This window comes from Jonesia quinghaiensis DSM 15701, assembly GCF_000423205.1.
Classification (GTDB): domain Bacteria; phylum Actinomycetota; class Actinomycetes; order Actinomycetales; family Cellulomonadaceae; genus Jonesia; species Jonesia quinghaiensis.
The window spans coordinates 172,834-288,176 of sequence record NZ_AUHN01000005.1 but is presented as its reverse complement, the minus strand read 5'-3'; the positions used below and the strand labels follow the sequence as shown (position 1 = coordinate 288,176).

The 115,343-nt window shown below is 57.4% G+C and carries 96 protein-coding genes and 2 tRNA genes (2 of these 98 only partly in view); 34 read left to right on the top strand and 64 right to left on the bottom strand.

Annotated features, from left to right (window positions below):
* Both G538_RS0104520 and G538_RS0104505 read left to right on the top strand, forming a co-directional pair.
* Nucleotides 1-3,345 carry the 3' portion of an FtsK/SpoIIIE domain-containing protein gene (locus G538_RS0104520; RefSeq protein ID WP_029068381.1) on the top strand. The gene continues 462 nt to the left of window position 1, outside the view, so 3,345 of the gene's 3,807 nt are visible here — the last part of the coding sequence; the start codon falls outside the window, past its left edge; its stop codon occupies nt 3,343-3,345.
* A 700-nt stretch (nt 3,346-4,045) separates the two neighbouring features.
* Entirely contained in the window at nt 4,046-4,294 is a 249-nt protein-coding gene (locus G538_RS0104505; RefSeq protein ID WP_029068379.1) for a WhiB family transcriptional regulator, read from the top strand.
* 89 nt (nt 4,295-4,383) lie between these two features.
* On the opposite strand, the gene G538_RS0104500 is transcribed toward G538_RS0104505, so the two are convergent.
* From G538_RS0104500 to G538_RS0104475, 6 genes are all read right to left on the bottom strand, one after another.
* On the bottom strand, nt 4,384-5,457 hold the full coding sequence (locus G538_RS0104500; RefSeq protein WP_245566789.1) for a LacI family DNA-binding transcriptional regulator: 1,074 nt from the start codon (nt 5,455-5,457) through the stop codon (nt 4,384-4,386).
* 37 nt (nt 5,458-5,494) lie between these two features.
* Nucleotides 5,495-6,961 carry a GH1 family beta-glucosidase gene (locus G538_RS0104495; RefSeq protein ID WP_029068377.1) on the bottom strand — a complete coding sequence of 489 codons (1,467 nt, stop codon included), beginning with the start codon at nt 6,959-6,961 and terminating at the stop codon, nt 5,495-5,497.
* A complete protein-coding gene (locus G538_RS0104490) occupies nt 6,958-7,869 on the bottom strand; it encodes a carbohydrate ABC transporter permease (RefSeq protein ID WP_029068376.1) in 912 nt (303 codons plus the stop codon). The genes G538_RS0104495 and G538_RS0104490 overlap by 4 nt, the downstream gene beginning before the upstream one ends.
* Entirely contained in the window at nt 7,866-8,879 is a 1,014-nt protein-coding gene (locus G538_RS0104485; RefSeq protein WP_029068375.1) for a carbohydrate ABC transporter permease, read from the bottom strand. Before G538_RS0104485 ends, G538_RS0104490 begins: the two co-directional genes overlap by 4 nt.
* 170 nt (nt 8,880-9,049) lie before the next feature.
* Nucleotides 9,050-10,372 carry an ABC transporter substrate-binding protein gene (locus G538_RS0104480; protein WP_029068374.1) on the bottom strand — a complete coding sequence of 441 codons (1,323 nt, stop codon included), beginning with the start codon at nt 10,370-10,372 and terminating at the stop codon, nt 9,050-9,052.
* 369 nt (nt 10,373-10,741) lie between these two features.
* Nucleotides 10,742-11,263 (bottom strand): DUF2505 domain-containing protein, encoded by a 522-nt coding sequence (locus G538_RS0104475; RefSeq protein WP_029068373.1) that lies wholly within the window; start codon nt 11,261-11,263, stop codon nt 10,742-10,744.
* Nucleotides 11,264-11,329: 66 nt separating this feature from the next.
* Between G538_RS0104475 and G538_RS0104470 the strand changes: the two genes are divergently transcribed.
* A complete protein-coding gene (locus G538_RS0104470) occupies nt 11,330-12,784 on the top strand; it encodes a sensor histidine kinase (protein ID WP_029068372.1) in 1,455 nt (484 codons plus the stop codon).
* 102 nt (nt 12,785-12,886) lie between these two features.
* Here G538_RS0104470 and hemQ read toward each other — a convergent pair whose 3' ends face one another.
* From hemQ to G538_RS0104455, 3 genes are all read right to left on the bottom strand, one after another.
* Nucleotides 12,887-13,612 (bottom strand): hydrogen peroxide-dependent heme synthase, encoded by a 726-nt coding sequence (hemQ, locus tag G538_RS0104465; RefSeq protein ID WP_029068371.1) that lies wholly within the window; start codon nt 13,610-13,612, stop codon nt 12,887-12,889.
* A 71-nt stretch (nt 13,613-13,683) separates the two neighbouring features.
* Nucleotides 13,684-14,838, bottom strand: coding sequence for a ferrochelatase (locus G538_RS0104460; protein WP_029068370.1), 1,155 nt, complete (start codon nt 14,836-14,838; stop codon nt 13,684-13,686).
* A 106-nt stretch (nt 14,839-14,944) separates the two neighbouring features.
* Complete coding sequence (locus G538_RS0104455; RefSeq protein ID WP_169514091.1) at nt 14,945-15,733, bottom strand: isoprenyl transferase; 789 nt, start codon at nt 15,731-15,733, stop codon at nt 14,945-14,947.
* A gap of 189 nt (nt 15,734-15,922) precedes the next feature.
* Here G538_RS0104455 and trhA point away from each other — a divergent pair, with 189 nt between their 5' ends.
* The gene (gene trhA / locus G538_RS15080) at nt 15,923-16,687 is read left to right on the top strand and encodes a PAQR family membrane homeostasis protein TrhA (protein ID WP_084618077.1); all 765 of its coding nucleotides are present in this window, start codon (nt 15,923-15,925) and stop codon (nt 16,685-16,687) included.
* Between the two features lie 45 nt (nt 16,688-16,732).
* Here the strand turns inward: trhA and G538_RS0104445 are convergent, their stop codons facing one another.
* From G538_RS0104445 to mca, 3 genes are read right to left on the bottom strand one after another with little or no spacing between them, the layout of a single operon-like run.
* The gene (locus tag G538_RS0104445) at nt 16,733-17,536 is read right to left on the bottom strand and encodes a carbon-nitrogen hydrolase family protein (RefSeq protein ID WP_029068368.1); all 804 of its coding nucleotides are present in this window, start codon (nt 17,534-17,536) and stop codon (nt 16,733-16,735) included.
* Entirely contained in the window at nt 17,523-17,969 is a 447-nt protein-coding gene (locus tag G538_RS15075) for a hypothetical protein (protein ID WP_035833219.1), read from the bottom strand. Before G538_RS15075 ends, G538_RS0104445 begins: the two co-directional genes overlap by 14 nt.
* Complete coding sequence (mca, locus tag G538_RS0104435) at nt 17,966-18,856, bottom strand: mycothiol conjugate amidase Mca (RefSeq protein ID WP_029068367.1); 891 nt, start codon at nt 18,854-18,856, stop codon at nt 17,966-17,968. The genes G538_RS15075 and mca overlap by 4 nt, the downstream gene beginning before the upstream one ends.
* 139 nt (nt 18,857-18,995) lie before the next feature.
* Between mca and G538_RS15070 the strand changes: the two genes are divergently transcribed.
* Nucleotides 18,996-19,439: a DUF4307 domain-containing protein gene (locus tag G538_RS15070; protein WP_169514090.1), complete on the top strand. Its 444-nt coding sequence runs from the start codon at nt 18,996-18,998 to the stop codon at nt 19,437-19,439.
* Here the strand turns inward: G538_RS15070 and G538_RS15065 are convergent.
* Entirely contained in the window at nt 19,428-20,018 is a 591-nt protein-coding gene (locus G538_RS15065) for a TetR/AcrR family transcriptional regulator (RefSeq protein WP_051196569.1), read from the bottom strand. The two genes, G538_RS15070 and G538_RS15065, sit on opposite strands and share 12 nt — an antisense overlap.
* A gap of 448 nt (nt 20,019-20,466) precedes the next feature.
* Here G538_RS15065 and greA point away from each other — a divergent pair, with 448 nt between their 5' ends.
* Nucleotides 20,467-20,949 carry a transcription elongation factor GreA gene (gene greA / locus G538_RS0104420; RefSeq protein ID WP_029068366.1) on the top strand — a complete coding sequence of 161 codons (483 nt, stop codon included), beginning with the start codon at nt 20,467-20,469 and terminating at the stop codon, nt 20,947-20,949.
* Between the two features lie 77 nt (nt 20,950-21,026).
* On the opposite strand, the gene ilvA is transcribed toward greA, so the two are convergent.
* Both ilvA and G538_RS15060 read right to left on the bottom strand, forming a co-directional pair.
* The gene (gene ilvA / locus G538_RS0104415) at nt 21,027-22,250 is read right to left on the bottom strand and encodes a threonine ammonia-lyase (protein ID WP_029068365.1); all 1,224 of its coding nucleotides are present in this window, start codon (nt 22,248-22,250) and stop codon (nt 21,027-21,029) included.
* Nucleotides 22,251-22,298: 48 nt separating this feature from the next.
* Nucleotides 22,299-23,723: an AI-2E family transporter gene (locus G538_RS15060; protein WP_084618075.1), complete on the bottom strand. Its 1,425-nt coding sequence runs from the start codon at nt 23,721-23,723 to the stop codon at nt 22,299-22,301.
* 127 nt (nt 23,724-23,850) lie between these two features.
* Between G538_RS15060 and msrA the strand changes: the two genes are divergently transcribed.
* Entirely contained in the window at nt 23,851-24,522 is a 672-nt protein-coding gene (msrA, locus tag G538_RS0104405; protein ID WP_029068364.1) for a peptide-methionine (S)-S-oxide reductase MsrA, read from the top strand.
* Nucleotides 24,523-24,586: 64 nt separating this feature from the next.
* On the opposite strand, the gene G538_RS15055 is transcribed toward msrA, so the two are convergent.
* A complete protein-coding gene (locus G538_RS15055; RefSeq protein WP_051196568.1) occupies nt 24,587-25,408 on the bottom strand; it encodes a LysR family transcriptional regulator substrate-binding protein in 822 nt (273 codons plus the stop codon).
* Nucleotides 25,409-25,444: 36 nt separating this feature from the next.
* Between G538_RS15055 and G538_RS0104395 the strand changes: the two genes are divergently transcribed.
* On the top strand, nt 25,445-25,858 hold the full coding sequence (locus G538_RS0104395) for a DUF5997 family protein (protein ID WP_029068363.1): 414 nt from the start codon (nt 25,445-25,447) through the stop codon (nt 25,856-25,858).
* Nucleotides 25,859-25,943: 85 nt separating this feature from the next.
* Here G538_RS0104395 and G538_RS0104390 read toward each other — a convergent pair whose 3' ends face one another.
* From G538_RS0104390 to G538_RS0104380, 3 genes are all read right to left on the bottom strand, one after another.
* On the bottom strand, nt 25,944-26,348 hold the full coding sequence (locus G538_RS0104390; protein ID WP_029068362.1) for an FKBP-type peptidyl-prolyl cis-trans isomerase: 405 nt from the start codon (nt 26,346-26,348) through the stop codon (nt 25,944-25,946).
* A 180-nt stretch (nt 26,349-26,528) separates the two neighbouring features.
* The gene (locus G538_RS0104385) at nt 26,529-27,359 is read right to left on the bottom strand and encodes a Bax inhibitor-1/YccA family protein (RefSeq protein ID WP_029068361.1); all 831 of its coding nucleotides are present in this window, start codon (nt 27,357-27,359) and stop codon (nt 26,529-26,531) included.
* 199 nt (nt 27,360-27,558) lie between these two features.
* Nucleotides 27,559-28,092 (bottom strand): type 1 glutamine amidotransferase domain-containing protein, encoded by a 534-nt coding sequence (locus tag G538_RS0104380; protein WP_029068360.1) that lies wholly within the window; start codon nt 28,090-28,092, stop codon nt 27,559-27,561.
* A 250-nt stretch (nt 28,093-28,342) separates the two neighbouring features.
* Here G538_RS0104380 and G538_RS0104375 point away from each other — a divergent pair, with 250 nt between their 5' ends.
* Nucleotides 28,343-30,565, top strand: a complete 2,223-nt coding sequence (locus G538_RS0104375) for an acyltransferase family protein (RefSeq protein ID WP_029068359.1) — start codon at nt 28,343-28,345, stop codon at nt 30,563-30,565.
* A gap of 28 nt (nt 30,566-30,593) precedes the next feature.
* On the opposite strand, the gene G538_RS0104370 is transcribed toward G538_RS0104375, so the two are convergent.
* Entirely contained in the window at nt 30,594-31,085 is a 492-nt protein-coding gene (locus G538_RS0104370) for a MarR family winged helix-turn-helix transcriptional regulator (RefSeq protein WP_029068525.1), read from the bottom strand.
* Nucleotides 31,086-31,124: 39 nt separating this feature from the next.
* On the opposite strand from G538_RS0104370, the gene G538_RS0104365 reads away from it, so the two are divergent.
* Nucleotides 31,125-32,021 carry an EamA family transporter gene (locus tag G538_RS0104365; protein ID WP_035833212.1) on the top strand — a complete coding sequence of 299 codons (897 nt, stop codon included), beginning with the start codon at nt 31,125-31,127 and terminating at the stop codon, nt 32,019-32,021.
* 41 nt (nt 32,022-32,062) lie between these two features.
* Here the strand turns inward: G538_RS0104365 and G538_RS15050 are convergent, their stop codons facing one another.
* The 4 genes from G538_RS15050 to G538_RS0104345 all read right to left on the bottom strand — a co-directional run bounded on the left by G538_RS15050 (nt 32,063) and on the right by G538_RS0104345 (nt 36,829).
* On the bottom strand, nt 32,063-33,979 hold the full coding sequence (locus G538_RS15050; RefSeq protein ID WP_051196567.1) for a carbohydrate-binding domain-containing protein: 1,917 nt from the start codon (nt 33,977-33,979) through the stop codon (nt 32,063-32,065).
* Nucleotides 33,980-33,986: 7 nt separating this feature from the next.
* Nucleotides 33,987-34,772 carry a polyphosphate polymerase domain-containing protein gene (locus tag G538_RS15045; RefSeq protein ID WP_035833209.1) on the bottom strand — a complete coding sequence of 262 codons (786 nt, stop codon included), beginning with the start codon at nt 34,770-34,772 and terminating at the stop codon, nt 33,987-33,989.
* The gene (locus tag G538_RS0104350) at nt 34,769-35,341 is read right to left on the bottom strand and encodes a DUF4956 domain-containing protein (protein WP_029068357.1); all 573 of its coding nucleotides are present in this window, start codon (nt 35,339-35,341) and stop codon (nt 34,769-34,771) included. Before G538_RS0104350 ends, G538_RS15045 begins: the two co-directional genes overlap by 4 nt.
* Nucleotides 35,342-35,455: 114 nt before the next feature.
* On the bottom strand, nt 35,456-36,829 hold the full coding sequence (locus G538_RS0104345; protein ID WP_029068356.1) for a hypothetical protein: 1,374 nt from the start codon (nt 36,827-36,829) through the stop codon (nt 35,456-35,458).
* Nucleotides 36,830-37,071: 242 nt separating this feature from the next.
* Between G538_RS0104345 and G538_RS15040 the strand changes: the two genes are divergently transcribed.
* The 3 genes from G538_RS15040 to G538_RS15035 are packed head-to-tail and all read left to right on the top strand — an operon-like array spanning nt 37,072 to nt 41,125.
* Nucleotides 37,072-37,935: an ABC transporter ATP-binding protein gene (locus G538_RS15040; RefSeq protein WP_245566788.1), complete on the top strand. Its 864-nt coding sequence runs from the start codon at nt 37,072-37,074 to the stop codon at nt 37,933-37,935.
* A gap of 25 nt (nt 37,936-37,960) precedes the next feature.
* Complete coding sequence (locus tag G538_RS0104335) at nt 37,961-38,968, top strand: ABC transporter substrate-binding protein (protein WP_035833205.1); 1,008 nt, start codon at nt 37,961-37,963, stop codon at nt 38,966-38,968.
* A 45-nt stretch (nt 38,969-39,013) separates the two neighbouring features.
* On the top strand, nt 39,014-41,125 hold the full coding sequence (locus G538_RS15035; RefSeq protein ID WP_035833202.1) for an iron ABC transporter permease: 2,112 nt from the start codon (nt 39,014-39,016) through the stop codon (nt 41,123-41,125).
* 52 nt (nt 41,126-41,177) lie between these two features.
* Here G538_RS15035 and G538_RS0104325 read toward each other — a convergent pair whose 3' ends face one another.
* Nucleotides 41,178-42,635: an endonuclease/exonuclease/phosphatase family protein gene (locus tag G538_RS0104325; RefSeq protein WP_029068354.1), complete on the bottom strand. Its 1,458-nt coding sequence runs from the start codon at nt 42,633-42,635 to the stop codon at nt 41,178-41,180.
* Nucleotides 42,636-42,854: 219 nt separating this feature from the next.
* On the opposite strand from G538_RS0104325, the gene G538_RS17915 reads away from it, so the two are divergent.
* The 8 genes from G538_RS17915 to G538_RS0104285 all read left to right on the top strand — a co-directional run bounded on the left by G538_RS17915 (nt 42,855) and on the right by G538_RS0104285 (nt 49,561).
* Nucleotides 42,855-42,992 carry a hypothetical protein gene (locus G538_RS17915; RefSeq protein ID WP_157544294.1) on the top strand — a complete coding sequence of 46 codons (138 nt, stop codon included), beginning with the start codon at nt 42,855-42,857 and terminating at the stop codon, nt 42,990-42,992.
* A gap of 53 nt (nt 42,993-43,045) precedes the next feature.
* Nucleotides 43,046-45,865, top strand: a complete 2,820-nt coding sequence (locus tag G538_RS15030; RefSeq protein ID WP_245566787.1) for a DUF4040 family protein — start codon at nt 43,046-43,048, stop codon at nt 45,863-45,865.
* Nucleotides 45,862-46,281 carry a cation:proton antiporter subunit C gene (locus tag G538_RS15025; RefSeq protein WP_157544293.1) on the top strand — a complete coding sequence of 140 codons (420 nt, stop codon included), beginning with the start codon at nt 45,862-45,864 and terminating at the stop codon, nt 46,279-46,281. The genes G538_RS15030 and G538_RS15025 overlap by 4 nt, the downstream gene beginning before the upstream one ends.
* Nucleotides 46,278-47,843 (top strand): monovalent cation/H+ antiporter subunit D family protein, encoded by a 1,566-nt coding sequence (locus tag G538_RS0104305; RefSeq protein WP_029068353.1) that lies wholly within the window; start codon nt 46,278-46,280, stop codon nt 47,841-47,843. The genes G538_RS15025 and G538_RS0104305 overlap by 4 nt, the downstream gene beginning before the upstream one ends.
* Nucleotides 47,840-48,211 carry a Na+/H+ antiporter subunit E gene (locus tag G538_RS0104300; RefSeq protein WP_029068352.1) on the top strand — a complete coding sequence of 124 codons (372 nt, stop codon included), beginning with the start codon at nt 47,840-47,842 and terminating at the stop codon, nt 48,209-48,211. Before G538_RS0104305 ends, G538_RS0104300 begins: the two co-directional genes overlap by 4 nt.
* A complete protein-coding gene (locus G538_RS0104295) occupies nt 48,208-48,465 on the top strand; it encodes an MrpF/PhaF family protein (RefSeq protein ID WP_029068351.1) in 258 nt (85 codons plus the stop codon). The genes G538_RS0104300 and G538_RS0104295 overlap by 4 nt, the downstream gene beginning before the upstream one ends.
* Nucleotides 48,462-48,944 (top strand): cation:proton antiporter, encoded by a 483-nt coding sequence (locus G538_RS15020; RefSeq protein ID WP_084618071.1) that lies wholly within the window; start codon nt 48,462-48,464, stop codon nt 48,942-48,944. The genes G538_RS0104295 and G538_RS15020 overlap by 4 nt, the downstream gene beginning before the upstream one ends.
* 206 nt (nt 48,945-49,150) lie before the next feature.
* Nucleotides 49,151-49,561 (top strand): hypothetical protein, encoded by a 411-nt coding sequence (locus G538_RS0104285; RefSeq protein WP_029068350.1) that lies wholly within the window; start codon nt 49,151-49,153, stop codon nt 49,559-49,561.
* A 106-nt stretch (nt 49,562-49,667) separates the two neighbouring features.
* Here G538_RS0104285 and G538_RS0104280 read toward each other — a convergent pair whose 3' ends face one another.
* The 15 genes from G538_RS0104280 to G538_RS17225 all read right to left on the bottom strand — a co-directional run bounded on the left by G538_RS0104280 (nt 49,668) and on the right by G538_RS17225 (nt 68,803).
* A complete protein-coding gene (locus G538_RS0104280; RefSeq protein WP_029068349.1) occupies nt 49,668-50,162 on the bottom strand; it encodes a hypothetical protein in 495 nt (164 codons plus the stop codon).
* Between the two features lie 258 nt (nt 50,163-50,420).
* Nucleotides 50,421-50,493, bottom strand: a tRNA-Leu gene (locus G538_RS0104275).
* 133 nt (nt 50,494-50,626) lie between these two features.
* Complete coding sequence (locus G538_RS0104270; RefSeq protein WP_029068348.1) at nt 50,627-52,066, bottom strand: NAD(P)/FAD-dependent oxidoreductase; 1,440 nt, start codon at nt 52,064-52,066, stop codon at nt 50,627-50,629.
* 137 nt (nt 52,067-52,203) lie between these two features.
* Nucleotides 52,204-53,202: a Ppx/GppA phosphatase family protein gene (locus G538_RS0104265; RefSeq protein ID WP_245566786.1), complete on the bottom strand. Its 999-nt coding sequence runs from the start codon at nt 53,200-53,202 to the stop codon at nt 52,204-52,206.
* A gap of 81 nt (nt 53,203-53,283) precedes the next feature.
* Nucleotides 53,284-53,784: a DUF501 domain-containing protein gene (locus G538_RS0104260; protein WP_029068346.1), complete on the bottom strand. Its 501-nt coding sequence runs from the start codon at nt 53,782-53,784 to the stop codon at nt 53,284-53,286.
* 34 nt (nt 53,785-53,818) lie between these two features.
* The gene (locus G538_RS15015; RefSeq protein ID WP_084618067.1) at nt 53,819-54,712 is read right to left on the bottom strand and encodes an FtsB family cell division protein; all 894 of its coding nucleotides are present in this window, start codon (nt 54,710-54,712) and stop codon (nt 53,819-53,821) included.
* Between the two features lie 203 nt (nt 54,713-54,915).
* The gene (gene eno, locus G538_RS0104250) at nt 54,916-56,208 is read right to left on the bottom strand and encodes a phosphopyruvate hydratase (RefSeq protein WP_029068345.1); all 1,293 of its coding nucleotides are present in this window, start codon (nt 56,206-56,208) and stop codon (nt 54,916-54,918) included.
* A gap of 79 nt (nt 56,209-56,287) precedes the next feature.
* Complete coding sequence (locus tag G538_RS15010) at nt 56,288-57,121, bottom strand: nucleoside triphosphate pyrophosphohydrolase (protein ID WP_245566785.1); 834 nt, start codon at nt 57,119-57,121, stop codon at nt 56,288-56,290.
* A 120-nt stretch (nt 57,122-57,241) separates the two neighbouring features.
* Nucleotides 57,242-57,664, bottom strand: coding sequence for an ATP-binding protein (locus tag G538_RS0104240; protein ID WP_029068344.1), 423 nt, complete (start codon nt 57,662-57,664; stop codon nt 57,242-57,244).
* Nucleotides 57,661-57,990 carry an STAS domain-containing protein gene (locus G538_RS0104235; RefSeq protein WP_029068343.1) on the bottom strand — a complete coding sequence of 110 codons (330 nt, stop codon included), beginning with the start codon at nt 57,988-57,990 and terminating at the stop codon, nt 57,661-57,663. The genes G538_RS0104240 and G538_RS0104235 overlap by 4 nt, the downstream gene beginning before the upstream one ends.
* A gap of 18 nt (nt 57,991-58,008) precedes the next feature.
* On the bottom strand, nt 58,009-59,979 hold the full coding sequence (locus G538_RS0104230; protein ID WP_029068342.1) for a glycosyltransferase family 2 protein: 1,971 nt from the start codon (nt 59,977-59,979) through the stop codon (nt 58,009-58,011).
* Between the two features lie 15 nt (nt 59,980-59,994).
* Complete coding sequence (locus tag G538_RS15005; RefSeq protein ID WP_035833197.1) at nt 59,995-61,179, bottom strand: PP2C family protein-serine/threonine phosphatase; 1,185 nt, start codon at nt 61,177-61,179, stop codon at nt 59,995-59,997.
* 451 nt (nt 61,180-61,630) lie between these two features.
* Nucleotides 61,631-63,331 (bottom strand): AAA family ATPase, encoded by a 1,701-nt coding sequence (locus G538_RS15000; RefSeq protein ID WP_169514089.1) that lies wholly within the window; start codon nt 63,329-63,331, stop codon nt 61,631-61,633.
* Nucleotides 63,332-63,580: 249 nt separating this feature from the next.
* Nucleotides 63,581-65,626: a carbohydrate binding domain-containing protein gene (locus G538_RS14995; RefSeq protein ID WP_084618062.1), complete on the bottom strand. Its 2,046-nt coding sequence runs from the start codon at nt 65,624-65,626 to the stop codon at nt 63,581-63,583.
* A gap of 357 nt (nt 65,627-65,983) precedes the next feature.
* A complete protein-coding gene (locus tag G538_RS17225; protein WP_051196564.1) occupies nt 65,984-68,803 on the bottom strand; it encodes a carbohydrate binding domain-containing protein in 2,820 nt (939 codons plus the stop codon).
* Between the two features lie 477 nt (nt 68,804-69,280).
* On the opposite strand from G538_RS17225, the gene G538_RS14985 reads away from it, so the two are divergent.
* Nucleotides 69,281-71,401: a family 43 glycosylhydrolase gene (locus tag G538_RS14985; protein WP_084618060.1), complete on the top strand. Its 2,121-nt coding sequence runs from the start codon at nt 69,281-69,283 to the stop codon at nt 71,399-71,401.
* A gap of 196 nt (nt 71,402-71,597) precedes the next feature.
* Here the strand turns inward: G538_RS14985 and G538_RS0104195 are convergent, their stop codons facing one another.
* From G538_RS0104195 to mfd, 7 genes are all read right to left on the bottom strand, one after another.
* Nucleotides 71,598-72,428: an ABC transporter ATP-binding protein gene (locus G538_RS0104195; protein ID WP_051196562.1), complete on the bottom strand. Its 831-nt coding sequence runs from the start codon at nt 72,426-72,428 to the stop codon at nt 71,598-71,600.
* A complete protein-coding gene (locus G538_RS0104190) occupies nt 72,425-73,219 on the bottom strand; it encodes an ATP-binding cassette domain-containing protein (RefSeq protein ID WP_029068340.1) in 795 nt (264 codons plus the stop codon). Before G538_RS0104190 ends, G538_RS0104195 begins: the two co-directional genes overlap by 4 nt.
* Nucleotides 73,216-74,106: an ABC transporter permease gene (locus G538_RS0104185; protein WP_029068339.1), complete on the bottom strand. Its 891-nt coding sequence runs from the start codon at nt 74,104-74,106 to the stop codon at nt 73,216-73,218. Before G538_RS0104185 ends, G538_RS0104190 begins: the two co-directional genes overlap by 4 nt.
* A complete protein-coding gene (locus tag G538_RS0104180) occupies nt 74,103-75,068 on the bottom strand; it encodes an ABC transporter permease (protein ID WP_029068338.1) in 966 nt (321 codons plus the stop codon). The genes G538_RS0104185 and G538_RS0104180 overlap by 4 nt, the downstream gene beginning before the upstream one ends.
* An 80-nt stretch (nt 75,069-75,148) precedes the next feature.
* Complete coding sequence (locus G538_RS14980; protein ID WP_035833312.1) at nt 75,149-76,672, bottom strand: ABC transporter substrate-binding protein; 1,524 nt, start codon at nt 76,670-76,672, stop codon at nt 75,149-75,151.
* A 477-nt stretch (nt 76,673-77,149) separates the two neighbouring features.
* Entirely contained in the window at nt 77,150-78,382 is a 1,233-nt protein-coding gene (locus G538_RS0104170; RefSeq protein ID WP_029068337.1) for an RtcB family protein, read from the bottom strand.
* 92 nt (nt 78,383-78,474) lie between these two features.
* Complete coding sequence (gene mfd / locus G538_RS0104165; RefSeq protein WP_029068336.1) at nt 78,475-82,140, bottom strand: transcription-repair coupling factor; 3,666 nt, start codon at nt 82,138-82,140, stop codon at nt 78,475-78,477.
* Nucleotides 82,141-82,351: 211 nt separating this feature from the next.
* On the opposite strand from mfd, the gene ilvD reads away from it, so the two are divergent.
* A complete protein-coding gene (gene ilvD, locus G538_RS0104160; RefSeq protein WP_029068335.1) occupies nt 82,352-84,202 on the top strand; it encodes a dihydroxy-acid dehydratase in 1,851 nt (616 codons plus the stop codon).
* Between the two features lie 118 nt (nt 84,203-84,320).
* Here ilvD and G538_RS0104155 read toward each other — a convergent pair whose 3' ends face one another.
* Nucleotides 84,321-85,103, bottom strand: a complete 783-nt coding sequence (locus G538_RS0104155; RefSeq protein WP_029068334.1) for a hypothetical protein — start codon at nt 85,101-85,103, stop codon at nt 84,321-84,323.
* A gap of 590 nt (nt 85,104-85,693) precedes the next feature.
* Here G538_RS0104155 and G538_RS17220 point away from each other — a divergent pair.
* Together G538_RS17220 and G538_RS0104140 are read left to right on the top strand one after the other, a co-directional pair.
* On the top strand, nt 85,694-86,470 hold the full coding sequence (locus G538_RS17220; RefSeq protein WP_051196561.1) for a DUF5819 family protein: 777 nt from the start codon (nt 85,694-85,696) through the stop codon (nt 86,468-86,470).
* Nucleotides 86,467-87,624, top strand: a complete 1,158-nt coding sequence (locus G538_RS0104140; RefSeq protein WP_029068332.1) for an HTTM domain-containing protein — start codon at nt 86,467-86,469, stop codon at nt 87,622-87,624. Before G538_RS17220 ends, G538_RS0104140 begins: the two co-directional genes overlap by 4 nt.
* Here the strand turns inward: G538_RS0104140 and pth are convergent.
* From pth to G538_RS0104115, 5 genes are all read right to left on the bottom strand, one after another.
* Nucleotides 87,566-88,192 (bottom strand): aminoacyl-tRNA hydrolase, encoded by a 627-nt coding sequence (gene pth / locus G538_RS0104135; RefSeq protein WP_051196560.1) that lies wholly within the window; start codon nt 88,190-88,192, stop codon nt 87,566-87,568. The two genes, G538_RS0104140 and pth, sit on opposite strands and share 59 nt — an antisense overlap.
* 119 nt (nt 88,193-88,311) lie before the next feature.
* The gene (locus G538_RS14970; protein ID WP_035833188.1) at nt 88,312-88,884 is read right to left on the bottom strand and encodes a 50S ribosomal protein L25/general stress protein Ctc; all 573 of its coding nucleotides are present in this window, start codon (nt 88,882-88,884) and stop codon (nt 88,312-88,314) included.
* A gap of 152 nt (nt 88,885-89,036) precedes the next feature.
* Nucleotides 89,037-90,020, bottom strand: a complete 984-nt coding sequence (locus G538_RS0104125) for a ribose-phosphate diphosphokinase (RefSeq protein ID WP_029068330.1) — start codon at nt 90,018-90,020, stop codon at nt 89,037-89,039.
* A gap of 3 nt (nt 90,021-90,023) precedes the next feature.
* Nucleotides 90,024-91,673 carry a bifunctional UDP-N-acetylglucosamine diphosphorylase/glucosamine-1-phosphate N-acetyltransferase GlmU gene (glmU, locus tag G538_RS0104120; RefSeq protein ID WP_029068329.1) on the bottom strand — a complete coding sequence of 550 codons (1,650 nt, stop codon included), beginning with the start codon at nt 91,671-91,673 and terminating at the stop codon, nt 90,024-90,026.
* A gap of 72 nt (nt 91,674-91,745) precedes the next feature.
* A tRNA-Gln gene (locus G538_RS0104115) sits at nt 91,746-91,817 on the bottom strand.
* Between the two features lie 165 nt (nt 91,818-91,982).
* Here G538_RS0104115 and G538_RS0104110 point away from each other — a divergent pair.
* The 6 genes from G538_RS0104110 (at nt 91,983) to G538_RS0104085 (ending at nt 97,840) form a co-directional block, all read left to right on the top strand.
* Nucleotides 91,983-92,603: a TetR/AcrR family transcriptional regulator gene (locus tag G538_RS0104110; RefSeq protein ID WP_029068328.1), complete on the top strand. Its 621-nt coding sequence runs from the start codon at nt 91,983-91,985 to the stop codon at nt 92,601-92,603.
* A gap of 159 nt (nt 92,604-92,762) precedes the next feature.
* Entirely contained in the window at nt 92,763-93,674 is a 912-nt protein-coding gene (locus tag G538_RS0104105; protein ID WP_029068327.1) for an ABC transporter ATP-binding protein, read from the top strand.
* Nucleotides 93,674-94,876: an ABC transporter permease gene (locus G538_RS0104100; protein WP_029068326.1), complete on the top strand. Its 1,203-nt coding sequence runs from the start codon at nt 93,674-93,676 to the stop codon at nt 94,874-94,876. The genes G538_RS0104105 and G538_RS0104100 overlap by 1 nt, the downstream gene beginning before the upstream one ends.
* A 110-nt stretch (nt 94,877-94,986) precedes the next feature.
* Nucleotides 94,987-95,697 (top strand): FadR/GntR family transcriptional regulator, encoded by a 711-nt coding sequence (locus tag G538_RS0104095; protein ID WP_029068325.1) that lies wholly within the window; start codon nt 94,987-94,989, stop codon nt 95,695-95,697.
* A 67-nt stretch (nt 95,698-95,764) separates the two neighbouring features.
* Nucleotides 95,765-97,210: an NADP-dependent phosphogluconate dehydrogenase gene (gene gndA, locus G538_RS0104090; protein ID WP_029068324.1), complete on the top strand. Its 1,446-nt coding sequence runs from the start codon at nt 95,765-95,767 to the stop codon at nt 97,208-97,210.
* A 129-nt stretch (nt 97,211-97,339) separates the two neighbouring features.
* Nucleotides 97,340-97,840 (top strand): MarR family winged helix-turn-helix transcriptional regulator, encoded by a 501-nt coding sequence (locus G538_RS0104085; protein ID WP_029068323.1) that lies wholly within the window; start codon nt 97,340-97,342, stop codon nt 97,838-97,840.
* Nucleotides 97,841-97,939: 99 nt separating this feature from the next.
* Here the strand turns inward: G538_RS0104085 and G538_RS0104080 are convergent, their stop codons facing one another.
* Nucleotides 97,940-99,802: an ABC-F family ATP-binding cassette domain-containing protein gene (locus G538_RS0104080; protein WP_029068322.1), complete on the bottom strand. Its 1,863-nt coding sequence runs from the start codon at nt 99,800-99,802 to the stop codon at nt 97,940-97,942.
* Nucleotides 99,803-100,098: 296 nt separating this feature from the next.
* On the opposite strand from G538_RS0104080, the gene G538_RS0104075 reads away from it, so the two are divergent.
* The gene (locus G538_RS0104075; protein WP_029068321.1) at nt 100,099-100,824 is read left to right on the top strand and encodes a FadR/GntR family transcriptional regulator; all 726 of its coding nucleotides are present in this window, start codon (nt 100,099-100,101) and stop codon (nt 100,822-100,824) included.
* Nucleotides 100,825-100,907: 83 nt separating this feature from the next.
* Here the strand turns inward: G538_RS0104075 and G538_RS0104070 are convergent, their stop codons facing one another.
* The 10 genes from G538_RS0104070 to G538_RS17215 form a co-directional block, all read right to left on the bottom strand.
* Nucleotides 100,908-101,942: a zinc-binding dehydrogenase gene (locus G538_RS0104070; RefSeq protein WP_029068320.1), complete on the bottom strand. Its 1,035-nt coding sequence runs from the start codon at nt 101,940-101,942 to the stop codon at nt 100,908-100,910.
* 13 nt (nt 101,943-101,955) lie between these two features.
* Nucleotides 101,956-102,729, bottom strand: coding sequence for a glucose 1-dehydrogenase (locus tag G538_RS0104065; protein WP_029068319.1), 774 nt, complete (start codon nt 102,727-102,729; stop codon nt 101,956-101,958).
* Between the two features lie 33 nt (nt 102,730-102,762).
* Nucleotides 102,763-104,160 (bottom strand): GntP family permease, encoded by a 1,398-nt coding sequence (locus G538_RS0104060; RefSeq protein ID WP_029068318.1) that lies wholly within the window; start codon nt 104,158-104,160, stop codon nt 102,763-102,765.
* On the bottom strand, nt 104,157-104,672 hold the full coding sequence (locus G538_RS0104055; RefSeq protein WP_029068317.1) for a gluconokinase: 516 nt from the start codon (nt 104,670-104,672) through the stop codon (nt 104,157-104,159). The genes G538_RS0104060 and G538_RS0104055 overlap by 4 nt, the downstream gene beginning before the upstream one ends.
* Nucleotides 104,673-104,839: 167 nt before the next feature.
* A complete protein-coding gene (locus tag G538_RS18500; protein ID WP_425402173.1) occupies nt 104,840-106,666 on the bottom strand; it encodes a 4-(cytidine 5'-diphospho)-2-C-methyl-D-erythritol kinase in 1,827 nt (608 codons plus the stop codon).
* 116 nt (nt 106,667-106,782) lie between these two features.
* Nucleotides 106,783-108,171: a resuscitation-promoting factor gene (locus G538_RS0104045; RefSeq protein WP_051196559.1), complete on the bottom strand. Its 1,389-nt coding sequence runs from the start codon at nt 108,169-108,171 to the stop codon at nt 106,783-106,785.
* Between the two features lie 258 nt (nt 108,172-108,429).
* Nucleotides 108,430-109,599 carry a resuscitation-promoting factor gene (locus G538_RS0104040; protein ID WP_029068315.1) on the bottom strand — a complete coding sequence of 390 codons (1,170 nt, stop codon included), beginning with the start codon at nt 109,597-109,599 and terminating at the stop codon, nt 108,430-108,432.
* 105 nt (nt 109,600-109,704) lie between these two features.
* The gene (locus G538_RS0104035; protein WP_029068314.1) at nt 109,705-110,616 is read right to left on the bottom strand and encodes a TatD family hydrolase; all 912 of its coding nucleotides are present in this window, start codon (nt 110,614-110,616) and stop codon (nt 109,705-109,707) included.
* A gap of 85 nt (nt 110,617-110,701) precedes the next feature.
* Nucleotides 110,702-112,312, bottom strand: a complete 1,611-nt coding sequence (gene metG, locus G538_RS0104030) for a methionine--tRNA ligase (RefSeq protein ID WP_029068313.1) — start codon at nt 112,310-112,312, stop codon at nt 110,702-110,704.
* Between the two features lie 17 nt (nt 112,313-112,329).
* Nucleotides 112,330-114,012, bottom strand: coding sequence for a PQQ-dependent sugar dehydrogenase (locus tag G538_RS17215; protein ID WP_051196558.1), 1,683 nt, complete (start codon nt 114,010-114,012; stop codon nt 112,330-112,332).
* A gap of 358 nt (nt 114,013-114,370) precedes the next feature.
* Between G538_RS17215 and G538_RS0104020 the strand changes: the two genes are divergently transcribed.
* Nucleotides 114,371-114,958 (top strand): isochorismatase family protein, encoded by a 588-nt coding sequence (locus G538_RS0104020; protein WP_029068312.1) that lies wholly within the window; start codon nt 114,371-114,373, stop codon nt 114,956-114,958.
* A 254-nt stretch (nt 114,959-115,212) separates the two neighbouring features.
* Nucleotides 115,213-115,343, top strand: the start of a protein-coding gene (chvE, locus tag G538_RS0104015) for a multiple monosaccharide ABC transporter substrate-binding protein (protein ID WP_029068311.1). Its footprint extends 952 nt past the window's final position; only the first 131 of its 1,083 coding nucleotides appear in the window; its start codon is at nt 115,213-115,215; its stop codon lies off the right edge, out of view.

Below are 115,343 nucleotides of genomic sequence, written 5' to 3'. Positions count from 1 at the left end.
CACCTCCACCTAGAACACCGGCGTACCGAGCAGCACACCACATTGCACCTGCGCGACGCCCCCACCCCCACTGAGTGGCTCCTCCCCCACATACTCACTGCCACACCAAGCACCCAAGAACCCATCACCACGCTGCTGCTCACCGCACTCTTACCCGCAGTGTCCGGAACAATCCTGGCAGTGGCTTTTAACCGATGGATTTTCGCCCTGATCGCACTCGTTGGGGCTGTCGCAATCCTCATTCCCCAACTCATCCGGCGACGCCGCACAAGCACCACCAACAGCGCACAGCGCCCCCTCTTGGCTCACAGGGCACCCACCACCACTGACATTGCCTTGCACCCCGCTGATATCGCCACACTGGCAGCAATGCACCACAACCTCACCACACCACTGAACACGGACCTGACCGTCGATGACCTGCCCCCACAACTCAGTGGAATCATCGCGATCACCGGCTCCCTTCACCTGGCACGCGGCTACAGCAACCGGCTGGCACTCGCCCATCTCACGACCAACCACCACGGTGGAAACATCCTGGGGTCAGCCGCACCGTGGCATTGGGCGCGGTGGCTGAACATCACGCCGCTGCCCAAAGATACTGTGCACATCCCGCCCAGTTCACTGCTCATCATTGACGCAGCCACCCACCCACTCGACGCCGCCACTACACACCTCGTCACCACCCGCCACCTGGGGCAACTTGTTCTCGTTGTCGGGGCGAACCCCTCCTGGGCGCACCGCCACATCCACGTCACCAACCACGAAACCCAATGGAACGAACCCCACCAACCACAACGCAACCACCCCTGCGAAACGCTGAACACCACGACCGCTGAACGCACAGCCCGCGCCTTAGCCCCGCTCCTGCCCCACAGCGCCACACCCGAGCTACCCGCTGCAGCTCCACTCATCACCACCCCAGACCCTCACCCCACCGCCACCTGGGGCACCACCTCACCGGCGCACCTGCGCATTCCCATTGGGTTAGGTACTACTGGGCAACCCCTCATCGTTGATCTGGTTGACCACGGCCCCCACACCCTGATTGCAGGCACCACAGGGGCCGGAAAATCAGAACTCCTCCAAACCATCACCACCCAACTCGCCCGCCACTACTCACCCAACGACGTCACCCTAGCCCTTGTTGACTACAAAGGTGGAGCAGGTTTTGGTGACACCGTGGACCTCCCCCACGTTGTTGGTATGGTCACTGACCTCGAACCAGACTCCACCACCCGGGCAATTACCGGGTTACGCGCAGAACTTCGACGCCGCGAACACCTCTTCGCGGGAGCCCACGTCACCGACTACACCTCCTACCGCACCATCACCGGGCACCCCCTCCCGCGCCTGGTCATCATCGTGGACGAACTACGCGCCTTCACCGAAGACCACCCCACATTTATCCCCTCCCTGGTGCGCATCGCCGCCCAAGGGCGGTCCCTAGGGATCCACCTGATCCTGGCAACACAACGCCCCGCCGGCGCCATCACCGCTGACATGAAAGCGAACCTGTCCTTACGCATCTGCCTGCGCGTATCAGACCCAGCAGACTCCCACGACATTCTCGATGCCCCACACGCCGCCACCATTGCCCACACCACACCCGGGCGCGCGTACGTGCGGATAGGATCCCAACTCACCGAAGTCCAAACGTTCTACGCCCACAGTCAACAAGAAACACACACCAGCACCATCAGGTGGGCGCACACCCCACCCACCACAACCCCATTACCTGACCCCCTGCCGCGCATCATCCGCGACCTCACTACAGCAGCGCACTCCCTGCCTCGACCACAGCGCCCCTGGAGCGACCCGCTCCCCATCCAGGTGCCCCTCAGCGAACTTCTCAACGGCACCGCGTCTGCCGGGCCCACCGACGCGTCAGCATCGCAACCACACGCCGCCCCCAGCGCCTTGCCCTGCGCGCTGCTCGATGACCCTGGCACCCAGCGCCACCGTGGCATCGGCCTACCCCGTGGTGAGAGCCTACTCATCACCGGCGCAGCGCAACGCGGTAAAAGCACCGCGCTGCGAACCTTGGCGCACAGCGCACTGCACGCCGGTATTCCCGTACACCTCATTGCCCCACCAGCTAGCATGCCCACCTTCCACACCACTTTCGCCTCTGCAGCTGCGCTCGGTGGCACGATGGCAAGCACAGAACACCCGCACCTCATTGACCTACTCGCCACCCACCTGATGGCCGACGACAACAGCACCCCACCACTGCTCCTCATCGACGACCTGCTGACTGTGCGCGAAAACCTTGACACCACAGCTCGTCACCGCGGGTGGACAAGCATCACCGACCTACTCCACAACGCGGCCGCGCGAGGTATCACCGTTGCGGTGAGTGCCCACCAACAACTGCCCACCTCCCTGGCGACGCTCTTTACCCACACCGCAACACTGCTCAGTACCGACGATGCCCGTGACCGGTTTGCTGGGGTGCCTGCCGCGCATGCCGGGCAAGGCACCCACCCTGGGCGGGTGTACTGGCACAGTTCCCACGACACTGGGATAGCCCAATTCGCCACCGTCCCCGTGCACCAACCAGCCACGCTTCCCGTGACATCAGAAGAAACAGGGCTTAACACCGGCGGCATTGGGGGGATCGAACACGGCAAGGACAGCAATCACGGAGCTAACCCCCGCCACCAGTTGCGTTTACCCGTGCGGTGCGGGCCGCTCACACCACCGCTCCTTGGGGTCAGCGCGCCCTACAACGACGCTTTCACCACCCCGCCAGGCAGTTGGGTAGTCATCGGTGGGCGACGCAGCGGGCGCACCACCACACTGCGGGCCATCGCGGCCGCCAGCAGCAACCCGTTGTGGATCACCTCAACAACGTCACGGGACACAATCCGTGACGCCACCGATCAGTTGGCCCCCTATGGCCGGGTGCTCATTGATGACTACGACCGGATTATGCCCCCAACACAACAAGCCGTCGACGCTCTCGTGGACAGCGCCCTAGCCCAAGGAATTGACGTTGTGGTGGCTGCAACCACAGACCCCGCCCACGCACTCCCCTCCAGTGCACTACGCCGGGTTGGTCAACTTGGGTGCGGGTTTTTGCTCCGCCCAGACCCTGGGCAACGAGAATTCCTCAGTGTTCCCATTCAAGGGGTACGTGATGGTCTGTGTTCTCAACCTGGACGCGGAGTACGGGTATGGGATGGTGAAGCAACACTGGTCAATATCAGTGCGCCGTTACTCGCGGGGGCCGCGCATCCCGGTGAATCGGGTGACCTCCGAGGAGAACAGCAACACAAGCACCAGCACACACCAGATGATGACCGCGATCCCAGCGCCTGCCAGCCCGCCCTGCATGAGTGAAACCCCCACAAGGATCGCGAGGAGTTGCATGGTGATGAGCGGGCCGCGCGCCCACACTTTCGCGTCACCCAGTGCCCGCACAGCCAAGGTGACCAGCAAGGCGGCACCGCCCGTGCATGCCAGGAGCGCAACCGCGACCAAGGGTGTTTGTGTGTCGCCTGTGATGAGCGCGAAGATCCCCCACGCTGTGTAACCCCACAGCAGGAGAGCTTCAACTGCTCCAGCAACGAGCAAGGCAACAACTAGCCCTGGCCGTGACACGCGAAACCAAGAGACAGGGGTGTGGGGAGCGTTTGTCATGACGACCAGCGTACCGGTTTGCGCTGTCCCAGTGACGTACGGGCAAAGTTGTGGTCGCGTTCCCACCTGTTCACGAAGGCGGCGACCTGCAGGATTTACAGGCCGACGCATCGGCATCTCAGATGATGAAACTCGAAACATTCCGGTTACACAGTAAACCGCGCTACGTCAAGCATTTCTGGAGACATTATCGCTGATCAGCGTAAACGCATGGGGATTGCATACCATTAATTTGTCCTGTGACCAAAACCTCACGAGGCGTTCACAAAATTCCTCCCACGAACTCTTGTGCCCCACCATCTCAAGTGTGAACCTAGTGAGTACGTGTTTACCGTTTTCTTTCCGGACCACTCCCCTTCCATCAGGTGTTAAGTGGTCTTAACCTGCCCAAGGAGTAGCTATGGATTGGCGTCACCGTGCCGCGTGTCTGGACGAAGACCCAGAACTGTTTTTCCCCATCGGAAACACAGGCCCAGCGCTCCTTCAAATTGAAGAAGCGAAGGCTGTGTGCCGCCGATGCGAGGTCGTAGATACGTGCCTCAAGTGGGCTATTGAGTCAGGGCAGGATGCAGGAGTATGGGGCGGGTTGTCGGAAGACGAACGCCGCGCTCTGAAGCGTCGGACAGCTCGCGCTCGTCGCGCAAGCTGAACCCCTCGGGACATTGCAGATGTGGGGCTCACCTCGGCCATCGAGGTGGGCCCCACATCTGTTTGTTCAGACGCGTATAAGCGGCAGTACTAGCTCGACTCGCGCTCCACAAGCACAGTGGGAAGAAGAATCATGTTCCCTTCCCTGACCACCCCGGCGATGTCCAACCCGGCGTGACGCTCCTCAGCGGTGATATACCCCAAGTTAAACAACAATTCAGAGGTCGCCCATTTGGCCATCTCGGTCACCGGGTTCACCACTGTTGTTAACGGTGGCGACGCTGTTGCAGCAACCCCCAGGTTGTCATACCCCACCACGGCTACGTCTTCAGGTACCCGGCGTGCGTGACGCTCCAATACCCGCAGCGCGCCAATTGCCATCAGGTCAGAGCCCGCGAACACCGCATCGATGGTTGGGTCCGCTGCCAAAATGTCTTCCATGGCGGTAGCCCCCATGACGGACGTGAACTCACCGCCACTCATCGGGCCGTGTGGCAGTCCCGCTGCATCGAGTGCTTGACGCCATCCGGCGGCACGGTCCTCCCCTGCAGCCATGTCTGAAGGCCCGCAAATGTGCGCGATGTTTTTTCGCCCTCGCTTAATGAGGTGCTCGGTTGCGACCCGCCCACCAGCCACATTGTCAACATCAACGGTATTGAGTTCGGCTGTGCGGGAAAAGGGACGCCCAACGAACACTGCAGGGAGGCGAGACTTTATCACCAACTCTTCTAGCTCGTCTTCCCTGTGGTGGGAGACCACAATGGCCCCGTCTACGTGCCCGTTCATTAAGTAACGGCTAATGCGTGCTGACGAGTCGCCGGGTTGCGCAATGAGTAAGACAAGTTGAATGTCTGACTCTCGCAGTGCAGCGTTCAAACCACGGATCACCGCGGAGAAAAACGGGTCTGACAACACGCGCACATCAGGCTCGGGCACCACCAGAGCAATGGACTCGGTGCGCCTGGTAACCAGGGAACGTGCTGCCCGGTTGGGAATGTACCCCAACCGGGCAATAGCGGCATCAACAGCGGCCTGCGCCTCTGGAGACACCTTGGAGCCACCATTGATAGCTCGCGACGCGGTGGAACGTGAAACCCCCGCCGCGAGCGCCACCTCTTCCAGTGTCGGAATACGGTTGTTTATCACAGTGTGCTCTCTTCTCACGCGCCTCGTCCTTGAGGCAGTATATGCGCTGGTCCCCTTACCGTGCAGGCACGCTGTTCCCCGCAGCGACGCCTGCATACCAACGCCCGGACGATTTCACTGTGCGCTCTTGCGTGTCATAGTCCACGCGAACAATCCCGAAGCGCTTGTGGTAACCCCATGCCCATTCGTAGTTGTCGAGCAGGGACCACGCGAAGTAGCCGTGTACGGGCACTCCTGATTCGATTGCTTCGTGGATGGCGCGTAGGTGCACGTCGTAGAAGGACAACCGGTTTTGGTCGTCGACGTTGTTGTTGGCATCTGCGACGTCGTCGAAGGCGCACCCGTTTTCGGTGATGAAAAGTTTCACTCCGCGTTCTCCGGTGTATTCGGCGTGAAGGCGTTGGAGGAGGCGGGTGAGGCCTTCTGGTTGGATTTCCCAGTCTTGGTCGGTGACAGGTAAGCCACGTGGGTGTACGTAAACGCCGTCCGCTGCTGGGTATGGTGAGCGAGTTTTACGTTCGACTGGGGCATCGCCGACGAGGACATCGGTGGGCGGGGTTTTAGAGTTCGCTTCACCGTGGTAGTAGTTCACTCCCAGTGCATCAATGGGGGTGGAGATGATGTCGAGGTCGCCGTCGTGGATGAGTGCTTCGAAGCCGTCGCGTAGGCCTACCTCGGCGAGGTCATCCATGAGGTCTGCGGGGTAGGCGCCGTTGAAGATTGGGTCAGCGAATACCCGGTTGAATTGGGCGTCGATGCGCCGTGCGGCGTCGATATCTTCTGGGTTGTTTGCGTCTACTGGGTCTGCGACGGTGAAGTTCAGGGTAATGCCGAGTTCAGCGTCGGGTGCTGCTGTGCGCAGTTCGCGGATTGCTAGTCCGTGGCCGAGCATCAGGTGGTGGGCTGCGGCGAGCCCGTCAGCTGGTGATGTGCGCCCTGGTGCGTGAACTCCTGCAGTGTAGGACAGGAATGAGGAGCACCATGGTTCGTTGAGTGTGGTCCATACTCCGACCCGGTCTCCGAGGGCATCGTGGACGGTCATGGCGTATTCCGCGAAGAGTTTCGCGGTGTCACGGTTAGCCCATCCGCCGTTGTCTTCGAGTGCTTGGGGAAGGTCCCAGTGGTACAGGGTCAGCCATGGCATGATGCCGTTGTCGAGGAGGGAATCAACGAGGCGTGAGTAGTAGTCTAGGCCTGCTGTGTTAATTCCTGCTGGCCCACTGATTCCGTCGGGGCGGATGCGTGCCCAGGAGGTGGAGAACCGGTAGGCCTTGATGTTGAGGTCGGCCATGAGTTTCGCGTCGTCTGCGTACCGGTGGTACTGGTCGCAGGCAACGTCTCCGTTGTGGGCGTCGATCACTGCGCCAGGCACTCGGGAGAAGGTGTCCCAGATGGAGTCGGTGCGGCCCTCTTCGTGGGCTGCGCCTTCTACTTGGTAGGCGGCGGTCGCTGCTCCCCAGAGGAACCCGTCGGGGAACTGTAGCGTCCGGTCGGTGGGCGGGGTGTAGGCGAAGTTCGTCATCCCTTAACAGCTCCTTGCATGATGCCGGCTACCAGTTGGCGCCCGGCGAGGAAGAACAGGACTAGCAGTGGTGCGGTGGAGATAACCACACCAGCCATGATCAGTGAGTAGTCGTTTTGGTAGCCCGACTGCAGCAGTTTTGTGACCATCGGCAGGGTTGGGTTCTGTTGGTTCAAAATGATGAACGGCCAGAAGTAGTTCACCCAGGATCCGATGAAGGTGAATAGTGCCAGCATTGCTGCTGCGGGGCGGGCGGCGGGTACGGCGACGTGCCAGAATGTGCGGATCATTGAGGCTCCGTCGACACGGGCCGCTTCGATGAGTTCGTAGGGTAGCGCCGATTCGAGGTACTGGGTCATCCAGAAAACACCGAATGCGGTGACCATGCCGGGCACGATGACGGCAATGATTTTGCCGGACCAGCCCAGTTCTGTCATGACGATGAACAGTGGCACAACACCCAGTTGCACGGGGATAGCCATGGTGGCGATAACAAACACCAGCAGTGGTCCGCGGCCACGGAAGTTCAGTTTCGCAAAGGAGTAGCCCGACAGTGTGGAGAACAGCACCACGGTAATGGATTGGATCACGGCGATGATCAGGGAGTTTGTGAAACCTTTGACCACGGGGATGGCGCCGTTAAAGACCTTTTGGATGTTGTCCCACAGGTTGCCTTCGGGGATCCAGCTCGGTATGACAGAGCGTGAAATCGTCTCTTGGTCCGAGGACGCCAAGATGAGCACGTAGTAGAGCGGGAAAATCGAGATGAGGATGACGATTCCCAGGAGGAGGTAAGTCACCCATCCGGGGCGACGGTTTGCGCCTCCGGCACGGGTTCGACGACGTTTCTCCCATTGGGCTGCTGACTTACCTGATGTCTGCGCAATGATGGGAAGTGACGCGCTCATCGCTTACCTACCTTCTTGAATTTCTTGGGCTTTGAGCCGCCAGAGGTCGCGATCTTAGACGTGATGAAGAAGTTCAGGATTCCAATCGCAACAATGATGAGGAACAGCAACCAGGCAACAGCGGCGGCCCGGCCAAAGTTCAGTTGGTTCCCCCAACCGAGTTCGTGGATATACATCGTCAATGTCAACCATTGTTTGTCCGCACCACCGGTGCCTTGCGCATCGAAAGCACGGGCCTCGTCGAAGATCTGGAGGCCACCGATTGTTGATGTGATAACAACAAAGATGATGGTTGCGCGGAGCTGCGGGATGGTGATGGAGAAGAACTGACGGAACCTACCGGCGCCATCAATGATGGCCGCCTCGTAAAGGTCAGAAGGTATAGCTTGCATTGCGGCAAGGAAGATCAGTGTGTTGTAACCAGTCCATCGGAAGTTCACCATGGTGGCGATCGCAACGTGTGATGGAAGAACCTCAGCATGCCAGCGGATCGGTTCAATTCCGAAGATGTTGAGGAATCCGTTTGCAAGACCGTACTGGTCAGCGAAGATTTGCCCGAAGATCAAACCAACGGCGATTGGGGCGACGATGTAGGGCAGGAGTACGCCCATTCGCCAGAAGGTTTTCGCCCGGAGGTTCGCATTGAGGATCGCGGCGATGGTGATCGCGGCGATGATTTGTGGCACTGATGAGATGAGGAAGATCGAGAAGGTATTGCGCAGTGCTTTCCAGAACGATGACTGGTCAAGCACGTCTTGGAAGTTCTGTAGGCCGACGAAGTCACCTTGGCCACCCAGTGTGTGCCATTGATGGACGGAAATATACCCCGTGTAAATCAGGGGGAATAGACCGGTGATTGCAAACAAAATAAAGAACGGGGAAATGTACAGGTATGGCGATACCTTGACGTCCCAGCGGCCCAGCTTTTGGCTGAACGCTATACGTGTTGGGCGGCGATCCACGAGGTTTCCCTCATTCTTCGGCGCTTTTGGTGGTGACTGCACGGCCATGATGTCCCTCTACGAGCCTCACGTGAGTGTGTTGATCAGTGGATTGTCAGGTGTTGTCATGTGGAGCGCCGGGAGCCCGTGCGCTGTGGGCTCCCGGCGCGGTTTCTTGCGGTTGTCGCGGCTGAAGTGCAGTTATTGCCACATCAGCCGTGACGAGGAGTCCGCAGGAATCACATGATGCCCAGCTCGTTGAAGGCGTTGACGGCCTTGTCCCACGAAGCTGCTGCGTCATCGGTCTTTTCCACGTCAACACGCTTGAGAGCGTCGCTCACAGCGGAGTTGATCTTGAAGTAGTTCGCTCCCTTGTATGGCAAGGTTGCGGGGTCGATGCTCTGCGCACGGTTGGAGAAGATTTCACCAACAGGTGCACCGCTCATGAATTCGTTGGTTGCTGCCAAGATTTCAGGTGAGCTCAAGACCTCAACCTGGCTTGGGAAAGCACCAGAATTACCGAATGCCTTGACCTGGGTCTCTGGTGAGGTCAACCATGCCGCAAGCTTCTTTGCTTCTTCAACATTCTCCCCTGCAGCTGGAACGGTGAGGAATGATCCACCCCAGTTAGCGCCTCCACCTGGGAAGACGTCAGCAACATCCCAACCTTCAACGCCACCGGCACGCTCTTCGATAGCACCGGTCATCCATGCTGGGCACAGCATGGTGGCGAAACCATCGTTCTGGAATGCTGCGTCCCAGTCACCGCTCCACTGCTCCAAGCCGGCTGAGAGGTCTTCTGACGCTGCAAGAACAGCGTCATATGCCGTCTTGATTTCGGTGTTTGCTGCCAGGTCCTTTGGTGTGCCATCTGATGCGTTCTCATATGGTTCAGCGATCTGTGCGATCATGCCCTGCCAGATAGCGCCTGCTGAGTCGAACCATGGAACCTCAGAGTTCTTAGCGAACTCTTCACCTGCGGCGAAGTAGGAGTCCCAGGTTGTGCCTTCGCCACCGATCATTTCGGCTACTGCCTCACGGGAGCTGTCCAATCCAGCTGCTTCAAACAGGTCCGCACGGTAGCAGATTGCTTGAGGACCAATGTCGGTGCCGTAACCGATGAGTTTGCCATCAGTGGTGCGACCTTGGGCTTCTTTCCAGTCCAACCAGCGACCATCGATACCTTCGACGCCGTCTAGGTCAGCGAAGCTGTCCTTCACGATTTCGAGTTCAGGCATCCAGTCAATTTCAATAGCTTCGATGTCAGCCAGGCCGGTGCCACCTGCTGCCATTTTGGTGGTGAGGTTCAAGCGGGCATCGTCAGACTTAGCTGCGACGTTGTGCTCGATCTTCACGTTTGGGTTGGCGTCCATGTACTCCTTGAGGAGTTCATCGGTGTACCCGAAGTTGTTGAAGGTGGAGACGGTCAAGGTGACTTGGCCGTCAGCGGTGTTGTCGCCATCTGTGGACGAGTCGTCCGAGCAAGCGGCGAGGCCGAGTGCGAGGACGGACACACCTGCGACTGATGCCGTAAAGCGGCGTGTGCGGGTGGTGCGAATCATGTCGAGGACTCCTTTGTCAACGAACACGGCTGAGCCGTGCCTTGCTGGTGGTTGCTCTCCTGCCGAGGTGAACAGTGTGTTCGCCTCGTACACAGGTGTGCTGTGGATGATGGGAACCCCAGGTCGTTCTGGTAGCGCTCCCACCGTTCCCCTGAATCATGCTTGGGAGCGTTTCCACCTGTCAACCACTTTCCAACAAACCACTCGGTAGAATACTTGTGAAATTTATATATACCCAGGTCAAAGCACTGCTACCAAACGGTCGACTCGCTAACCGTTACCATGTTGTGACTCAAGCCTCACAACGCAAAGGTGGGGTGGACGGAAGAAAAAACTCCCATCCACCCCACCTCGGTGGGAACGTTCCCACTACTCTGAGATGTCAGATTCCGGCAGTGGACCATCCCACAACTCAACCTGACGAGCCTCCTCCTGCATGGAACGCACCACGGCATCACGCACCGCGCCCTCCACTACATTCGCGAACATCGGCACTCCCGCAGTTACCTCACCACTCCAGGTCAACTCACAGCCCTGTTCACTATCACTCAACGCAATAGATCCCGTCACTGAGACCGGAATACCCTTGGCCTGCAAAGCAAACGTCCCAAATCGGCGATCATCATCGGGCTCCGCCTCTGCCCACGCCTCCACAACCCGCAACTCCACATTCTGTGGCAAGAAAGCCCGCAACGCAGGTGGCACAACATCGGCAGGCATCGTACGGCGTTGATCAACTGTTACCGCACCCCCATCTAAACGCTGCACCGACACCTCAACGAGTTCGGCGTCCATCGCCCGCGCTGCCCGGCGCAAAAAGTCCTCATTCGAACGCAACGTCATCACGCTCGATACATTCGCCGCAATAGCAATCGTTGTTGTAAATTCCATCACCACTCCCTCCGCAGGTATGTCACAACCCAGCCTAGATGCAACAGCACCTATTAGGCTTATCCTGTGTCAACTCTCAGCGACCTCGTCGAACGCTACGGCTACCTCGAACCCCACCAAGTGGAGTGGCTCCACCTCCTTGTTGGAGACTGGCAACTCATCTCAGACCTTGCCTTCGCCGACTTGGTCCTATGGCTCCCCACAGACGACGGTAACTTCGTTGCCCTCGCCCAATGTCGCCCATCCACCGGCGCCACCGTCCACTACGACGACATCGTCGGAACCATGGCCCCCGACTCTGTGCGCCCCCAGCTCGAACGCGCACTTGTCGAAGAACAAATCCAACGCTCACGCGAACCACGCTGGTTTGGCACCTACGCGGTGCGTGAAGAAGCCGTCCCCGTGAACTGCAACGGACACACCATTGCCGTCGTAGCCCGTCAAACTAACCTCGGCTCCGGGCGCACCCCATCACGAATGGAAATGAACTACGTTGAGGGCGCCGATGACCTCATGACGATGATCGCGGACAGCGAATTCCCCAACCCCAACGCCGCGACCGGGTCACGGCGTGGTGCCCCACGTGTTGGTGATGGACTCATCCGCCTCAACGCTGAAGGGGAAGTTCTCTACGCAAGCCCCAACGCGCTCTCCTGTTTCCACCGGCTCGGTGTCCTTGGCCCACTCGTTGGCCAATCCCTCGTTGAAGTCACCGCTGACCTCATCGAACACAAAGTACCCGTCGATGAATCCATGCCCCTCGTCATGATGGGGCGCGCGCCCTGGCGCACAGATATTGAATCAAAAGGAGTGTGCCTTTCCGTGCGTGCTGTTCCCCTGATGGAACATCACGAACGAATCGGAGCCGTATTGCTGTGCCGCGACGTATCAGAACTACGCCGCCGCGAACGCGAACTCATCACCAAAGACGCCACAATTCGAGAAATCCACCACCGAGTCAAAAACAACCTGCAAACAGTTGCCGCACTGTTGCGCCTCCAATCACGGCGCATGACCGTCCCCGAAGCACGAGAAGCCCTCGATGAAGCAATGCGCCGCGTCTCAACAATTGCGCTAGTCCACGATTCGCTATCCCAAACACTCGACGAAGAAGTCGAGTTCGACGACATGGTCGGGCGCGCCCTGCGGCTCGCCGCAGACGTCGCCTCAGCTGGAGTGTCTGTGCGCACCATCAAGCACGGCACTTTTGGGCTTATCCCAGCACAAACCGCAACACCACTGGCGCTGGTCCTGACAGAACTCGTCACCAACGCAGTGGAACACGGACTGTCCGGGGCATCTGGTGGAACCGTAGAAATTAACGTTGACCGCACCGGAAACCGCATTACCATCGATGTCCTCGACAACGGTGTAGGTCTCGGCGAAACCGGTGTGCCGTCCTCCGGGCTTGGGACCACCATCGTGCGCACACTGGTGAGCAACGAACTGCAAGGCGACATCACCTGGGGTGCACGGGAAACCGGTGGGACCTGCGTGCACGTCAGCTTCGATCTGCGCTAAACACAGAACACACCAAACTAGGCACAATAAGCATCAACCACGACGCAAAAGGGTGGCTGCCCCGCATGGAGCAGCCACCCTTTTGCGAACTCAGTTGTGCAATCAGTCCTCAAACGACGATGTTGGCTGCTGATCAGCCCAGTCGTACAAGTCCACCCGGGGACCGGTGAAGAATGGCAGTTCTTCACGGACGTGAAGGCGCGCCTCAGTGGCCCGCAAATCACGCATCAAATCAACGATGCGGTCAAGTGCTGGGGCCTCAAACGCCAACAACCATTCGTAGTCACCCAACGCAAACGATGACACGGTGTTCGCCCGAACATCGGCGTAGTCGGCTGCTGCTTCACCGTGTTCGCGCAGCATCTGCGAGCGCTTCGCGGGGTCAAGGATGTACCACTCGTAGGAGCGAACAAACGGGTAAACGCAGATGTACTTCTCTGGGGTTTCGTCTGCCATAAATGCTGGGATGTGTCCGCGGTTGAATTCGGCGGCACGGTGCAGGCCAACGTTCGACCATACGGGCTCTAGGCAGCGCCCTAGTTCGCTTTTGCGTAACCGTTGGTATGCGCCTTGTACTGCTTCGATGGAGTCGCCGTGCCACCACACCATGAGGTCTGCGTCGGCTCGTAGTCCGGAGATGTTGTACCAGCCACGGATGGTGAGTTCTGAGTCGAGACCGCTGGTGGCGCCGCCCACGGCTTCGAGGGCTTCACGCACCATGGTGCGGCGGGTGGTTTCGTCATCTGGCAGCGTTGTGGCGAGTTGGAATACTGACCACATGGTGTAGCGGGTGGTTGCGTGGATGGCGTCAATGTTTGTGTCTGTCATAGGTGTCCTCGTCAGTGGGCGGTTTGTGTCCGCCGTGATGTGTGGTGTCGGCTGATGGTGTGGTCAGCGGGTTACGCGCAGCGTGGTGCGTCCTCGCCACCGACGGTGGGGGTGTCTGATGGGGTGTCGAATATTCGTTGGCACCCGCCTACTGGGCAAGGTGATTGGAAGGCCTCGACGCTAGTTCCGCACAGTGGTGTGACCTGCTCGCCGCGGGCAATTGCTGCTCGTTCTTCGATGAGGTCAACAAGGCCGGCTACGAATGCTGGGCGGGTGCCTGCGGTGTCGGCCCGCACTGCTGACATTCCGAGGCGTTCGCAGGTTGCTAAGGCTTCCGTGTCGAGGTCGTAGATGACTTCCATGTGGTCGGAGATAAACCCGATGGGTGCGATCACGACGCGCTGCACACCTTGAGCGGAGAGCTCTTCGAGGTGGTCGTTGATGTCTGGTTCGAGCCAAGGCTGGTGTGGGGGGCCGGAGCGGGAGCAGAACGCCAAACTCCATGGGGCATCGGCGGTGCGTGCTTGGGTGAGTGGGGCGAGTGGTGTGCTGTGCGCGAGGCGGGTGTTGATTTCTCGCGCTACGGCAAGGTGTTGCTCGCTGTAGGTTGCTGGGTGCACTGCGCCTGATGCTTGTTCCATGGTGGTGGGGATGGAGTGCGTGACATACACGATGTGTGTGTCGGGCCCGATTTTCGCGAGGGCTTCGGCGACGGCGTCAGTGTTGGCTGCGAGGAATCCGGGGTGGTTGAAGTAGACCCGTACTTTGTCGAACTGCACGGCGCCCTGGGCGAGGGTGCCTTCAGGGGTGATGTCTCCTAGGCGTTGCTGCACGAGGGCCATGTCTTCGCGGTACTGGCGGCACCCCGAGTAGGAGGCATAGGCCGAGGTGACGAGCATGGCTGCGCGTTGCGCACCTAGTGCGTGGAGTTCTTTGAGGGCGTCCTCGGTGTATGGCTCCCAGTTTCGGTTGCCCCACACTACGGGGATGGTGTGACCGCGTTGGGCGAGTTCTGCCTCAAGCGCTGCTTTGAGCGCGAGGTTTTGCTCGTTGATAGGGCTCTTGCCGCCAAACCCGTAATAGTGCTCGCCTACTTGTTCGAGGCGTTCATCAGGAATGCCTTTTCCCTGGGTGACGTTCCGCAAGAACGGGACGACGTCCTGCGGCTTGTTGGGGCCGCCGAACGAATACAGAAGGATTGCGTCGTATGGGGTTACCGTGTGCACACCTCTATGGTGTCATCACTGTCTAGGACTTTGGTGCCAGGATTGCCACTTTGCCGTGAAAAATGTTTGTGACATTGAAAAGGATAAGCGTCAGGACGATGCGGAGTTACTTCCCTAGTCGACGTTCACGGGTCGAGAAGGCGCGCAATGCACGCAAATAATCGACGCGGCGGAAGTCCGGCCAAAAAGCCTCGCAAAAATAGAACTCAGAGTGCGCGGACTGCCATAGCAAAAACCCACCCAACCGCTGTTCACCTGAGGTGCGAATAACCAGCTCGGGGTCTGGCTGGCCCTTGGTGTACAAGTGGTCAGCAATATCTTCCACACACAGTTGCTCGATAGCTTGGCCCAAGCTGCAACCCTGCTCGTCGTAGCTGACAAGTAAACTCTTGACGGCATCGGCGATTTCGTGACGCCCTCCGTACCCGATTGCAACATTGACATGTAGCCCGCTCACCCCATGGGTTTGCTGTTCAAGGCGGCGCAGCGAGGCTGCCAATTCTGCAGGTAGCAGGTCCAATTTACCGACCACTCGTAGCCGCCAACGCCCTGTCTCCGCTAGTTCACGAACGGCATCTTCGATGATGTCGAGAAGCGCCTGTAACTCCTCTTGAGGGCGGTGTAAATTGTCGGTGGAAAGCATCCACAAGGTGACAACTTCCACCCCTAAATCCTCACTCCAGGTAAGGAAATCAGCGATTTTGTCCGCACCTTTTCGGTGCCCCGTTGCAGCGGGTTCACCAAAAGACCTGGCCCAGCGGCGATTTCCATCGAGAATCACGCCTACGTGGCGTGGAATGGACTGCGATGCCAAGCTGCGCGCTATACGCTCTTCATACAGTCCGTAGAGGAACTTCTCGATCTTCACTGGGCCAAGGCCTTTCTTGACATGCATATGAGGTTGTTGAGGACTATCCAAGAGTAGGCGAGTCAAAGGGTACGCTAGCGCTATCCTGAGAAGCCTTAAGAATTGTTGTCGGAATCTTCACACAATGACAACCTACGGTAGGGTAGGTTACGGCACCGTAGGTTGCAAGATGACGGCAGCCGCAACCGCATGACAACCGCTACACCCGGAGGCACCATGGCCAACTCCCCTGGAGAGGCAGACAACCAGCCACGAGATGGTGAAGCCCACCCCACCAGCGAGGCTGCACACAACGCCTCGACAGTTGCAGAGAAAACTGCTGACCAACTTGGCAACGCGCTCACCGCAATAAAACCCAAACTCCGTGGATGGATTCACGCCGGGACATTCCCACTGTCTGTGATCGCCGGAATAATCCTGATTGTTCTCGCGCCCGCTACCGCACCAAAGGTTGCGTGCATCGTTTTTGCGATCTCATCATGGCTCCTTTTTGGAACCTCAGCGGTCTACCACCGCGGAACGTGGAGCCCCCCAGTTTTTGCCGCCTTGCGCCGCTGGGACCACTCCAACATCTTCCTCATTATCGCGGGAACCTACACCCCGCTTGCCGTCACGATGCTCCCCACCCGCACCGCAACAATCCTGCTGGTAACAGTATGGACAGGGGCACTCCTCGGGCTTGCGGCACGCATCATTTGGCTCGGCGCCCCACGATGGGTCTACGTGCCGATCTACATCGCCCTCGGGTGGGTGGCACTGTGGTTCCTCCCCCAATTCTGGACAGCAGGGGGACCCGCGGTCGTCTGGCTCATCGCAGGAGGCGGATTCGCCTACACGGTAGGCGCCGTCATGTACGCCCTCAAACGTCCCAACCCCAGCCCGCTGTGGTTCGGATTCCATGAAATCTTCCACATTTGCACAGTCATTGGGTTCTTCTGCCACTACGCAGCAGTCATGATTGCCATCCTGGCACTGCGTTAAGCCGCACTACTTACCGATGAGTTGAGGTAGCCTCACCGGGGCACCTCAACTCATCGGTCCGTATACGCGATTTTCCAACGACGGATTCGTTTCACGCGCCTGCTGAATCTGATCCCCCGTAATAGTGCGCACCAATAGATCAGGCGTTTTCTCCGCAGTGACACTGGCGGTGCCATCAGGCATCACGATCATTGAGTTGCCACACACTCCGCGGCCGGCTAAGCCCGCCGCCAACACCACGACAGTGTTCTCAATGGCCCGCGCAGCAAGTAACGTGCGCCAATGGTGAAGTTTGCTTGGCCCAGCAACCCACGCCGCAGGGCTGACAATAATGTGCGCGCCCGCATCAACGCGGCTTCGCGTGATCTCAGGGAACCGCAGGTCATAACACGTTTGCAGCCCCACCGTGAACCCACAAACGGTGACGATGCCTTTTTGGGAAGCATCCCCCCGGTCAAGGTGATCAGACTCGCGGTACCCAAAAGCGTCATACAAGTGCACTTTGTCATAGGTGGCGATCACGTCACCAGCTTGCACAGCAACCAGCGTATTTAACGGATGGTCAACTGCAGGGCGAGTAATACCGGCGATAACCGTTAAGCGCGTCCCATGTGTCAGGTCACGCAGCAACGTCACATATGGCCCATCAAGCGGTTGTGCGGCGTCAGGGGGCACACCCCTCGGGTCGTAATAGTGCGCGTACTCCGGGAGGAGTAACAAATCTGCGTCATTCGCGAGCGCACCCGCAATAGCTTCACGTGCTTGGTCTGCCATGACCTGCACATCTGGCACACCATTAATCTGCGCCGCAGCAACGGTCAGTTCTCCTGGCACCTCACGGCTTGTCATGAGAACCGCTGTCGGAAGATCCCTCAGCTGGAGCTGAGGTATCAGTCAATGAGTCCTGTGCTGCTGGAGTGTCAGCAGGCGCGGGAACACCAGCAGTTGTAGAGGCTGAGGTCGCTGGGGCTCGACGCTGCGGCGCGGGGCCATCAAAAAGCGCTGTGACGCGGTTGTCCTGCCCCGTCTCATGGGTTACACGGCGCAAACGCTTGGAAAACCCAAGGAACAAAAACACGGTGGTCACCGCGATAGCAAAGATCGCTAAGAACCCTGGCAAACCAGGGGAAACGTCTGTTTCAACCAGACCTGGACGCAGATCTTCCGGCCCTTGTGTTGTCGATTGAGTTGGCTCAGGGGCAAGAGTTTCGCTCTGCGCTGGGTCGGTGTCAGCAACAACCGCAAAGGGCACGTCACCCTCCCACATCAACACAAGTGTCATGGTGTCTCCTCGGTGCGCTCAACGATGCCCGCGAACAGGTCATCTTCTGGGATGCTCGTTGGCACGTGCGATACGGCCAACTCGTACTCTTCTACGCCCCACACTTCTTTTTCAATCTCCCGGGGAACAGCGAAAAAGAAACCATCTGGGTCAATCTGTGTAGCATGCGACCGCAACGCGGCATCGCGTTGCGGATAATAGTCGGCGCACGCAACGCGAGTAGTCACTTCACGTTCCGGGATCTCCCGCGCCTCCCGCGATTCAACCCACCCACCGTACGGTGATTCCAACCCTGCCTCAAGCATCGCCCGGTGCAAAGTAGAAACCCGATTCATCGAAAAATCGTGGTTGTAATACAACTTCAACGGCTGCCAAGGTTCTCCAGTGCCCTTGTAAGCACCTTCCTGGCCAGCACGGTGAAAGGCCTCCCACGAGACGGTGTGGCACATAATGTGGTCAGGATGCGGGTAACCGCCAGATGGGTCATACGTGGTCATCACGTGTGGTCGAAACTCGCGCACAAGCTCAACAAGGGGGCGCGCTGCTACATCGAGAGGCAACGTTGCGAAGCTTCCTTCCGGGAGTGGAGGGAGCGGGTCGCCCTCAGGAAGACCTGAGTCAACAAAGCCCAACCACCGGTGCTGAACACCCAATGCATCAGCAGCGTGACGCATCTCTACTGTCCGCACAGCCCTCATCTGTTCTGGTTCTAAGATTTCCCGACCATAATGGGGGTTGAGGATGCTGCCTCGTTCACCACCCGTGCAGCTGACAACGAGAACTTCCACTCCTTGCGCAGCGTAACGGGCCGTAGTGGCCGCACCCTTGCTCGATTCATCATCGGGGTGAGCGTGGACGGCCATGAGTCGCAATGGCTGTGGGGTCACCGTTTTCCTCCTGTTAACGTGCGGTGTGGGCAAAGCCGCTCTGAGACGACAATAATCGATGGAACGAGAACTGTGGCGGCAGGATTCCCCTGACCGGCACATCCGCAGCGTCATATTCGTCACGTCCAGAAAGGGAGCCGTGAACACCGAGGAGAACGAGGTCTACGAACTCGACGAGGATGAGCCTGTTATGGCACCCTCAACCCCTGCTGGGCCCTCCGGCTCTTTAACACCGCGAGGTCGCTCTTTTGCGATCATTCTTGGCGTACTAGCGATCGTTGTCGCCATTGCTGTTGCCGCCTGGTACGCCTGGGGTGCGCCAACGATTCGTGGCAAAAATGTGGGGTATTCAGTGAAGAGTTCTGAACTTGTTGAAATCACCTTCGATGTCGCGAAACCGCAAGACATGACCGTGATCTGCACGTTGGACGCGCTCAATACCAACTATGCGCAGGTTGGCACCAAAGAAGTTCGCATTGGTCCAGCCGAGGTATTTGAGCAACGATTCACCACAGAGATTCGCACCACTGAAGAAGCTGTTACTGCCGTTGTGGAATCCTGCTGGGACGCTTCAGGAAATTGACCGCTTGCGCCATTCGAGAATCACACCGCGCAAAGCAGCCATAGCGTCATAGGGCCACTGGTCTTTGTCGCCAGCAATATTGACATACCGCAACACGATGCCGTCTATCGCGGAAACAAGGAGTTCCACCTCGCTTCTTGTAACATCTTGGAAGCCGTGACGGTCCAAACTACGAGTCACAGATTCGACGTACCCGTCATACATATCCCGCGCAAGAGGTCGTAATTCTGTGCTGCGCCGAGCAGCGAGCACCAGTTCATACTCAAAGCACTGTTCAATCCATTGCGCGTCAATCCACTCAAGGAGCGCCTCGCGCTCTAGTGGAGGTTCGGCAAGCAGAACATCAATGGGGTCGTTGCGCAAACTACGTTCAAGGACGTTGTGTACCCCTGCCGCGATAAGCGCCTCCAACGAACCAAAATGATGGCGTACCAGCCCGTGGCTGACGTTAGCTTCAGCAGCAACGCGACGATGCGTAACCTGCCCTATCCCCTCGGCAACAACCACTCTCACCACTGCGTGGATGAGTTCTTCCTGCCCTTTTCCGTACCGTGAAGGCTCGCTGTTCAGAGGCGTCATTCTTCCCTTTCATGGGAGCTCTTCGCGGAAAATCGCGGATTCATGGCGTTACACGATCTTAACAGCGACGATCCGACGCCGACTGTAGAAGCAATCGGCACTCTGGCGTCTGGGACGTCAACAAGCCTGTGCAAAGAGTTTTCCGCACACCGGTGGCAGGTATCTGGACGGCAGTCCGAAGACCTCGTGGCAGTTCAGTAAGTTAATCTCCTGCACGAACGCTCCGACCGTTGCTATACTGGGTCATTCAGTACGTGCCTTTTGCGCACGGCGCCATAAAATGTGATGCCCACGAGCACTGCCTCACACGCATTCGGAACACCGCACGGTGACACCGAGTGAGGCAGCGCACGGGGGCACATTCTTTTATGTCCGCACACTTGACACACCCACCTCATCTGAGGGAACACGGGCGCATCGCGCGCCCACACAACGGAAGGAGCGACCTGTGACCGAGGCACAAGTTACCTGGCTCACCCAGGAGGCATTTGACCGTCTCCAGGCTGAGCTCGAACACCTGAGCGGGCCCGCTCGACAAGAGATCACCGACCGCATTGCGCAGGCTCGCGACGAAGGTGACCTCAAAGAAAACGGTGGCTACCACGCTGCCCGCGAAGAGCAGGGCAAGAACGAAGCCCGCATCCGTGAGCTCTCCGAGAAACTCCGCAACGTTCGTATCGGAACCCCACCTGACGATGGCGTCGTCGAACCTGGCATGATCGTCACCGCTGATGTTGCCGGCGATGAGATGACATTCCTCCTTGGTTCCCGCGAAATCGCTGAAACCACCGATTTGGATGTCTATTCAGAGCAGTCACCACTAGGCTCTGCAATCAACGGACACAAGGTCGGCGACACAACCTCATACTCTGCGCCAAACGGCAACGACATCACGGTTGTCATCAAGGCCGCTAAGCCTTACTCGGGGTAATTAACTCCCCAAGCGTGTGGCTCCTCATCTCTTGCGATGAGGAGCCACACGTCGTTGTTCAGGGTGCAACGTTCGGGCTACTGGCTCAGCCGGTAACCCCGCGAGCGCATAAACTCAAGCAACTGTGCGCAATGGTCCGGGCCCTTAGTTTCTACCTGCATCGTCACTTCAACTTCATCAATGGCTAGGTCAACGCCTGTGCGAACGTGGTCAACGTGCATGATGTTTGCATTTTGCGATGCTAGATCCAGCAGCATGGTGGCAAGCGCACCGGGGCGGTCAATAAGGTTTACTTTGAGCACTAAGAACCGGCCAGCTGCAACAAGACCGTGGCGCACCACACGGAGCATCAAGTTGGGGTCGATGTTTCCCCCAGACAAGATCGCCACAATGGGGCCTTCAAAGGTCTCACGCCCAGTCATCAACGCCGCCACACCCGCCACGCCCGCAGGTTCCACCACAAGTTTTGCCCGTTCGGTAGTGAACAACAAGGCGCGGGAGATGTCTTCCTCGGAAACGTTCACCACCCTTGCGCCAGCTTGTTGAACCACCCCAAAAGGCAACTCGCCAGGAGTCGACACGGCAATTCCATCAGCCATCGTCGAAGCGACCTCAGAGGTCACAGGTTCACCGGCTGCCAGAGATTGGGTCCACGCTGAGGCACGTGACGCTTGCACTCCAATCACCTGAACATGTGGGGCAAGGTGGGCACACGCGGCCGCAACCCCAGCCACCAGCCCGCCACCACCAACAGGCACAATGATGGTGCGCACATCGGGAACTTGTTCAAGAATTTCCAGCGCAACAGTAGCCTGCCCAGTGACAATGTCAGCATTGTCGAACGGGTGAATGAGGACCGCACCGGTACGTTCGGCTTCAACGCGTGCTGCCTGTAAGGCATCATCCACACTTGTTCCCACCAAGCGAACTTCTGCCCCATATTCCCGGGTTGCTGCGACCTTGGGAAGAGCCGCGTCTGAAGGCATGTACACCACGGCGTTAATGCCTAACGCTGCAGCGGCCACAGCCACCCCCTGTGCGTGATTACCGGCAGAGGCAGCAACAACACCAGCGGCTTTCTCAGCGTCGGTGAGCCGCGCCATCCGCACGTAGGCGCCACGTACCTTGAATGAACCGGACCGTTGGAGGTTCTCGCACTTGAGGTACGTGGGCACCCCTGTGTAAACAGACAGAGCACGCGAGGATTCGATCGGGGTTACCCGTGTGACACCTGCGAGCATCACGGCGGCTTCGCGGATGTCTTCTTCGGTGACCGGCCAGTGGGTGGGTGAAACAGTCATACGTCCATTGTCACTGCCCAGCGAGCGTTTCGTGGACAGTGACGTGGGTTATCTCTCGTTGTCAGTGTCAGGTGAGTCGTCTCCTTGAGGTGATTCTGCATCGGGTTGAGGGGTGGATGCGCCCTCACCGGTGGCAGGCATGTCGCCTTGCCGGTACCAGAAACGCCCGCGGAACTTCTCCCAGGTGTCCCCCACAATCGCTCCGTATGGCATGGTGGCTGGCGGTCGTGCCTGCTCTTCATCTGACACATAACGTGTGGCTGATGTCACCATGACAGCTTTCCGCCCTGTGGGACGCATGGGTATTCGATCATCAAATCCCAACTCTGGGAACTTGTCATGGCCATTGAAGTACAGAACCACCGTGTTCACCAAAGCGACCAAAGGCACCGCGAAAATAGCCCCAATGATGCCCGCCATGATGGTTCCCGCGGTCACGGTGAGGAGCACGGCCACTGGGTGTATAGCTACTGCACGGCCCATCAAGAATGGCTGCAGGACGTTGCCTTCAATCTGCTGCACGAGAAGAACGATGCCCAGCATGACCAAGGCCCAGAACCAGCCCTTGACAACAAGTGCCACGAGAACTGCTACGGCGCCTGTCACGATCGCACCAACAAACGGTATGAACGATCCAATAAACACCAGTGCTGCTAGTGGAACCACAAGCGGCAAGCCTATAATTGCCGCCCCCAACCCAATACCAACTGAGTCAATAAATGCCACCAAAATCTGAGTACGCACATACGCAGACAGGGTAACCAACCCACGCCGCCCTGCTTGGTGGGTGCGTTCCCGCAGATGGCGAGGAAGGAGCCCAACGAGCCACGTCCAAATTTTCCGTCCATCGATGAGGAAAAACACAGTGCAGAACAGGGTGATTAGCGCCCCGGCGAGCACATGACCAATAGTGCTGGTAACCGACAACGCCCCAGACAGCAACACTCCAGATTGCGCCTGAGCTGCGTCAAGGAGGTCGTTCCAATACGCATCCAATTGACCAAGCTCAAGGTTTAATGGCGCTTCCTGAGCCCAACTGATGAGCTCGTTCACACCCTCCACCGCACGGTCAGATAGTTCTGTGATTCCTTGAGCGATCTGCCGCCCGGCAACGGTCAACAACCCAGCAATTGCTGCGATGAGGAGCAAAACGGAGGTCGCCGCAGATGCCCCACGTGGAAATCGCGCTTTGGTGTGCAAAAAGCGGTCAAGTGGTTGCAATAGCACGGTGAACAACAGCGCAAGAGCCACAGGTATAACAACAACTTTGAGGAACGTTACTGCTTTGAGCAGCACAAACCCTGCAGCAAGCAAAACGAGGATGCGCCATGACCAAGCAGCACCAGCAACCAGTGCTGGGGAAACGTAAGGTTGGTCATTACGTTGCCGGGAAGAGAAGGTAGAGTTCAACGCCGAACTTGTCACTCGCACAGTCGAGGAGTCGTCATCAGGGGCGGGTGGTTGGGTGGTCATTAAATCCTCTCAGGTTCCCCTGGACTTTCCGCGGGTCAGGGAACAAAACTGCATGCCGTCTAGTTGGCACTGTAAGCAATGTTGTCATGTCTAGCACTTCGGGCACGTCATTCTTCAGGAGGAAATCATGTTCGCTGGGTTGTTCGGATCGTCACTAAAAACGACCATGGTCACTCCCGATCGGGCGCTGCCTGGACGCGAGAAGCGACCTTTCACTCTCCCGGAACGTCACGCTGTCCTTGACGCGCCACTCGAGGGACCCTTTCCTGACGGCGCTCAGGTCATCTACCTCGGTTTAGGGTGCTTCTGGGGCGCGGAGAAGGAATTTTGGCAACTCCCTGGTGTTATTTCGACATCAGTGGGCTACCAGGGCGGCTACACCCCCCACCCCACATACGATGAGGTGTGCACCGGGATGACTGGACACACGGAGATCGTTCGAGTAGTTTACGACCCACAGGTCGTCTCTGACCGCGATGTGCTGCGCGCATTCTGGGAATCTCACGACCCAACACAAGGGTTCCGGCAAGGTAATGATGTTGGCACCCAGTATCGCTCAGCGATTTACTACACGTCAGCACAACAAGAAGAGTTGGCGCGCGAAACGCACGAGTCCTTCCAACAGTCACTGCAAGAGCGTGGCTTTGGCACTATCACTACGCAGATCGCATCAGCTGAGTCGCGCGAGGATGGTGGGGTTGGTGAGTTCTACTTCGCGGAGGAAAACCACCAGCAGTACCTACACAAGAATCCCGGTGGTTACTGCCCTGTGCATTCCACAGGGGTGGCTTGTGCCTAACATGGCACGCGGCACGGCCGGTGTCGGCGCTGAGATTGATTGCGCCTACACCAGCCGTTAGCAGTCAGCGTCGTTTAGGTTTACGAGATTGGTTACCCGATGTTGATCCCTTTTTTGCTGTAGACATTTTCCGAGCGCCGCCCTTCCCTTTCCCCTGATTTGCAGCGCCACCAGTGGCGCGACGTGGCGTTTTCCGTGTGTCGGTGCCCTTAGACACTTTGCCTTTTTGGGGGTTTTCAGGCTCGGTATCGCCGAGGCCTCGCGAGGATTTCGCGGTACGCCCCCGCACGATGCCAGCAAACTCTTGCAGGATTTCGTCGTCGCTGTCTTGGCGCCACACCAAACCCACCGGGCTGAGTGGGGCATCGTCCACAGGGCAAAATTCCAGGTCTTTACGCGCATGGAGGCGTGCAACTGACTGTGGGAGCACCACAATTCCGACGCCTGCCGCAACGAGTTGCACCGCGAGGTCGGTGGTTTCAGGTTGTTCAGCAGGGGCGTTCCCTGGGGCACCGTTTCGCCAGGGAATCATGTCTTCACGCGGCTGCAACACAGTTTCTTCTGCCAAGTCAGACAGAAGTAGTTGATCGGCAGCAGCAAAATGGTGGTCGCGAGGAAAGAGGGCAACCGAGACTTCGTCGTAGAGAGAAATCATGTAGAAGATGTCTGGTGGCACAGGTAAACGCACAATTCCCATATCCACTTCACCGTGTGCAACAGTGCGCCCACGGTCGTGTGGGGGCAGACGCGTCAGGGTGACAGGTAGCTTTGGGTGACGCTGCGCAAAGCGGCTTACCCACTTCGCGGGGGTGGCACCGGGGACGTACCCGATCCGCAGTTCGCGGCGTGAAGAGTCACGATGTGATGAAGGCTGGGTTGATTCCACGGTCCAAGGCTACCGGCATTCGATAGTCTTGGACGTATGACGTCACGCAAGAGCTCGCAGTTGATGAAACCAGCGACTGTCGCTAAGAAACTTGAAATCTATCTCCCTGCGACCCCCACGGAATTCCAGGAGTCCTCGATCACGCGGGATGAGTTTGCTGAACTGCAAACGAACCCTCCTCAGTGGCTCCAGGATCTTCGCCGCCATGGGCCACACCCTCGGTCCATTGTTGCGAAGCGTTTGGGTATTTCCATCTCGGGCTTGAACCGCAATGGATACGCTGATCCTTTGACGACAGATGAGATCAACGCAATCCGTGAGGAAGAGCCCAAGTGGCTTGTCGTGGAGCGTCAAATTTTCCTTGAGGTCAGAGCTGAAGAGGAACGCATCGAGAAGGAACGTGCGGTGAAAGAGGCTCGCGAAGCGCGCCGTAGTTCGAACCGCCACTGACAACTCACTTCGCCACGGTGGCGATATGACGAAGGCTGGTTGCCGCACAGATGTGCGGCAACCAGCCTTCGTGCATCACTGGTGATTACTTGATAGCGACGAGGTCGACAACAAACACGAGTGTGGCACCGCCTGCGATACCTGCTTGAGGTACGCCGCGTTGACCGTAGCCGAGCTCTGGTGGGATCGACAGCAGAACGCGTGAGCCGAGGCGTTGACCAACAAGCCCTTGGTCCCATCCGCCGATGACAGCGCCAACACCGATGGGGAAGTCGATTGTGGCTCCACGATCGTAGGAGTTGTCAAAGACCTCTCCACCCCATGATTGGCCCAGGTAGTGCACAACAATGTTGTCGCCTGCTGAAACGACTGCGCCGTCGCCTTCAACAAGCACCTCGACCGTCAGGCCTTCTGGTGCCTGTGGTGCGGGGAACGTGATGGTTGGTTTATCTCCGAATCCACCAGTTGCGGTGGGCATGGTGTTCGACATGCGTCGTAACCTCCAGTTGAAGTCAATGTACTCCTCCACGCTAACACCGCTGCCTGCGTAGGCGCTGGTTTCACGGGCGGGGTGGCGCCTGAAAGTGGTGTCGTTCGCTGAGGGCATGACGCACGAAGGGCCCCGGCTGGTGTGCCGGGGCCCTTCGTTGCTGATGGTACTGCTGGGGTATTAGTCGCCGCGCAGGATGGCGATGAGGCGAAGCAGTTCGAGGTAGAGCCACACCAGGGTCACGAGGATCCCGAAGGCTGCAGCCCAGGCGTACTTTGCGGGAACGCCATTACGGACACCTACTGCAACGGAGTCGAAGTCAACAATAAGCGACATTGCTGCAAGACCTACGGCAACTAGACCAATGATGATGCCCATCGTGCCGCCGCGCATGCCCCAACCGTCAAGAACGCCGGTCCACACAAGGACCACGTTGATGATGGAGAACAGCAGGTAGCCGAGCATACCGACCAGCAAGATACGTGTGAACTTCGGGGTGACCCGGACCTTACCGGACTTGTATGCCATAAGCGTCACGGCAAAGACGGACACGGTTCCCAAAACAGCTTGGAGGACGATGCCGTCGAATTGCGCTTCGTAGAACTTGGAAAGACCACCAAGGAATACACCCTGAGCAATCGCATACAGCGAAATGAGGATGGGGCTTGGCTGCTTTTTGAAGGCGTTGACCAGACCAAGGACGAGACCAACAATTGCACCGACGAAGAACAGTTGCGGTGCGACAATCCACGTGGCCACACCGGCAACCACGAGGAGGCCAAGCAGACCAGCTGTTTTCATGATGACATCGTCGTATGTCATCCGCCGGGTGTCAGCAGTTGTTGCTGCTGGCGAGTTGTACATGTTTTCCAGGCTTGCTGCGTCTGTCGCACCGTATTGTGCTGACGTTGTCGCTGCGAACCGGGGATCCATTTGCGAGTTAGTTTTCTGCACGTCGCGATTGGCTTTCTCACCAAACACGGCAGAGTTACTGAAGTACGGGTTGGACACTATGCCTCCTTGTGGCGGTAGTCAGTTCAGAAAGCTGGCGGGCACCGCCTTGTTCTTACTGTCCTCAACGCTATTGTCCCCTAAAGAGTTCCCGGTGTCATGGTCAAGACCACAGGAAAGCACAACGCAGGTGTGGGGCGGCGCTTTGTAGCGTCGCCCCACACCTGCGTTTGGTCATCCGTGGTGTGGCACTGCGGGACTAGTGGATACCTTCGCCGATTTCTTCTACCACTTTGTCGTTGAAGGCTGGCAAGTCATCTGGTGTACGGCTGGAGACCAGCCCTTTATCAGTGACCACTTCTTCATCGACCCAGGTGGCACCGGCATTGATGAGATCTGTTTTCAGGGAGGGGTATGAGGTGACGGTTCGCCCTCGCAGGACATCAGCGTCAGCCATGATCCATGCTCCGTGGCAGATCACCCCGACGGGCTTACCTGCAGAAACGATGTCTCGCACCAACGCTACGGCAGCTTCGTCTGTTCGGATGGTGTCAGAGTTCACGACGCCACCTGGCAGAACCAGCGCATCAAAATCTGCCCCTGATACAGCGTCTGTGGTGATGTCCACTGTGGCTTGGTGACCATTTTTACCGGTGATCGTTCCGGTCTTCGTTGAGACAAGGAGTGCCTGGGCGCCATGCCCGGTAACTGCCTCCCACGGACTGGTCAGTTCGCTGTCCTCGAATCCGTTAGTTGCGAGGAAAACTACTTTCTTGCCTGTGAGGTGTGACATTGCGTGCTCCTTCTCAGATGAGGGTTCGCGATGGCCCTGTCAGGGTGTGACGAGGCCACTTCCACCATAAACACACTTCGTTGGAGGTCGCATGGCGAAGTGGACGGGCCCCTCTCCCCCTACCACCGGCGCGACAGCACCCACTCTTTTTGAGAAGATCTATACTCGACCTCAAAAACGTTGCTTAATCGTTATGCAGAAAGTCTCGACAGATCACTGTCGACCGAACTCAGGAAAGCGAGTTCTTCCAGTGGCCGACGACACCCACCCGCCGCACCATCTCCACGGGACCACCCGCACCACCGCGAACCCCGTCACCGAACGCCCCGCATCGGGCCCGCACTCAACGCGACCACCACTACGCAAGGACATCCAAGCGCTACGGGCATTCGCTGTAGTTGCCGTGGTGGTTTATCACGTGTGGCCATGGCTAACACCCGGCGGATTTGTCGGCGTTGACGTATTCTTCGTGATCTCGGGTTTCCTCATCACAGGGCACATTGCAAAGGAACTCCACAGCCGTGGACGCCTGTCATTTGGCCGTTTTTATGCCAAACGCGCTAAGCGCATTTTGCCACCCGCCTACCTCACCATTGCACTCGGCACAATTGCAGCGCTCATCGCACTACCGTCTAACCGGTGGAGCGAAACAGCCCGTGAGGGAATTGCCTCCATCATCTACCTGCAAAACGTGAACCTTGCAGACAGCTCCATGGACTACCTGGCGCAAGACTCTGCTGACACCATGTTTATGCACTTTTGGTCACTGTCTGTTGAAGAACAGTTTTATCTGATCGTGCCCGTACTCATGCTGGTGGGGTACTTGGCAGCCCGAAAGTTTGGCTTCGATCCACAGCGCGTCCTGCTTGTCTCGCTTGGAGTTGTTGTTGGAGCATCGTTTGTTATTTCTGTGCTCCGCGTCCACGAGGGTGACCCCGCTGCATACTTCGTGTTGACAACACGATTGTGGGAGCTGGGAGTAGGTTCCCTTCTTGCTATTGCCACAACCAAGTCAACAAAAGACTCTGCCCACTCCATGTCACCTGCCCTGGCATCGTCACCTGCACGGGGTGTACTGGCAGCCTCATGGTCGCGTTTCTTGCCTGCACTGCGCGTTACAGCCTGGTACGGCGGATGGGGAGCACTCCTTGGTTCGCTTCTACTTATCGATGGCACAACGCCGTTTCCTGGGCATGGCGCCGTGGCCCCGGTACTTGCTACGGCGGCAATCATATGGGCACATGAGCCTCGACACACCGGATGGTTGTGGCGTGTTGTCGCCCACCGTGCCACCCAGTATGTAGGGAATGTGTCGTACTCGATGTACTTGGTGCACTGGCCTCTTGTGGTGCTAGCTCCGTTTGTTTTTGCTTGGGCTGGCCCTGGGTCGGGGTTCCTTATTGTGGGGATAACGCTTGCTTTAGCTGGTGCGATGTACCAGTGGGTTGAAAAGCCACTGGCCGCCATACCTATGACTCCAACCAATACAGCCCGCACACTGTGGGTCGCACTTGCTGCGAGCGCCATGGTGGCTGCGTTGGCGGTGACTCCTGGCGTGTTGTCTGCGCGGGCGCAGGAGCAGGCTGCTGAGGTTGAGGCGCAGATTGTTGGCCGCGAGTTGGACACTGTGGGTGGTGCAGCGATATCTCGGTCGCGGTATTCGGCATTTGCGGTGGAACCTGAGGTGATTGTTCCTAGTGTGGATCAGGCACGTGAGTCGTTGCCTTCTGGGGCTCAGGATGGTGAATGTAAGTCAGCGATGGGTGATCCGTTCACCCCTGAGTGCGTGTATGGCACTGAAAATGCTGATGACGCCGATGCTGTGATTGCGTTGGTGGGAGATTCGCATGCGGAGCATTATTTGCCGGCTTTTGAGGAGCTCGCTCAGGAACACAACTTGCAGATTCGCACGTACTTCCATAGTTCGTGTCCGTTGAGTCTGGCTCAGCGGGTCAGTGATGCTGACCGTGGTGGGCCGTGTTTGACAGCCAACGAGGAAACCCTGACAACGTTGGAAGAGTCTGGGGATATTGATCTTATTGTGACGTCTGCGCGTACCGATGTGCCGTGGGTTGAGGAGGGGTCTGTCACTCCTGCTGAAGGTTTTGCCCAGGTGTGGGCTCGTTTGGAGCCGGTGGCCCCGGTGCTTGTCTTTAAAGACAATCCTTCGATGCTTCCTCAGGATCAAACCACTGATTGTGTGGCGTTGAATGCGGATGATCCTGGTGTGTGTGGGCGTAGCGTGGATGAGGCTATGCCGGTGGATCATCAGCTTGATGGGGTTGAGTTGGCTCACGAGCAGGGCACCGATGTCACGTTGGTTGATACGCAGGGTTGGTTTTGTACGGATACTCAGTGCCCTGCTGTGGTGGGGAATGTGTTGGTGTATCGGGATGAAAACCATGTGACGGCTACGTATGCCGCGACGTTGGCTGACCGAGTGTGGGAGGCGATTTCTCCTGGTCTGCGGTGACCTAGAGCGGGTCAGGTGTGTGGGAGGTTTATTCGTAGTGGGACAGCCAGGTGGTGAGTAGTGTTTGTAGTTGTTTGCGTTCTGCGGGGGTAAAGCGGGCGAGCATGCGGTGTTCGTTGGCCATGTGTTGAGTGATTGCTTGGTCGACTGTTTCTAGCCCGTGTTTGGTCAGGCTGACAAGGCAGGAGCGGGCGTCGTCGTGCGCTGGTTGTCGTTGAACGAGTTGTCGCCGCTCGAGGGAGTCGATGCGTTTGCTGGTTCCCCCGGAGGTCATCATGGTTGTTGCGGTGATATCGCTGGGTGTGAGTTGGTAGGGTTTTCCGGCTCGGCGTAGTGCGGCGAGTATGTCGAAGTCTGCGTCTGAGATTCCGTGGTCGCTGAAGGTGGTGTTGAGTTCCGCGGTGACGTGGTCAGCGATTCTGCTGAGGCGACCGTAGGTTCCTTGTGGGGTGACGTCGAGGTCTGGGCGTTGGGTTCGCCATTGTTTTTGGATGCGATCGATGTGGTCATTGGTGGTCACCTCTCCATATTATCTTCCACGGAAGGTATTATGTCTTCCATGGAAGATAACTTGCGGTGGTCACTGCTCGCAGCCGTCGCCCCCATCACGTGGGGTGCCACCTACTACGTCACCGGCGCCCTCTTACCCGCGGACTACCCGCTTTGGGGAGGGACACTGCGCGCTCTGCCAGCAGGTTTACTACTCCTACTCCTCCTCCGACGGCTCCCCACAGGAGCGTGGTGGTGGAAATCAGCAGTTCTCGGGACCCTCAACATGGGGTTGTTCTTCACTCTGGTCTACCTGGCAGCGCAACTTCTTCCCTCATCCGTTGCGGCCACCATCATGGCCATGTCACCGGCTGTTGTGATGATTTTTGGCTGGCTCATCCAACGGGAGCGTTCCTCACTCTTCGCGATGCTAGGGGCCGCAGTAGGGTTCTTAGGCGTAGTACTCATGGTGTGGAGCGGTGATGGTGGGCTTTCCGCTGCAGGCATCGGCGCGTCAGCTGGCGCAATGGCCTTAAGTTCACTGGGGTTTGTCCTGACGAAACGGTGGACAGCCGTGTCAGCGCCACCCACCTTACCCATGCTGTCGTGGCAGTTAGTTCTCGGTGGTTTACTCGTTTTACCGTTCGCTGCGATCACCGAAGGAGCGCCACCACAGATGACCGGTGAACGACTGCTCGGTTACGGGTACATCGCGATCGTGGCAACAGTTATCGCTTATCTCGCCTGGTACACGGCACTGCGAAAAATCCCCTTAGGAACCATTGGTTTGGTCGGTTTATTGAACCCCGTCACCGGCGTGATCCTTGGAGTAGTGTTTGCCGCCGAGCACCTCACCGTGGCCCAAAGCATCGGTATAGCGCTCGTGCTCACCGGTGTTGTGCTGGGACAACCTGTTGTGGCACGAGCGCTGACGAGGCGCTGGCGCTCACCTGTCAGCACCTCGTAGCTTCGCAGGAGCAGGGGGCAGCTCCTGCGAGGCGGTCTATATTACGAGGCAGTTGCTGTTCCCACCTCAGTTCCGTTCACCGTGACGGTGTAGGACTGCCCTGCGACCAGGTTGTCGCCCGAGTACATCACCATGTCGCTCGACACCTCTGCAATGACGTTCAGCACCACATTCCCATCACTATCGGTGACGCTGACTTCATCACCTGCTGACGCACCAAGTTCAGCAAGTGACAGCCAAGCTTGCGACCCATCACCGGGATACACCGGCATATCAGCAGTACCTAAGGTCACAAGTTCACCACCTTCCACCGCAAACTCACCGTTCACGTCAAGCGAACCGTTGCCCCCAGTGGTGGGACCATCAACACGCACCACACCACCTGAGATTGTCAGTGAACCATTGGAATCAAGCCCGTCACCGCCCGCAGTGACGTTCACTGTTCCAGCAGAAATCGTGATGCTGTAGTCACCTGCAGCATCCATGCCCCCACCCATACCGCCGCCACCGCCGCTTGGCCGAGTGGCAGTGTCACCTTCTGGGCGTTCACCCATATCACCAGATGGGCGCTCTGGGCGTTCACCTGTTTCTGCGTTTCCGCTGGGTGGGGTGACCTCTTCAGCGTCCCCGTCAGGAGTGACAGGTTGATCTGTGGGTTGCTCTGCCTGCGGAGCGGTGTCGTCTGTGGTGGCAGCATCATCAGCTACCTCACCGGTGGTGGCATCACCTGCCGCGTTGAGACCATCATCGCTTGCCGTCACATCGATATCAGCACCAGCGAGATCAATGTGGTAGGCCTCGATGCCCTCATAAGAGGAGGTCACCACAACTGTGCCAGCATTCGCATGGAAGGTACCCTCAGCATGGATTCCATCATCACCACTTGCAAGAGTGATTGTGCCGCCAAGGATCCCCATGGCTCCATCAGAATGCAGTGCGTCATCTTGGGCATCAACACTGATCACCCCATCCTCGATAACTGTGATGACGCCTGACTTCACACCCTTAGTCGAGGTGTCATCAGATGGTTCACTTCCGGAGCCCACACCGGTGGTGATGTCGATGGTGCCGCCGGTCATCACCACATCAGTGGCAGCTGCTATACCGTCGCCGTCAGCAACAATTGTGGTCGCTCCCTCATGCAACGCAATAAAACCGCGATCAGCATCTGTGTCGTTGTCTGAGGTCATGCCATCTCCCCCCGCGGTGAGGTGAAGCGAACCTCCCGTCACCGCTATGTAGTCCTTTCCGCGAACGGCATCGTCCACTGCTGTGACGGTGATGTCACCAGACTCAATAATGAGTCCATCTTTACTGGTGATGCCGTCGTTGTAGTTCCCGACAACTGTCAACGACCCTGTCCCGGTGATGGTGGTGTTCCCAGCGCTGTACAGCGCGGCATTGGGGTCTGCCGACTCGTCGTAGGTTGCCGAGTCAGTCAGTGTGTTTGTGCGGCCTTCGGCTAGTGAAATCGTTAGTTCATCGATGGCGGTCGCAGCGAGCGCAGCGCCCTGGGTGGATGTGATGGTTACCCCGTCAAGGATGAGCGTGACTTTCGCATCGGCTGCGTCAAGAAGGACACTGCCTTCCAGTTCACCGGTGAGGCGGTATGTTCCCTGCTGGGAAATGGTGATGTTTCCGTCCGTACTGGTCACACCATCTGGTTGGTCACTGGATGACAAGTCAACGGTCACTGCAGCACTTGTGTCGACCTCCTCTACCGAGTGGAGTTCTTCGTTGGCGGCCAGCACCTCTGTTGCAGTTTGGGTGGCGTCGATGGATAGCGGATCCACCACAGTCGCTGTTGTGGTTGTTTCAGTGCTTTGAGTGGTGGACTCGGCTGCTGCTGAAGTGTCAGTGGGTGCGCAGGCGGCCAGGCTGGCGGCAAGAGCAGCGGCACTCATGAGTGCGGCAACGCGGCGTCCACGGCGGGCATGAGGGGAGCGGAAAGTGGTCATAGGGTCCTCACTTGGATGTTGTGGTTGCGAAGCGCGGGGCTGTCGCGAAGGCTGTTTTGAGGGTTCGGTTCCACGGCTGAGCGGGAAGGGCTGGGTCAAATGCGGCCAGTCCGGTGGCGAATTTTGAGATGCGCGTGGGGCGCCGGTGACGGCGCCACAGTGCCCGGTCTGCTGGCGAAGGGCTGGCACCAGCTTTCGTTTCGACGATCACCAGGTCAGGTGCACGGTAGGTGCGCCCGTCGGGGAGCTGCCAGCACAGGTCAGTGTCGATGGTGGTGCGAGTGTTGAGGTCAGTGAGTGTGAAACGTCGGTATGTTGTGGTCAGCACTGGCGCCAAGGTGAGGTGCTTTGTGTTGACGGTGCGGGCATCGAGGGTAGACCGCACATACCGGAAGCCGTCTGCGCCGAGGTTGTGGCGGCTGTGGTGTTCTCTGCGGTCTTTCACCGTTGAGCCCCGCTCACCTCGGGTTTTTACTTCGAGGAAGGTTTGCCCGGAGTCCAGGTATGTGCGGGTGCGGACTTTGAACCGTCGGCGACGCCGGGTGAGTGCGAGCCGGTATGCGTCTGCGGTGGGGGTGTCGAAGTACACCGAGTGGTAGGAGAACACCTGCTGTGCGTTGATGTCGACGAGTTGGTAGTGCGGGAGAAGGTCCTGCAAAAGGATGGGGAGTTCGTTGCTGGTCAGGAGGTATTTACGGTCATACCGGGTGAGGAGTGAGGCTGTTTGGGTCACTGTTTCCAGTGGCACCGTGCTGTAGTGGGACAGGCCATCGTGTAGTGCGGTGGTGGTCATCGTTGGGCTCCTTGTTGCACGCGAGCAGGCTGGGTATCGCGGTAACGCACGTGCACGAGCGAGGTGTCGTTGACGAAGTCAACATCGGTGATGGTGATGTGCTGCGGAGTGACTCCAAGGAGTAAGGTCACCAGTTCGCGGGCTTCTTCATCACGGGCCACTGCCCGGTCGAGTTTGAGGGTGATGCGGCGGGTGCCGCTGAGAAAGCGCGGGTGGTCGCAGATGGCGAGTGCCACGATGATGAGACCTGCCGTTGTGATGAGCGCGATGCTAGGAGTTGTGGAGAGTCCTGACACCAGCCCGATTGCCAGTGAGGCAAAGTAGTAGGCCACCTCGGAGTGGCTGATTTCCTCTGAACGAAGGCGAATGATGGACAACACACCGAAGAGCCCTAGTCCAAGGCCCGCCCCCACTGAGGAGAATCCGAGGGCCGCAGCCACAGCGAACACTCCAATGTTGACCACCATGAACGCGACCACAAGGTCTTTGCGTCGGTGGCGGGGGTAGTACAAGCCGCATGCAACCAGGGTGATTGCAAGAAGGTCGATGCCAACAACAACAGCATTCATGGGTTCCTCTTTCCAGTGTTCGTCTAACGTTCACTGTCTAGTTACCCATGGGGCCCTTCGGGCACACTGTGGCGATTCTTTGAAAAGCCTATGAGTGCCTCAGCCGCGCATTGTTTAGGTCACAACCGAAGCCTGATATTGCCGGTGCGTGGTGCCGTCAAATGTTGTCCAGTGCAGGGTGTTACCGACGAGATCCACTTGTATTGGCCGATGCTCAACGGGCATCCAGCTGACGGTGCGGGTGCGAACATCAAGCAGCGCCAGCACGTGAGGAGCATCAGCCTGCGCCTGGTTTTGGGGGGCACCGGCAACCACCCACACCACACGGGTGCCTTCAACGGCGATGTCGGTGACCTGCGGGCCTGTGGCGGTGAGCATGGGGGTGAAGGATGCTGCCGGGACTTTCCAAGCCGTCCACGTTGCGGCGTCACGGAGGTAGACATCACCCGCTGCACTGACCGCAAGGAGGTCACCGCTGCCGTCAACGGTTCCCATGCCTTCGTTTAGTGTGTGGCGGCCAGCTCGTTCCGGATAGGCCGTGATGAGTGGGCGTGACGTCGATGATGTGTCTACCGCAATACTGGTCGACACTGGGCGCAAGCCACCAGCAGCATCGTCGCTACTTGGCAGGGCATCGACAACTTCACTGCGCACAGTGGCGCGTCCTTCAGAAAGGTGCAGAACGCCAGCAACCCCGCGGGCATCCACACGCAGGTCAGCGCCAACGATGTCCGCGCTGACGAGGGCCGGGACCCACGGTGACTCTGGTCCACCGTTGGAATGCCACGGCAACAGTGCCCCATTGTCATCAAGGGGCGCTTCACCGTCTTCTAACGGGACTGGCACAACCCATTGAATGCGCCCCTCTTGCACAGTTGGTTCAAAACCTAGGTGTGGCGGCAGCGCCACGGAATCCCATAGGTCGCGGGCACTTGCCACAAGCCACGTGTCACCTGAGTTGATGTCTGCGGCGAAGATCCGCCAGTCCCCTGAGTTACTGTGCGGGCCAACTGTCTCTTGCCACACTGCGTACCCTTGCCCCGAGGTCATCGCAGTGATGCGGCGCCCCGAGTCGTTGTCCACAAGGTCTGCAGTTGGGGCAAACGCAGTGAAGCCGTCTTCATCGACGACTCCGGCCTGGTCTGTTACTCCCCACGTCCCCAGGTTCAAGGTATGACAAGCTTCTTCAACACCGGACGCGGCAAGTGTTTTTGTGTCGTCGATTGACTCGAAAAGCGTGATGTAGTCAGTGCAGCGTTCTGAGTCGCTGATGGGGGTAGCCGGGTCAGAGTCCAGGGAGTCAGCCAAGTTGAGCATGTCGTCGCTACGGATAATGTCCCAGCCCAGCGGGCGGTTTTGGTGATCATAAGCCACAATTCCAGTGGGTTGCGGCGCGGAGTCCTCGGGCGCGCTAGGTGATGCTGGCGCAGAGCATGCGCCAACAACAAGGATTGGCAGTAGTACTGCCGGGAACAACGATGTCCGCACAGCTCGTCCTCAGGTGGGGGTGGCGGGGGGTGAGCCTCGCGCAAGGCGATGTCATGGTCTGACTGTCTGTGTGTTGAGTATAAGAATATTGACATCCATCGCGACAGCATCATGAAGAAGACAAACCGCCATAGTGCTACACATCACAAACACCTGTCTAGCGTGCGTAACACGACGTCACATCGCGGAATTATGCAACACATAGGTTGCCTATTTAGGTTAGCCTCAACTACGATCACGTTGTGTCTGACCCACTCACCACCCCAACCACAACACCAGATAACGGCAAACTGACCAGCGAATCGCTCCGCATCGCCTACGGCTCACATGTTGTTGTCCACAGTGCTGACGTCACCCTCCTGCCAGGGCACGTCACAGCGCTCGTTGGTCCCAATGGTTCAGGGAAGTCCACCCTCCTGCGCACCCTGTCGCGGCTCCACACCGCACAAGCTGGCAGCATCACCTTGGACGCAGACACAGACGCCGCCGCACTAAACTCCCGAGAATTCGCCCGCCGCGTCACCCTCCTGTCCCAATCACGCCCCACACCCGCGGGCCTGACTGTACGAGACGTCGTCGAGTTTGGGCGCCACCCGCACCGCCGCGGATGGCGCGGAAACGACCCCCACGGGCCACTTGCAATCGCCAGAGCACTCACCCTCACCGGCATCGACAGCCTCGCCGACCAACCAGTCGACACGCTCTCCGGTGGGCAACTCCAACGTGTCTGGTTCGCCAGTGCACTGGCCCAAGACACCACAGTGCTCCTCCTCGACGAACCCACAAACCACCTCGACCTGCGCTACCAGATGGACGTCCTGCACCTCATGCGCTCCCTCGCAGACGACCACAACATCACCGTTGGAGTCGTCCTGCATGACCTCAATCACGCAGCAGCAGTGGCTGACACCGTCATCGTGATGGACAACGGGCAAGTTGTTGCCAACGCAGCCCCCGAAGAATCCCTCACCTCACCCCTCCTGACCTCGGTGTACGACATCGACGTTCACGTCGAACGCCACCCAACAGGAGCCCTCAGCATCACGACCCCGGCCAGCCTCACACTGCGCCAGGCACACCACCAAGCAACAGCCACCGCACGCTGACGCTTAACCTCCTCGAAAGGACACCATGCACCGCACCATCCGCCGCACCTGGGCTTCCGGAGCTCTCCTCGCGGCCATCACGATGCTCGCTGCCTGTGGCACCACCGACCCTGCCACCACAGAAACAACCTCAACACCCGCAGCAGAACAATCAGCCGGGCCTGTCACCTTCACCGACGGCAGAGGAGAACAAGTCACCCTCCCAGACGGTCCAGCCACAAAAGTTGTTGTTCTGGAATGGTCACAAGCAGAATCCGTCATCGCACTTGGTGTTGACCCCATTGGCCTAGCAGACGTCGCCGGTTACACCAGCTGGGTCGGAAACGTGGCACCATTCACCACCGAACCAACCGACGTGGGTGTTCGCCGCGAACCCAGCGTCGAAACAATCGCTACCCTCGAACCAGACCTCATTTTGGGTTCCGTTGGCTCCATCCCCGATTCCGCCATGGAACAGATGGAACGCATCGCCCCCATCGCACTCATGAACGGTGCAGACGGCAACGACCCACTGGGCTTGATCCGCAGCGAATTCACCACCATCGCCACCGCTTTAGGTAAAGAGACACAAGCAGAAGAAGTCCTCGCTACCTACGACACCACTATCACCGAGAACGCACAAAAACTTGCCGACGCTGGCCTCGAAGGCACCCCTGTCGTCCTGACCTCGCCCTACGCAGATGGCGCCAACGTCACCATCCGCATGCACGGTCCACGCACCGCTGTTCAAGCAGTCGCAGAGGACATGGGGCTCACCGCGGCCTGGGAAGACGCAGGCGACGAGCAATTCGGTCTGTCCAACATTGACCTCGAAGGCCTCACCGAACTCCCCGACGACACCCGGTTCCTGTACTGGGGTAACGACGACTCCGAAGACATCAAGTCACTCGAAGAATCCAGCCTGTGGACGGAACTACCCTTCGTGAAAGACGACCACGTCTACCGCGGGGCAGTTGGCATCTGGGCATACGGCGGACCAGCTTCCATGACCGCATGGAGCAACGACCTCACCGAACAGTTGACCAGCAACTAACGCACGGCCCACCTGTTCCGACACCACAACACGAGGCACCACACCGTGGCCACCACTAGTACAACAACCACTCCCCCGGCACACCAGCAGGGAACACCCACACCCGCCGCAACGCGGTCTTTGCCTGGGTTACTCCTCGCTGGCGGGCTCCTTGGCGCATGGCTGCTCGCAGCCTGCATCGTGCACCTCACCCAAGGGACATCACAGGTTGGGCTAGCAGAACTCTGGGCCATGGTCACTGGCGCCGACGTCGGACAATCAGCAACCGTCATCACCCAGTCACGGCTGCCCCGCCTCGGGGCAGCCGTACTGGTGGGAATCGCACTCGGCGCAGCAGGCGCCTCCATGCAATCCGTCACCCGAAACCCCCTCGCCTCCCCGGACACCACAGCCGTCAACGCCGGAGCCTTTCTCGCCCTGACCATCGTGTCCGCATTCGGGATAAGCCTTGGGGTGCTCCCTGGCACAGCAGTCGCATTTGTTGGCGGACTCGCAGCAGCGACCCTCGTCCTCGGAATCTCCTCAGGGGGTGCCACCTTCGCGATCCGCCTCGTCCTCGCCGGATCAGTCATCGCCCTCGGTTTTTCAGCCATCACCTCTGTCCTCCTCCTGCTTTTCCCCTGGGAAACCCAAGGCCTCTTCGCCTGGGGAGCAGGATCACTCAGCCAACGCAGCCCCGACGCCATAACCTCCGTTGCACCAATCGTGGCAGTCGCGCTCATCGTGCTCTTCACCCAAACGCGGGCACTGGACATCCTCCAAATGGGAGACGACGCCGCCCGATCCCTCGGTGTCCCCCTGACCCGAACACGCATCATCACCGTGATCTGTTCCGTGCTCCTCGCCGCAGCCGCTGTCACAGTGGCGGGGCCCATCGGCTTTGTCGGCCTGTGCGCACCACTGGTAGTGCGTCTCCTTGCCGCAAAAATCCGCCCCCTGCGTCGCCAAGCAGCATTCATCACGGCAAGCTGCATCGCCGGTATCGCCCTGGTCCTGACCGCAGATGTCGCAGTACGCGCAGTCTTCGGCGCGATCAGCGGAGTAACAGTACCCACCGGCGTCATCACCAGCATCATCGGAGCCCTTGCCCTGATCCTGCTTGCGCAACGCCTCACACACGTTGGGGATGGCGGCGCACTAGCATCACTACGAGCTGGCAGCCGCCTGTCACGCTCACACCCCTGGATCATCCTGGTCAGCGCCCTGGCTCTCCTCATCGCCGCACTCAGTGCATCAGTGGTCCTTGGAGACCAACGGATCCTTCTCGGTGATGTCTCCAACTGGCTTCAAGGAATAGCTTCCATTCGCGTTGAGATCATTCTCGACACCCGCGTTCCCCGCATCACCGCCGCCGCGCTTGCCGGCGCAGCATTGGCGCTCTCTGGTGGGCTGCTCCAAACCTTTACCCGCAATCCGCTCGCTGACCCAGGGATTCTGGGTGTCACCAGCGCTGCCGGGCTTGGCGCAGTCATCACCCTCATCAGCGTGCCAGCCCCCACCTTCACGATGCTTTTTGCTGGCGCGCTCATTGGCGCGAGCATCGCAGGGGTTGTGGTGTTTGGTTTGTCCTCACGTGGGGGAATCTCCACCATGCGTCTGGTGCTTGTGGGAGTGGGGATGTCCGCTGGGACGAGCGCCATCACCACGCTGCTGTTAGTCCAAACCGACCCGTGGAACCAAAATAAGGCCATTACGTGGTTGGGTGGTTCGACTTTTGGGGCAACATTTAACCAACAAGTGTGGTTGTGTGCAGTACTGGTGGGTGCTGGTGTACTGCTCACCCGTACGAGCCGCGACCTAGACATCATTCAACTTGATGAAGTCTCCCCTCAACTGTTGGGGGTCGCCCTCAATAGGTCAAAGGTGATTCACCTAGGGCTCGCTATCGTGCTAGCTGCAACAGCCACCGCAACAGTGGGGGTTATTTCGTTTGTCGGTTTGGTTGCACCCCACGCCGCCCGGCTCCTTATTGGCAAGCAACACCGGTGGCAACTTCCCATGACCGCCGTTTGTGGTGCTGTTCTTGTCGTAGTTGCCGACGCCGTGGGCCGTTCAGTCCTCGCCCCAGCGCAAGTTCCTGCGGGGATGGTCACCGCACTCATCGGCACACCGTACTTCATCTGGTTGTTGTGGAAAATCCGCGAAAACCGCTCATAACCACGAAACAAACCATAACTGGTGTTGGGGTTTCCGTGTGGGTTGGGAAGTCTTAGCGGATGCTTACCGTAGCTTTGACGAGGTTGTGGTCAGAGGCTCGATACCCGTTAACCCGGTTGCTGTACGAACTGGCATACACTGCTGCACCACGGGCAAACACAAAGTCGATTCGCGTGGCGTAACCACTACTATCGGCCTTTTGAGTTCGCCAGTTGTTGTACGTGTTGTAGTTCAAACCAGTACGTCGAGGCGCGGTTGCCGTGTCAATGAACCCGGCAGAGTACACCTTGTTTAAGGTCGAAAAGTTTTGGGTACGTTTGGTGCTGGAGTTCAAGTCACCTGCAAGGATAACTGGGCGCCCAGCCGAATTGACCTTATCAATGCGTTTCAGGATCGTCGCCATTTGCGCAGCCCGATTTTTGTCATATTTTGCACCCCACCGGTGTTCAAGGTGAGCGGACACAAACCAGAAACGCTTCCCGGTTTTCCGGTCTTTGAACTGTGCAATCGCAGCGTAACGCTGGTAGCGGTCTATCCCGATTCGGGGAAGTTTAATAGCACAGGAGGTGCTGTATTTCTTTTTCTTCGTGGTCTGTTTGCACGTCGAGATGAGCTTGTAGCGGTTGGCGTCATACAGGATGCGAGCGCCATCGTTGCCACCGTTAATACCAGGGCGCACGTAACGGGTTGTGCGAACCATTTTCCAGTTCACAGAGCGGTCTTTTTTCCGTTGCACAGAACGAACCGAACTGAGGAACTGGTTGATCTGACCAGTTTTTGACTTTTTGCTGGTTTTTTTGGTGAGCGCTTCTTGAACAGCAACAATGCCAGCCTTGGAGTTCACGACTTCTTGAGCTACCGCTGTGCGGCGTTTTGCCCACGGTTTCTCTTCACCACCTGTACCTGCACCAGTGATGTTGTATGAGGCGACGGTGAGAGTTGTTGCTTGAGTTGGTTTTTTACTGAGGGGCTGGCCAGCAATGCCGTACCCCAATGGCGAAAATTTGCTCGTTGAACCAGTGCTGTCAGTGTTGATCGCCTCAAGGCGGAAACGGAAATCGCGTGCCGTTCCAATAGCTGACCTGATTGAGCGGAGCTCTCCGGCTGTCAGGGTGTAGCTACGAGCTGTGGCTGGCAGTTCTATGACCCGGTGATGCGGGCCTTTACTGCCTGGAGCGAAGGTTGCCGCAGCGAGGTGGAGACGTTGGCTGGTGGTGCGCACACCGTTGTGTTCCCACGTAATCGCGACACGACCACCGGATGCTGGTTGCGCATTTACGGTGTACCAGGAGGGGGTGCGTGGCCCTGTGTGCATGAGCCCGAGGGCCACACTGTTGTCCGTGGCGGACGGCAACAGTGTGACTGCACTCGCGGGCGAAAGGGGCTGGGCGGCAGGCATCGTGGTTACTGCAGTGCTGTGGGTTTGTCCGATGCTGGCTGCTCCTGCGGGCGCAACGGCGATGGTCAACATGATGGACAGCGACGTTGCTGCTGTAATGATGCGACGCACCGGTGCTCCTCGCGTTGGGCTCTTCACCTTCCACCTTGACTATCGGCCGCCGCGCCGTGGTGATGAGGGGACAAGGGACCTAGCAAGAGTTTTCTAGATCACACCTGCTGCTGTGTTAGGTCTGTGACCGGCTGTAATGGTGTAAGGAAATCGTCAAAAGTGCACGTCACACCGCATCTCTCCCGCCGTGTTTGACCCCAGTGGGTTAGGATTTTCTTGATGTCTGACCTCCACGCTCCCCTTGACACGGCCTTCGCGCCGGTCGTCTGGTTGCTCCCAGACACTGGCACCAACGGTCAGGTGTCATCGTGGGGCGCGAAGCTTGCAGGCACCGCGCCACCCCGCACTAGCGTCTAGCCAACGGTCCAGTACTGTCATTCGCGTCGCGGTGATGAGTAGTTCCCTGGTCCGTGTTACCCCTCCTGCGCAACGACCGAGGTCCTCTCTTGCTTCTTGCCTGTGTTCTCACAATTTTCTTATCCAGCGCGGCTGCTGCCCCACTGGGTAAATGGCTAGGCCGTTCAGCTGGTTGGCTGCTCGCCCTTCCACTGCTCGCTGTCGCAGCGATCCTTGTCTCGCAGTTCTCTGCGGAGTCTGCACTGACCCAGACCGTGTCATGGATGCCCACGCTCGGGGTAGATCTCGCACTGCGCCTTGACGGACTGTCGCTGCTGTTTGCGTTGCTTGTTCTGGTTATTGGCGCTGCGGTGATGTTTTACTCCGCCAAGTACCTTGGTAAAGGCAAACAGAGCAGCTTCTACGTTTTGATGACGTTGTTCGCTGCGGCGATGCTGCTATTGGTGCTCGCTGACAACGTGGTGGTGTTGTTTGTTGCTTGGGAAGCGACAACATTATGTTCGTTCTTCCTCATTTCCCGGTCCGGGACGCACGCACAAGAGCCAGCTATCCGCACATTGCTGGTCACCGCTGCTGGCGGGTTGTCACTGCTTGCCGCCGTTGTCACGATGTCTGTGGTCACTGGCACCACGCAACTCTCTGAGATCCTCGTGTCCTCTGCGTGGAGCGACAACTCCACTTTCGCAACAACCGTTGCGGCGCTCCTTGCAGTAGCAGCGTTTACGAAGTCCGCGCAGTTCCCGTTCCAAGCATGGCTTCCCGATTCGATGGTTGCCATCACCCCAGTGAGCGCATACTTGCACGCTGCGGCCATGGTGAAAGCTGGCATCTACCTGCTTTTGCGTTTCTCACCTGCACTCGACGGCGTCATGTTGTGGCACGTCCTCCTTATCACCAGCGGTGTCATCACAGCACTCATTGGTGCCATTGCCGCGCTGAGACGCTACGACCTCAAAGAGCTCTTGGCGTACTCCACCATTTCCCAGCTTGGTCTTCTGGTCACCATGATTGGTGTGGGCACGGAGTATGCGCTAACCGCGGCGGTAGTCCACACCGCTGCACACGCGCTATTTAAGTCCGCCCTGTTCCTCTTTGTTGGGGTCATCGATCACGATGCGGGCACCCGAGATATCCGCGAACTTGCAACAATGCGCTTGAACATGCCGGTCACCAAAGTGGCAGTTACCTTGGCTGCCCTTTCCATGGCTGGTGTGCCACCACTGCTTGGGTTCATCTCCAAAGAGTCAATGTTCACTGCTTTCCTTGACGCACCAGGCCCAGCCTGGATCGGGGTGAGCGTAACGGTACTAACCGCCATCGCAGCGGTCTTTACCTTTGTGTACTCGGGGCGCATCGTTTTTGGTGCTTTTGGTGGCGACGGTTCACAGCGCACAGTACCCGAAGCTTCACCACTGTTTTGGGGGCCACCAGCGTTCACCGCAGCAGCCGGGCTGGTCTTCGGTCTTGTGCCACACCTTCTTGACCCACTTGCCTCAGCCGCTGCGTCAAGCGCAGTTGGATCTGAGGTTCACACACACCTTGCCCTGTGGCACGGTATAAACGCTGCACTTTTTGTTTCACTGGCGGTCCTCACCACTGGTGCCGTTCTTGTTGCATACCGCACCCGCCTTGAACCTCTCGTGACACGACTGCGTTTCCCCTTTTCAGCACTCGATGTTGTCGACGCGACTCGCGCAGGAATCATTGAGACAGGCGTGCGACTGGGGAAGCTCTCAGGCACAACATCTCCGCGCCTACACTTGGCCATCCCAGCCGTAGTGGTCAGCCTCATCGCAGTGTACGGAGCAACCCACCTACACACACTTCCACCCATCGTGGGCGAAACAAGCCGTCCCCTCGACTGGGTACTCGTGATCCTCGTTGCAGCAGGAACCATCGCGACGGTGCGCGCCCAAACACGTATCTCCGCGGCAGTGGTCACCGGTGTTGTGGGGTTCTCCATGACACTGTGGTTCTTCACGCTCGGCGCAGCAGACGTTGCGCTCACCCAGTTGCTCGTCGAAATCCTGACACTGTGCGTCATGGTGTTGCTGTTGCGCCGCCTGCCACGCCGATTCTCCGTGGAACCAGTGCGCAAACGCATTCCTGCCGCTGTCATCGCGATCAGCGCTGGCCTCGCCACCACCTTCGGGGTGTGGGCGCTCACCGGACGTCGGGACCTGTCGCCAGCAGCACAGTATTACCTGCAAGAAGGTGAACAAACCACCGGTGGAGCAAACATTGTCAACACCATTCTGGTGGACTTCCGTGCGTTCGACACCCTCGGGGAACTCAGTGTTCTCGGTATTGCAGGTGTCGCCATCGCGGCGCTTTTGACATCACGCAAACCGGTCGCTATCCGCTCTGCTGACCTTGATGAGGATTCCCCGCTAGCAGACTCCCGCCAAAACACCGTTTTCGTTCGAAGTATTACCCGGTGGGTGGGTCCACTTGTGGTGATTATGTCGGTCATCCTCTTGCTGCGGGGTCACCAAGAACCTGGTGGTGGTTTCATCGCAGCATTGATCGGTGGTGCTGGCTTCACCTTGCTCTACCTCGCAGCCCCCTCTGACACGGCGGCACGTATCCGCCTGCCCTACCTCTCCCTCATTGGAGCTGGGGTTGTGATCGGAACCGGAACGGGACTTTTGGGTTACCTCGAAGGGTCCTTCCTCACTCCCATCCACTTCTACATATTCGAGATGCACTTCACAACCGCACTGATTTTCGATGTTGGTGTGTACCTCTCAGTTGTTGGTGTCATCCTCGCGGCGCTGAACCTCTTGGGCCGCCAACACCGATTGGGACAGCAACATGCCTGGACCTCTGACCACGACACCACAGACAAAAACGAGGAGGTGAGTTCACGATGACACTGGCCATTACAGCTGGAATCCTTGTCGCTGGGGCAGTCTATTTGCTCCTCAAACCAGAGATGCTTCGCATCATTCTCGGTTTTGTCCTACTCAGTCACGCCGCGAACCTCATCATTATGGCGGCTGGCAACTCCTCACGCCGTGAAGAACCTTTCGGGACGTTCACCGACCTCACCAACGCCGCTGATCCCCTCCCCCAAGCTTTCGTGCTCACCGCAATTGTTATCGCGTTCTCCATCACGGTGCTGATGCTGGTGCTGGCTGTCACCGGAAAAAACGATGACAACACCTCTGTCTCCCCACCAACTGACGCGGACGACGCAGCACCACAGGCCACCGATGACGCTGCAGCCACCACGCCAGGTGACGACGCCGCCACAGCACCCACGACGACGCAGGAGCCCACGTCATGATCGCTTCTACCCTGCCGCTCTTCGTAGCTCTTCCCCTCATCACCGCTGGGTTGCTCATCGTATTCGGTGACCGTCCCCTCCTTCACCGTCTCACTCTCTTCACAATCCTTGGGGCTTCGCTCCTTGGTGGGATTGTTCTGATCCTGGAATTTGTTGACGGTGGGGCGCTCGCACACGGTGTGGGTATGTGGCCAGTTGGGATTGCTATTCCCTTCGTGGCAGACATGTTCACCGCCCTGATGTTGGTAGTTACCGGGACACTCACCATCGTGTGCGCCGCCTTCGCCTACGTGTCGCAACAGGGCAGCAACAGGTTCTTTGCACCACTGATCCTTGCCCTTACTGCTGGTGTCAACGGCGCACTACTGACCGCTGACCTTTTCAACTTGTTCGTGTTCATCGAAGTTATGCTGCTCCCCTCCTACGCACTGTTCTTCCTTGCGCCTTCAGGGAAAGCACCACTGCGCAGGATCGCTGGAGCGCGCCTCTACGTCACACTGAACCTGCTCACCTCAACGATTTTCCTCGTTGGTGTTGGGTTTGTGTACGGCACCGCTGGAACAGTGAACATGGCTGAACTTGCTGGTCTCGCCAAAGAAAACGGCGCTGTCGCGTTCGCTGTCGCACTGTGCCTCTTCGCGCTCAGCATCAAAGCAGCAGCAGTCCCCGTACACGGGTGGCTTGCTCGCGCCTACCCGACAACGTCCCCGGCAATCACAGCGTTGTTCTCCGGCCTCCACACCAAAGTCGCGATCTATGGGATCTACCGCATCTATGCGGTGATCTTCGACGGAGACGCAACCTACCTGTGGGTTGGTGTTCTCCTCTTCTGCCTCACCATGGTTCTTGGCGTTTTTGGTGCTGTTGGGGAAAACACCACACGCTCCATCCTCGCCTTCCACATGGTCAGCCAGATCGGCTACATTCTGCTCGGTGTCGCACTATTCACCGAACTTGGATTAACCGCAGGTATCTTCTACCTACTGCACCACATGATTGTAAAAGCTTCGCTGTTCCTCTCCACCGGCGCCATCGAAGTGCGCTACGGTTCGGGGCAACTTGGCAGCGTCACCGGGATGCTGAAAAAGGAACCATGGATCGCTGCAACGTTCTTCATCGCAGCGCTTTCCCTCGCCGGTATACCACCCTTCTCAGGGTTTGTTGCCAAACTCAGCCTCATCATGGCGTCCATTGACGCAGGGCAAGTCGCAGCCGCTGTTGTGATGGTGCTTGTCAGCCTGGTCACGCTACTTTCTATGCTGAAAATTTGGTCAGGGGTTTTCTGGACCAAACACAAAGCAAACCCCTCACTCGACGACGCCGACCCAACAACGTTCGCTGCAATCCCCGCGTTAGAAACCCCTAGTTCGGACAGCGACACAGCAACAGTCGTGGCAACCCGGCCACGCATCGGGCTGGCACTTGCGGCACCATCCATGGTGCTCGCACTCATAACTATCTGCCTTGGTCTCGGCGGTGAACTCCTGCTTGGCCTCGCAGAAACAGCTGCAGCAGGGCTGCTCGACACAAGCTTCTACATTCAGGCGGTGATGGGTTCATGATGACCTGGCTAACGTGGCCGCTACGGGTCATTCGCTTCGCGTTCTGGTTTGCCTGGCAACTCGTGCTCTCCAACGTGGCAGTGGTGCGCGACAACATCACCACAGGGCAAAACTCCACCCCAGGGATCGCCCGGTACGTCACCGCGTGCCGCACTGACGGGGAAATCACGATGCTCGCCGCGCTCATCACCCTCACCCCAGGGACGCTGACCCTCGGCACAGACATCCACTACATTGACGATGAGCCATACCGGGTACTTTTTGTCCACGGCATGTATGCGCCGGACGCTGACGCGCTTCGCGCTGAACTATCCGTCATGGAAATTAACATGCTCAAAGCTGTGCGACGGAAAGGGGCACCCGCATGATTGGCGTAGACGTTGCCATTGTGATCCTTGCTCTGGCCTGTTTGGTCAGCACCTACAGAATCCTTGTTGGGCCTAGCGAAGCTGACCGTGCGAATGCTGGTGATCTCCTGTTCTTTGGCATCATAGGCCTCATTGCGCTATTCGGTGTGCGGGCAGAAAGCCCATTCACCTACGACATTCTCATTGTGGCGACACTTGTTGGGTTCCTCAGCGCGATTTCGTTGGCACGAGCACTCACCAGGGGGAAGCGATGAACCAGGTACTAGAAATTCTTGGAACCACCTTCATCATTCTTGGTGCTCTCCTCTTCGCTAGCGGAGCTTTGGGCCTGGTGCGTTTCCCTGACGCATACACGCGAGTGTCATCCGTTGGTACCGCCGGTGGAATCGGCATCATCCTGGTAATCGCTGGAACCGTTCTGCTCACCCCCAGCGTCTCCAATGTCCTCAAAGCGGTCATCGTTGTGGCTTTGCAACTGGCAACATCAGCCATTGGGTCCATTGCCATCGCACGCTCGGCGTACCTGACAGGTGTCCCGCTGTACAAGCAACTCTTCAACGACCTCGACACTGATGGCCACGTAACCCACGAAGGCGAAACTGACCGTTACGAAGAAGACATCGATTCGGCGAACTCAGCGGATTCGGCTGACGGGGCGACAGGTTCAGCTGACGTGGCGGAAAGTACTCCACAGGGACACGAACCACACAAGAACCCTCACAGCACGGCCTAGAACAACCTCACACTGCAACATGAGCCAACGCAGCACAGCACGAGTGTGACGGAGGGGATCAACAGCATTGCTGTTGATCCCCTCTTTTTATGCCCTGTCGTCATAGCACCCAACCTCAGGTCGCAACTCACAACAAATATCGGGCTTTACGGTTATTTTTTAAGGTTCTCTTAAGATATTTTTTGTTATGAATCTAGAGGTAATTAATGCGGTCAGTCAGTTTCGCCATTCCTGTTCTCCTCCTTAGTGCTGTGGTGGCCCTTGGCGGCTGCACTGTGGACGCTAGTTCACCACCTACCACTATTTCTTCCGCCACAGACGGCATTCAACATGTCAGTAGTGACACCTTTTCCATCACGGGCCACCCTGCGGTCGTTGAGTTAGAAGACGGCAATACGCGGCTGGTTTACCGCGTCGATCTGGAAAACCTGTCAGATGATGATTTGCGTAACGTCAACTTCCAGGTCAGTCCTCCCGCTGACCTCACGCCGTATTTGGCGACAGGGCCCATTGAGTCGCCAAAAACGAACTTTGACATCGCCTCTGCGAACAAGGAAGACAGTGACTTGGCACCTGGTGCGGGGCGCGGTATTGAACTTTCCGATGCGCGGTCATAAAGAAACCTACACAGTAGATGTAGCTGTCACAGATCCCGACGGTCTGCTGTCAGCCTCGTAGCCGCAAACCTTAGCCAGTAGTCGCCGGTGGTTAGCGCTGAACCCCTCACTGCGCGTTTACTGGCTCCAAGTATGGCATTGCTACGCCTTGGATCTCGTCCTGCATGTAGGCGATGATCTGCCTGCATCCTAGGAACCACAATGATGAGAAGACCGCCGAGGCAATGAAGCCAAAGAGCATCGGTGGGCCACCAACCAGGGCAATGAACATGGCATGCCCAAAGAGCACCATAAGAAGCACCCCAGCAACGACACCTGCTACGAGAAGAATGACCGACCACGGTTTATACGAGCCTGCCGCGATCTGGCCCCTCAACGCACCATTAGCTATCATCCACGTTGCCAATAGGCCCATTTCACAGGCTGCAAGCACACCAACAAGCAGCACCACATACAGTGGGGCGAGTTCCGCCACCTCCGGGTACCGGGCAGCGTATGACGAGGCAACGGCCGGAACGATGATTACTTGAGTAACAACTGCGAGGGCCGCTAGAAAAGCCACCACAATTCGCAGCATGAGTACTTGTTGCTTCGGCTCCATTGCACGTACCCCTTCGATGTTGTCCACCTGGTAACGCAGGCCACAAACCGAGTATCACATGTTGTCACATTCGACGGGAGGTGAATATGTGATGATTCCTTGCGCACTTTGTCCACATAGAAAATGATGCTCTGCGCCAATCAGCGCGCACATATCGCAGTCACTGACGCTGAGAGTGTCTTGTCATGTCACCGGTAATACACAAGAACCTGCGTTAGCTCCTGGTGGAGCTAACGCAGGTTCTTGTGTGGAAAATTGTGCCCCCAGTCGGACTCGAACCGACACTGGACCGATTTTAAGTCGGCTGCCTCTGCCATTGGGCTATGGGGGCTTGCGCGCCACATATGTGACATGCAAACGCGGGTGTCTGTGCTGGCCAGGCCAGCAGGTAACCCCAGTTAGGATACAACACGATGCCCGCCTCACACGAGGCGGGCATCGTCATGTCACAGAAGTGCAGGCAATTAGCTTGCTTTAGCCTCATCTGGCAGGCTCTTGGCCTGCTCAGCCTTCGGCTTGGGTGGGATCGCTGCGTTACGGAACTCGGCACGTGGGTCGTGCAGTGGGCCCAGTGGCACAAGTTCGCGACGCATCAGGTATACCGACAACCAACCGGTGGTGATACGCAGGCGACGTGAAATCGTTGGCATGGCGTACAGGTGGTACCCGCGGTGTGCGCACCAGGCGAAGAAGCCACGGAGCTTGATGCGGCCGAACAGAATAGCAACACCCTTGTGGAGGCCAAGTGACGCAACGGTCCCGAGGTTCTTGTGTGAGTATTCCTTGAGTTCACCGGAACGCAGTACTGCTGCGAGGTTGTCTCCGAGGAGTTTCGCTTGGCGCACAGCGTGCTGGGCGTTTGGTACACAGAAACCGTTAATTCCACCGTGTACGTCTGGCACTGCGGCACAGTCACCGGCGGCGTATGCGTCGGGGACAACATTGCCGTCAGCATCAATGACTTGGAGTTTGGTGTTTGTGGTGACACGGCCCATTTTGTCGCTGGGGAGGTCTGATTCACCGATAACTGGGTTAGCTTTCACACCAGCAGTCCACACGATGGTGTCGGTGTCGAACTCAACACCAGTTGAGGTGACAACGTGACCGTCTTCGCAAGAGGACAGGAATGCGGAGAGGTGGAACTCGATGCCACGGTTTTGCATCTCTTCGAGAGCGTACTGCGCCATTTCTTCAGTGAGCTCGGGCAGGATGCGGTTGGACCCTTCGATCATAACGAAGCGCAGGTCCTTGGGTTCAATGGTGGGGTACTGCTTCACGGCTGATTTAGCCATGTCTTCGATTTCGGCGATCGCTTCACAACCAGCGAATCCACCACCAACGAAGGTGAAAGTGAGCAGGCGTTCCCGGAGGCTTTTGTCCCACGTTGACGCGGCCACAATAATGCGGTCCAGTACGTGGTTGCGGACAGCGACTGCCTCTTCAACATTTTTGAAGCCGATGGCGTTTTCGGCGAGCCCTGGAATGGGGAGCACACGTGATACGGACCCCAAACCCACGATGAGGTGGTCGTAGGTGATCTCGTACGAGTCGCCAATTTCTGGGGTCACAACAACGGTTTTGTCGCCGTGACGGATCTCGGTGACTTTACCCATCAGTGTGTCGATGTTCTTCAACGCGCGGTTGTGTGGTGCAACAACATCGCGGTCAGAGATAGAACCCGCAGCGACTTCTGGGAGGAAGGGCGCGTAGGTCATGTAGGGGCGCGGGTCGATGACGACGATCGCAGCTTCCCGGCGTCCAAGGCGCTGCCGGAGACGCTTCGCAGAGTACAGGCCTACCGACCCACCGCCGAGAACAACGATGCGCGGGACCTTGCGTGGACGTGGCGTTGCGGCTGCCTCACTGTCAGCAGCCTTGTCGGTGAGTTCGGTTGTCTGTGACATAGTCCAATCGTATGACCGGGACGAAAGTCCAGCACTATCCGCGGGGCGTGATTACCAGCACATCCCATGAATCTTCTATGATCTGGGCCCGGTGTTTCTTTACCCGCACCTGACCCACCACCCCAAAGGTCCCAGATTTACCCCAAGGACAACGCAATGCCGTCCAAAATGTCATGTTCGCTCGTAATAGTGGTGGTGAGTTTTCCACCCGCTTGAGCAACAGCGGCTTGCACTCGGGCCATAACTGTTGACCACACCAATGCTCCAGCACCAATGACATCAACTCGTCCAGGGTGCATGAACCCCAACGCGGCACGCTCAGCACGGTTGCGGTGCAGCAAGTCATTGCAGGCTACTTGAGCATCAACCAACGTTGTGCTGGCCCCGTTAATTTGGTCGCGGTCATACTCACGCAGCTTCTTCACGTGTGCGGTCACCGTGGTGATTGACCCAGCCAACCCCACAAGCGTCGCGGTTCGCTCGATAGGTACTATCCGTGCAGCCTCATCGATTGCAGCGTTGATGTCCGCTGCGGCTGCGTTGATCTCTTCCTGTGTTGGCGGGTCAGACAACAAGTGACGTTCCGTCATGCGAACACACCCAACGTCCATGGAGTAAGCCGCTGCCGGTGATTGGGTTCCCAACACAAGTTCCGTGGACCCACCCCCTAAGTCAACAACGAGGTAGGGGCCACGGTGTCCGTCACCCAGCGCTGATACAGCGCCTGTGAAACTCAAAGCGGCTTCTTCATCTCCGCTCACCACTTCTGGTTCAACACCAATGGCGTTGCGCACACCGTCAACAAAGTCTTGCCGGTTCTCTGCGTCCCGTGTCGCTGATGTTGCGACAAAACGAATGCGTTCAACCCCGTATTGGGCGCACAACTGCGCGTAGCGAGCAGTCGCCTCAAGTGTTCGCGCGAGAGCGTCATCAGCGAGACGTCCGGTTTTGTCGACTCCTTGACCGAGGCGAACAACTTCCATCAGGCGCACGTGATCCACCACTGTGCCGGTACCCGCATTGACATCGGCAATGAGCAATCGAATGGAGTTGGTGCCACAGTCAATGGCTGCCACACGGGTGCTCCCTGCAAGAGGGGCGGCAATGACGGTTTCAGGCTGAGGGGTGGTGCTCACAGGGTTTCCTTCGCAATACAGGGGGCGGTTAAGCAGGTGATGATCGGTGAAACACGGGGGTGAGTCAGCGGCACAACAAGGTCAGCACGTGCAGTTCTGAGGTGTCCACTGTGTTGCAATAAGTTCCAACGCTTCATCTCCCAAAGGCTGGATACCAGGGCCAGCAGCCAACGCGTGACCAACCAACACATGGAGGCACTTGACGCGCGTAGGCATGCCACCAGCGGAAATACCGTCAATCTCTTCTACGTGACCAAGAGTTTCCCGCTCAGTGAGGTAGTGTTCGTGCGCCCGACGGTAGTGGGCGGCAAGGTCTTCGTCCTGCGTGAGACGCTCAGACATTTCCTTCATCAGACCGGCAGCTTCTAGTCTGCTCACCGCTGCGACCGCGTCGGGGTGGGTTAAATAAAACGTGGTGGGGAACGGTGTACCGTCCTCTAACCGCGGGGCAGTGCGTACCACTGTGGGGCGCCCACACGCACAGCGTGCGGCAATTGCCACTACACCTCGCGGTGTCCGGCCCAATTGTTCACGCAGGGCCTGGATGTCGCCTGGAGTTACTTCTGACTGAGGAGTGGTCACGCGTCTGTCCTTGAGTGGGGTAAAGGGTGCGGCTCTATTGTCCCTCATCGGTGGAGGGTTGCTCACCTTCCGGCGGAGTGGCATCTTCACCGGCACCACTGTCGTCACTGTCGTCGGGTTGATTGTCCGCATCTTCACCCGGTGCGTCATCCAACGATCCTGCTTCTTGGACTGAATCCCACAGTGTTGAGTACCACGGCTGTTTCATAGCAGGCTTAATCACCGGTTGCTCTTGGTTTTCCTGAACAAGTTGCGCATTCTCCGAATCCATCACCCGGTAGGGGATCTCACCTGGAAAAACAAACGTCAACCGTTCACGAGCTTGAGCAATAACGTACGAGTCGTCTTGCCAGCGTTCAAGCTGGTTTTCCAAGTCAGCGTTAATTGTTTCCTGGACTTGGATTTGTTCCCGCAGTTCTGCAAGTTGGTTGTACTGCTTCATGTAGTTGCGCACCACTGGCACAAGAAGGCTCGCACACATGAGGACAACCAACCCCAACACAACAAGGCGGGATGTTCCTGATTGCAACACACCAACGGCACGGTTTTTCGTCCGGTAAGCGGACGCACCTGATGCGGGTTTCTTCGTGTGCTGAGTTGCCTTTGCAGAAGTGTCAGCAGGCGAATTCGCCGACGCCCTCTTCCTCGGAGCGGATGCGCGCTCCGGAGGTTTCTTCGCTCCGCGTTGAACTCCGCGTTGAACTCCGCGTTGCACTCCGCGTTGCGGTGAGGATGTCCCACGTTGGGATGTGGAAGAACTGGCCTGTTTTTTACTTGCGGTCGTCGGGGTTTTCCTCGCCCCAGCTTGTGAAACCTGCCCCGACGATGGGCGCCCCGCTCTGGACGACCCACTGCTGCGGTCCTGGGAGCTACGGGGTCGCGAACCGCCACCCTGAGGGCGGGGAGCTGGAGGTCGCGAGGCTGGCATACCCCCATTCTGCCCTGCCTGACCGGCTTTTCACGGCAGGCCCTCGTTGTGTGGCACTTTTTCACAACTCTTTCGCGTCACATCCTTCTCGCTGTCAGGCAATGCACGATGCCCTCGTGCGTGACCTGAGAAGGACAACACACGAGGGCATCGAGAGATGGACAAGCACATCACTCACTGTTCACACAGTGAGTAGGGTGTGGTCAGCCCTTGTAACGTGGGAACGCTGAGGTACCAGCGTAACGAGCTGCATCGCCCAGCTGAGCTTCGATGCGAAGAAGCTGGTTGTACTTGTTGATGCGCTCGCCACGTGCAGGTGCACCAGTCTTGATCTGGCCAGCGTTCGTTGCCACAGCAAGGTCAGCAATGGTGGTGTCTTCGGTCTCACCTGAACGGTGTGAGGTCATTGCGAAGAAACCGGCGCGCTGTGCCATCTGCACTGCGTCAAGGGTTTCGGTCAGTGAACCGATTTGGTTGAGCTTCACGAGGAGGGCGTTTGCGGCCTTCTCGTCAATTCCACGGCCCAGGCGCTCAGGGTTTGTGACGAAGAGGTCGTCACCAACGATTTGAGTCTTGTCACCGATAGCGGCAACAAGCTTGGACCATGATGCCCACTCGTCTTCTGACAGTGGGTCTTCGATGGAAACCAGTGGGTAGTCTGCAACGAGCTGAGCGTAGAACTCAATCATCTCGTCACCAGTCTTCTCGCCACCCTCCCAGTTGTACACACCCTTCTTCTCGTCGAAGAACTCGGTGGCTGCAACGTCAAGAGCAAGAGCGATCTGGTCACCAGGAGTGAAGCCAGCCTTTTCGATTGCCTCGATGATGAGGTCAAGAGCGGCACGGTTTGACTCGAGGTTTGGCGCGAAACCACCCTCGTCACCAAGACCAGTTGCCAGACCCTTGGTCTTGAGAACAGCCTTGAGGGAGTGGTAAACCTCAGCACCCCAACGCAGTGCTTCCTTGAAGGAAGGTGCACCGATAGGAGCGATCATGAATTCCTGGATGTCAACGTTGGAGTCAGCGTGTGACCCACCGTTGAGGATGTTCATCATAGGAACGGGAAGGGTGTGAGCGTTTGGGCCACCAACGTACTTGTACAGGGGCAGTCCAGCGGACTCTGCAGCTGCGTGTGCAACGGCGAGGGAAACACCGAGGATAGCGTTGGCGCCATACTTGCCCTTGTTTGCGGTGCCGTCGAGCTCGATGAGCTTGGCGTCGATCGCACGCTGGTCATCAGCGTCGAAGCCTTCTTCGACGAGTGCTGGACCAAAAACCTCGTTCACAGCTTCAACAGCCTTGGCAACACCCTTGCCGAGGTAACGTGACTTGTCACCGTCACGAAGTTCAACAGCCTCAAATGCACCGGTTGATGCACCGGAGGGAACACCGGCACGACCGATCGCACCGTCTTCAAGGATGACCTCGACCTCAAGGGTTGGGTTTCCGCGGGAGTCGAGGATCTCGAGTGCGCGTACGGATTCGATAAATGCCACTGTGGGGCTCCTTCAAGAGACGTGAATGTACAAAACTCAGGGTACGTGAACGCTGTGTCACACCGTCGGGCTATTCGTCCTATGGTTGTTCAACGCTCTGCACCCGCGCTTCTACCGCACGGATGGCGGCTCGTAACGCGGATTCGGCATCGACTCCCACGGTGTGTGCGCTTCGCACAATGTCGAGGAGCTGCGATCCGATCACCTCAGCGTCACTCCCATTGTCCACCTTTTGTCCTGGGACTTCCAGCGCGGTCACAAACTGTTCATCACGACTCAACCGTCCCACCACTTTCTGGGCCCGCGATAACGCACCCTGAGCGTGGGAGATTCCCTCCAACACCGATGAGCGCTGCTTCTCCTGCTGCTTCAACTCTTCCCACGCCGACCGCACGTCCTCAGCGGTACGTGGACGGGCATCGGCCGCAGTGTCTGCGTTGCCAGTGGTGTCGGGCGAGACGGTTTCATGAGCCGAGGTGGTGGAGGGAGCAAAAACGTGAGGGTGACGAAACCGGAGCTTGTCAGCTAACCCTTGGGCGACATCGTCAATGGAAAAAGGCTGCTGCGGGTGCTCTTCCGCGATCCGGGCATGAAAAAGTACCTGCAAAAGCACGTCACCGAGCTCTTCGCGCATGTGGTTGCGGTCACCTGACTCAATAGCATCCACCAATTCGTAGGTTTCCTCCAAGAGGTAACGCACCAGCGACTCGTGTGTTTGCTCGCGATCCCATGGGCAGCCCCCTTGAGAACGCAGGCGATCCATCACCTCAATCACGTCCGCTACTCCCGTTCCACGTTCAGCGGATGGGGAAGGCTCCGTTGTCTGCGCAGATTCACGAGCGGAACGTGGGACATTCGACTCTGGACCGCTCGTGGGTGGCAACGGACCAGGTGAATTGTGTTGAGTACTCACACTGCTATTGCATCACAGCCCACTCGCGCCGTGGGCTGTAGACCACACACCACCGACGTGCTCCACACACAGCACGATGCGCACCCAACTTTGCGCGGGCGCCGCAGTTCACCCCATGGGTTACTTGCCCCGGTGCCTGGTCAGAACCCATGTACTGGTTCCTTGCTGGCGCTCAAACGTCATTGCAGAAACAAGCGCCTCAATGAGCGCTAACCCACGCCCGGACTCCTCGTCATCGTCAGGAGTGCCAGCTGTGAGATCTGTGGGGGGCGCTGTGGCGTGAAATGCGCTGATGCGCGCGGTGAGAACATCAGGCTGCACCAAAATATCCACCCCTATTTGGACGGATTTGGTGTCCTGTGGTTGGGCATGCTGCACAACATTCGCCGCAGACTCAATAATTGCCGTGGTAAATGTCATCTGATCGATGTCGCTAATTTCAGGAACATCCGACCATAAGCCATCGAGCATCTCATGAATACTGGTGATCGCCGACTCTTGGGCAATACCATGAAAGGATCGCGTGACCTGCGCCCCAGTCATCGTTGATACGCCTCACTGGGCGAAGCATATGGTTTCAAAATTCGGTCCATACTCGTGAGCTCCAACACCATACGAACCTGTGGTTGCACCGATGCGATACGTAAGTCACCGCCTGCCTGGCGGGCGACTTTCAAGCTGGCAACAAGAGCTCCCAAACCTGATGAATCCATGAAATCTGTTTCTGCAAAATCGATGACAACAAAGGGGTCATTCTGAGCAACAACATCTGTAACATATTGCCTGAGTTGTGGAGCTGAGACCATATTCAGGCGTCCATTGATAGAAATGATGGTGTATCCATCGGCAGATCGGTGGCTAAGTTCCATGAGGTAGATGCCTTCCATTCAGTGGTGTGCGGTCGTTGATTGATTTTCGCTATCTGGAGCGAAGCCTTTGTATAGAATTGCGCGCCACAGGACCGAGAAAATCACCAGATCAAAAATCACCCATGCAACGTTCACTGCTGTCCCAAGTGGCTCATTCAGGCCAGCAACAAGGCGAGCTATCCCCACACCAGCCGCGATGACAAGTGCAACTGAGGCAACTATTTGCGGCCACACAAGACGCCAGCTACCAGCACCAGACTGACGCGCCTTAGGTGTCACAGCGAACCCCAAAGGCTTGCCGAACCAAACATTTCGCGCCGCAGTTGTGCAGGCTTTAATCCACGTAGGAAAAAGCGCCAAACTATATTGTTGAGCACGCCATGTAGGCATCCCTTTACCCACTACAGCAAAGAGGAGCTGATTTGCGATCATGAACGGCAAGAATCGCAAGAAGAAATCCCAGCTGAGGCTAGTGACCGGGAGAATACCAAAGAGTAGGTAAATAACTGGGGCAGCAATATAAACAATCGTCACGAATCCAACAAGGTAACTCCACATTGTTCCGAAGTACATTAGACGCTGACCAAAACTCAGCCCACGCTGCACAAGTGGGTTCTCCCGCAACATCACCTGAATGGTTCCCTGCGCCCAACGCAAGCGCTGCGTCAGCATCGTTTTAATGTCCTCAGGGGCGAGACCATGAGCAAGGATTTCGTGGTGGTATACGCTGCGCCACCCCATCGCGTGGAGACGCATTGACGTTGCCATATCTTCGGTGACTGAAATCGTGGCCAGTGGCATGATGGGTTGCGCCTCACCGTCCCGTTCAACAGAGAGCAGGTCAAGCACGACTTGCACTGACTCAAGCGCGCCGAGAGGTGACCAGTCTCGGGCTGACATCCTATCTATGACCTCATCAGGAATCTCCATCACATCGGAGTCCTCAACCCGGTGTCTCCCCTGTACTTCCAACGCCCGAATCTCATCAAGGTCAGCACGCAACGCGGTGATGTCAGCGCGGACAAGCCCACTCACGGCCTCATCGACTTGGCTACGTACCTGGAACGTAATATCCCCCAGCGCCTCCCCGGCAGCCAACCTCACTTCCGCGTCACGAGTCGCTGACTCGACCCGGTTAAGAGCATCGCGAATCAGTGGTTGGTTGGCGTCGGTAGCACGCCGGGCACGTCGAATCGCTGATCGCGATGCGGACAACGCACGGTGCACACTCTTCTCTGTGTCTTTGACATACCGCACAAGCCCCAACTGCATCAACGCTTCGCGCCGCAGGACAGCATTTGAACCACAGAAGAATGCCGCGTTCCATCCGTCTTTACCTTGCTGAATGGGCCCATAAAATAGCTTCGCTTGACTACCCAAAGGGTCACTCGGTGGCACATTCACGAAATACTGAGGCGTTTGGACCAGCGCAACCTCATCGTCAGAGAAGTAACCCAGAGTATGGTCAAGAATCCGCGGATCAGGAATTTGATCGGCATCAAGAATTAAAATGAATTCGCCATGGGTTTCCATCAAGGCATTGTTGAGATTTCCAGCCTTAGCATGCCGCGGCACCGAAGAATCCCAATCCTGCGACCGAGTGACATACCCAATATTATTCGCCTGAGCAAGTTCCAGGAGAGCTGGCCGGTCACCATCATCGAGGATCCACGTTGTGTGGGGTGTCGTGATGCGTTGAGCGGCGAGGGCAGTATTCATCACCATATCTAAATCTTCGTTATACGTAGTGATGAAAACATCTACTGTGGCATCTGCTGGCGCAGGCGGCGCACCATGACGGACCTTGAGACGCCACACGGTCATCCCAAAAAGCATCACGTCAATAAGGCTGTATGTTTCAGCAATAATCAACGGAACGGCAATCCACCACGCATCCCAGTTGAGGGAAAACAGCCAACGCCACGCGATGTAATTCACCCCAAGAATAACTGTGAGGGTAACAATGAGCCTGATCCAAAAGAGCCTCATAGTGCGATGCGCTCCCTAACTGTCCCGTCGAACAACAAGAACAGTAATGTCATCACTGGTAGATACATTTCTTTGCGCCAGCACAATTGATTCAATGATGGAATCTGGCGTCTTGCCCTGGAAACTGCGCGCAATGTCATCCATAGCTGTTGCGGTGTCAGGGTAATGATCAAGCACGCCATCGGTAACGCTGACAAGTGTGTCCCCGCGCTCAAGGGAAGTTGTCAGGCAGGTCCACCCGTCAAAATGTTCAATGCCAAGTGGAAGATCTAGGCTTTCAAGACGACGGTAACTACCATCATCTGACAAGATGTAGGTCAGCCCGTGACCGGCATCAACATAGTCCAACTGGCCAGTATCAGCAGTGAGTTTCGCAAAAAACATGGTGGCGAATGTCCCTGTGTCTTGCAGGTCGTCCGCGACATCAAGTGCCACCTGCCGAAGGATCTCCTGTGGATCATCACTAGGCACCGCACGCACGGCGCTTCGGATGGTCGCAGCGAGCAAAGCTGCGCCGGTTCCTTTACCCATCACATCGCTCAACATGAGTACCAACCCGTCATCCGTGGGCCGCCACCAGTAAAGGTCTCCGCCAACATCACCACGGGGCAGGCAAACGCCCGTCACGCTGTACCCTTCGATACCTTTTGGCTGAGCAGGAAGCATCGCTTGTTGGACACGGCGAGCTCGGTCGAGGTCAAAAGAGTTTTCTAACTCCCGCTCCGCCCACAAAGCAAATTCTTCTAGACGTTCTAATGTTTTTTCTGGTATTTCATGAGGCTCTGTATCGAAAACGCATAAAGTACCAACTGATTCTCCATTTGCAACCGATAGTTTTTTACCGGCATAAAACCGAATACCCTCTGGACCTGATACGAACGGAAGATGAGCAAAACGCGGATCTCGAGAAGCATCGGAAACGTTGAGAATTCCTGTGGTGCGCAGGGTCGTGTCACACAAAGCCATTTCTCGCGGCACGGTCATCTGCTCATACCCTTGGGCAGACTTGACAAACAAACTTTCACTGTCTATCAAGTTGAGAGCAGCCATGGGCACACCGAGAACTTCACTTGCTCTACGAGTAATACGATCGAACCGTTCTTCGTGCGGAGTTCCCATGAGATTCAACGCGTGAACAGTTGAGGCGCGCCGACGTTCAGCTTCGGAAGCCTCTGACGGTGAAGCGTGATGTAACGACATGACACACCCCTTTCACGCCACAGCGTGACGCTGGGAAACTGTGCAATCTCAACCGAGGCGTGCGAACACCTCACATTCAACCAGCAATGGTTGAGAATTGCCTTCCACCTGTCACGCTACCAAAACTGAAAAGAACTTTCAGCGTCAAATATTTCACCCTCTCAGCCAGAATGAATCTCGTTTCACAGTACTTATTCCATCACCACCTGCAGGTTTACTCGAATACCAAGATATCGAAGGGGAACCAATTTCCCGGTAAATGACCACGCACAACAGATCCCTCACCACAAAGTGGTGTATAAAGCACGATGCGCACCCAACCGTGGGCGCGCATCGTGCTGGTATGCGATCGTTGAAGTAATTGGCACCCGCCCGACATGGAACATGGGGCCAGTGACACCCTCATTCAGCCAAAGCATCGCTCAACTCAATAGTTAGGTGGGACATGCATCTATCGGCCTCGTGCTTGTATGGCTACGGCCTCGCGAATATCCTCGCCTGTGATGGTGGATAGGTCCTCTGCCTCAAGATCATCGCCATCGTTGTCTCCGAAGATTCGAAGATTTCTTTGAGCAGCGCTTTCGGCAACGATGCTACGAACTGCTCGCGCATGACCAAAAGAAGGTGAATGAAAACCACCGCTTTCCTCCACTCCTTGCAAATACTCATCTAGTTCACTTAGTGCAGAAGAACGCAGTTTGTTATCACTATCCCCTGCCATCAGTTGGGCGATCTCCAATAATTCCGGAACGGTGTATGGATGAAATTCAATGGTTGTAGTGAATCGCGATCGTAACCCTGGGTTTGAATCAAGGAATTTATGCATCGGTTCCTGATAACCAGCCACAATAACTACCAAGCGAGAACGGTCATCTTCCATACGCTTGAGTAAGGTGTCAATAGCCTCCATCCCGAATGGATCACCATGCATAAACCCTTCAGTCTGCAGAGAGTACGCTTCGTCAATAAATAGTATGCCACCAAGCGCCCGATCAATAATCTCTGAAGTTTGCGCGGTTGTATGCCCGTGATACTGACCGATTAAATCAGCTCTTGTTGCTTCAACGATGTGTCCCTTTTCTAGAACCCCGAGAGAACAGTATAGGCGACCAATCATTCGCGCAATGGTCGTTTTTCCGGTTCCTGGTGGCCCCGTAAAGACAAAGTGTTCACTGAACGCTTCACTACTCAGACCTGCACGTTGACGCGCAGCTTGTGCCTTGGTTTGCGCCAACACTTTGCGCACCTGACGTTTTACTTGTTCCTGCCCGATTTGCCGATCAAGTTCAGCAAGAACATCACCTGTTGTTTCAGCGTCTTCTTCTGTAAGATCGTCAAGCCTTTCAGCGCCACTATTCCGACGGGCTTCCACGCGAGTCAACTCTTTTTGCGCTTCCTCCGCAAAGGTTGAAACTACGTCATCGCGAAAACGTTCAATCGCGCTTTTAAACATCTGTAGTGGATTTTCAGCGTATGCCTCATGGTATAGCATTTTTGCACGATCACTATCTCCTTGAGACTCAGCAATGACACCAAGATAATACTTCGCCTCCGCGTGCAATGCGGTAATTGCGTTACAGTTTAGAACCCAAGTGAGATGCTCAGTCGCTGGCGCCAAAACTCCCTCAGAAATCAGTACAGTTGCACTCATTAATCGCGCATAGGTTTCCATGTACGGATCACCCGAAAACTGAAAGCGGAACATTCTCAGCGCTTCATCTCGCTCCCCCTTCAACAAGGAGAGGCGAGCATGAAGAAGTCTCGCTGTCTCAGAATCAGCCTCAACACGCCTTAAGGCCGCCTGAGCCTCATTCAGGTCCCCATTATCGATATGCCTACTCGCAATAGCACACCATAAGTCATGGTGCGTCTCCAACCGGTACATTAATATGTCTTGCACCAATTCATAGCGTGATTGCAAAGGCAGCTTATGTCGGTTCCTCTCTGCTCCGAAGAATTTTTCATTCAACACCATCGCGCTTAATTCTTCATCGCAACGTTTACCCGCTACGTGTAAACCGAGCCAGGCGTCTGCCATCGTCGGGTCTATCTGGACAGCTTTTTCAAATAGCCGTACAGCTCGCTCGCTGTCTGCCTGCCTTACTTTCATTGCCCTCACCCATAAACCTCGGGCACGCTGAGTTTCCAACATGACACTAACCCTTCCAAAAAGAATTTCTGATAGCCTTCCACCCATCCATAGGTGGAACCGCTCTCGAGGATTAAATCACGCCTTCAGTTATCAGAGGGATCTTCATCCAAACATATGACGATGCGCACCAAACTGTAGGTGCGCATCGTCATGTGTGTGGCTAATGGTCAAGCAGTCACCATGTGGCCTGCCCCGTTACGGGGAGACAAGACTCATGGAACTGGGCTTTAGACCTGTGGTTACTCAGCTCTAACTGCATGGGTTACCTGATGACACCGACCCTCCAGACACCCGAACAGCCGAACCTGTCAGCGTGTAATCACGGGAAGAGTTGTTGTCCCACACCCCTGACCCGTTGTTAAAAACTGCCGTGACACTATTGCCGTTGGAGGTAAGTGTTCGAGACACCCACCCAGTGCACGCTGGGGCCATCCTCTCTCCTGGTGAACTAGTCCATGCCCCGCTACCCACCCTGTAGTGGATGTTGTAGGTGTTCCAGTTTGCTGCGGTGGAATAGAACACAGTCATTGAGTTATTACTATTCGTTGCACAGGGATCAGCTGCCGTGACGTTGCCATCCTTAACCGCTGCAACGGCACCAGTCAGAGCGTAGTCGCGTGAGGAGTTGTTGTCCCACGTCCCCGAACCGTTGTTAAATACCGCCGTAACGTTCTGGCCGTTACTGGCGACAGTGGATTTCACCCAACCAGTGCATGCAGGTGTCATCTTTTCCCCCGGTGCAGTTGTCCATGCACCACTACCGATCCGGTAATGCACGTTGTACGTGTTCCAGTTCTTATCGGTTGAGTAGAACACGGTCATTTTGTCGCTAGGGTCAGGGCCAGGGCCAGGGCCTTCTGCTAGCGCCCCAACATGTAACGCCACACCACCAAATGCAGGGATTGAAACGCTCGCCTTCCCACCTGAAACCGTGAAGGTTTGTGAACAGGTATCAGAGGCAACGACATTGCAATATGTGCCGTTAGGGAGGCTCGCTGAAAACTCACGGCTCACTGTCGCATTGGTGTTGTTGAGCGCCACGAACCCCTTGTTTCCGCGACTGTAGGCAATGACATTAGTCGCTGGTGACTGCCAATTTTGCAGGGACGTGCCGGTCACCGTGTTGTGGAATCCGACCATGTTTTTGATCTCTGGCCACCGGTGCGCGCAGGTCCATTCCGCGTTGTCACAGTTCGCGTCGTTTACTTTGCCGTTGCTCGCTTGTGGGGCGCCAGCATCATAATTGGTGAAGGTGTACCCGCTGTACGTTGAGGGGCTCCCATAGGGGTAGGACAACATGAAGATGTTTCCCAGTTTGTACTTCGCACCCCATTTGTAGGTCATGGTTTCGCCGTTGCGTTCGGTGTCATGGTTGTCGACGAAAACCCCAGCACGGTTGCTGGGAAGGAACCCTCGATTATTGATGTTTTGCAGTTCAGCGATGTTTCCATCAAAGGCGCTTTTCAGGGCACGCCCATAACCAAACTCGTGAGAATCACCTGAACCTAGGTACTCACTGGGTTGGATAGGTTCGCCAGGCGCTCCAATAACCTCGTGAATCCAGTAGAGGTTTTTCGCTGTTGTGGTTGCAGCTTTGATGGCTTCAAGGTCTGCTGCAGGGATGTGTTTAGCAGCATCGACTCGGTAGCCGTCAACTCCTAAAGAGGCGAGATCATCGAGGTAGCGTGCGATCTCTTCACGGACGTATGTTTTCGCGGTGGCAAGATCTTGCAACCCGACGAGGCGGCAATTTTGCACCTCATACCGGTCACCATAGTTAGCGATGTTGCGCTTGCAAGTGTTGAAGTCTTGGGCGCTGTAGCCGCCTTCTGGGCCGGGGTAGCTTTCAGTGGAGAATGGCGTACCTGCCCAACCAGTTCCACCAGTTTGACCGGTCATGTGATTGATAACAGTGTCAGCGATGACCCCAACACCTGCATCGTTACACGTATCAATCATTGACTTGAACTCAGCCCGCGTTCCCAACTTTGACTCGATTTTGTAGCTCACCGGCTGGTAAGAAGTCCACCACTGGTTGCCACGAATATGCTCTTGTGGTGGTGATACCTGAACATACCCATAGCCAGCTGGACCAAGGACTTGAGTACATTCGCGGGCGATGGAGTTCCAGGTCCACTGAAACATGTTTGAGATAACGTCCGAGTCGTTTCGTTGCGGCGGTCCTGCTTGAGCTGAGCTACTTGGTACAACAACAGCAGCGAGCGCTAGTGCGAGACACCCCAGTAACCCGGTGGCACGTTTCACGAGTTTGCGCGATCCATGATCGATTTGCATTTCTCTCCTTTGAGTAGTGCGATCGTCATGAGAATATGGCGGAAAAACACGTTGAGCAATACCATAAACCGAGTATGGAAATCCATTCATCCCACCTTGCAAACCGTTTTCTTTGTAATTTTCAAGATTCGACTTGATTCACCATTGACACCCCCGTGAACTGGGAGTTTGCTCTTTCCAAGTGGGTTGTTTTTGCATCGCGTCATCGATTGCTGTCGAACCTGAAATAAACTCATGAAACGTTATCTCGCATGATGGATATGGCGGGTCTAGTGTTTTTCCGAAGCGGGGCATGGTCTTAACAGCACGATACCCGCCGACCGTGGGAGTGGTGGGCGGGCATCGTGCGGGTGTGCATTACGGAACGAGCACACTCCAGCGGCGGCGCGCCGCAATAACCGCGCTGCCTCCTGCAAGCAGGAGGAATAGAACCGCAAGTGGAAGCATCGAGTTTAGGCCCGTGTTTGCCAGCCCTTCTGTGGCACCTGCGGCACGTTCTGAGGTGGCACCTGCGACCTGATCTTCCGGCACGGCTGTCGGTACGTCGCCCCCGGACGCACCTGTTGCGCCCTCTCCAGCACTGCCGTCAGTCCCGCTACCAGCACCAGCATCGGGGCTGTCGCCTTCTCCGTCGCTGCCAGTTCCATCACCCGGCAGTGGGGTTTGTGTGTCTGGGCAAGGATCAGCTTCTTCCATAACTCCCCCGTCGATAGTGACTGATTCGCTAGTTACTTGATAGTTTGCACCGTTGTTGGAATCCCAATTGTCGCCTCCGTCGTTGAAGGTCGCTTGGACACGGCGCCCATCTGAGTCAATGTCATGTCGTAGCCAACCGTCGCAGGTTGCCACCATTTCGATGCCAGGCACCTCAGTCCAAGCGCCTCCTGCCACCCCGAAGTGGATGTAGGTGTTTGCCCACTGCGCTGCTGGTCGGTAGTAGATACGGGTGGTGGTGTAGTCGGGGTTGGTGGGTTCTTCGGGTTCTGGTTGTGGACCGGCTGGTTCTTCCAGTTCGTCTTGGCCGTCACAGGGGTTTCCGGCTGTTACTGTACCGTCACTGACGTGGGCGTACCGCCCTGATAACCGGTAGTTCTGCTCTTGGTTGTTGTCCCATTCCATTCCTTCAGAGTTGAAAACTCCTTCAATGTCTTCACCCCCAGTGTTGAGAGTCTTTTTTACCCATCCTTCGCAGGCCGGGTGCATGAGGTCACCGGGAACTTGGGTCCATCCGCGTAGTCCTACGGTGTAGTGGAACCTGTGTTCTGCCCAGCCGGGGTTGATTGCGTAGTAGACAGTTGTTTGCCCGGACCGGTCAAAGGAACATGGGTTCATTTCATGGGAGACTCCATTGCGGATCGTCGTGTGTTCCCGTGTCAGTGTGTAATTTGCCCCGTTGTTTGAGTCCCACGTGCCTGCGCCATCGTTGAACGTGACGTGTGGCGCTTCGCCTTGGGTGCCAATCTGCGCTGAGACGAATCCTTCACATGCAGGTTGCATCTGCTCACCGGGGGCTATTGTCCAGGCTTCCCCGACACCGTAGTGGAGATAGTAGTTATCCCAGCCCGCGGCTGTTGGGTAGTACACCGTGACGGTGTCCGGCACGGTGGGGTCCCGTGGCTCGAGGTCACTGGCGTTATCTGTGGACAACGCAACCGCTGATTTGGGTGCAACGGTGATCTCGACAGTCCCTTGGTCATTGACGAGGAGGGTGTCGCATTCAGTGGCGAGCACATCGCAATACGTTCCAGCAGGTAGAGAAGTCTCGAAAGTGTGGGTCACACTGTCGCTGGAGTTATTGATCACAACGAAGCCTTTGTCATCACGGCCGTACCCAATGACATTGTCATTGACTGTGGACCAATCGGTGACGGGCTCACCGGCCACATGCTTCGCGTAGCCGCCCATTGCTGTGATGACCGGGTGACGGTGCATGCAGGTCCATGCCCCGTCTTCGCACGTGACGTCATCAATGAGGCCGTCACTGTTTTGTGGGGCACCGTGATCATAGTCGTCGAACTCGTAGCCGCTATAGACGCTGGGCAGCCCGTAGGGGTAGGACAACATGAAGACGTTTGCGAGAAGGTAACTTTCGCCGTCTTTGTAGTTGAGGGTTTCGCCATTGCGCTCCGTGTCGTGGTTGTCCACGAACACCCCGGCATTGTTTGTGGGAAGCAACGCAAGGTGTGTACCTACGAGCTGTAGATCTGCAATTGACCCACCAAACCGCGCTTTGAGGGTGCGAGCGTAGTTAAATTCGTGGGAATCCCCAGAACCCAGGTATTCGCTGGGTTGGATGGGTTCTCCACCGGAGCCGATGACTTCGTGCACCCAGTAGAGGTTTTTGGCCGTGGTGGTTGCGGCTTTGATTGCTTCGAGATCCGCGGCGGGCATGTGCTTGGCCGCGTCGATGCGGAATCCTGCTACCCCTAGCGAGGCGAGATCATCGAGGTAGTCGGCAATTTCTTGTTGGACGTATTGTGTCCCGGTTGCAAGGTCTTGTAGGCCAACAAGACGGCAGTTTTGCACCTGGTCACGGTTGTTGTAGTCATTGATTTCTGTTTTACAGGTGTTGAAGTGTTCGGCAGAGTATTGCCCCGCTGGGCCCGGGTAGTTTTCCTCCGAGTATTGCGTCCCAGCCCATCCAGTGCCCTCAAGTGACCCACTCATGTGGTTGATGACAGCATCGGCAATCACACCCACACCCGCGTCACGGCAGGTGTCAACCATGGTTTCGAACTCGTCTCGGGTGCCCAGTTTCGATTCGATGCGGTAGCTCACTGGCTGGTAGGACGTCCACCACTGCTCCCCGAGCACGTGTTCTTGTGGTGGGGATACCTGGACGTGGGTGTACCCGGCTGGTCCAAGTTGCTGGGTGCATTCACGTGCCACCGATGTCCAGTTCCATTGGAAGAGATTCACGATGACATGGGTTCCGCTCGGCTCACCATCCATGCTGGCCTGCACATCTGTTGCTATACCTGGTGTTGCTGCGGTGTGTGCGGTGGTGTTCGTTAGTTGTTGGGTGGCTATGGTCTGCGCAACGGGGGACATTGAGGGCGGCAAAGGTAGCGCCGATGCTGGGGTTGCGCTCAACACTAGAGCAAGAATGACGGCGGATGCTCGCGCCGCGATGCTCATAGGTGCTGGGCGGGCAGACCAGGGGGCAGGATCGCGCATGGAACTCCTCATTGAGTGTTTGTGCACCTCGTAAGACGGCCCTGGCGGGCAGAGACGGGGTGTGAGGCCACTCTAGGAGTGCTGTAAAAAGGAATGCAAGGGCTGCAAAATTTTACAGAATGACGATTCATCCCATGTTGTCACGTGCCGTTTATTCCTCTTGCAGGACTGCGCATTCATGTTGGGGATATCGCCGAACAAAACGCCATGAACTGCAGTTTTACCCGCCGCGCGACAAGAAGCTGTTGCACCACGGCGTTAGGGATGAAAACGAGACCAGCCAGAAATGGGTACCACTCCCCACGATGCGGGTAGGCCGCGTCGTATCAACGCGTAAGCGCTTCTCCTCGGTGAACGTTCACATGGGGGCGGCCACCCTCCCCTGACGAGGGTGTGGGAATTGCAATCCCCGTGACATATAACAGGAGACACCCAGCGACGGGTGCCCACCCCCATCATCCAACGAGGAGGAGAAGCATGAGACGCTGGCAGAGAAAAACTGCTATCGGCGCCTTAATGGCGCTCATGATTGGCAGCTTTGCTGCTATCCCTGCAACGACGGCAAGCGCTGCAGGTGAAGAAATCATCATCAACGGAGGGTTCGAGAACAACACCAATGGGTGGGAGATCCGCAACGGCGGCAACCTCTACCTCGACACTGACCGCACAAGCGGGAACACCTCTGGGTTCATCACCCATCGGGAATCAACACAGTCCGGTCCGTGGCAAAACATCAGCGGAAAAGTGCAAGCCGGCAAGACCTACACGGTCTCCGCCAAAGTGAAGTACAAGTCAGGGCCAGCAACAAAGCAGTTCATCATCACGAACTTCTACGGCGGGGGCACCTACACCAATCTGGCTGCTGGCACCATGACCAAAGACCAGTGGGGCACCATATCAGGGACGTTCACCATTCCCGCGAACCAAAACGTCACTGAAGCACGTATCTTCATTGAAACCCCATTCGTTGCCAATCCCGGCAACGATCACGACAACAACCTCATGAACTTCCGGGTCGATGACGTATCCCTGAAGGATGTTGGTGGGTCAACTCCCACAAACCCCTCCAACCCCATCATGACCACCAACGAAACAGTTGAAACAGGTGTTCAGGCGAAGAAAATCGGCAACGGAAACCCGCTGGTAAGCCATAAGTTCGGTGCAGACCCATTCCACCTTGTGCACAACGGTCGGGTCTACATGTACATGACGAATGACACCCAGGAATGGGCAGCTCGCGGCAACGGTTCAAGCAAAAACACCTACGGTGCGATCAACACGTTGTCCGTCATTTCCTCAACCGACCTCGTGAACTGGACCGATCACGGGAACATCGCAGTTGCCGGTCGCAATGGTGCAGCAAAGTGGGCAAACAATTCGTGGGCGCCCGCGGTTGCCAAGAAAACAATCAACGGGAAAGACAAGTTCTTCCTCTACTTCTCCAACAACGGAAGTAGCGTTGGGGTGCTCACGGCAGACTCGCCCGTTGGCCCCTGGACAGACCCCATCGGTAAGCCACTCATCAATGCCCAAACCCCAGGTGCATCAGACGGCAAAAACTGGCTCTTTGACCCTGCGGTCCTCGTCGACGATGACGGGCAAGGGTACCTTTACTTCGGTGGTGGCGGCGAAGACGGTTCTGGTTCTTCCCAGAACGAAAACAACCCAAAATCAACGCGTGTCATCAAACTGGGTGCAAATATGATCAGCACTTCCGGGTCAGCATCGGTTATTGACGCTCCAGCAGTGTTTGAATCCTCAGGTATTTTCAAACGCAACGGAAAGTACTACTACTCATACTCATCAAACTTTGGGTATGGCGGCCCGGGACGCCTTCCAGGCTACCCGGCACACGGAGTCATCGCTTACATGATGGCGGACAGCCCCATGGGTCCGTGGACACCAGCGCAATACAAAGGCACTGTGCTGCCAAACATGTACCAGTTCTTCCAAGTTGGCGGGAACAACCACCAGTCATTCTTCGAGTTCGGCGGTAAGTGGTACATCTCCTACCACGCTGGCACGTTAGATAAAGCTCTGAACAATAATGTTGGTGGGAACACCAAGGGCTACCGCAGCACCCACCTCAATGAGGTTACCTTCAACGGTGACGGTACGATGCGTGTTGTCAACGCCGACTACAAAGGCGTAGGTCAAGTCGCGCGTTTAAACCCATACCGTGCCAACGAAGCGGAAACCATCGGATGGCAGAGTGGTGTCACCACAGTCAGCATCACTGAAGGGTCACGCCAGTTCCCCGGCTCATCTGTGAACCTGGCTGTGAACAACATTGACAACAACGACTGGATCGGTGTGGGTGGTGTCGACTTCGGTTCATCAGGGGCCGCATCGGTCACTGCAAAGGTCAAGCCACTAACAAGCACCGGAACCATCGAGGTGCGACTGGGTTCACCAGACCGCAACTCATCATCATCCAAGCTTGTTGCCACACTCAACGCGAACACCACAACCAACCAGTGGCGTGACATTAACGCCACAGTTACTGGTGCAACCGGAGTGCAAAACGTCTACTTCGTCTTCCGCGGCGGATCAGGCAAACTCATGGAATTTGACTCTTGGTCGTTCACCCAACGCTAAGATTCACAGACCATATGCAATAACGTGAGAGGGCGGTCCCACCTGGGGCCGCCCTCTTGCGCTTGTGCCACGTCACGATGCGTCACGTCACGATGCGTGAAGCGCCTTGCGTCACGCCATTTGCGTCACACACACCGCGTGACACCGACTGCGCACGTTCGCGCGGTGGGCTCAGTACACATACTGGTCCCTGTGGCTAGTGTTCTTCGCCGCCAGAACGCATCTGCGGAACAGCGTTTATGAGGTCGCGGGTGTACTGGGCGGTGGGTTCAGTGAGCACCTGCAGGGTGTCACCTTCTTCTTCGATTCGCCCAGCCCGCAGCACTGCGGTGCGGGCGCACAGCTGCCCAACGATGGCGATGTCGTGGGACACCATCACCAGGGTCACTCCCAGCCGGGAGGTGAGGTCCGCGAGGAGGTCAACGATTTGCGAGCGCACGGACACGTCTAGTGCGCTGACGGGTTCGTCTGCGACGAGGACTGAGGGGGCTGGTGCTAGTGCCCGGGCGATGGCGATGCGTTGGCGTTGGCCGCCGGAGAACTGGGCAGGGTATTTGGTGAGTGCTGATTCTTCTAGTCCCACTGAGGTGAGGACTTCTCGGACTCGGTCGCGGTGGTTGCCGGGGACTTTGAGTGAGGTGAGAGGTTCAGTGACGATGCGGTCGACTGTCATGCGTGGGTCGAGTGAGGACCGTGGGTCTTGGAAAACTATTTGGACGGCTCGGCGGAATTGGACCATCTGTTGACGGTTTCGCCGGTTCAGTGTGGTGCCGTGGAATCGGACGTCACCTGTGGTGGGTGAGTCGAGTCCCATGAGGAGTTTGAGGATGGTGGATTTGCCTGCACCGGACTCCCCGACGATGCCCAGTGATTGTCCTGTGTGGATGGTGAGGGAGACGTTGTCGAGTGCGGTGGTGGTGCGGTTGCTGTTGGTGAAAGTCCTGGTGACGTTGTTGAGTTCGAGCAGTGGTGCGCGATGACCGTTTACTGGTGGCGGGGTGTCGCTGGCAGCGTTGGGGGTGCTCATGGTTGCGCCTTTCGCGGGAGTGCGGTGATGCGGGTGGCGGCGTCGAAGAGTTGTTGTGTGTAGGGTTCGCGTGGCCCGTTGACGAGGCGTTGTGCGGTGGTGTGTTCGGTGACGTGTCCGTCGCGCATGACGATGATGTCGTTGGTGACTCGGGTGACGACGGGGAGGTCGTGGGAGACGAACACGAGTGTGGTGCCGGTGCGGTTGATGAGGTCATCGAGTAGGGCGAGGATTTCCGCTTGGACGGTGACATCCAGTGCGGTGGTTGGTTCGTCGGCGATGAGGACGTCTGGTTCGCAGGCTAGTGCCATGGCGAGGGCGACGCGTTGGCGTTGCCCGCCGGAGAGTTGCCACGGGTAGGAATCGGCGATGCGTTCGATGTCGGGTAGGGCCACAAGTTGCAGGAGCTCGAGGATTCGTGTGCGGGCTGCTTGGCCGGTGAGTTTGCGGTGTAGTTTGAGCGGCCCGGCGATTTGTTTGCCTACGGTCATCAGTGGGTCGAGTGCGGTCAGTGGTTCTTGGAACACCATGGCGATGCGTGCGCCGCGTACTTTACGTAGTTCGCGTTCTGGCAGGGTGGTCAGTTCTCGACCATCGAGGGTGATGCGCCCGGTGGCGCGCATTCCGGTGGGTAGTAGCCCCATGATTGCTGCTGCGGTGAGGGATTTACCGGATCCTGATTCGCCGATGATGCCTAGGCGCCCGCCTGAGGTGACGGACCAGGACACGTCATTGAGGAGGGTGAGTCCGGTGGAGGTGGTGATGGTGAGGTTGTGCACGTCGAGGGTCATCGGTCGCCTCTCAATGTTGGGTCGAGCCGTTCTCTGATGCCGTCGCCGAGGAGGTTGAGCCCTAGAACTGTCCAGGCGATGGCCACACCGGGGACGATTCCTGCGAGGGGTTGGACGAGCACCGTTGATTGTGCTTCTTTGAGCATGCGCCCCCATGAGGGTGCTGGTGGTGGTGATCCCAATCCGAGGTAGGACAGGGAGGCTTCGGCGAGGATCGCAGCTCCGGCGAGGATCATGAGTTGCACGAGGAGCAGGGGGAAAATGTTGGGTAGTACGTGCCGGGTGATGATGCCCCACCAGCGGGTTCCTGATGAGATGGCGGCGGTGATGTAGTCCTCACGCAACACTCGTGACACGTTTACTCTCGTGACGCGGGCGATCACTGCAGAGCCGGCGATTGCGATGGCAGCTACGGCTGCGGCAAGTGACGCTCCGCGCACCGTGACAATGAGCATGGCGAGAAGCAGGGTGGGGAACGCGATGAGTAAGTCAATGACGTTCAAGAGGACGATGTCTACCCACCGTGTTGTTGCTGCGGCGAGCACACCGATGGTCACACCGAGCACCGCTGCAACCACAATTGTTGCTGTGGCGACGATGAGTGCGGATTGTGCACCGCCCATGAGCTGGGAGAACAAGTCGCGCCCGAGGCGGTCCGTGCCGATCCAAAACTGTGCGGAGGGCCCTTCGAGGCGTTGGCCATCACCGGTGGAGTTCATGGAATACGGCGTCCAGAAGAACGCGACTAACCCCATGAGTGCTGTCACACCAACCATGACTGTTCCAACCACAAGTGAGGGTGGGGTCCGCCGTGGCTGCTTTTTTGCTGTGGCAGGTGCATCGTCTGATGTAGGCGCCATGTGGGTGGCGTTCGTTAAGTCGCTCATGCGGATGCTCCTGCCGCTGAGGTTGCTTGCAACCGTGGGTCGATTGCTCGTTGAAGGAGTTCAACAAGGAAGTTCATGACAAGAACCACCACGGTCAGCAGGAGCACCAGGTTTTGTACGACGGGGAAATCTCGTCCAGTCACCGCAGTAAGTAGCAGGGTGCCCAGCCCGGGGAGGGCGAAAACGTTTTCGACAACCACTGCACCAAGTAGTGACGTTGCTAGTTCGATGCCAAGGATCGCGACAACGGGCACTGCACCGTTGCGCAGGCCGTGGCGGGCAAGTGCGCCCCACATCGAGTAGCCCAGTGAGCGCGCGGTGCGTATGTAGTCGGATTGCACAACATCAATAGTTGCGGAACGGATGTACCGCACCATCACAGAGGACATGGCAATAGCGATGGTGACGACGGGAAGCACCAGTGACGTTATTGCTGCACCGGGGTCTTCCCACCCGGTGCGGGGGAAACCTCCTGAAGGGAGCCAGCGTTCACGTAGCGCAAACCACCACACGAGGAGTAGTCCTACCCAGAACACGGGGATCGCTAGGCCTAGTTGGCTGAGCGCTGAGACGACAACGCCCACCACGGACTCTCGGTACACCCCGGCAATGACTCCTAGGGGAATGGAGATAAGCACTGCGACGACGAAGGCCGCAATTGAGAGTGGCAGGGTGATGGGGAGTTTTGAGGTGATGAGTTCGCTGACTGGTTCCCTGGAAATGAAGGACGTCGTTGAGCCATCAAAGAGGCTGGCAATCCACGAGGTGTATTGCTGCCATACCGGTAGGTCTGTGCCTAGTTCAGCACGCAACAGGTCTAGTTGGTCGACTGTTGTACCGACCCCTAGTGTTGCGCCTGCTGACTCTCCGGGGAGTTTACGCAGAACATAGAAAATGACGGCAGATGCCAGGACCAGCGAGGCGATCAAAGCCGCGAGGCGTAACGCGATGAATCGAACCATTGTTATCCAAACACACGTGCGGGTGGGGGTACGTGATGTACCCCCACCCTGTTCACCCTACTGTCGGTTAGCGTGCTGCGTCAGTTTGTCCGAGTGATCTGAGCGACATAGAACGGTTCTGCGTTCTTGTCAGCTGGGAAACCGGTGATGTCTGCGCTGGCGATACGGATTTGCGGTGCCATGAACAGCCACGCGGAGGGAGCTTCTTCAGCGATGATCTCAGATAGAGAGTGGATTGCCTCGATCTGCTCTTCTTCCGTTGCAGCTTCGTCAGAGGCAACCTTGAGGTCTTGGACATCCTTGTTGTCGTACTGCCAGTAGAACTCAGGGTTGGCGTACCACAGCACGTCGCGTGGGTTGTTGTGGTCCATCAACGTGGATTCGTAGTCCTTGTTGGTGTACACGGCCTCGTACCAGGTGGCGTCATCGATGGGCTGCAAGTTCAAGGTGACACCCACTGCTGCGAGGTCAGACTTGATTTGCTGCACGATGATTTCGTTGGTGTCTCCAGCAACGTACTGGATGGAGAATTCCAAACCGTCGATGCCCGCTTCGTCGAGTAAAGCAGTTGCGGCGTCAGGGTCGTAGGCGTGGATCTCAGCGAAGGATTCGTCGTACCACGGTTCAGAAACCGGTGGCATGGAGCCAATGACTTGACCGTATTCGCCCCATACTGCGGAGAGGATCGCTTCACGGTTGATGGCTTTGTAGAGAGCTTGACGTACCCGAACGTCAGTGAAAGGTTCCTCTTTGTTGTTGAAGGTCCACACGAACTTCTTAATGGAGTTACCTTCAGTGATGACGAACTCTGGGTTGCCCTCAAACTGGGCTAGTTGGTCAGGGTTCGACTGTTGAATCACGAGGTCAAGCTGGCCAGTGAGCAGCGCATTGTTCATCGCTGTTTCGTCTTCGTAGAACTGGAAGGAAACTTCTTCAGCTTTTGCTGCGTCTCCCCAGTAATTCTCGTTACGCACCAGAGTCATGTGTGAGCCTTGCACCCATTCTTCCAACTGGAAGGGGCCGGTTCCGTTGTCTGAGGTATTTTCCTTGTCGCCGTCTTTGACGATTGTCACTGAGGCGAGGAAGAACAACAGCGACTGGGTGGGACGCTCAAGGGTGAGGACAAGTGTTGCGTCATCAGGTGTGGCGATGTCGGTGATGACACGCAGGTCGTTTGCGCGGGCAGCCTGGGACTCTTCAGAGATGATCTCTGACACTGACCATGCTGCGTCTTTCGAGGTGAGAGGTGTTCCGTCGTGGAAGGTAACACCGTCTTGCAACGTAAAGGTGTATGTCAAACCGTCTTCGGAAACCTCAACATCTTTCGCCAAGGTGTTGATGACTGCTCCACTGTCGTCAATGGAGGTGAGCCCTTCATACACGTTGCGTGTGGTGGTTTCTGAGATACCAGAGGACCCACCGACGTTGCGTTGGAGGGAGGTTGGTTCGTTGGTGGAACCAATGACAACCGGACCAGTTGATTCGGCTCCCGTTGTGGCGGTGGCATCAGTAGTTGACTCGTCTGATCCACCAGATGAACCGCATGCGGCCAGCACGAGTGATGTCGCGATGGCAACGGCTGCAAGCCTGAGCTTGGCATTCATGAGGGCGTTCCGTTCTGCAGGTGCTTGGGGTGGGAATGCGTGACGCGGTACCTGCACCTGCAGCTGGCTGTTGCGTCACTGGTTCATGAGCCCGAAAGGATGCGCAAGGAAGTGCCGTGTATCGGCGTGCGCGGGGCGGTTTTTCACGGAAACGTCTGTGACAGTTCCGGTGTCCTCGCCGTGGCGTAGTCGCCAAGGGGGCCACCGTGAGGTTGGGCCGACTGCGTTAGTATGTGCAGGTCAGGCCCGGCTGTCACGGGCGGGAATCAACAACAACAGCAACAGCACGTGGTGGCAGTGACGCGGACCACGGCGTGTGACTTCTGAACTGTGTTGGCATACATGATGCTTCAAGTATGCCACTTGGTTGATGGTTGAAACAGATCGCCAGGTATCGTTCACGTCACATTCTTTCCACGTGGAAAGAATGTGACGTAAACATTGAGCGCGCTCCCCTTGTCGGGGTTCTGCGCAACGTCATCCCTTGACACACAGCAGGGTTTCGAGGCGGGCAACAACCTCAACGAGGTCCGACTGCGCCGCAATAACGGAGTCCAAATCCTTGTAGGCACCAGGGATTTCATCAAGGACCCCAGCGTCTTTACGGCATTCAACCCCAGCGGTTTGCACGGCAAGGTCGTCCAGTGTGAAACGCTTTTTCGCCTGATTCCTCGACATTTTGCGCCCCGCACCGTGCGACGCCGAGAAGTACGACGCCGGGTTACCCAACCCACGCACAATGTACGAGCCGGTAGCCATTGACCCCGGGATCAAACCAAGCTCTGAACGTCCCGCCCGGATCGCACCCTTGCGGGTCACGATGAGGCGTTGGCCGTCGATTTCTTCCTCCGCCACGTAGTTGTGGTGCACGTTCACTGCCGGTTCAAACGTGACATCACGGGTTGGGAATGCCCGGCGCACCTGATCAACGATGAGACGCATCATAACTTCCCGCGAGCGCGCCGCGTACTCTTGCGCCCAGGTGAGGTCGTTGAGGTACGCGTCCATTTCGGTGGTGCCGGACAGGAAAACGGCCAGGTCACGGTCTGGTAGTCCGAGGTTGTGGTCGAGTCCTTTGGCGATGTTGACGTGGCGTTCAGCGATTTCTTTGCCGATGTTGCGTGACCCTGAGTGCAGTTGCAACCAGATCTGTCCGTCTTGGTCTCGGCACAGTTCGATGAAGTGGTTTCCACCGCCCAGTGTGCCCAGTTGGCGGCGGGCCCTGGTTTCTAGGGCGTCGACACCGTGGTGCAGGCTCCCCACACGGTTCCACAATGCATCGGTGTGTGCGGCGAATGAGTGGGACAGGGTGGGCACCGCGATTTCTGGGATTTTTGCGATGTTCACAGGTGTTTTGTGGGCGTGGAACCCTACCGGGACGGCGCGTTCGAAGTTCGAGCGCAGTGTGCTGAGGTCGTCGGGCAGGTCGTTTTCGGTCAGTGAGGTGCGAACACCAATCATTCCGCACCCGATGTCCACCCCTACCGCGTTAGGTGACACTGCGTCCCGCATTGCGATGACGGAGCCAACGGTTGCACCTTTGCCCAGGTGAACGTCCGGCATGACTCGTACCCCTTCAACCCACGGCAGGGCTGCAATGTTGCGTAGTTGAGCGAGTGCTTGCTGCTCAACGTCGTGTTCATGCGCCCACATCAGAGTGGAGGTTGCGGCGCCGGACAGGGCAACAGGGAAAGGTGAGGTACTGGTCATGGTGACTCCTTGGTCGTTGTACGTCCCCTATCCAACAGGGCAGGGACGGACAACGACAAGGTATTTTTCTACCCTCATCACGTTTTTGGCGTTTATGCGGGAGGGTCCAGGGTTGGTTTCACGATGGTGTCGATGAACTTGCGCGCCCACTCGATGAGGTCCACACCACGTAGTGGTGCCCCGCCGATGCGCGCCGTGGTGGGGTATGGCACCAGGACGGTCCGCACCACAGGTTTGATCATGGACCCTGGGTAGAGGCGTTTCAGTTTGAGGGTTGCTGACTCGGGTAGTTCGAGAGGTGCAAAGCGTACAAATTTGCCTTGCACCGTGACATCGCGTAGCCCGATGTCACGGACTTCGTTGCGGAACGTGGCAACCTCGAAGAGGTTTGCCACTTCGACTGGCAGGTGGCCGTAGCGGTCCACGAGCTCACCACGCACATCGTCGAGTTGGCTGGGGGTCGTGGCTGCCGCGATTTTGCGGTATGCCTCCAGGCGTAGGCGTTCGTGGGCCACATAGTCGTGGGGTAGGTGAGCGTCGATGGGAAGTTCGATTTGGACTTCTGGTGTTTCCTCTGGTGATTCACCGCGGAAGTCTGCAACGGCCTCCCCCACCATGCGCATGTAGAGATCGAACCCAACACCTGCAATGTGCCCTGATTGTTCGCCACCGAGCAGGTTACCGGCACCACGAATTTCGAGGTCTTTCATGGCCACACGCATACCCGATCCGAGGTCAGTGTTTGCGGCGATAGTTTGGAGGCGTTCGTGGGCTGTTTCTGTCAGTGGTTTGTCTGGTGGGAAGAAGAAGTAGGCGTACGCGCGTTCGCGGCCACGGCCCACACGGCCACGGAGTTGGTGCAATTGCGATAAGCCCATCACGTCGGAGCGTTCAACAATCAAGGTGTTGGCGTTGGAGACGTCCAACCCGGTTTCGATGATGGTGGTGGATACCAGGACGTCGAACCGTTTTTCCCAGAAGTCGAGGATGACTTGTTCAAGTTCGTGTTCGTTCATTTTCCCGTGGGCAACGCGTACCCGTGCTTCGGGGACGAGCTCCATGAGCCTAGATGCGGTGGACTCAATGGTTTCCACTTTGTTGTGCACAAAGAAGACTTGCCCTTCACGGAGCAGTTCACGGCGGATCGCAGCAGTGATCTGTTTGTCTTCTGCCGCGCCCACATAGGTCAGCACCGGGTGGCGTTCCTCGGGTGGGGTCGCCAATGTGGACATTTCACGGATCCCGGTGACAGCCATCTCAAGTGTGCGCGGGATGGGTGTGGCGGACATCGCCAACACGTCAACGTTGGTGCGGAGTTGTTTGAGGGTTTCTTTGTGTTCCACTCCAAAACGTTGCTCTTCGTCAATAACAACGAGGCCAAGTTCTTTGAAGTGCACAGACCCTGACAGCAAACGGTGGGTACCGATGACAACGTCTACGCTGCCTTCAGATAACCCCTTGATGATTTCTTTGGAGTCCTTTTCACTTTGGAACCGTGACAACGCCTTCACCACCACAGGGAAGCCTGAGTACCGTTCCGAGAACGTGTCATAGTGCTGCTGGACGAGCAGGGTCGTTGGCACCAGGATCGCGACCTGCTTACCGTCTTGCACTGCCTTAAATGCGGCACGTACCGCGATTTCGGTTTTTCCATATCCCACGTCACCGCAGATGAGACGGTCCATGGGGATGGATTTCTCCATGTCCGCTTTGACCTCATCGATGGTGGCGAGTTGATCAGGGGTTTCGATGTACGCGAAGGCGTCTTCTAGTTCGCGCTGCCAGGGGGTGTCTGGGGAGAAAGCAAAACCTTTCGTTGCCATGCGCGCGGAGTACAAGCGAATCAGTTCGCCAGCGATCTGTTTAATCGCTTTGCGGGCTTTCGCTTTGGTTTTTTGCCAGTCCGTGCCACCCATTTTATTGACGGACGGCGATTCTCCACCGGTGTATTTGGTGACTTGGTCCAGCTGGTCCATGGGAACAAAAAGGCGGTCACCTGGTTGCCCCTTACGCGACGCCGCGTACTCAATGACCAAGTATTCACGGGTTGCTTGGTTACCGGGTGCACCAAGTGTGCGTTGCACCAGTTCCACGAACTTTCCCACACCATGCTGCTCGTGCACCACAAAGTCACCGGCACGCAATTGCAGTGGGTCCACCACGTTGCGCCGCCGTGAGGGCATTTTCCGCATGTCTCGAGTGGTGGCCCCTGACCTGCCGGTGAGGTCGTTCTCGGAAAATACGGCAAGTTTGAGGTCTGGGGCAACAAACCCTGGCCCAACCGGCGCAGGCACCACATGCACGATGCCACTCTCGGGTTCCTGCGTGAGGTCATCACCAAGGCGCGCAGTGACATCCAACGCCGCCAGTTGCTCCACGAGGCGTTGTGCTGGGCCGTGACCTTCAGTGGTGAGGATCAACAACCACCCAGCTGATTGCAGGCCCTTCACATCGTCCAGTGCCCGGTCTAACTCGCCGCGATATGCCTGCACATCACGGGTGGTGATCCGCACAATGGTTGAGGCATCGTCGTCAAAGTCTGGCACCGGCCCCGACTGGGGCACCCCACCAGGGCCAGTTGGAGTGTCATCATAGCCATCACCTGCTGGGGATTCCCCTAACCCAAATGCGGCGATGTTCCACCACGTCAACCCACGCTGTTCACCAAGGTGACGCACCTGTTCAATGGTGAGGAAAGACGCCGCCGAGAGATCAATAGGTGTATTACCGCCCGCTGCGGCACTGGTCCATGCAGCTGCGAGGAACTCTTGAGTTGTTTGCACCAGATCATGGGCGCGGCGCCGCACCCGCTCTGGTTCATTGACAACAACCATGACGTTATCTGGGAATAGATCCATCACGGGGATCATCTGGTCCACCAACGCTGGGGTCAGAGATTCCATCCCCTCGACCGCGATGCCCTGCGCCATTTTTTCCAGCATTTCTGCCGCGCCAGGCACTTGCGCAGCAAGAGCATGGGCGCGCTGGCGAATGTCGTCTGTCAGGAGCAATTCACGGCACGGCGGGGCCCATAGGCCATCTGACGCCTCATCAAGGGAACGCTGATCCGCTACCGCGAAGTAACGGATCTCATCAACCTCGTCACCAAAAAACTCAATACGTAGCGGGTGTGACTCATGCGGTGGAAATACATCGAGAATGCCACCACGAACTGCAAATTCGCCGCGCCGTTCCACCATGTCAACACGGGCGTACGCCGCTTGCGCCAACTCCGTAGCGACCTGGGTGAGGTCCGCATCGTCACCTGTACGCAACCGCACAGGAGCTAAATCTCCTAGCCCTTGCACCACAGGTTGCAGCAAGGCCCGCACCGGCATGGTCAGCACCTCAATAGTGCCGGTGATCCCATCCGCTGTGGGGTGGGCAAGACGACGAAATACAGCCAAACGCCGAGCCACCGTGTCAGAACGCGGTGACAGGCGCTCGTGGGGCAGGGTTTCCCACGCAGGGAGTGTCGCCACCGAATCAGCGGGCAAGTAGCAACGCAGCGCAGCAGCAAGTTCATCGGCTTCACGTCCCGTTGCGGTCACCACAATCACGGTGCGCGGCTGATCTTGCCCAGCAGACGCACGCGCGGCATTGACCTCACGAAGCGCCTGGGACACCGCTGCAAGCAGCGGTGGGCGCACCCCAGGGCTGGCAATGATTTTTGCTGGCGCGCCAGAACGGGCCAACTCCAAGCTCTTTTCCACAGCAGAGTCGCGCTGTAGGACAGGGAGGATTCCCGAGAGATTCATGAGGTCCTTTTCACAGTGTGGTTCGGGGCGGGCCGCAAACCCGCCTCAGGAATCATGCCAGACCGCTCTGACATCGGCCATGTCTGCGCATAACGTGAACAGCAATCCACGTGGGAAAACATCCAACAGGTGGACGTTACATTGCTCAACTTATGGACAGGATTAGGATTGTTTCACTCGCTAACTGCCCTCGCTGAGAGTTGGTCTTCCGATGCCTCAATTGCGTTCACGCACAGTCACCCACGGACGAAACATGGCCGGCGCCCGCGCGCTTTTGCGCGCAGCAGGCGTCGACGGAAACGACTTTGGTAAACCCATTATCGCAGTGGCGAACTCCTTCACCGAGTTCGTCCCCGGCCACACCCACCTCCAACCGGTGGGGCGCATCGTCTCCGAAGCAATCAAAGCCGCCGGAGGAATCCCCCGCGAATTCAACACCATCGCCGTCGACGACGGCATCGCCATGGGCCACGGCGGGATGCTGTACTCCCTGCCCTCACGAGACCTCATTGCAGACTCTGTGGAATACATGGTCGAAGCGCACTGCGCTGACGCCCTCATCTGCATCTCCAACTGCGACAAAATAACACCCGGAATGCTCAACGCGGCCCTACGCCTCAACATCCCCACCGTCTTCGTGTCCGGTGGCCCCATGGAAGGCGGCACCGCAACACTCGTTGACGGCAAAGTCACCAAACGCCTCCACCTCGTCCACGCAATGTCCGGCGCCGTGGACGACTCCATCTCCGACGCAGACCTGCAACAAATCGAAGAAAATGCCTGCCCAACCTGCGGCTCATGCTCAGGGATGTTCACCGCGAACTCCATGAACTGCCTCACCGAGGCACTCGGTTTGGCACTGCCAGGCAACGGATCCACGCTAGCAACGCACACGGCGCGCCGCGCACTCTACGAAGACGCCGGAAAAGCAATCGTTGACATCACCAAGCGGTACTACAACGATGACGATCACTCTGTCTTGCCGCGCTCTATTGCCTCCTTCGAGGCATTCCAAAACGCCATGGCCCTCGACATCGCCATGGGCGGGTCAACCAACACCATCCTTCACCTCCTTGCCGCAGCGCAAGAAGGCAACGTACCGTTCACGATGACGGACATCGACAAACTATCCCGCAACGTCCCATGCCTCAGTAAAGTAGCCCCCAACGGGACTTACCTGATGGAAGACGTCCACCGCGCAGGCGGAGTCCCCGCAATCCTCGGCGCACTACACCGGGCCGGGCTGCTGAACACTGACGTGTCCACAGTGCACACCCCAACACTTCAACAATGGCTCTCCGACTGGGACATCCGCTCCGGCGCAACGACGGAGACAGCGCTAGAACTGTTCCATGCAGCCCCAGGTTGCAAACGCTCAGCAACAGCGTTCTCCCAGTCCGAACGCTGGGAATCCCTCGATGTTGACGGCGAAAACGGCTGCATCCGCGATGTTGAACACGCGTACTCAAAAGACGGTGGCCTCGCCGTACTGCGCGGGAACGTGGCAATCGATGGTTGCGTTGTCAAAACAGCCGGCGTCGATGAATCGATCTGGACGTTCTCTGGGCCAGCAGTTGTGGTCGAATCCCAAGAGGACGCCGTTGACGCAATCCTTAAAAAGCGCGTCACCGCTGGAGACGTTGTTGTTGTGCGATACGAAGGCCCAAAGGGTGGGCCCGGTATGCAAGAAATGCTGTACCCCACTGCGTTCCTCAAAGGCCGTGGCCTAGGCGCCAAATGCGCGCTCATCACCGACGGGCGGTTCTCCGGGGGAACATCTGGGCTGTCCATCGGGCACGTATCGCCTGAGGCTGCAGCAGGAGGCACCATCGCATTGGTTGAGGACGGTGACATCATCACCATCAACATCCCAGAACGTTCCATCATGCTTGAGGTCGATGAGGAAACCCTGGCCACACGGCGCGCAGCCCTCGAAGCAGGCGGCGGCTACAAGCCCAAAGCCCGTGAGCGTAAAGTCTCTGCTGCGCTGAAGGCGTACGCCGCGATGGCGCTGTCAGCAGACAAGGGCGCCGTGCGCGACATCTCCCAGTTCGATAACTAACCCTGCCCCTGCCCCTTCTCTTCTCGCTGCCCCTTCTCTTCTCGCGGCTTCTTTCACTGCCGAGATCCTATATATCGGCATGAGATCCTTACCCTGAGCAAGGATCTCAGCGCGATATCTAGGATCTCGGTGGCAGATGCTGAGGAGAGGCAGCCAAGACAGCCGGGGCGGGCACAAACTCTGTAACACCCAGCCGTGCCGCTTCCTGCCTCAGCTTCGCCACCACATCGTGAGGTCGCCGCAAGTCCTCCCCGATAAAACGCACCAGGTTCCACCCTGCATCACGCAGACGATGTTCACGTACCTTCTCAGCGCGTAAAGCATCGCCCACATACTTGCCGAGCCCGTCATACTCGAGCCCTAACCTCACTGCTCGAATTCCCAAGTCAAGTTCGTAATAACCTTCCTTGTGAGGCACACGTACCTGAGGTTCAAGTCCCGGAAGCCCAGCAAGTATCGCCATATAGCGCAATCGCGACTCTCCCGGCGAAGCTGATCTCGCATCGGCGAAACGGAGAACAGTTTCCGTGCGATGCCGATATCTGGGCAACAACAACGTTGAATTGATACGCAGCGCTTCGTCCCGATCAAGACCACACTGCAATGCGGCATCCGCAATAACAAATCCCTCAGCAGGAGAGAGAATTCGCAAACAATCAACAACGGTGCGCTCCAGCGTTGTCACAGCACAACCACTCAACCGTGCGACCTGTTCTGATGGGACATCGCTACGGTGTCGCCGCTCATAAGCTGACGCCCCGCCACCGTAGTGGGGGTCAGTGAGGTGTGGGCGCCCTCTTGGTGTCACAACGGGAAGGCCCCACAACAAGGCAGCCGATACATGAGAAAAAACCGCAGTATTTGGCATTGTTCCCCGTGCAGCAGAAATATCTAGAAGCATTAAATGTCTTTGCCGCGAGTAGGTTTCCAACTCCTGAAATTCGGCAGGATAACCATAAACACCCGGTCGAATACGGATTACATCTCCGCTTTTAAGGGCTTGCCGAATGCTGCCACGGCGTTCGTCCCCCAGCCGAAAAGTAACTGGAAGCACCTCCTGTGGCCGATTCCGGATGGGCCCCCTCCCCATGCGGTCTGTGTTGGGGGTCGATGAGTAACTCATGTGTGGAGGTTACGTTGATTCCTTATTCCCCCTCGCAGAACTTGCACTCACACGCCTTGTTTACTCCGGAAAACACGGGGACTGGGTGGGTGTGGACAACCCAACACACGCCGAGATCCTAGATATCGCGCTGAGATCCTCACCCTGGGCAAGGATCTCAGCGCGATATCTAGGATCTCGGCAGTAAAAGGGTAAGAAAGGAAGGGGGTAAGGAGGGGGAGGAGAAGGGAGCGGGATCGCTGAGAAACAACCGATGGACAATGCCGGCAAGAAAAACTGAAACGTTTCATTCCCCCACGCGCCCTGTCAGCAACCGCAACAGTCGATAGGATGACGAGAATCACTCGCCCGCATCGAAAGTGATCAGCATGGTCACCCCTCCCCAGCGCACCGAACCCACACCCAACACACCACCCCCAGCACGCGCACAAACCAACATCAGAAACCGTCATAGGGTTGCTGCCGTTGCCATCGCAGTGGTCCTCGGTGTGCATCTCGCCGCGATGTTTTTGTGGATTTCTCCGCGAACACCTGTCACTGACGCAGTGGACGCGCCGTTGCGCGCTTATGCGCTTCCGATGTTCCAGCAATCATGGTCACTGTTCGCCCCTGATCCAGTCCATGCCGCGTATTACTTGGAGGTACGCCGTGTGCCACAGGATCTATCTGAAACCCCGTGGGTGAGCGCTTCAGCGGTCGAGTTGGCTGGGCTTCATCATCATCTGCTTCCCACAACGGCCACGAACATCACCAACAAAACAGCGTCCCTGACCAATGAGGCACTCAACGACCTCCCCGACGATCACAAGGCACTTTTTACGTGGCATTTTCATCATGATGTGCAGACTCGACTTATCTCTGAAGGGTTAGATGGGCAGAATCCGACAACACAGTTCAATCGGGCGATGACTGTGGATAGAGCCGTCACAGCCTATGCAACCCAGTTCCTGTCAGCGCAGGGACAGTTAGTTGAAGGGGACCTTGTACAGTATCGAATTTTGCGCGTGTCTAGCCCTGACTTCGCTGACCGTGCAACGCAAGGGGTTTCGCAAACTGTGTCTTTTACTAGTGGTCGCCGGCCTCCTGAAGTATTGCCGGGACAAGATGTTGAGGCTTTTGAGCGGGCTTTGGAGGCGTTCTCGTGACTGACACCCCGACTCACACCGAGGCTCAGCGCCCCGCCCAGGGTGCGGCTCGCCAGACTGCTCAACAGATTCGGGAAGCACTTGATGCTGTACTGACACACCGTTATGGCTTGTGGGGCGCTTCTTTTCTGCGCATCCTCACCGGGGCAACGTTGCTCGTGCAGCTTGTGGTGAACTTTCCCTTTCGTAGTTACTTATGGGGGCCAGCTGCAGCGTGGTCACAGGAACTTCATGCGACTGCAGAGTTCCCTTTTCAACGTCTTATTTTTGGCCCAACGGTCTCTGCTACCAGCGTGACCGTGTGGTACGTGGTTCTCATCGTGGCTGTTGGGTGTTTCATGGTGGGGTGGCATACGCGGTTGGCCACGGCGTTGACCCTGGTACTGCACACGTGGATGACATTTTCTGATGGTATTTATCTTGACCAATCAGATAACTTTGTGCGTTTTGTTTTGGTCTATGCGCTGGGTATGTGCACGTGGGCACATTGGTCATTCGATGCTCGCCGTGTGGCACGCAGACAAGCTGCGATGGAATCTGGGGAGGCTTCTGCTTTTACCCGCAGGTGGAGTCACGTCAAAGACGGTATGGAACCGTATGTTACGGCTCTGCATAATGCTGCTTTGGCAGGGTTAGCTGCCCATATTTGCATGATTTATGTAGCGTCGGCGATGTTTAAGATTCAAGGTGACCGGTGGCAGAACGGCACAGCGGTTTTTTCACCATTGCAGATTCCCCATTTTTCACCGTTTCCTGAGCTGAGCACGCTAGCAACCATGTGGACTCTGCCAGTTGTTGTTGCCACGTACCTTGCCGTGTATGCGCAACTGTTCTTTCCGCTCATGATGCTGCACCCAGTTTTACGGAAAGTCGGCTTGGTAGCGATCATTGGCATGCACGCAAGCATCGGAGTGTTGATGGGGTTGCCATTTTTTTCGATGCTCATGTTGGCTGGCGATTCAATCTTCGTGTCATCACGCACCTACCAGCGTTGCGATAACGCGATCAGACCAGTGGTGAACCGAGTGACCGCCCGACTACGACGCATTTTCCGCCGGGGAAAAACGCCGGTTCGTGCAGCGACACCCCCGGGGGCTACTTCTTCTCAGCCTTCTGATGGTAGGTCCCCTGCGCAGCCCCAAGCCCCTGTGTGAGGATCATTTCGACGCAGTCCGCTGAGTCGTTGAGCAAGTGCGGGAGTTCTTTAAGTTCTGTGCCACCGAAGTTCCTGAGCACGAAGTCGGCGACTTCCATGCGCCCTGGGGGCCGTCCAATCCCACCGCGTACACGGATGTAGTCTTTGGTGCCCAGTGCTTTGGTGATGTCTTTGAGGCCGTTGTGGCCACCTTCTCCCCCACCGATTTTGCATTTGAGTTCACCGAAGGGGATGTCGAGTTCGTCATGCACCACAATGATGTTGTGTGGTTCGACGTTGTAGTAGGCACTGAGTGCTGCTACTGGCCCGCCGGAAACATTCATGTAGGTTCGTGGTTTTGCGAGAATCACTGCTGGCCCGGGCCGCCCTCCTGGAAGGACACCTAGCCGGGCTTGGGCTACCTGTGCGTTGCTCCGGTGGTTGGAAAACGATGCGGATGCTCGCTGCGCCAACACGTCAAGCACCATGTGGCCGAGGTTGTGTCGGTTTGCAGCGTACTGCGGCCCTGGGTTCCCCAAACCGACAACGAGGCAGGTCTCATCTGGGTTTGGAATGGGGTGGCTCATTTTTTCTCCACGAGTCTTTACAGTGATACAGCGAAGGTGCCTGCTCCGGTGGGGCAGGCACCTTCGTGACTGATGGTGTGTCAGCGTGAGTTGTATGGGCTCACACTGATCAGGTGCACTTACTCAGCTGATGCGTCTGCATCATCTTCGTTGTTGTGGACCTCGTTGACCACAAGCAGAACCTGCTCAGGGTCGTTGGTGATTTTCTGACCGGCTGGAAGAACAGCGTCCTTCACGTGAAGCACGGTGCCAGCGGTGAGGCCGTCAACAGATACCTCGACGTGCTCTGGCAGTACTGACACGTCAGCTTCAACGGAGATCTTGAGGAGCTCAAGTGTGGTTTGGGTACCGGGCTCTGGCTCACCGATGAGGACAACTGGAACCTCAACGATGGTGGTGTCTCCACGCTCAACGGAGATGAAGTCGATGTGTTCGATAACGCGGCCGATTGGGTCACGCTGAACGTCCTTGATGATGACGGTCTTGATGTCACCGTCAAGGTCAAGGCTGATGAGCGAGGTGCGGTGGTTCTTCACTGTCAGGAAGGTCTCGTGACCGTCGAGCAGGATGTGTGTTGCAGCTGAGCCCTGCGAGTAGATGACTGCAGGAACCTGGCCGTCACGGCGTGCTTGGCGGGCGGCACCCTTACCGAATGCGGTGCGGGTAGATGCTGCAAGTTTGAAGTCAGACATGCTTTTCCTTACGTGTTGGACGCGATTGCGTGGGGTTGTCTTACCTCGAGGCAACGGGCGCGCAAGCGCGGTCCGCCCAGTCGATAACGGAGTTCGCTGTCTGGCTGACAGCCTCTCCCTCGCCGAGGCACGCTTTTCAGTATATCTAAGGTCTACGAGTTGCCGTCAAACAGTGATGTAACTGACCCGTCTGCGAAGACTTCTTCGATGGCACGGGCAAGTAGTGGTGCAATGGAGAGCACTGTGAGTTGGTCAAATCGCTTGTCGGCGGTGATGGGAAGCGTGTCTGTCACGACTACTTCGCGGGCACCACATTCAGAAAGTCTGCGGGCAGCTGGGTCAGAGAGCACACCGTGGGTTGCTGCGACGATGACATCTTTTGCGCCGGATTCCAAACACACCCGAACGGCCTCGGCAATGGTGCCGCCGGTGTCGATGAGGTCATCAACAAGCACACAGGTGCGCCCATCAACGTCTCCGACAACACGATTCGCAATGGATTGGTTGGGCTTGTTGATGTCACGGGTTTTGTGAACAAAAGCCAGCGGATTTCCACCAAGTTTTGCCGCCCACTTTTCGGCGACCTTTATACGGCCTGCGTCTGGTGAGACAACGGTGACGTTCGACAAGTCAACACGGGTACGCACATAGTCGGTGAGCAGCGGCATTGCCCACAGGTGGTCAACTGGCCCGTTGAAGAACCCTTGAAGTTGAGCAGTGTGAAGGTCAACACTCATCATGCGGTCTGCGCCAGCGACCTCGTACATGTCTGCGAGAAGGCGGGCTGAAATTGGTTCACGGCCTTTGTGTTTTTTGTCTTGGCGCGCGTATCCGTAAAACGGCAAAACTACCGTGATGGTTTTGGCCGATGCCCGCTTGAGTGCATCGACCATGATCATTTGTTCCATGATCCACTGGTTAATGGGGGCGGTGTGCGATTGCAGAACGTAAACGTCTGCACCACGGACACTTTCTCCAAAGCGGACGTAGATCTCACCGTTGGCGAAGTCATAGGCAGACGTTGGGAGGAGGTCTGTCCCCAATTCCTGTGCGACTGATGCCGCCAGCTCAGGGTGTGCGCGGCCTGACACAAGAACGAGTCGTTTTGTGCCATCAGGGGACATGATGCCGGTCATAAGTTATTTGGTTCCTTCATCAGGGGCTGAAGCATGTGGAACAGCGCGTCCAGAGTCTGTGGCCTCTGCAGCAGAGGGCACAGGGTGATCGGACACAGTTCCAGCCTGCGCGAGCTCAGCTCGAGCTTGCGCACCGAGGGTTGGGCTGGTTGGAGAGACATCCTCACGGTGTGCAGCGGCAGCTTGGGCTGCTGCCGTGCCGGTCCGACGTCGCTCTACCCAACCATCAATGTTACGTTGCGAAGCCGCTGACACGGCAAGGCTTCCTGAGGGAACGTTTCTGCGAACTACTGTTCCAGCAGCGGTGTAAACACCGTCTCCCAAGTGCACAGGGGCAACAAAGAGCGAATTTGCGCCTGTCCGCGCGTGGGAACCCACCGTAGAGTGGTGTTTCTTCACGCCGTCATAGTTGACAAAGATTGAGCCAGCACCAATGTTCGTTTCTTCACCAATGGTGACGTCACCGGCATAACTGAGGTGTGGAATTTTGGACCCGTCACCGATCGTAGCGTTTTTGGTTTCCACGAATGTTCCAATTTTGCCGCGTTCGCCAAGTGTTGTTCCTGGTCGAAGGTAGGCAAAAGGCCCAACGGTCGCTCCGGCCCCGATGTCGGATTGCGATCCGTGAGTACGGATAACTGTGGCACCTTCACCAACGCGCACTGATTCCAGTGTGGTGTCGGGGCCAATAGTTGCCCCAGTGCTCACTACGGTGTCACCGTGCAGTTGCGTGTTAGGGAGTAGCGTCACGTCAGATGTGAGTTCAACTTGAACGTCAATCCACGTTGTTGACGGGTCAACAATGGTGACGCCTTCACGCATCCAAGCGTCGACGATGCGCCGGTTGAATTCTGCGCGAAGAACCGCGAATTGTGCCCGGTCGTTTGCGCCTTCAACAAGCCAAGGGTCATCTGTACGCACTGCGCGCACTGCGCCGCCTTCATGGCGGGCGAGGGCTAGAACGTCGGTGAGGTATACCTCGCCTTGTGCGTTGTCTGTGGTGACTTCACCGAGCGCGCGACGTAGCACGGAGGCATCGAACACATAGATAGAGGAGTTAATTTCGCGGATCTCGCGCTGCTGCGCAGTTGCGTCTTTGTGTTCCACGATGCCCGCAACAGAACCATCGGATTCGCGCAAAATACGCCCGTACCCTGTGGCGTCATCAAGTTCTGTGGTGAGAACGGTAACGGCGTTGCCATCAGTGGTGTGGGCGTCGAGTAGTTCAGTGAGCGTTTCAGCGTCAAGCATTGGAACGTCACCAGCGATCACAACGACCGGGCCGGTGAGGCCTTCGGACAGGCCGCGGCCCTCGTGTCCCTCAGCCACGCCTGCAGCTGCTTCAGCTGCGTGGACAGTTGCATCCAGCACGCTCACTGCGCATTGCACGGCTCGCCCGGTGCCGGGCACGTCATCTTGGTCAACGATCAAGATGCTGGGGTCAATGGTTTGTGCGTGCTCGGCGACGAGGTCGCGGCGGTGACGGACAACAACGGCGATCCGTTGTGGGTCAAGACCGTGAGCTGCTGAAATTGCGTGCCCAAGCATGGATCTACCTGCGAGAGTATGAAGGACTTTGGGCACTGCGGATTTCATCCGCGTGCCCTCACCTGCTGCGAGAATAATAACTGCGGCGGGTTGAGCGATTGTCACGCGGACTCTCCCAAACTGTGGAGGAAGTTATGCACGGCTGACTTGAACATCGCTAAGAGATGAAACAAGTTGCTCCGCCCCCAGGACTCGAACCTAGACTAAGGGCACCAAAAACCCCTGTGCTGCCGATTACACCAAGGCGGAACGACCACGATGAGCTAATGCTCAGCGGCCTCAACAGATACTAGTCTATGTCAGCCGGTGTTACGAGGTCGAACTCAATAATGCCAGTTCCTTGTTCAATCCCCAAGTCAGGTGCGGCATGATGGGGGTGTGGCTGCTGACAATAAACGTCCTGGACGTTCCCGAATGACCGCACACGAGCGACGCGAACAGCTTGTGGCAGTGAGTCGAGCACTGTTCGCTGAGAAGGGCTTTGAAGGAACCAGTATCGAGGAGATTGCAGCGCGCGCAACAGTCTCAAAACCCGTGGTGTATGAACACTTTGGCGGCAAAGAAGGCGTCTATGCGGTGGTTGTTGATCGTGAAATTCAGTCCCTCACAGGAGCCCTTACTGGGGCTCTCGATAAGGGCGGACACCCCAAAGTTATTGTCGAACGTATGACCTTTGCCCTTTTGGATTACATTGAAACCAATGAGTCCGGTTTCCGCGTTTTAGTCCGCGACTCACCTGTGGCACAAGCCACAGGATCTTTTTCAAGTTTGATCGGCGATGTCGCCACAGAAGTCGAACATTTGCTCGCAGAGCAATTCCGCCGCCGCGGCCTTGACCCTCGCACCGCGCCCATCTACGCTCAGATGCTCGTTGGCATGGTCGCGCTCACCGGGCAACACTGGCTCGATGCCCGTCAACCCAAAAAAGATGAAGTCGCCGCACACTTGGTGAACCTCGCGTGGAACGGCCTTGCCGGGTTGGAACGTAAACCCTGCTTAGTTGGCGAACAGACTGACTCCACCAAAAAGCTTTAGCGCTCAATCACTCTTGGGCGCATGGCAAGAACCAAAGTTGCCCCCTGCACTGGCCCATACCCAACTGTTGGGAAGGTCCTTTCCACCCAAAGTATGAGGTGGAGGTCACGGCTAGGTTGTTAATGTCGAGGAGAACATTCCCTCAACTTTGGATGGCCCATGCGTCTGGACATAGACAATCTCACCAAAAATTATGGTGACCTCAAGGCCCTCGACAACCTGACGTTCAGTGTCGACTCGGGCGAAATTTTCGGCTTCGTTGGTTCAAACGGTGCCGGAAAGTCCACCACCATGCGCATCGCCCTTGGTGTTCTTGACGCCACTGCGGGCGAGGTGCGCTGGGATGGTCGCCCCATTGATTTCGCCTCCCGCCAACGCATCGGGTACATGCCCGAGGAGCGCGGTCTCTACCCAAAAATGAAGGTTGGCGATCAGCTCACCTACCTCGCCAAACTCCACGGACTGTCCTCAAAAGCAGCAGAAACAGCCATGGAGGAATGGACTGAGCGCCTCGGTATCGCCGAACGCCGTAAGGACCTCGTGCAATCACTGTCACTGGGAAACCAGCAGCGCGTTCAACTCGCGGCCGCTCTCGTTCACGACCCAGATGTCCTCATTCTGGATGAACCATTCTCGGGTCTCGACCCGGTAGCAGTTGATGTGATGAGCAACGTGCTTATCGACAAAGCACGCTCCGGGGCACCTGTGATCTTCTCGTCCCACCAGCTGGATCTCGTCGAGCGCCTGTGCACACGCATCGGGATTATCCGAGCCGGGTCAATGGTGGCTGTCGGCACAGCTGATGAACTTCGGGCACGTGGCGGCGATCGGTGGGCGTTGACCTTTACCCAGGCAACACCCAACGCTCCATGGCTCGCCGGGTGGGAAGGGATCGACGTCTTAGAAACCTCAGACAAGAGCATCACTTTCCTTGTTACACAACCTGGCGCACAACACTCGTTGCTTGCCGCTGCCACTGCCATCGGTGACGTGGAGTTCTTTGGGCGGGCTCGTATCCCCCTTGCAGATCTCTTCCGTGACGCCGTTACTACCGCGCCCAAGGAGTCCTGATGCAATCCACACAACTGTCCTCGCTCACCGCGATCCGCCTTGTTGCAGGGCGTGAACTTCGCGTTCACCTGCGGAACAAAGCCATGATCATTAGCACGCTCGTTATGGTGGTGCTCATTGTTGGTGGGTTGTTTGCAGCAAACTTCTTTGGAAACCAAGAACAATCCATCGAGTACGGCGTAACCTCCAGCACGGAAGAGGTTGGTCAAGCAACACAGTCAGTTCTTGAATCGCAAGGCATCACCGTTGATGTCACAACCTACTCAGATGAAGCACAAGGCCGCACCGCAGTCAGTGACGGTGAGATCAGTGCACTGATTACCGGCAGTGGCTCAGATATCACAGCGGTCGTTAATGAGAGCGTAGATTCCGACCTCAACACTGCTCTCGCGAGTGTGATCCAGCAAACCAAAATCAGCGAGTTGGCGCAGTCAGCTGGGGTGTCTCCAGACGACATCAACAGCGTGTACTCACTCACTGAGGTTCCTTTTGAATCACTAGACCCACCTGCAGAAATCGACGGATCACAGATCCTCGTCGGGTTTATTGTCGGGTTCTTGCTGTACCTCGGAATCTTTGGTGGCGGCATGTCCGTTGCGCAAGGTGTTGTTGAAGAGAAGTCATCTCGAGTTGTTGAGGTTCTCCTCGCCTCTGTGCGCCCCTGGCAACTCCTCACCGGTAAGGTGATCGGGATTGGTTTGGTCTCACTCCTGCAAGTTGGAATCTACGTGGGAGCGGGTGTCGCGGCTGCAACAGCCTTTGGCCTGACCGAAGACATCACGTTGGACCTCAACGCCATTGGCGCGTGGGTGCTGGTGTGGTTCTTGCTCGGCTACATCATCTACGCACTGGTATTCGCCGCGCTTGGGGCGCTGGTTTCGCGCCAAGAGGACCTTGGTTCCGTCATCCCGATTCCGATGTTCATCGTCATTGCGGCGTACATCATCGGCGTGTCCGTGGCACCAAGCGACCCAGACTCCCCTGTGGTGACGATCGCCTCATACATTCCGTTTACATCACCAATCGTGATGCCGATCCGGTCCGCATACGGTGTGGCAAGCACCGTTGAAGTGTTCGCAGCTCTCGCGGCAGCAGTCATCACCATCCCGATTCTGCTGTGGATCTCTTCCAAGATTTACTCCAACGCAGTACGACGTTCAGGCGCCCGAATCAAACTCAAGGATGCCCTCAAGGCAGCCTGATACCTCAACCTGCGTGCACCACGGAGTCCAGGCCGTGTGTTTGCGCACGTTGTGCCCCTACCGCCCATCGCTCACGGAATCCCGTGGCCGGTGGGCGGTAGTCTTCTCCTATGTCGAGTTTGCATGACCGGGTGGTCGATTCCCTGGGCCGGGAGATTGTCCACGGCACCATCAGCCCGGGCACGATCATGCTCGCAGAGAACCTTGAACAGCGTTACGGGGTGTCGCGCTCTGTTATCCGTGAAGCTTTGAGGGTGCTGCAGTCGTTAGGGCTTATCGAGTCTGTGAAGCGCTTGGGCATTCGGGTGCGTGGGTTGGAACGCTGGAACGTCCTCGATCCCATTGTTGTGCGGTGGCGGCTCGCTGGCCCTGACCAAGGCGCGCAGTTACGTTCCTTAACAGAGCTGCGCGAAACCGTTGAACCGGCTGCTGCTGCCTTGGCAGCGCAACACGCGCATCGAGAAGCTGCGGACACACTTGTGGAACTGGCAGCGGCGATGCGTACTGCCGGTGAAGCGGGTGACCGCACGTTGTTTTCTGCCCTGGATATCGATTTTCACCGCACTGTGTTGCGGGCTTCAGGTAATGAAATGTTTGCCCGCCTCGATGAGGCGATTGGTGAGGTCATTCGAGGACGCACCGTGCATGGCATGATGCCGGAGCACCCCGCTGAGATCACCCTTGCCCGCCACGAAGAAGTGGCCCGCGCCATTGCTCAAGGGCGGGCCACCGATGCCCGCGAGGCGATGGAAACCATCATGCAGCGCACCTCACGGGAACTCGATCCCATTTGGGAAGACTCACCCCGCCACTTCCTTTAAATCAGACTTATAATGGTGACGAGTACCTGAACGTTGCCATCTTCACGGCAGAACACAAGGAGCATTCGTGTCTCAAGCACAGGCAAACATCGGCGTTGTCGGCATGGCGGTCATGGGGTCAAACCTCGCCCGCAACCTCGCATCCCGCGAAGGCAACACCGTCGCGATCTACAACCGCTCAGTCGACAAAGCACACGCTGTGGCCGATGCCCACCCCGAAGCGGGCTTCCTCGTCGCTGAGTCCGTTCAAGAGTTCGCAGAAAAACTAGCCCGCCCTCGCACCGCCATCATCATGGTGAAAGCCGGCGGAGCGACCGACGCTGTGATCAACCAACTCGTGGAGGTTTTCGAACCCGGCGACATCATTGTCGACGGCGGAAACGCACTGTTCACCGACACCATCCGCCGCGAAAAAGCTGTCCGTGAAACAGGCATCCACTTTGTTGGTGCCGGTATTTCCGGTGGTGAAGAAGGCGCCCTCAACGGCCCTTCCATCATGCCAGGCGGCACAAAAGAGTCCTACGCGACCCTTGGCCCCATCCTCTCCACCATTGCCGCAATTGCTGAAGGTGAACCCTGCGTCACACACGTTGGTAGCGACGGCGCGGGGCACTTTGTGAAGATGATCCACAACGGCATCGAATACGCTGACATGCAGCTCATCGCTGAGGCATACGACCTGCTCCGTAACGTCGCCGGTTTGGGTGCGGCAGAAATCGCTGACGTGTTCGACGAGTGGAACCGCGGTGAGTTGGAGTCCTACCTCATCGAGATCACCGCTGAGGTTCTTCGCCAAGTTGACGCTGACACCGGTGCTCCACTGGTTGATGTCATCCTTGACCAGGCAGGTTCCAAGGGAACCGGCGTGTGGACTGTGCAAACCGCACTCGGGCTTGGTGTTCCTGTCTCAGGGATCGCTGAGGCTGTTTTTGCCCGCGCACTATCCTCCAAGCCAGCGCAACGCGCTGCATCACGTGAACTTCCCGGTGGCACAACCGTTGCCATTGATGACCGTGCCGCATTCATCGAAGATGTCCGCCAAGCACTCTACGCATCGAAGATTGTTGCCTACTCGCAAGGGTTCGACGCCATCATTGAGGGCGCTAAAGAGTACGGTTGGGACATCAAAAAGGGTGACATCGCGAAGATCTGGCGCGGCGGTTGCATCATCCGTGCGCAGTTCCTCAACCGCATCACTGAGGCGTACGCGCAAGATCCAGACCTCGTTGTGTTGCTTGCCGCACCGTACTTCCGTGACGCTGTGACAGCGACCCAGGAGGCATGGCGCCGCACCGTTATCACCGCCGTCCAGGCCGGATTGCCAACCCCGGCGTTCTCCTCATCGCTGGCGTACTACGACGGGTTACGCGCCGAGCGCCTGCCAGCATCTTTGGTTCAAGGGCAGCGTGACTTCTTCGGTGCACACACCTACAAGCGCACCGACCGTGAGGGCACTTTCCACACTTTGTGGTCTGGTGACCGCAGCGAAATCATCGCAGAAGACGCACACTAAACCGTAAGGGTTGTCAGGGCTGGTACCGGCTTCAGGCCGGTGCCAGCCCTGTGTGTTGTCCACTGTCACGTACGCACCGTCCAGCTAGGGGGTGCGTCAAGATTCTCGACATCAAGTAACATCAGGGTTATGACTGAGCATGATGACGTGGACCGCATTATTGCGGCGTGGGAGCGGGAACGGCCTGACCTTGATGTGTCACCGTTTGCGTTGCTGTCACGCATCAGCCGCCTGGACCGCTACCTTGACCGGGTGCGACGTTCGGTGTTTGTGGCAAACGGCATGGAAACGTGGGAGTTCGATGTGCTGGTGGCGTTGCGCCGTTCCGGTGCGCCGTACACGCTGTCGCCCGGCGCCTTGGTCACACACACAATGGTCACCTCAGGGACAATGACGAACCGCATTGACCGGTTAGAGAGTCGCGGCCTGGTGCGCCGTAAGCCCTCCCCCGATGACCGGCGCGGGGTTCTCGTTGAACTCACCGACGCAGGGATGCGCCTCGTCGATCAGGCGTTGGCACAACTATTAGACATCGAACACCGGGCGGTCAACGCCCTCAGCCCGCAGCAACGCAAAGATGGGGCAGACATTCTGCGAACCCTCATGCACCAGTTCGAAAACCTCGCCTAAGGTACAGCGCCACCCCGCACGCAACCACAAAAACAACTGCGCCAACACTCATCAACAGGGTGTCACGTGGCAGCGCAGGGTAACCCATAATTCCCTGTGTTAGCCAGCGATTTCAGAGGCTTCCAACCACTGCATTTCCAGGCTTTCACGCTCAGCGGCAAGTTCCTTCAGTTGAGCATCCAGCGCCGCAGTGCGTTCATAGTCAGTCGCGTTGGCTGCCATGTCCGCGTGAACTTTCGCTTCGAGCTCTTCAATCTTCGCGAATCGCCGTTCAATGCGGCTAATTTCCTTCTTCGCAGCTCGCATCTCTGCGCTACTCGCACCCGAGTTACCCGAACTGTTAGCACCAGAACCACCGTTGCCAGCAGATCCCGACCCGGATGAAGCAAGGCGCGCATCGTGCGGGGCACTACCTGACTTTCCACCAGACTTACCCCGGCCAGGGCCACGCTGCTTCGCCGCAGCAGCAGACAACTTCAAGTACTCATCAACGCCACCAGGCAGGTGGCGCATGTTTCCGTCAATGACCGCGTACTGCTGGTCAGTGACACGCTCGAGGAAGTACCGGTCGTGGGAGATGACCAGCAATGTGCCAGGCCACGTGTCGAGGAGGTCCTCCATGGCGGCAAGCATGTCAGTGTCAAGGTCGTTTGTTGGCTCATCAAGGATCAGAACGTTTGGTTCATCAAGGAGCAGCAACAAAAACTGTAGGCGACGCTTTTGACCACCGGAAAGGTCTTTCACCGGGGTAGATAGTTGCGTTGTGGTGAATCCCAGGCGCTCCAACATTTGGCCCGGTGTCATCTCTTTGCCACCCGTGACATACGCGGTGCGTTTGCGGGCAATGACATCTGAAACCCGGTCCTGGGCGACCTCGCGCAAACCTTCAAGCTCTTGGTTAAGTGTCGCAACCTGCACGGTTTTTCCGTGTTTTACCCGCCCAATGGTGGGGCTGAGTTCACCGGTTACCAGTTTCAGCAGGGTCGACTTCCCGGCACCGTTCACTCCAAGAATCCCGGTGCGCTCCCCTGGCGCGATCCGCCAGGTCACATCACGCAGAACCTCATTGTCGCCGTAGGCGAAGCCAGCATCAATGATGTCCACAACGTCTTTACCCAGGCGTGCGGTGGCCATCTGAGACAGTTCAATGGGGTTACGTACGGGCGGTTCATCAGCGATCAGTTGGTTGGCTGCTTCAATACGGAACTTGGGTTTAGATGTTCGTGCTGGTGCACCGCGGCGCAACCAGGCAAGTTCTTTGCGTAGAACGTTTTGGCGTTTCGTTTCGGCTAGTGACGCCTGACGGTCGCGTTCTACACGCTGCAAAATGTAGGCAGCGTACCCGCCCTCAAAGGGGTCAATGATGCGGTCGTGAACTTCCCACGTCAGGTTACACACCTCATCGAGGAACCACCGGTCGTGGGTGACTACAAACAGGCCGCCTTGGCTGGCTGGCCACCGGCGTTTCAGGTGCTGCGCCAACCACGTAATGCCCTCCACGTCGAGGTGGTTCGTGGGCTCATCTAGGGCAATAACATCCCAGTCACCGGCGAGTAGCCGGGCAAGTGCGACACGGCGCCGTTGCCCACCAGACAGGTCACCCACACGGGCATCCCACTCAAGGTCAGGGACCAGACCGGCCAGAACATCGCGAATTTTTGGGTCAGAGGCCCACTCGTGGTCAGCAGCATCGCCCACAATGGCGTGCCCCACGGTGTCATCTTGGTCGAGGGTGTCAGTTTGGTCCAACACTCCCACGTGCACACCATTACGCCAGGTCACGCGCCCTGAGTCGGGTTCGATGCGTTGGGCAAGGATTTTCAGCAAGGACGACTTGCCATCGCCGTTACGCCCAACGATTCCGATGCGGTCGCCTTCGTTAATACCGATCGTTACGGAGTCGAACACGACCTTCGTCGGGAATTCGAGGTGGATTGCTTCTGCGCCAAGTAGGTGTGCCATCGTGTCCATTTTCTCACGGACCCAGGTAAGGCTGCGCCCCTCCGTGCAGCCTCCCCTCTCTTTTCCCTCCATCCGTTCCCCCCTATCCTGCCCTTCTCCTTCACATCGAAAGTGGGATTGTGCCCACTTTCCCTTTCGAAAGTGGGCACAATCCCACTTTCGATCGGGGTGGGAGACGTTGGATGCGGAAGCGATCGGGTGGGGGCGTGGGAAGTTGGAGGTCGACGTAGGCGCTTCAGAGCAGCCGCGCGGGCGATGTGCAAAGTTCGCGCCATCTGTCGGTAAACTTCTCAGTGATGTCTCAGTCACTACACACCCAAGTTGTTGAGTCCCTTGGCCGCAAAATTGTTCGCGGAGAACTGTCCCGGGGCGCTGTTGTGCGCGCTGAGGTACTTGAAAGCGAATATGGGGTGTCCCGTGGTGTGATTCGTGAGGCGTTACGCTCGTTGGCGTTGTTGGGCCTCACCGAATCTGTGAAGAGCGTGGGTGTGCGGGTGCGTGACCGGATTCACTGGAATCCGTACGCGCGAGAAATTATTCGTTGGCGTTTAGCTGAGAACGACCTCGGCGCACAACTGCGAGCATTAACCGAGTTACGGTCCGCTGTGGAACCAGTGGCCGCCGCACTAGCAGCGCAACACGCCCCAGATGAACTCAGCGGGCGGCTCATGGAAATCGCCGCCCGTATGCGCACCGTTGGTCGTTCTGGGGATCTTCACACTTTTGAGGCCCTCGACATTGAGTTCCATGCGTTAGTGCTGGTGGGGTCCGGCAACGAAATGTTTGCGCACCTCGACATCCCCATCGCTGAAGTCCTCAAAGGACGCACCGAGTTAGGTCTCATGCCCGAGCGCCCCCACGAAGAAGCCCTGCAATGGCATGTGGATGTTGCCGACGCCATCCAGGGGCGCCGCCCGCGCGAAGCCCGTGAAGCGATGGACAAAATTGTGGAGCGCACCATCGCGGAAATCGAACAGATATGGAGCGATGTTCCACGGATCTACCCACCCGCCGATGCTTAAAATCACGCACAATACAAGGTGGGGTTGAGCATCTGCTGCTCAACCCCACCTTGTCCCCCTCGCCTACAGGCGCCCACCTCTCGCTAGTGCGTGAAGTCGAGCAACACCTTGCAGGATTGTGATGCGTCGAGGGCTTGTTCTAACCCACTGACCGCATCACGAGCATGAACCACATGTGTGATGACAGGGGCAATAGGGAGCGACCCGTCAGCCAACGCCGTGATGACATCATCGATTTCGTGAACGAACCGGAATGAGCCCACCAGGGTGACTTCCTTCACTGTTGCGAGAGCAACTGGTGCGGGTTGGTCACCTGGTGGCAACAACCCCACTAACACAACAGTGCCTGCTGGCTTGGCACCAGCAATAGCTGCTGCCAACCCAAATTGATTCCCTGAGGATTCAAACACCACATCTGCTGCCACAGCGGCAATAGCTTCGTTGTCTGATGCCAGAAGTGTGGCGTCGGCCCCCACTGCTTGTGCCGTGTTGAGCGCGGTGCTGTGTACATCAGTGGCGGTAATGTGCGCGGCTCCGGCCCGGCGTGCAACGGCAACAATGAGGGAACCGATGGGCCCTGACCCGATAACCAGTACTGACTTTCCGGTGAGGTCCCCGGCACGGTTCACCGCATGCCACGCAACTGCGGCTGGTTCTGCTAGAGCCGCTGTTTTGAGGTCCAGCCCTTGAGGCAAGGGCCGCAGCATGTGCGTGGGCAGGGCAACAAAGCGAGCAAATGCACCGTCGGTGTGCGGGTGGCGGGCCGCACTTCCCAGGTAGGTGCCGTCACTTGCCAGGTTGTTGTGACCATCTGGCCACGTACCGTTCCAGGTCGCGGGGTGCACGGTGACTGGTGTTCCGGCTGCTGGGCCGGAACCGTCTTGTGCGGCGCTTACTACTGTTCCAGACACTTCGTGGCCAAGGAGCATCGGGGATTTCAGGATTGATTGCCCGGCTGCTCCTTTTGTCCAGTAGCCAAGGTCTGATCCGCAAATCCCGCCGTATGCAATCTCGATGATCGCTTCGTGAGGTTGTGGGGTGGGTGTTGGGAGTTCGTCTACCCGGACGTCGTGTGCCGTGTGGGCAACAACACCGTAGTTCTGCGATGTGTCAGGCATGGTTTTCCCTCCGTTACACAATCACCGTCATGCCGCCGTCAACAAAGATCACTTGACCATTGACGAAGGCGGAGGCGGGTGAGGACAACCAAATCGCTGGGCCCACAATGTCATCGGTGGTGCCCCACCGGTGCGCTGGGGTGCGCCCAAGGATCCAGGAGTTGAACTGTTCGTCATCAACGAGTTTTTGGGTCATCTCGGTGTGAATGTACCCCGGTGCGATGGCGTTGATTTGGATGCCGTGTGACGCCCACTCAGCTGTCATTGCGCGGGTGAGGTTACGGATCCCACCTTTTGACGCCGTGTATGCGCCGATGGTTGGGCGGGCTAGATCAGTTTGCACAGACGCAATGTTGATGATTTTGCCTGCACCGCGTTCGATCATGCCGCGGGCCACTGTTCGCCCCACCAAGAAAGCGCTGGTGAGGTTGGTGGTGATGACTCGTTCCCAATCTTCGACAGCGAGGTCAAGGAGGGGGACGCGGTGTTGGATTCCAGCGTTGTTCACGAGGACATCAATGGGGGCGATGTCCTGTTCCATGCTCTCGATAGCTTGGGTGACAGCGGCGTCATCAGTGACGTCGAAAGCGTACGCTGCTACCCGGTCATCGCCGTATTGGGTTGCGAACTCGGCGCGGGTTACTTCAAGGCGTTCGGTATTCACACCATTAAGCACGATGCGCGCTCCGGCCTCAGCAAGCCCGTGTGCGATTGCTTTGCCGATGCCTCGGCTTGACCCAGTCACCAGTGCGGTTTTCCCGGTGAGGTCGAACAGTGCTGATGTCATGATTCTCCTTCAGTAGTGCGCGGCGAGCTGGGGTTAAACGGCGGAGGCGATGGCGTAGATGATCACCGCTCCAGCAAAACCGACCACACCGATGATGGCTTGACCGACGGTCCAGGTTTTCAGGGTTGTTTTGGTGTCCAGTTCGAAGAAGCGGGAAACCAACCAGAATCCAGAGTCGTTGACGTGTCCAGCAAAAACAGAGCCGGCAGCTAGGGCAATGACGATGGCAGCCACTTGGACGGCGTTGAAGTCTGCGTTGTCCAGAACCAATGGCTGCACAATTGCTGCTGCAGTGGTCAGGGCCACGGTCGCTGAACCTTGGGCGACACGGATCGCTGCGGCAATGATGAACCCTGCTGCGATGACTGGCATGCCTGCTTGTTCCAGTGAGGAGGCAATAGCATCACCAATACCTGATGCACGCAGCACCCCACCGAACATGCCACCGGCACCGGTGATCAAAATGATTGAGCACACTGGGCCCAGCGCGGAGTCCACAACTTTCTCAACCAGTTTGCCGTCTTTTCCTTGGGTCCAGCCCAGTAGGAGCATCGCAAAGCCCACCGTAATGAGGAGAGCAACAGGGGTTTCACCGAGGAGTCGCAGAGCTTGAACCCAGGTGTCTTCCAAGGACACCATGCCAGCAGTTGCGGCCATGTTGAGTCCAGTGTTGAGGAAGATCAGCCCCAAGGGCAGCAACAGCAGGAACATGATGGTGCCAAGACGCGGCGCAGACTCGAACTCGTTGTCTTGACCGGCATCACCCAAGATGGTGGGAACGGGGAATACGTACCGGTTACCAACCCAGCGACCAAAGGCATAGCCAACAACGGCCCAGGCGGCGAGAGCCACAATGAGGCCAAGGATCAGGACAAGCCCAACTTGTGCGCCAAGAAGACCGGATGCCGCAACGGGACCGGGGTGTGGTGGCACAAAGATGTGCATCACGGAGAACGCGGTTGCTGCAGGGAACGCGTACTTCAGCACGCCACCACCGAGGCGGCGGGCCACGGTGAAGATGATGGGCAGCATCACAACGAGCCCGGCGTCGAAGAAGATGGGGAATCCGAAGAGCAGTGATGCCACGGATAGTGCGAGCGGTGCTCGTTTTTCACCAAACGTTTTGATGAGGGAGTTGGTGAGTACTTGGGCGCCGCCAGAGAGTTCCAGCATGCGGCCCAGCATCGCGCCGAGTCCCACAAGTAACGCCACGGAGGCGAGAGTTGAACCGAACCCGGACGTCATCGTCGGCACGATGCTCCCGGCTGATATTCCGGTAGCAATGGCGGTCAGAAGGCTTACGGTGATCAGCGCGAGGAATGCGTGGACGCGCAGTTTCATGATGAGTACAAGCAGAAGGGCAATGGCCCCTACGGCAACGAGCAGGAGTCCGCCGGTGGACAGCTGCCAGTTGAAGACGATGTCGTTCATCGTTGTCCTAACTGTGAGGTGATGGACCTGACGACGTCGTCAGGTCCATCAGTGACGTCAACGACGAACCCCTGTTCTTGCGGGCTGAGGGGTTCGAGCGTTCCATATTGAGAGTCCAACAGTGTGGTGGGCATGTACTCGTGCTCGCGGTGGGAAAGCCGCTGCGCAATGAGGTCTTGCACACCGTTGAGGTGCACGAAGGTGAGTTCGGGGACAATGGATCGCATTGCGTCCCGGTACTTTTTCTTCAGGGCCGAACAGGCAACGACGATGTTGTTCCCTTGTACTTGGTGTTCTGCAATGGTGTGGGCGATGGTCCGCAGCCAGGGTTCGCGGTCTGAGTCGTCTAGGGGGGATCCGCTTGCCATTTTCGCTTTGGCTTGTGGGGTGTGGAGGTCATCTCCGTCGATGAAAGGTACACCCAACGCTTCTGCGAGGAGTGCACCGATCGTAGATTTCCCGGAACCTTGAACTCCCATAACGATCACGGGCGCGACACTGCTGTCAGGCATGCTGAACACTCCATTGGGTTGAACACGTAAGTAATATTTAGACCCTTGCGCTAGATGCTAAATCATACTTACCGACGGTGGCAAGCGTGCAGGCCAGGGCCGTGCCAGCCTATGAACAGTCTGGGACGTGAGCAACCGGTAGGAAAGAGAGAGAGTAAAGAGCGAGATTAGAGCAGGTGCGCGCCACGCACCGGGGCACCTGCCACAAGGGCATCGGCGCACACACCTTCAGCAATAAGTTGCTCAGCGATGCTCTGCGCATGCTCGCGGCTACGCGCCAACGCAGCAGTAGTAGGGCCAGACCCAGACACCAGAACACCCAACGCACCACATTCAAGCATCACATCCAACGTGAGTTGTAAGTCTGGTGCCATATCAAGAGCGGCAGGCTGCAAGTCATTGTGCAACGCCTCCCCCAGAGCCACAGCGTCACCGTCATGAATGGCGTTATACAGGGCAGTGTTGGCAGCATCATCTAGGGCAGGCACGTCAGGGAACAGCGCATCAAAGCGCTGGAACACCGAAGGGGTGGAAAGACCCATCGACCGCAACGCGAAAACCCACGTGAACTCTCCACCACATGGCAGCGCATGCAGGTCATCGCCCTTGCCATAACCCACAGCTGTTCCCCCGAACAAACTGAAGGGAACATCCGCCCCGAGTTGAGCCCCTAATTCACGGAGCCTCTCGTCAGAAAGATCAAGGCGCCACAGCGCATTTAATGCAACGAGGGTCGCAGCAGCATCTGCTGAGCCACCAGCCATGCCACCAGCCACCGGAACGGTTTTGGTAATCGTGATGTTCGCACCACCGGTATGCCCCGTTTCGTGTTGCAACAACCGGGCCGCACGGGTCACCAAGTTTGATTCGCCCAACGGCACGTATCGCGCCCCCACGCCCTGCACAGTAAGCAGGATCTGGTCATCGATGCGCGGGCTCGCTGTGACTTCCTCAAACAGGTTAACCGCTTGGAACACGTTAATCAGCGGGTGATAGCCGTCCTCACGCACAGGCCCAACCCGCAACGAAAGATTGACCTTCCCAGGGGCGCGCGCAGTGACCTGTGCAGGTGAGTGACGCGACAACTCAACAGGAGACGGCGAGGCAACTCGAGCATCGCTACTCCCCGCTTCAGCGGGCCCAAAAAGTTCCGCTGCGACCCGCGCGAAATCGTGGACATCCAGTTGTTCGCCGCGCGCCATCGGCGAAACACCTGCTGCCTCTAAAACTTCCGATGCACGGGCACTAGACCCAGCAATACCCGACAACGCTTGGCGTAGCGTTTTCCGTCGCTGCGCGAACGCAGCGTCCACGACAGCAAAAACGTCCTCACGCCGCGCTGGAGTGTTCACCGGCATCGTGCGTTGTAAGTACACCAACGCCGAATCAACGTTGGGGGCGGGCCAGAAAACGTTACGCCCCACCTTCATGGCGCGGGACGCTTTCCCATACCAAGCAAGTTTCACCGAGGGCGAGCCATAGACCCGGGAACCGGGCTCAGCGACCAACCGGTCTGCCACTTCTCGCTGCACCATCACCATGATGGTTTCAAGATTGTCGAAACGCTCCAGCAAGGTCAACAAGATAGGAACTGACACGTTGTACGGCAGGTTCGCCACAAGTGCCGAGGGAGGAACCCCAGGCAGTTGTGTGACATCAAGGGCGTCCGCTTCCACCACAGTTAATCGTTGCGCCGAACCAGGCTGGCACGCCTCAACGGTGCCAGGCAATTCCACGGCTAGTGGGGTGTCTAACTCAATGGCTGTGACTCTGCACCCGGCCTCTAACAGGCCCAGTGTTAAAGAGCCAAGGCCTGGCCCCACCTCAAGCACTTGTTGGTCAGCTTCCACCCCGGAGAGGCGAACGATTTTGCGCACAGTTCCGGCATCGTGAAGGAAGTTTTGCCCCTTTGTTTTCGTGGGGGTGACACCAAAACGCTCTGCGAGCTCCCGGATGTGTGCGGGACCAAGCAGAGCGTTCGGTGAAGTGTTCATGGCAGAAGCCTAGTAGGTTAACTGCCCTATGTGCTTATTCTCGGCAATGCTGGGACTGTGGCGCCCACCGCACTTTGCGTGACAGGTGGGCTCACAGCTGTTTCAGCGCACATGTTTTAGCGCAACCCCAACTTCGATGAGCAGTGTGGCCACTGGCCCCACCCTGAGCGGGCTTGAAGCATCTTGGCGCGCTTTGTCTGCTCAGCTGCGGAGGCCTGTGATGGCAAACCGCTTCCGCCAACTGACTTCCATGTGCTCACGGAGAACTGGTAAAGCCCGTGGTACAGACCATTGGATGACACGATGCTTGGGTTTCCACCTGATTCACACTGAGCCAGCTTTGACCAGACATCACCAGACACCGTTGAGGAGCCCGAAGATGAGGAATCAGAAGAACCCGAGGAGGAAGAGCCTGACGAAGAGGATCCTGGGGAGGAAGAACCTGACGAACTGGAGCTAGTCGCTTTCGGGGCTGGCGTTGGTGCGGGGCGTTCCTTCGTGCCCACAACCACCACACGCTTTTTAGCTTTCTTCTCAACCTCGTCATAGATCTTTTCTTTGGACTCTACGACGCCGTCAACCGTAACAATCTCGTACTTGCGGACGCGCTCACCCTTTTTCCCAGCGCTTTGAACAACCTTGGGGAGGTCTTCAAAGCGGGTGGAGTCCTTCTTTGTGACCGTTTTGAAGTCAATATCGGTCTTTTTGGTTTTTGTAGTGGTCTCAACACGTTGCACCACAATGGAGACAACACCGTCAGCGACGACACCCTCACGGGCAACATCAAGCGCAGATTCCTCTAACTCTTTGCCTTCTTCATCATCAGCAACCACTGATGTTGTGCCTTCAGGCAGGTGTTGGATCGACACCCGATCTTCTTCGCCCACCTCGATACCCTGGGCCGCGAGAATGTCAGACACCAAACCATGCCCACCGTCAGTCACAATGTTTTCGCCGTCAACCACGATGGCAACAGGGCCATCTTGGTCCAACCGCAACCCAACATCGAGACGTTCATCTGACCGGGAAGCCACAAGCGTGACGTCGTCCCCGCGTAGTGCATACGTGGTGAGGAGCTCGTTAGCGTCAAGAGCTGTCGTTTTAATGGTGATTTCTTCGCCCTCATTGTCGAGGGTTACTTCACGCTGGTAACGGACGGTGACTGTGTCACCTTCCGACAGGGATGCGGTGGATGCTGGAGCGACAACGTCACCGGAGTCGAGGGCAACACCTTTGTCTTCCAAGAGGCTGTCCACTGAACCAGCAAACGTGGTGAATGTTTCCACGTTGCCGTCGACGTCGAGCGTGATGGTTTTGTGGGCGGATGCGTACACTGCGCCTCCTGCGATCATCGCAGTGGTGAGGGCGCCGGTCAGGGCGAGTGCTACAGGCTTTTTCACAGAGTTCCAGACGTGGTCGTACCCGGGCACTGCGAACGAACGTACGGGGTTGCACCGTTGTCCTGTGTGTTCCTCGAAACTGTCCAGGTGTCGCGAGGAACTCATCGGGGCAGATTCTGCGCGCCCCACGATTCAGGTGTTCGTTACGCCGATCCGGCGGTCCGAGTCATGACCGTAACCCATTCGTTACCGACAGCGCTAGATTGTGGGGACGTAAAGGACGTCAAGATTAGGCAAAAAACACTGGTTGAATCGCAGGAAATCGGGGATTGTCTACTGAGTCACTCCGCGCATTTTTCAGCCATTGGCGCAACCTTTACGCGGAAACTATGCGCGTATTGGCGCTTATTACATGCCAGATTGTCAGTACCAGCCCTTAGCTTGGGAATGCGACCACGCCCCACATGGGGTGCCATAACGTCCTTGAATGTAGCCCAAGCCCCAGGTGATCTGGGTGCGCGCGTTCGTCCGCCAGTCAGCTCCAACGCTAGCCATTTTTGACCCTGGAAGTGACTGCGGAATGCCGTAAGCACTTGATGACGGGTTAGCTGCCGTGACGTTCCAGTTACTTTCTTTCTGCCACAGGTTCTCCAGGCACACCCATTGGTCGTTGCCCCAGCCCTTCTCTGCAACCATCGCCTTGCCAATGGCTTTGGCTTCAGAGGGGCTCACCACAGAGGTAGCCGGGTCGGCAACATCCATGGTGCCGATAGAGACAATTTCGTCCCGTGGCGCAATCAGCACCGACCGGGCAACAACGGTGCGTTCGGCTTCTTCCCCGTTCACTAACGACACCGCATACGTGGTGACTGCCTCGCCGACTCGCCCTGATTGAACAACCACTTTCTCGCCCTTAGGCATCGAGGAGTCTTCACGTTCGATAGTCTCGAACTTCAGCGTCTCTTTGATGGTGTCGGCCCCGGTCGAGGCGCGCCCCACGACGATTTCAACGTCGTTACTGAGGTTGGCATCGAGGTCAGGTGTCACCGTGTCACCTTCTTGGAGTACCACACCCATGTCCAAGAGCAGTTCACGAACCGTGGTGAGAGCCGTGACATTAGTGATTTCTTGTCCGTCAATGAGTACTGTGACTTCTTTGACGGTGGAGATCTTGACTACGTCGCGCCCCACCGCATCTGAGCGAGACGCCGACACTTCAGCGCCGCTCGTTCGCGTCCCTAACTCATCGAGGACTTCACCGACAGTGAGGGCCGTTGATTGCAGAACCTGGCGCTCTCCATCTATTTCTACATGGATTTCCTTGGCTGTTCGCACCAATACCCGGTCCCCATGCCCGATACGTTCGGTCAGCGCAGGGTACACCTGATCGTTCGTTGTCAGAGTCACTCCTTGGGCAGCTAGCGCTTCTTGCACGGTGCTGCCAAAAAATGCCACGTGATACTCCGTGCCGTCATAGTCCAACACAAAAGGGCGTTGATAGGCGGCATACGCAGCCGTTGTTCCGCACAGGAAAGCCACAATGACGATGCGCGCAATAAGCCGTGCTGCACGGCTTTGCGGGATCATGCGCATGGCTCTCCTGGGGAGTCGTCAGTGGTGGAGGGTGTTCTAGATCTTAAGGTACTGAAGTTTTGCGCTGGGGTCACTACCCGAACGGCAATACAGGATGAGGTGAACTCACCACGTGCCATATACGGCAAGGGTATTGCTCTCAACCTGACGGCATGCATCGACAAGCGATACGTCAAGCTGATCGGCGATTGTTCCCATAGTGAGAGGAATAAGGTACGGGGCATTTGGGCGCCCGCGGTGGGGGTGCGGTGTCAGGTAAGGCGCATCGGTTTCGACCAACACCCTACTGGGGGGCGTCACCCGCAACGCGCTACGAAGTTCATCATTGGCACGGAACGTCACGGGCCCAGCGAAAGACAGGTACCACCCATGCTCGGCAGCGACCTGAGCCATCGCGGTATCTCCTGAGTAGCAGTGAAACACGGTGCGGTCTGGGGCTCCGTCCTGCAACAGAATCTCTATCACGTCCTCGTGTGCGTCACGGTCGTGGATTTGTAGGGCAAGGTTCAACTCTTTAGCGAGGGCAATGTGGTCACGGAAAGCTTGGCGTTGTGTGGCGATGCCCGTTGGCCCCGCCCGGAAATAGTCCAGTCCCGTTTCGCCAATTGCTCGTATCCGAGGGTTTTTCGCGGCGATGCCCGCCACGGTTGCCAGCGCATCGTCAAGAGAAACACTGTGGTGCGAGGAATAATGCGGTTCTAACCCGTCAGGTCCCGTGTCAGCGGTGCGCGCATGGAGCGGGGTCTCATTGGGGTGAATGGCAATGGCGCCAAGAAGTTCACGGTGCTCAGTGACCAACTCATCTGTTGTCGCAATCCCGGGGAGATCACACCCCACCTGCACCATGCGGGTCACATTCACCGCAACAGCCTGATCAATGTATCCACGAGCCCCCACGTCAGGGGCTGCCTCAGTCAACACCCCAGGGATGGACTCAAGGTGAGTGTGGTTATCGATGACCGGGGCGGGCAGAGTCTCAGGGGCGTCAGGCCACGACAGGTCACGTTTCTTTGCCACAGGGGGCAACTCCTCACGATAGGGCAGGGCAAACAACAGAAAACTGCAGGTGGGGCGCAATAGCACCCCACCTGCAGTTCACGACCTACTTCGCTTCTGGTTCTTCGAGGCGGGGGAACAACACCGCTCCCTTGGTAATGACAGTGCCCACCGGAAGCTGCCCAAACCGTCCAGCGTCCGCGACCGGTTGCGCGTCTAAAGCACCCAAGTGTGCTTGTGCGCCGAGGGAATCCCACAACGCTGCCGATGCTTGCGGCATCACAGGGTTGAGCAACACTGCGAGCGCCCGCAGCCCTTCAGCGGCGGTGACAAGGATTGTTGCGAGGCGTCCACCTTGACCGGATTGCTCGGGGTCTTTGGCGACTTTCCATGGTTCTTGTTCGGTGATGTACATGTTCAGTGCATCAACGAGTGTCCAGGTCGCGTCGATGGCGCGGGTTGGTGAGATAGCGTCAATGGCTGCCTCAGCGTCCGTGACGGCTTGCAGGGCTACTTGTTCGACGTGGCGGTCAGCGTCGGTCAGTTCACCGGCTTGTGGGAGTTGACCGTCATAGTACTTGTTGACCATCGCTGCGAGGCGTGAGGCGAGGTTACCCCATCCGTTTGCGAGGGCCGCGTTGTACTGGGCGGACATGTCTTCCCAGGAGAATGAGCCGTCTTGACCAAATTGGATGGCGCGCATGAAGTAGTACCGGAACGCGTCGGACCCAAAGTGGTCGATGATGGTTGAGGGTGCGATTCCGGTGAGTTTTGTTTTACTCATTTTTTCGCCGCCGACCAGTAACCATCCGTGGGCGAATACGGTGGTTGGGAGGGGAAGTTTCGCGGCCATGAGCATTGCTGGCCAGATGACGGCGTGGAATCGCAGGATGTCTTTGCCGACCAGGTGCACGGATGCGGGCCAGAACTTTTCGAAGCGGGCTTGTGCTTCGGCGTTGTCGTCGCCCCAGCCGAGGGCGGTGACGTAGTTCAGGAGCGCATCGAACCACACGTACATGACGTGTTTGGTGTCCCATGGCACAGGGACCCCCCAGTCGAAGGTGGACCGGGAGATGGAGAGGTCCTGGAGGCCTTGTTTGACGAAGCCAATGACTTCGTTGCGTGCGGATGCTGGTTGCACAAATTCTGGGTGTTCCTCATACAGGGCGAGGAGGCGTTCACCGTAGGTGGAGAGGTTGAAGAAGTAGTTTTGTTCTGCGAGCATCTCGACGGGGCGTGAGTGGATGGAGCAGAGTTTCTCGCCCTCGTATTCGCCGGTGCCGTCGATGAGGTCTGCGGGGAGTTTGTATTCTTCGCACCCAACACAGTAGGGCCCCTCGTAGGAGCCTTCGTAAATGTCACCCTGGTCGTGTAGTTGCGAAATGAAGCGCTGTACTGCGGTTTCGTGGCGGGTGTCTGTGGTGCGGATGAAGTCGTCGTTGCGTGCATCAAGGGTGTCAAGGACTGGCAACCATGCCTCTTTGACCAAACGGTCAGCCCACTGTTGTGGGGTGACACCGTTTGCCTCAGCGGTGCGCATGACTTTCTGCCCGTGCTCGTCGGTTCCAGTGAGGAACCAAACGTCTTCTTGGCGTTGGCGGTGCCAACGTGTCATGACATCAGCCGCGACCGTCGTATATGCGTGCCCGATGTGTGGGGCATCGTTGACGTAGTAGATCGGGGTGGTCAGGTAGAAGGAGCTGTGTGCAGTGGCCATAGCACTTATCTTATGGGTTATGAGGTGCTGCTTGTGCCCTCAGTCCATGATTGTGGCGTGATGCTGAACGTGGTTAACCCATCCGTTCCGTGCACCGTGAGTTCTGTCATGTCAGCGGTGGTCTCAACCCACCCTAGGGGGCCTGTGGTGTCGGTGAGGATTTCTTGGGCGGTGAGTCGCTCGGTGTTGGTGCTTTGTGGGATGGGGATCCACCAGGCACGCCCGTCACCGCTCTGAGAAACGATAACGGCGAAGTCACCTGCGGTTATCGATGCCACATCACCGAACGGGGTGGGCTCAACGGTGTCAGGGGTGGGCGGGTTGTCTCCGTCCGAGTCAGCTTCACCGTCTGAGTCTGTGTCTGTGTCTGGGTTGGTATTGGTGTCAGTGTCGGTTTGTTGATCCTGCGGATCGGGGCTGGCTTCGTGTTCCCACTGCACAATGGGAGCCGTCAACCCAAGGCGCGATGCTGCACTGGCAGAGTCCTCCTCGGTGGTATTTTGCTCACCTTGGGTCTCTTCATCCCCCTGCGCGCCCTGGTTGTTTGAGCCTGTGTCTGTTCCTGCTGAACCTTGAGCTGCGTCCTGATCACTGGCATCGGCATCTGTGCTTTGAGTGTCAGGATCATCCTGACCGTCGCTGGCACTCTCCCTATTGTCAGTAGCGCCGGATTCGCCCTCGTTCGTGGCGCTCCCCGTGCTACCAGCTAACAGCGCACCCCGGTCAATGACGCGATCCCCCTCCATCAGTGGCCACCCATAATTTTCGCCACCACGAATAGAGTTCAACTCATCGGCATACTGACCGCCACGCTCAACAGCAAACATGTGGCCTTCATTCGCCCACGCAAAACTCACCACCTCATGGTGGCCGCTACTCCATATCGGAGAATCTGTTAACGGATTACTCTGCGGGATCACCCCATCAGTGCGGTAACGCAAAATTTTGCCAGCCAACGACTCAAGGTTCTGCGCCAAATCAGGTTGCCCCGCGTCCCCCACCGACACATACAAATACCCCTCCGGCCCGATGCCCAAAGCACCGCCGTTCACACCATTACCGGCCGGAAGGCCCTCAACGATGGTTCGCCCCTGATTGATGGTTTGCCCATCCCACGGCATCGCCAACACAGACGTTGTTGTCCCCGTGGACACCGTGAAGAAGACCGTTGCCGTCTCAATGGTGCCTTCCACGGCGATACCCATTACCCCGGCCACCCCAGCTTCAGTGCGCTCTACATCGGTCGCGATACGTTCACGCAACCCCGTTAACGTTTCACTGTCGACCTGCTGCTCACCAGTGTCATCAATCAGCCACAATGTGCCATCGCGTTCCACCGCCAGAACAGAGCCCGGTGACAACCGTGCCATCGCAACGGTGTCATCAACTGCAGGTGCAGAAACCGTGCTCACCGCATTCAGTGTGACTTCTGTTGGAATAGCAACAGACACGTCACCGCTTGCCCCTTCCTCAATACTTTCCGACGGCGAAGCACCAGTCGGGGAAGTCGTCTGCGGCTGCGAAGACTGCGCATCATCGGGGGTTCCACCACTACACGCCGAGGTGAAGAGCACTAGTGCAAGAGCGCCCCCCACCGCTGCCCGGCGCGCTTGACGGGCATGGCTGGGTGACGCCATCTGGTTCGCTGAAAACAGCGAAGAACGCGCGGACTGGTCAGAAGAAGAACCCCACAACAGCATGCCTCCAGCCTACCGGCAGAACTTTTCCCGCATCTTCCCCGTTCGATGCGCGAGCCCCGAGCTCCTTCTTTTCATTGCGGAACTTTCTCAAGCCCTGAGCCCACCAGCAGCATTAGATCGCATCGAGCAGCACAGGGCAGCGCGCCCCAGGAAAAACCAGCACATAGTTTCCTGATGAAAATAGGCAATGTCAGGCCAATGCGCCGTGCAACTTCTCGGGACGTAGCAGATTTCCTCCACCGGGCAGGCACGCCGCGAGTTCATATGACCTCCCATTCAGGGGCAAGCCGGGGCGGCAACACCAGCCGCGGCGGGGGCAGCCATTTTGGGGCAGCGCCAGAAGGGGTAAGTTGTTGGTATGACAGACACAGCCACCCGCGCCCTCATCGTTGTCGATGTCCAACCCACCTTCTGTGAAGGTGGCGCCCTAGCAGTAGAAGGCGGAAACGCCGTCGCGCAACGCATCGCCGAATTCGCTGCCACACACCACAGCGACTACGCGATCATCGCCACCACACAGGACTGGCACATCGAACCAGGCGACCACTTCTCTGACACCCCTGACTTCGTGGACTCTTGGCCACCACACGGTGTCGCAGGCACCGCCGAGGCGAACATCCACCCCGCGCTTGACGCGCTGAATCCCGCAATCAGCGTGAAAAAAGGACAATACGCCGCCGCATATTCAGGGTTCGAAGGCACCACCCCCGAGGGGCAACTACTTGTCGATGCGCTCCGCAACCACGGCATCACATCCGTCGACATTGTGGGCATAGCCGAATCCCACTGCGTCAAAGCCACGGCGCTCGACGCACATGCAGCAGGATTCACCACACGCGTCTTCACCGACCTCACCGTGCCCGTCACACCAGACCAAGGCGCAACCGCACGGGCAGAAATGGCTGCTGCAGGCATCGACCTGCAACCCAGCAACGCAAGCCACTAAGACCACACCCCCTTGCCGAGATCCTTACTTTCGGTGCGAGATCCTTACCCACACCAAGGATCTCGCACCGAAAGTAAGGATCTCGGCGTATGGGACCAAAGGCCGTCGCGTGCCACTCCCCACTCTCAACACAACAACAACTCCACCCACCACCTCTTTGATTAGGTCAAAACAGACACCGCAATCCTCAAGAACCGCCGCTTGACGCCGATGAGCACTGTGTAATGCCCTGTTCCATCTACACAGGAGACACCATGTTTCGACGGCTCCTCGCGGCGCTAGTCAGTGCAACACTGATTGCCGCGCTCGCAGCCTGCGGATCCAACGAAGGATCCGCCCAGAAAGCCGGTGTGGCGATGCCCACCACCACCTCTGATCGGTGGGT

Excerpts from the sequence above, each read along its gene's own strand:
- mfd (WP_029068336.1), bottom strand. The coding sequence starts at position 82,140 with ATGAATCTCTCGGGAATCCTCCCTGTCCTACAGCGCGACTCTGCTGTG.
- G538_RS0104280 (WP_029068349.1), bottom strand. The coding sequence starts at position 50,162 with ATGGAGCCGAAGCAACAAGTACTCATGCTGCGAATTGTGGTGGCTTTT.
- G538_RS0104095 (WP_029068325.1), top strand. The coding sequence starts at position 94,987 with ATGTCGAGTTTGCATGACCGGGTGGTCGATTCCCTGGGCCGGGAGATT.
- G538_RS17915 (WP_157544294.1), top strand. The coding sequence starts at position 42,855 with ATGTCTGACCTCCACGCTCCCCTTGACACGGCCTTCGCGCCGGTCGTC.
- G538_RS15075 (WP_035833219.1), bottom strand. The coding sequence starts at position 17,969 with ATGACACTTGTGTTGATGTGGGAGGGTGACGTGCCCTTTGCGGTTGTT.
- G538_RS0104065 (WP_029068319.1), bottom strand. The coding sequence starts at position 102,729 with ATGACATCAGCACTGTTCGACCTCACCGGGAAAACCGCACTGGTGACT.
- G538_RS0104335 (WP_035833205.1), top strand. The coding sequence starts at position 37,961 with ATGCACCGCACCATCCGCCGCACCTGGGCTTCCGGAGCTCTCCTCGCG.
- G538_RS15015 (WP_084618067.1), bottom strand. The coding sequence starts at position 54,712 with ATGCCAGCCTCGCGACCTCCAGCTCCCCGCCCTCAGGGTGGCGGTTCG.
- G538_RS15065 (WP_051196569.1), bottom strand. The coding sequence starts at position 20,018 with ATGACGCCTCTGAACAGCGAGCCTTCACGGTACGGAAAAGGGCAGGAA.
- G538_RS0104445 (WP_029068368.1), bottom strand. The coding sequence starts at position 17,536 with ATGACAAGCCGTGAGGTGCCAGGAGAACTGACCGTTGCTGCGGCGCAG.
- G538_RS0104105 (WP_029068327.1), top strand. The coding sequence starts at position 92,763 with ATGCGTCTGGACATAGACAATCTCACCAAAAATTATGGTGACCTCAAG.
- G538_RS0104085 (WP_029068323.1), top strand. The coding sequence starts at position 97,340 with ATGACTGAGCATGATGACGTGGACCGCATTATTGCGGCGTGGGAGCGG.
- G538_RS0104350 (WP_029068357.1), bottom strand. The coding sequence starts at position 35,341 with ATGAATGCTGTTGTTGTTGGCATCGACCTTCTTGCAATCACCCTGGTT.
- msrA (WP_029068364.1), top strand. The coding sequence starts at position 23,851 with ATGTTCGCTGGGTTGTTCGGATCGTCACTAAAAACGACCATGGTCACT.
- G538_RS0104495 (WP_029068377.1), bottom strand. The coding sequence starts at position 6,961 with ATGACGAACTTCGCCTACACCCCGCCCACCGACCGGACGCTACAGTTC.
- G538_RS0104230 (WP_029068342.1), bottom strand. The coding sequence starts at position 59,979 with ATGAGGCTCTTTTGGATCAGGCTCATTGTTACCCTCACAGTTATTCTT.
- G538_RS15050 (WP_051196567.1), bottom strand. The coding sequence starts at position 33,979 with ATGACCACTTTCCGCTCCCCTCATGCCCGCCGTGGACGCCGCGTTGCC.
- G538_RS0104235 (WP_029068343.1), bottom strand. The coding sequence starts at position 57,990 with ATGGAACTTAGCCACCGATCTGCCGATGGATACACCATCATTTCTATC.
- hemQ (WP_029068371.1), bottom strand. The coding sequence starts at position 13,612 with ATGACAGACACAAACATTGACGCCATCCACGCAACCACCCGCTACACC.
- G538_RS0104110 (WP_029068328.1), top strand. The coding sequence starts at position 91,983 with ATGACCGCACACGAGCGACGCGAACAGCTTGTGGCAGTGAGTCGAGCA.
- G538_RS0104170 (WP_029068337.1), bottom strand. The coding sequence starts at position 78,382 with ATGACCAGTACCTCACCTTTCCCTGTTGCCCTGTCCGGCGCCGCAACC.
- G538_RS18500 (WP_425402173.1), bottom strand. The coding sequence starts at position 106,666 with ATGAACACTTCACCGAACGCTCTGCTTGGTCCCGCACACATCCGGGAG.
- G538_RS0104380 (WP_029068360.1), bottom strand. The coding sequence starts at position 28,092 with ATGTCACACCTCACAGGCAAGAAAGTAGTTTTCCTCGCAACTAACGGA.
- G538_RS0104295 (WP_029068351.1), top strand. The coding sequence starts at position 48,208 with ATGATTGGCGTAGACGTTGCCATTGTGATCCTTGCTCTGGCCTGTTTG.
- metG (WP_029068313.1), bottom strand. The coding sequence starts at position 112,312 with ATGGCCACTGCACACAGCTCCTTCTACCTGACCACCCCGATCTACTAC.
- G538_RS0104480 (WP_029068374.1), bottom strand. The coding sequence starts at position 10,372 with ATGATTCGCACCACCCGCACACGCCGCTTTACGGCATCAGTCGCAGGT.
- G538_RS0104040 (WP_029068315.1), bottom strand. The coding sequence starts at position 109,599 with ATGCGCATGATCCCGCAAAGCCGTGCAGCACGGCTTATTGCGCGCATC.
- G538_RS15020 (WP_084618071.1), top strand. The coding sequence starts at position 48,462 with ATGAACCAGGTACTAGAAATTCTTGGAACCACCTTCATCATTCTTGGT.
- G538_RS14995 (WP_084618062.1), bottom strand. The coding sequence starts at position 65,626 with ATGCAAATCGATCATGGATCGCGCAAACTCGTGAAACGTGCCACCGGG.
- pth (WP_051196560.1), bottom strand. The coding sequence starts at position 88,192 with ATGAGCCACCCCATTCCAAACCCAGATGAGACCTGCCTCGTTGTCGGT.
- G538_RS0104485 (WP_029068375.1), bottom strand. The coding sequence starts at position 8,879 with ATGGCCGTGCAGTCACCACCAAAAGCGCCGAAGAATGAGGGAAACCTC.
- G538_RS14985 (WP_084618060.1), top strand. The coding sequence starts at position 69,281 with ATGAGACGCTGGCAGAGAAAAACTGCTATCGGCGCCTTAATGGCGCTC.
- G538_RS15000 (WP_169514089.1), bottom strand. The coding sequence starts at position 63,331 with ATGTTGGAAACTCAGCGTGCCCGAGGTTTATGGGTGAGGGCAATGAAA.
- G538_RS0104075 (WP_029068321.1), top strand. The coding sequence starts at position 100,099 with ATGTCTCAGTCACTACACACCCAAGTTGTTGAGTCCCTTGGCCGCAAA.
- G538_RS17225 (WP_051196564.1), bottom strand. The coding sequence starts at position 68,803 with ATGCGCGATCCTGCCCCCTGGTCTGCCCGCCCAGCACCTATGAGCATC.
- G538_RS0104100 (WP_029068326.1), top strand. The coding sequence starts at position 93,674 with ATGCAATCCACACAACTGTCCTCGCTCACCGCGATCCGCCTTGTTGCA.
- G538_RS0104365 (WP_035833212.1), top strand. The coding sequence starts at position 31,125 with ATGGAAGATAACTTGCGGTGGTCACTGCTCGCAGCCGTCGCCCCCATC.
- G538_RS0104070 (WP_029068320.1), bottom strand. The coding sequence starts at position 101,942 with ATGCCTGACACATCGCAGAACTACGGTGTTGTTGCCCACACGGCACAC.
- G538_RS0104395 (WP_029068363.1), top strand. The coding sequence starts at position 25,445 with ATGACGTCACGCAAGAGCTCGCAGTTGATGAAACCAGCGACTGTCGCT.
- G538_RS15060 (WP_084618075.1), bottom strand. The coding sequence starts at position 23,723 with ATGACCACCCAACCACCCGCCCCTGATGACGACTCCTCGACTGTGCGA.
- trhA (WP_084618077.1), top strand. The coding sequence starts at position 15,923 with ATGGCCAACTCCCCTGGAGAGGCAGACAACCAGCCACGAGATGGTGAA.
- ilvD (WP_029068335.1), top strand. The coding sequence starts at position 82,352 with ATGCCTCAATTGCGTTCACGCACAGTCACCCACGGACGAAACATGGCC.
- G538_RS0104455 (WP_169514091.1), bottom strand. The coding sequence starts at position 15,733 with ATGCATGTCAAGAAAGGCCTTGGCCCAGTGAAGATCGAGAAGTTCCTC.
- G538_RS0104505 (WP_029068379.1), top strand. The coding sequence starts at position 4,046 with ATGGATTGGCGTCACCGTGCCGCGTGTCTGGACGAAGACCCAGAACTG.
- G538_RS0104060 (WP_029068318.1), bottom strand. The coding sequence starts at position 104,160 with ATGAACGACATCGTCTTCAACTGGCAGCTGTCCACCGGCGGACTCCTG.
- G538_RS17220 (WP_051196561.1), top strand. The coding sequence starts at position 85,694 with ATGGTCACCCCTCCCCAGCGCACCGAACCCACACCCAACACACCACCC.
- G538_RS0104190 (WP_029068340.1), bottom strand. The coding sequence starts at position 73,219 with ATGACCCTCGACGTGCACAACCTCACCATCACCACCTCCACCGGACTC.
- G538_RS0104195 (WP_051196562.1), bottom strand. The coding sequence starts at position 72,428 with ATGAGCACCCCCAACGCTGCCAGCGACACCCCGCCACCAGTAAACGGT.
- G538_RS0104285 (WP_029068350.1), top strand. The coding sequence starts at position 49,151 with ATGCGGTCAGTCAGTTTCGCCATTCCTGTTCTCCTCCTTAGTGCTGTG.
- G538_RS14980 (WP_035833312.1), bottom strand. The coding sequence starts at position 76,672 with ATGAATGCCAAGCTCAGGCTTGCAGCCGTTGCCATCGCGACATCACTC.
- G538_RS15025 (WP_157544293.1), top strand. The coding sequence starts at position 45,862 with ATGACACTGGCCATTACAGCTGGAATCCTTGTCGCTGGGGCAGTCTAT.
- G538_RS0104240 (WP_029068344.1), bottom strand. The coding sequence starts at position 57,664 with ATGACTGGGGCGCAGGTCACGCGATCCTTTCATGGTATTGCCCAAGAG.
- G538_RS0104020 (WP_029068312.1), top strand. The coding sequence starts at position 114,371 with ATGACAGACACAGCCACCCGCGCCCTCATCGTTGTCGATGTCCAACCC.
- G538_RS0104270 (WP_029068348.1), bottom strand. The coding sequence starts at position 52,066 with ATGTCACAGACAACCGAACTCACCGACAAGGCTGCTGACAGTGAGGCA.
- G538_RS0104055 (WP_029068317.1), bottom strand. The coding sequence starts at position 104,672 with ATGCCTGACAGCAGTGTCGCGCCCGTGATCGTTATGGGAGTTCAAGGT.
- G538_RS0104390 (WP_029068362.1), bottom strand. The coding sequence starts at position 26,348 with ATGTCGAACACCATGCCCACCGCAACTGGTGGATTCGGAGATAAACCA.
- G538_RS0104155 (WP_029068334.1), bottom strand. The coding sequence starts at position 85,103 with ATGCTTCTAGATATTTCTGCTGCACGGGGAACAATGCCAAATACTGCG.
- G538_RS0104300 (WP_029068352.1), top strand. The coding sequence starts at position 47,840 with ATGATGACCTGGCTAACGTGGCCGCTACGGGTCATTCGCTTCGCGTTC.
- G538_RS15005 (WP_035833197.1), bottom strand. The coding sequence starts at position 61,179 with ATGTCGTTACATCACGCTTCACCGTCAGAGGCTTCCGAAGCTGAACGT.
- G538_RS17215 (WP_051196558.1), bottom strand. The coding sequence starts at position 114,012 with ATGCTGTTGTGGGGTTCTTCTTCTGACCAGTCCGCGCGTTCTTCGCTG.
- G538_RS0104305 (WP_029068353.1), top strand. The coding sequence starts at position 46,278 with ATGATCGCTTCTACCCTGCCGCTCTTCGTAGCTCTTCCCCTCATCACC.
- G538_RS0104490 (WP_029068376.1), bottom strand. The coding sequence starts at position 7,869 with ATGAGCGCGTCACTTCCCATCATTGCGCAGACATCAGGTAAGTCAGCA.
- G538_RS0104125 (WP_029068330.1), bottom strand. The coding sequence starts at position 90,020 with ATGACCGGCATCATGTCCCCTGATGGCACAAAACGACTCGTTCTTGTG.
- G538_RS0104045 (WP_051196559.1), bottom strand. The coding sequence starts at position 108,171 with ATGAGTTCCTCGCGACACCTGGACAGTTTCGAGGAACACACAGGACAA.
- G538_RS14970 (WP_035833188.1), bottom strand. The coding sequence starts at position 88,884 with ATGTCTGACTTCAAACTTGCAGCATCTACCCGCACCGCATTCGGTAAG.
- G538_RS0104080 (WP_029068322.1), bottom strand. The coding sequence starts at position 99,802 with ATGGCACACCTACTTGGCGCAGAAGCAATCCACCTCGAATTCCCGACG.
- G538_RS0104475 (WP_029068373.1), bottom strand. The coding sequence starts at position 11,263 with ATGGAATTTACAACAACGATTGCTATTGCGGCGAATGTATCGAGCGTG.
- G538_RS15045 (WP_035833209.1), bottom strand. The coding sequence starts at position 34,772 with ATGACCACCACCGCACTACACGATGGCCTGTCCCACTACAGCACGGTG.
- ilvA (WP_029068365.1), bottom strand. The coding sequence starts at position 22,250 with ATGACTGTTTCACCCACCCACTGGCCGGTCACCGAAGAAGACATCCGC.
- G538_RS0104185 (WP_029068339.1), bottom strand. The coding sequence starts at position 74,106 with ATGAGCGACTTAACGAACGCCACCCACATGGCGCCTACATCAGACGAT.
- G538_RS0104180 (WP_029068338.1), bottom strand. The coding sequence starts at position 75,068 with ATGGTTCGATTCATCGCGTTACGCCTCGCGGCTTTGATCGCCTCGCTG.